Below are 97,090 nucleotides of genomic sequence, written 5' to 3' on the forward strand. Positions count from 1 at the left end.
GCGGGCGCGGTACCGCGCGCGAGCAGCCGGGGACCGGCCAGCACCAGCCCCGTGACGGCGTCCTGGGAACGCGTCAGCAGTCCACCGACCATGGCGCTCCCTCAGCCGGAGGAACGGGTGCGCGACGCGGCGGCCGTCTTGCGGCCGCGGCTGCCGCCGGAGGCGGAGGGCCGGCTGGCGGACGCCTTGGTCCCCGACTGGCGCTTGGCCCGAGTGGGGGACGCGGTCTTCTTCGCGGAGGTCTTCCTCGCGGCGGCCGACTTGCTCGCCGTGGTCTTCTTCGCGGCGGCGGACCTGCCTGCCGTGGACTTGCTCGCCGTGGACTTGCTCGCCGTGGACTTGGCGGCGGTCTTCTTGGCGCCGGTGGTCCGCTTCGCCGCGGCCGCCTTCGTCCCGGCCGCCCTTGCCGTACCCGTCTTCGCGGTGCCCGCTTTCGCGGTGCCCGTCTTCGCGGTGCCCGCCCTGGCGGTGGTCTTCCGGGCCGGCGTCCGGTCGGGCTTCGTGTCCGCGGTACCCCGGGCCTCCGCCGCGTCTCCGCCCTTGCCCGCGCTCCCGTTCCGGTCCTGCCCGCGCGGCTGCGTCAGCCAGGCCACCGCCGCTCCGGTGGCGGCCACCGGCCACTCCACCAGTCCGGCGACGCCCAGCACCCCGGCGCCCGTGTAGACGAGCACGCGCCGCCCGCGCGGCGACACCGCCCCGATCCTGTCCAGCGCGCCCTCGGCGGCCCTGCCCACCGTCCCGGCACCCGGCACCTTCCGCACCGCCGAAGCGGCCGCGTGCAACGGCCGCGGAAGTGTCCGCGCCGACTTCTGCTCAGCCATGACTCTTCGTCCTCGCCCTGTCCGTGCTGTGGGAACCCCGGGCCCGTGGAAAGCCTGGGAACATCACCTTCCGCACATCTCCGGGTTCCCGCACCTCGGGCACTCATCCGGACGATGTCGGTCCGCGTTCCAGGGCGATCGCGTGCAGCTTCTCCAGCCGCTCCCGGGAGACCTCGTCGGCCGGGGCGTACGTCACCATCCGGGGCCCCGGTTCCGGTCCGAGCCACAGGTCGGTGTGGTCGACGCGGATCCGGCCGACGTGCCGGTTGAGGAACTCCTTGCGCTTGCCGCGGTGCGCGACGACCTCGTACCGCTCCCAGGCCTCGCGGAAGTCCGGCGACTGGGTGCGCAGCCGCTTGAGCAGCATCTTCCAGGCGGGCTCGGCGAGATGTCCGGCCATGGTCGCGCGGAACCGCGCCGCCATCAGCCGCTGGGTCTCCTCCAGGTGCACGATCGAGGAGCGCCAGTCCTCGTGGGTGAAGCAGAGGATCATGCAGTTGCGGTCCTCGGGCGGCACCGCCTCCAGGTCGCACAGCAGCAGCCCGTACGTCCGGTTGTGGGCGAGGATGTCGTACCGGCTGTTCTGCACACAGGCGGGGTACGGCTCGAACTGCTCCAGCAGGGCGCGCACCGCCGGGGTGATGGCCGGGCAGACCGTCGCGGGCGTCGGGTCGACGGCCCCCGCCAGTTGGAAGAGGTGGGCGCGCTCGGTGGGGTCGAGCAGCAGGGCACGGGCGAGGGCGTCGAGGACCTGCACGGAGACCTGGATGTCCCGGGCCTGCTCCAGCCAGGTGTACCAGGTGACGCCGACGGCCGAGAGCTGGGCGACCTCCTCGCGCCGCAGCCCCGGGGTCCGGCGCCGGCGTCCGCGGGGCAGCCCGACCTGCTCGGGGGCGATGCGCTCGCGGCGGCTGCGCAGGAAGGCGGCGAGTTCGTGCCGCCGGATCTCCGAGCCGGTGTCCCGGGGCGGGGACTGCGCCGCCGTCTCCTGGCCCGTCGTGGTCGTCATGCCTCCATGGTGCCGCGTCCCGAACCCTGTTGCCAGGTACTTCTACTACCAGCATAAGGAGACTCTGGTACCACCCTGGAAAGGGTCGCAGGCTCGACCACGTGACCGAAACCATCACTTCACGTCCCGTCCGCACGGCACCCCCGGCGCCACCCGCGCTCGGCGGCCTCGGACTCTTCACGGTGCTGCTGGCCGCGGCACTCCCGCTCGTCGACTTCTTCATCGTCAACGTCGCCCTGCCCACCATCGGCACGGACCTCGCCGCGAGCGAGGCGGTCCTGGAACTCGTCGTCGCCGGGTACGGGGTGGCGTACGCCGTCCTGCTGGTCCTGGGCGGCCGGCTCGGCGACCTCTTCGGCCGGCGCCGCCTGTTCCTGGGCGGCATGGCGGCCTTCGGGCTGACCTCGCTGGCCTGCGGTCTCGCGCCGGACGCCTGGACGCTGGTGGCGGCACGGGTGGCGCAGGGCGCCTCGGCCGCCGCGATGCTGCCGCAGGTGCTGGCGACCATCCAGGCGACCACCTCCGGTCCCCGGCGCGCGAAGGCCATGGGCCTGTACGGGGCGACGGCCGGCCTGTCGATGGTGGCCGGGCAGATCCTGGGCGGCGTCCTCGTGGCCGCCGACATCGCGGGCACCGGCTGGCGTTCCGTCTTCCTGGTGAACGTCCCGGTCGTCCTCGTGGGCCTGTTCCTCGCCGCCCGCGCGGTCCCGGAGACCCGCTCCGCGCGCCCCGAACCGGTGGACGTCCCCGGCACCTTCCTGCTGGCCGCCTCGATCCTGACCCTGCTGGTCCCGCTCACCGAGGGCCGGGCGGCGGGCTGGCCGCTGTGGACCTGGCTGTCGCTGGCGGCGTTCCCGTTCGCGGCGGCGGCGTTCTTCGCGGTGGAGCGCCGGGCGGACCGCGCGGGCCGTACGCCCCTGGTCCCGCCGAGCCTGTTCGCCATCGTGTCGTTGCGCCGCGGCCTGCTGCTCATCGTGCCGTTCTCGATCGGCTTCAGCGGCTTCATGTTCGTCATCGCGGTGGCGTTGCAGCAGGGCGCCGGCCTGGGCCCGGTGGCCGCGGGTCTGGCCCTGGCCCCGCTCGCCGTGGTGTTCTTCCTCTTCTCCCTCGCCGGTCCCCGGCTGGTCGCCCGCTACGGCACGCGCGTGGTGCCGACCGGCGCCGCCCTCCAGGGGGTGGGGCTGGCCCTGATGACGCTGGCCGCGTGGCGTTCCTGGCCCGACCTGGGTCTGGTCGAACTCCTGCCGGGCGCGGCGGTCGCGGGCGCGGGCCAGGCGCTCCAACTCCCGGTGATCTTCCGGGTGATCCTGTCGGAGGTGCCTTCCGTACGCGCCGGCGTGGGCAGCGGCGTCATGATCACCACCCAGCAGTCGTCGCTGGCCCTGGGCGTGGCCACCCTGGGCACGCTGTTCCTCTCGCTGACCCCGGGCATGGGCATGCGGGACGCCCTGGTGACGACGCTGCTGGTGCAACTGGCGGCGGTGGCCCTGACCGGCCTGCTGAGCCTGCGCCTCCCCCGGACGATCGCCTGACGCCCACCCGATCCACACCCGCCACTTGGTCCAGACCTCTTGACGAAAGGTCTGGACCAAACCACTGTCATGCCTACGACACAAGTCGACTCTCCCTCACCGAACCCCCACCGGGAGGCCCGGCATGATCCGCCGCAAGTTCCGTCTACTGGCCGCCGCACTGGCGGCCACCGTTCTGGTCCCCCTGGGCGTCGGCACCGCGTCCGCCGCCCCCACCGGCACCGCCCCCGCCCCGGCCGCCGACACCTGCGCCGTGAAGTCGAAGCCCGCGGGCAAGATCCTCCAGGGCTACTGGGAGAACTGGGACGGTGCCGCCAACGGCGTCCACCCGCCCTTCGGCTGGACCCCGGTCACCAACCCCCAGATCGCCGCCCACGGCTACAACGTCCTGAACGCGGCCTTCCCGGTGATCCGCTCCGACGGGACGGCCCTGTGGGAGGACGGCATGGACGCGGGCGTGAAGGTGGCGACGCCCGCCGAGATGTGCGCGGCCAAGGCGTCCGGGCAGACGCTGCTGCTCTCCATCGGCGGCGCGACGGCCGGCATCGACCTCAACTCGACTGCCGTGGCCGACCGTTTCGTCGACACGATCGTGCCGATCCTCAAGAAGTACAACTTCGACGGCATCGACATAGACATCGAGACCGGCCTGACCGGCAGCGGCAACGTCAACCAGCCCTCCACGTCCCAGGCCAACCTGATCCGCATCATCGACGGCGTACTGGCCCGCATGCCCGCGGGCTTCGGCCTCACGATGGCCCCGGAGACGGCGTACGTGACCGGCGGCAGCATCGTCTACGGCTCGATCTGGGGCGCGTACCTGCCGGTCATCAAGAAGTACGCGGACAACGGCCGCCTGTGGTGGCTGAACATGCAGTACTACAACGGCAGCATGTACGGCTGCTCCGGCGACTCCTACGCGGCCGGCACCGTGCAGGGCTTCACCGCCCAGACCGACTGCCTGAACAAGGGCCTGGTCATCCAGGGCACGACGATCCGGGTGCCCTACGACAAGCAGGTCCCGGGCCTGCCCGCCCAGCCCGGCGCGGGCGGCGGCCACATGTCACCGTCCCTGGTCTCCCAGGCATGGAACCACTACAACGGCTCCCTCAAGGGCCTGATGACCTGGTCCCTCAACCGGGACGGCTCGAAGAACTGGACCTTCGGCGACAACGTGAAGGCACTCCAGGGCCGCTGAGCCGGGGGCTGGACCTGTCATCCAGGCCCCCGAAACGCCGAAACGCCCACCCCCCTCCCGACCGAGTCGGGTGGTGGGTGGGCATAGGCCCGGGGGTCCAGGGGGCGGAGCCCCCTGGTACCTCAACCGGAACGGACGTTCAGCAGCCGACGAGCCGAGAGGCGAGGTACCCCTCGATCTGGTCGAGAGACACACGCTCCTGCTTCATCGTGTCCCGCTCCCGAACGGTCACCGCGTTGTCGTCCAGCGTGTCGAAGTCGACGGTCACACAGAACGGCGTCCCGATCTCGTCCTGACGCCGGTACCGCCGCCCGATCGCGCCCGCGTCGTCGAACTCGATGTTCCAGTGCTGCCGCAGCGCCTGCGCCAGCCCCTTCGCCTTCGGCGACAGGTCGGGGTTGCGGGACAGCGGCAGCACGGCGACCTTCACCGGGGACAGCCGCGGGTCGAGCCGCAGCACCGTGCGCTTCTCCAGCTTGCCCTTGGCGTTCGGCGCCTCGTCCTCGATGTACGCGTCGAGCAGGAAGGCGAGCATCGCGCGCCCGACACCGGCCGCCGGCTCGATGACGTACGGCGTCCAGCGCTCCTGGGCCTCCTGGTCGTAGTAGGAGAGGTCCTGGCCGGAGGCCTTGGCGTGCGAGGAGAGGTCGTAGTCGGTCCGGTTGGCGACACCCTCCAGCTCGCCCCACTCGCTGCCGCCGAAGGAGAAGCGGTACTCGATGTCGGCGGTGCGCTTGGAGTAGTGGGAGAGCTTCTCGGCCGGGTGCTCGTACCAGCGCATGTTCTCCTCACGGAGACCGAGGCCCGTGTACCAGTTCCAGCGCTGCTCCATCCAGTACTCCTGCCACTTCTCGTCCTCGCCCGGCTTGACGAAGAACTCCATCTCCATCTGCTCGAACTCGCGGGTGCGGAAGATGAAGTTGCCGGGCGTGATCTCGTTGCGGAAGGACTTGCCCATCTGGGCGATACCGAACGGCGGCTTGCGGCGCGAAGTGGTCTGCACCTGGGCGAAGTTGGTGAAGATGCCCTGGGCGGTCTCGGGCCGCAGGTAGGCGACGGAGCCGCTGTCCTGGGTCGGGCCGAGGTGGGTGGAGAGCAGCCCGGAGAACTGCTTGGGCTCGGTGAAGGTGCCCTTGTTGCCGCAGTTGGGGCAGTTGAGGTCGGCCAGGCCGTTCTCGGGGGCGTGGCCCTTCTTCTCCTCGTACGCCTCCTCCAGGTGGTCCGCGCGGAACCGCTTGTGGCAGGAGGTGCACTCGGTCAGCGGGTCCGTGAAGGTGGCCACGTGACCGGAGGCCACCCAGACCTCGGGGGCCAGGATCACGGAGGAGTCGAGACCGACGACGTCCTCGCGCGAGGTGACCATGTAGCGCCACCACTGGCGCTTGAGGTTCTCCTTGAGCTCGACACCCAGCGGACCGTAGTCCCAGGCGGCGCGCTGACCGCCGTAGATCTCACTGCACGGGAATACGAAGCCACGGCGCTTGCTCAGGCTGACGATGGTGTCGATCTTGTCGGCGGCCACGGTGCTCTCTTCATTACGACGACGGTGACTGACTGGTGCGGCGCGAAGCGCCTCGATGGGGGGTGGTGGTCGGGAGACGGGCGGGCGAAGCGAGTTGCTTCCAGAGAATACTTCAGGTTACCGGCGTGGGTCGCCCTGCGGCCAAATCGGGGCCTGCCGTCTGCACAATCACCCGCTTGTTGACAACGGTTTCCATATTTGTTGAAAATGAGTGTCATGAACGTACGACGACGCCGTATCTCCGGCATAGCAGTCACCGCGGCCACCGCGCTCGGCCTCGGGACCCTCTCCGCCTGCTCCAGCGACGGCTCGGCCGCGGGCAACACCGACAAGTTCGACGTCGTCGCGTCGTTCTACCCCATGGAGTACCTCGCCGAGCAGATCGGCGGGGACCACGTGCACGTCACCACGCTCACCGAACCCGGCCAGGAGCCGCACGACCTGGAGCTGAGCGCCCGGCAGACCGCCCAGATGGGCGAGGCGGACGCGGTGCTCTACCTGAAGTCCCTCCAGCCCGCCGTGGACGAGGCCGTCGGCCAGTCCGACGTGAAGACCAAGATCGACGCGGCCTCGCTGACGAAGCTCGAGGACCACGGGAGCGTGGAGCACGACCACGGCGGCGAGGAGCACACGGACGAGCACGCCGAGGAGGAGCACGCCGAGGGCGGGGGGCACGCGCTCGACCCGCACGTCTGGCTGGACCCGGTGAAGTACGCCGAGATCGCCGCGGGCGTCGCCCAGGCCTTCGAGAAGGCCGACCCGGACCACGCCGACGACTACCGCAAGAACGCCGAGGTGCTGGCGAAGAAGCTGAGCGGCCTGGACACGGCGTTCAAGAACGGCCTGGCGAAGACCGACAGCAAGGTCTTCTTCACCAACCACGCCGCCTTCGGCTACCTCGCCGAGCGCTACGGCCTCACCCAGGAGGCCATCAACGGCCTCGACCCGGAGAGCGAGCCCAGCCCCGCCCGGATCAAGGAGCTCCAGGAGGAGGCCAAGGCCGACGGCGTGACCACCGTCTTCTACGAGACACTGGTGTCCGGCAAGACCGCGAAGACCCTCGCCAAGGACGCGGGCCTGAAGACGGACGTCCTCGATCCGCTGGAGGGCATCACCGACAAGTCCAAGGGCGAGGACTACGTCGGGGTCATGGAGTCCAACCTCAAGGCGCTCGAAACCGCCCTCGGCGCCAAGTAAGCAGCCCGGCCCCACAGCCCGACCCGTTCGATCGTTACGGAGGACATCGTGAGCGACGAGTCCGTCATATCCCTGCGCGGCGTCCGCGCCGAGCTGGGCTCACGCCCCGTCCTGCGCGGCATCGACCTCACCGTGCGGCGCGGCCAGGTGGTCGCGCTGCTCGGCGCCAACGGCTCGGGCAAGTCCACGGCCGTGCGCACGATCATCGGCCAGGTGCCCGTCACGGACGGGGAGATCGAGCTGTTCGGCACCCCCAGGCGCCGCTTCCGCGACTGGGCGCGCGTGGGCTACGTCCCACAGCGCACCACGGCCGCGGGCGGCGTCCCGGCCACGGTGACCGAGGTGGTCTCCTCGGGCCGGCTCTCCCGGGCCCGCTTCGGCGTCCTGCGCAAGGCCGACCACGAGGCCGTACGCCGCGCCCTCGACCTGGTCGGCATGGCGGACCGCGCCAAGGACTCGGTGAACGCGCTCTCCGGCGGCCAGCACCAGCGGGTGCTGATCGCCCGCGCGCTCGCCGCCGAGCCCGAACTGCTGATCATGGACGAGCCGATGGCGGGCGTCGACCTGGCCAGCCAGGAGGTGCTGGCCGAGACGCTGCGGGCGCAGGTGGCGGCCGGGGCGACCGTCCTCCTCGTCCTGCACGAGCTGGGCCCGCTGGAGCCGCTGATCGACCGGGCCGTGGTGCTCCGCGACGGCTGCGTCCTGCACGACGGCCCGCCGCCCGAGGCCGTCGGCCAGCACGCGCTGCCCGGCCACGACCACGTCCACCCGCACGCACCCGCGGGCGCCGAACCGATCCGCACCGGCCTGCTGAGCTGAGAAGGCGACGACTATGGAAATCCTGAACTACGCCTTCATGCAGCGGGCGCTGCTCGCGGCCGTCCTGGTCGGCATCACCGCCCCGGCCATCGGCATCTACCTGGTCCAGCGCCGCCAGGCCCTCATGGGCGACGGCATCGGCCACGTGGCGATGACCGGCGTCGGCCTCGGCTTCCTGCTCTCCTGGTCCCCGGTGTGGATGGCGACGCTGGTCTCCGTCCTCGGCGCGGTCCTCATGGAGCTGATCCGCTGGTACGGCAAGACCCGCGGCGACATCGCCCTCGCCATGCTCTTCTACGGCGGCATGGCGGGCGGCGTGATGTTCATCAACCTCGCCCCGGGCGGCTCCAACGCCAACCTCACCTCGTACCTCTTCGGCTCCCTGTCGACGGTCTCCGAGTCCGACGTCACCGCGATCTGCCTGCTGGCCGCCTTCGTGGTCCTCGTCACCGTCGGCCTGCGCCGCCAGCTGTTCGCCGTCAGCCAGGACGAGGAGTTCGCCCGGGTCACCGGCCTGCCGGTGCGCGCGCTGAACCTGCTGACGGCCGTCACGGCGGCGGTCACGGTGACGGTCGCGATGCGCGTGGTCGGGCTGCTCCTGGTGTCGGCGCTGATGGTGGTCCCGGTGGCCGCCGCGCAGCAGCTCACCCGCAGCTTCGCCGCCACCTTCGCGGTCTCCGTCGCGCTCGGTGTGTGCGTGACCATCGGCGGCACGGTCACCTCGTACTACCAGGACGTGCCGCCCGGCGCGACGATCGTGCTGCTCACCATCGGCGCGTTCATCCTGCTGAGCGTGCTGGCCGCCCCGCTGGCCCGGCGACGCGCGCGGGCACTCGCCGCCGCGCAACCCGCCGCGGATCCGGCGGAGTGCAAGATTCCGGCCACCAGGGGGGCCGCCGACGAGGTCGGCGTCTGACCGCGGGCGAACCGGGCTGGCACAATGGCCCGGCAAGCCGCGAAGACGTGAGGAGGAACCAGTGACCACCGCTGGACCGCCCGTGAAGGGCCGCGCCACCCGGCAGCGGGCTGCCGTGTCGGCCGCCCTTCAGGAGGTCGAGGAGTTCCGCAGCGCGCAGGAGCTCCACGACATGCTCAAGCACAAGGGCGACGCGGTCGGGCTCACCACGGTCTACCGCACCCTCCAGTCCCTCGCCGACGCCGGCGAGGTCGACGTCCTGCGCACCGCCGAGGGCGAGTCCGTCTACCGCCGGTGCTCCACCGGCGACCATCACCACCACCTGGTCTGCCGCGCCTGCGGCAAGGCCGTCGAGGTGGAGGGCCCCGCGGTGGAGAAGTGGGCCGAGGCCATCGCGGCGGAGCACGGCTATGTCAACGTCGCCCACACGGTGGAGATCTTCGGCACCTGCGCCGACTGTGCGGTGGCCGCCGGCGGTTGAGCCGCTGGGCCGGGGCTGCGCCCCGGGCCCCGTTTCGGCCTGAACGGCCTCGTCCTCAAACGCCGGACGGGCTGGATTCTCCGGCCCTGCCCTCCATGGCGAGGAGCTCCTCGTTGGGGATGGCGCCGCCGAAGCGGCGGTCGCGGGAGGCGAACTCGAGACAAGCCCGCCACAGGTCGCGCCGGTCGAAGTCCGGCCACAGGACGTCCTGGAAGACCATCTCCGCGTACGCGCTCTGCCAGATCAGGTAGTTCGACGTCCGCTGCTCCCCGCTCGGCCGCAGGAACAGGTCCACGTCCGGCATGTCCGGGTAGTACAGGTACTTCGCGAGCGTCTTCTCGTTCACCTTCGACGGATCGAGCTTCCCGGCCCGTACGTCCTCGGCGAGGGCCTGCGCCGCGTCGGCGATCTCGGCCCGTCCGCCGTAGTTCATGCAGAAGTACAGCGTGAGCCGGTCGTTGTCCTTGGTCTGCTCCTGGGCGACCTGGAGTTCCTTGGCCACGGACTTCCACAGTTTGGGCATTCGCCCCGCCCAGCGCACCCGCACCCCCAGCTCGTCGAGGGTGTCGCGGGACTTGCGGATGAAGTCGCGGTTGAAGTTCATCAGGAACCGCACCTCCTCCGGCGAGCGCTTCCAGTTCTCGGTGGAGAAGGCGTACAGGGAGATGTTCCCGACGCCCATCTCGATCGCGCCCTGGAGCACGTCCATGACCTGCTCGGCACCGACCTTGTGCCCCTCGGTGCGCGGCAGCCCGCGCTCCTTGGCCCAGCGTCCGTTGCCGTCCATGACGATCGCCACATGCTCCGGAACCAGCTCGCCGAGCTTCGGGGGCCGCGCACCGGACGGGTGCGGCTCCGGCGTCCTGTACTCCCGGCGCTGCCGCCCCAGAATCCCGCGTACGGCCATGTGTCTCTCGTCTCCTCGTACGGTTCTTGCTGTTCTTGCTAGGACTTCTCGACGTAGCGCAGGGAGCGCAGACCGCGCTCCAGGTGCCAGTGCAGGTAGGCGGACACCAGCCCGCTCCCCTCCCGGACGTACCGCGGCTCGCACGCGTCCGCCGTCCCCCAGTCCCCCGCCAGCAGCGCCCCGAGCAGTTCCAGGGCCTGCGGCGAGGGTACGACGCTGCCGGGCACCCGGCAGTCGGCGCAGACGGAGCCGCCCGAGCCGACCGAGAAGAAGCGGTTCGGACCGGGCAGGCCGCACTTCGCGCAGTCCCCGAAGGTCGGGGCGTACCCGTTCACGGCCAGCGAGCGCAGCAGGAACGCGTCGAGCACCAGGTTCGGCGCGTGCTCGCCCCGGGCGAGGGTCCTGAGCGCGCCGACCAGCAGCAGGTACTGCTGCACCGCCGGCTCGCCCTCGTGGTCGGTGAACCGCTCGGCCGTCTCCAGCATGGCGGTCCCGGCGGTGTACCGAGCGTAGTCGGTGGCGATCCCGCCACCGTAGGGAGCGATCGTCTCGCTCTGCGTGCACAGCGGCAGCCCGCGCCCGACCAGCTCGCTGTTCTTCGAGAAGAACTGCACGTCCACGTGCGAGAACGGCTCCAGCCGCGCGCCGAACTTCGACTTCGTGCGCCGCACCCCGCGCGCCACGGCGCGTACGCGCCCGTGACCGCGCGTGAGCATGGTGATGATCCGGTCCGCCTCACCCAGCTTCTGGGTGCGCAGCACGATGCCGTCGTCGCGGAACAGACTCATGCCGCCCATTCTCGCGCATGCTTCAAGGGACCTCGCCACGGCTTCGGGCGTTGGTGTACGCCGTCGCCGCGCTGAGCCGCTCGGACGGGGTGGCGTGGCGTACGTCACCCGGCTCGGCGTCCCACTCCCGCCCGCCGCCGTACGGCCGCATCTGCACGTACGGCCCCTCGTGCCCCATGACGACCCCGACCCGTCCACTGCGGGTGTCCACGGCGTAGACCCCGACGGGCGGCGTCGTCGTCACCGCAGTACCGCCGCGAGGCGCCGCGCGGTCTCCACGGAACACCGGCCCAATTCGACCAGCGGGCAGGGTGCCTCCCGCGCAAGACTCACCGGGTCGAGCCCGAGTGAGGGCAGAGTAATTCCTGCCTCCGCGAGCGCCGCGCGCAATTCTTTCACCGTGTCCTCCGCTCCTTCGACGCAGAGCGCCGAGTGCCGTGCCTCCATCGCTTTCCCTTCCCTTTACGGTTTCACTCTTCGTGCCCCCAGAATGCCGCGACGTGCCTACACTCGGCAGGAGTACGTGCACTACAAATGCGGGTCAGCGCATGGGGGTTGGTTATGGCCAATGGTTCACGGCAGGCCGCGTGGGAGTTCTTCGGAACGGAACTGAAACGTCGGCGAGAGGACGCCGGAATCACCCAAGTAGAGCTGGGTGCGCGGGTATTCGTCTCCGGCGGCTACATCGGCCAGTTCGAACAGGCAATTCGGAAACCACAGTTGGATGTGGCCCAGCGGATCGACGAGGCGCTACAAACCGACGGTATTTTCGAGCGACTGTGCAGGAAGCTGATTGATGATCCGCGGTATGCGGATTACTTCGCCCACGTGGTGGAGTTGGAGCGGCTGGCCACGCGGATCTGCGAGTTCGCACCGACGGTCGTTCCGGGCCTGCTCCAGACAGCGGACTACGCCCGCGCGGTCACCATCGCCGCGAACCCGTTCAAGCCGGACTCCTACGTCGACGAGATCGTCGCGGCCCGCCTGGAACGGTCGCTGATCCTGGACGACGCTACAAGGCCCGAGTATTGGGTGACGCTGCACGAGAACGTGCTGCGGATCCCGGTGGGCGGCCCGCAGGCGATGGCGGCACAACTGGAGCACGTCACCCGGCTGATGCGGGAGCGCACAGCAGTGGTGACCGTCCTGTCGTACGGGGCGGGGGCGCATGCGGCCATGAACGGATCTTTGAAGCTGATGGAGTTCGAGGACGCGCCTCAGGTCGCCTATACAGAGACGTCGTTTTCGGGAACGCTGGTGGACGCACCGGCCGTGGTGAAGCGGGCGCAGCGCGCATACGATCTGCTCAGGGTCGCCGCGCTGTCGCCGGAGGCGTCCCTGGCCCTGATCGACTCGGCGGCGGAGGACTTCAGACGATGCGCGAGTACGACCTGACCGACGCCCGCTGGACGAAGAGCAGTTACAGCAACGGCGAGGGAGGCGACTGCGTCGAGGTCGCGCAGGACTTCCCCGGCGCCGCCCGCTGGCGCAAGAGCACGTACAGCAACGGCCAAGGCGGCGACTGCGTCGAGGTCGCGCAAGACTTCCCCGGCGTCATACCCGTCCGGGACAGCAAGGTGGCCGACGGCCCCGTGGTCGTCGTCGGGGCGGCGGCCTGGGTGGACTTCGTCAGGGGTCTGGTGGGGTAAACCCCAGGATCTTTCAGGTTGTTGCCCGGATGGGGCGGCCCCCGGGCTTCCGCGAGGCTCGTCGCATGACGCAGCGCAAGCGAAGCAGAAGCATCCGCAACGCCGCCATCGTCGGCGTGTCCACCGCCCTCCTCGGCGTCACCGCGCCGGTGACCGCCTCCGCGGCGGGCGGGAGTGCACCCGAAGCCCTCACCTGGTCCGCCTGCGAGGGCACCGGGCTCGACCCCCGGCAGGAGTGCGCCACCCTCGACGTGCCGATGGACTACGCCGACCCCGACGGCCCCCGCATCGAGATGGCCGTCTCCCGCATCCCCGTCGAGAAGCCGGACGCCCGGCGCGGGGCCCTGGTGCTCATCGCCGGCGGGCCGGGCGGGTCGAGTCTGAACGACCCCTCGGGGAAGGGGCGGAAGATCCCCCAGGACGTCCGCGACACCCACGACCTGATCGGGTTCGCGCCGCGCGGGCTCGCGCCGTCCACCTCGGTCAGCTGCGGGCTGGAGTACGGCGACCTCGCCACCTCCAAGCTCCGGCCCTGGCCCGCCCCCGACGGCTCGGTGGACGCGAACATGACCACCGCCCGGCGCGTGGCCGACGCCTGTGCGCGCAACGGCGGTGAGCTGATCAAGCACCTCAGCACCGCCAACGAGGCCCGCGACATCGACCGCCTCCGGGCCGCGCTGGGCGAGCGGCGGATCTCCGCGTGGGGCGTGTCGTACGGGACGTATGTCGGGGCCGTGTACGCCCAGTTGTTCCCGCACCGCACCGACCGGTTCGTGCTGGACAGCGTCGACAACCCCGACCCGGCCCGCGTCAACCGCGCCTGGCTCGCAGCGCACGAGCAGGGGGTCGAGGACACCTTCCCGCACTTCGCCGCGTGGGCGTCGGAGCCCGGCAATCCCGACCGCGTGGCGGACCGGGCCGCCGACGTACGGCCGATGTTCCTGCGCCTCGCCGCCCGGCTCGACCGCGAGCCCATCCCGTGGCCCGGCGCCAATCCCGAGGAGCTGAACGGCAACGTGCTGCGTCAGACCATGCTGGACAGCTTCGCCGCCCCCAGCCGCTACCCGACGCTCGCCAGGCTGATGCGGGCCGCGGCCGAGGGCACCGTGCCGCCCGCGCCCCAGGCGCCGCCCGAGGCCGTGCTGCAGAACGTCGCCGCCGTCGGCGCCGGTGTCCTGTGCAACGACGTCGCCTGGCCCCGCTCGGCGGCCTCCTACGAGAAGGACGTCGCCGAGAGCCGCGCCGAGTACCCGCTCACCGCCGGGATGCCCCGCAACGCGATGCTCTGCGCCGCCTGGCCGTACCCGCCGCGCGAGGCGCCGGTGCGGATCACCGACCGCGGTCCGTCCAACGCGCTGCTCGTCCAGAACGAGCGGGACGTCAACACCCCGCTCTCCGGCGCACTGCGGATGCGCGAAGCCCTCGGCCGGCGCGCGGTCATGGTGACCGTGGACTCCACCGGGCACGACGCCTACCTGGCCAACGGCAACGCCTGCGGGGACGCCACGGTCTCCCGGTTCCTGGCGACCGGGCAGCGGCCGGGCCGGGACGTCTACTGCGGCTGATCCGCGCCCGGCGTGACCAGGCCCGACTCGTACGCCACGATGACCAGTTGGGCCCGGTCCCGCGCCTCCAGCTTGCCCATGATGCGGCTGACGTGGGTCTTCGCGGTGAGCGGGCTCAGGCCCAGGGCCTCGGCGATCTCCGTGTTGGTCAGGCCCCGGGCCACCAGGGTGAGGACCTGGCGTTCCCGGTCCGAAAGGCAGTCCGGGCCGGACCCGGGCGGGTGGAGGACCGAGGGGCTGCGCAGGAAGCGTTCGATCAGGCGGGCCGTCGGGCCGGGTGAGAGGAGTGCGTCGCCGGCCGTCACCGTGCGGATGGCGTCCAGGAGTTCGGCGGGCTTCGTGTCCTTGACCAGGAATCCGGAGGCGCCCGCGCGCAGCGCGTCCACGATGTTCTCGTCGGTGTCGTAGGTGGTGAGGACCAGCACCTTCACGCCCGCCAGGTCCTCGTCGGCGGCGATCAGCCGGGTGGCCTCGATGCCGTCCAGGTCGGGCATGCGTACGTCCATGACGACGAGGTCGGCGCGTTCGGCGCGGGCCAGGTGCACGGCCTCGCGGCCGGTGCCGGCCTCGCCGACGACCTCCATGTCGGGGGCCGACGCCACCAGCAGGGCGAACGCCGCGCGGACGAGGTTCTGGTCGTCCGCCAGCAGCACGCGTATCGTCATCCGGCTCTCTCCGAGGTGATCGTCGTGGTCGTCGTCAGGGGCGTGGCGGGGGTCGGCAGTACCGCCGTCACCTCGAAGCCGGCGTCGTCCTCGCGCGGTCCGGCGTCGAGTGTCCCACCCACGCTGCGGGCCCGCTCCCGCATGCCGACGAGGCCGAAGCCGGGGGTGCCCGCCGGGTCGGGTCCGGTGCCGTCGTCGGTGACGGACAGGCGCAGGACGCCCGGCCCGGCGCGCACCTCGACGCGCACGGACGGCTTCGGCCCCGCGTGCCGTACGGCGTTGGTCAGCGCCTCCTGCGTGATGCGGTAGACGGCGGCACCGACCGCGGGCGGGACGTCGTCGGCGGTCACCGACAGGTCCACCCGCGCTCCGGCGAGCCGGGCGTTCTCCGCCAGGTCGGACAGGCCGTGCAGGCCGGGCAGCGGGCCGCGGGCGTCGGGGACGCCGGTGGTGTCCTGGGCCCGGAGCACTTCGAGGGTGGTGCGCAGTTCGCCGCGCGCGGAGCGGCAGGTCTCGGCGATGTCGTCGAGGGCCTTGGCGACGGCCGCCCGGTCCAGGCGCTCGGGGTCGGCGGTCAGGACGTGGGCGGCGACCGAGGTCTGCACGCCGATGAGGGTGATGCTGTGCGCCAGCAGGTCGTGCAGGTCCCGGGCGACCCGCAGACGCTCCTCGGCGACGCGGCGCCGGGCCTCCTCCTCGCGGGTGCGTTCGGCGCGTTCGGCGCGCTCCACGATGGAGGCGACGTACTGGCGGTAGTAGCGGACGTCGATGCCGCAGAAGAGGACGGCGATGACCCAGCCCGAGATGCGGATCAGTTCGACGGCCTGGTGGGTGTTGACGGTGAGCATGATGCTCACCGACGCGGTGAGGACCACGGTGCCGGTCACGATGGTGCGCAGGGGGCGGCCGGTGACGGCCAGCGTGTAGAGCGCCACGTAGGAGGCGGGGCCCACCGCGGTGTGGTTGTTCTCCATCGCGTGGTACGGCCCGACCACGGCGAACAGCACCGCCAGCACCAGCAGCGGATGGCGCCGCCGCCACACGATCGGGACGTGCGCGGCGACCAGCAGCGTCCAGCCCAGGGCGTCCGGGCGGCGGCCCTCGTCGGTGGACAGCGCCAGGCAGACGGCTCCGAGGAGCAGGACTCCCGCGAGCACGGCGTCGTTGCGGGTGCCGTGGGGGGCGGTGCGCGGGTCGCGGTTGATCGCGGCGATGATCCGCTCGCCCCTGCGGGTCCGGGTGGTCCGGCCGGGCGTCGTCGCTGTCGTCGTGGTCGGCTGCACGCGTCCATCCTCCGTGGCGGGTGCGCCCCTCCGGGAGGGGAGGGGCGCACTCCGGTTGTTCGGCGGTTCAGACACCGACGGGTTCGCGCTCTCCCGTCGGCGCCGCTCCCTCCGGCTCCCGGGACAGCCGCCCCGGCCACCACACCCGGCGCCGCAGCGCGACGCTGGCGCTGGTGACGAGGTAGGTGCGGACGAGGAAGGTGTCGAGCAGGACGCCGACCGCGATGACGAAGCCCAGCTCGACCAGCTGCACCATCGGCATGCTGGTGAGCACGGCGAAGGTGGCCGCGAGGACCAGCCCGGCCGAGGCGATGACGCCGCCGGTGGTGCGCAGCGCGGCGAGGGCGGCCTCGGTGGGTCCGGCGCCGTTCAGGGCCTCCTCGCGCATCCGGTGCATCAGGAAGATGCCGTAGTCGACGCCGAGGGCGACCAGGAAGACGAAGGAGAGCAGGCCGAGCCCGGGGTCGGTGCCCTCGAAGCCGAAGAGGGGGCCGAAGACGAGCCCGCCGATGCCGAGGGCCGCGCCCCACACGGCGACGACGGCGGCGACCAGGATCAGCGGCGCGACCAGCGAGCGCAGCAGCACCGTGAGGATCAGCAGGACCGAGAGCAGCACGATCGGTACGACGATGGCGGTGTCCCGGGCGTTGGTGTCCTCCAGGTCGATCTGCTGGGCGCTGGGGCCGCCGACGTAGGAGCCGTCGAGCTTGTCGCGCAGTTCCTCGATGGTGGCGGTCTCGGCGGCGGACTGGGGCGGGGTGGAGGCCAGGACCGTCAGCTCGGTCCAGCCTCCGCCGCTGCGGCCGGCCTCGGCGTTCTCGACGCCGTCGGTGGCGCGGATCTCGGTGAGCGCGGCGTCGGCGCGGTCGGTGGGGCTGATGACGGTGATCGGCTGGGTGCCGGACCTGGGGAAGGCGTCGGCGAGCGTCTCCATCGCGGCGATCGCCTCGGGGCGGGTGGTGAAGGAGTCCTCCTGCTTCATGCCGCCGGGCAGGGCGAAGGCGCCCAGCGCGAGCGCGCCGAGCAGCACGGCGCCGCCCACCAGGACGGTGCGGGGCCGCCGTTCGGCGGAGCTGCCCATCGCGGAGAACAGCGACCTGCGGGCCTTGGGGGTGCTGCCGTAGCGGGGCACCAGCGGCCAGAAGACGCGGCGGCCGAGCAGGACGAGGACCGCGGGGAGCAGGGTCAGCATGGCGGCCAGCGCGCACAGCACGCCGACGGTGCCGAGCGGGCCCATGCCCCGGCTGGAGTTGAGGTCGGCGGCGAGCAGGCACAGGAGCCCGGCGGCGACGGTGCCGGAGGAGGCGAGCACGGCGGGGCCGCAGCCGCGCAGGGCGGCGAGCATGGCGTCGTAGGGCCGCTCCACGCGGCGCAGTTCCTCGCGGTAGCGGGAGACCAGCAGCAGCGCGTAGTCGGTGCCGACGCCGAACACGAGGATGGTCATGATGCCGCTGGACTGGCCGGAGACGGCGGTGCCGAACGTCTGGTTGAGGCCGTAGGCGACGCCCATGGAGAGGTAGTCGGCCAGTCCGGCGACGGCGAGCGGGACGAGCCACAGGAAGGGGCTGCGGTAGATGAGGATCAGGAGGAGTGCGACCACCGCGGCGGTGGTGTAGAGCAGCGGGCCGTCGAGGGAGTTGTAGACCTCGGAGGCGTCGGTGGCGAGCGCGCCCTCGCCGCCGACCTCGACGCTGAGCCCGTCTCCGCCCTCCGCGACGTCCCGCACCTCGTTGACGAGTGCGTCGCGGGCCTTCTCGTCCGTGCCGGGCTCGTTGGAGGCCACCGGGTACATGAGGGTGGTGCCGTCCTTGGACGGGATGCCCGTCGGGCGCCCGGTGAGTTCGTGCGCGTCGGTGATCTCGGCGACCTGCTCGGCGGCGGTCTCGCGGTCGGCGGCGGTCAGCCCGGCGTCGCGGTGGTAGACGAGGACCATCTCGGTGGCCTCGCCGCCCGGCAGCCGCTCCTGGATCTTGGCGACCTGCGTCGAGTCGGCGCTCGCCGGCAGGTAGTCGACGGCGCGGTCGCGCTGCACGTCCCCGAGTTTCGCCGCGAACGGCGAGGCGATCGCCAGCACGGCGATCCACAGTCCGAGCACCAGCCAGGGCACGGCCCGCCGCCGCCCCGCGCCTGTCGTAGTGGCCCCCATCTGACGGGCCTCCCTCCGGTGGATGTCTGGGTGGGTCTCCAGACTTCCGCCGGCGGGGCGGCGACGCGTCGGGCGTGAGGGCGAGCCTCGGGCTACTGCCCGGGGAGACGCGGGGCCGCCGCTACTCCCCGGGGAGTACGGCGGTGGTCAGCCCCGGTCGACCATCCAGTTGCCGTCCTCCTCGTCGTCGACGCGCACCTCCAGTTCGCGCAGACCCATGCCCGCGTCCCAGAGTTCCCTGAAGCGCTTGAGCCGGTCCCGTACGTAGTCCTGGCGCGCGGTGAGCCGGGTGCGGACGTTGACGTCGCGCAGGTCCTGCTCGATCTCGAACGACACCTCCTCGTCGTAGAGGATGAAGTCGTTGGTGGTGCCGCGCTGGAGGTGCGGGGGCAGTTCGGGCAGGACCGCCACGCGGACGTCGATGCGGCGCAGCTCCTGCTCCTCGCACAGCCGCAGCAGCCGGTCGTCGAGTTCGCGGGCGCTCTCCAGCAGGAACAGGCGGCGTACCGCGACGCCCTGTTCGTCGATGGCCGCCTGCTGGGCGTCGAGGTAGCGCCCGGCGGGCTCGCTGGTCCAGAACTCCCGGTCGACGGAGGTGCTGGTGGCGAGGATGGACTGCTCGGCGGCCTTGGTGAGGGTGAGCATCCAGTCGTGGTTCTCGCCGGGGCACTCGGCGCTCAGGTTGGTGAGGTCCGCCATGTGGCCGACCACCCGGGACATCTCCAGGTGGACGAAGGTGTGCAGGATGGAGGGGCTGGGCAGCAGGACGTCGGCGAAGCCCTTGGCCAGGTCGGGCACGCTGTCGATGCGGACCGGGTCCAGCGGGCGCGCGGCCTCGGCGGACCGGTGGTCGACCTGGGTGACGTGCGTCTCGACCAGCTGCTTGACGTCCTCGGTGTGCCGGGTCAGACCCGACTTCAGCTCGGTGTCGTACCGGCTGAGACCGTCGCGTACGGCGGCGGTGTTCTCGGCCAGGGCGTCCTCCACCCGCCGGGTGTGCTCCTCCAGCCGGCCCGGTGCCGGGCGCGGGGCCAGGCCGAGGACGTACTGGACGGCGAGCGCGGCGGCGGCGCAGAGCACGGCGGCCACGAACTGCCGCAGGGTGCCGTTGTCCGGATCGAGGATGGCCGCGACGCTCCAGAACAGGCCGCCGACGACCAGGGCGACCAGCAGCATGCGGGCCCAGGGGGACTCCCCCCTCGGGTCGATCGGGTTGGTCGTGCGGGGCGTGTCGTCGGGTCGGGGTGACGGTGCCGTGCTCATCTCGCTCTCTCCCCCCGTTGGGATACGCGTCGGATCGTGCGGGGATGTGCGTGCGGTGACGGGCGTGCGGTCTGCGCGTGCCGGACGGCGGGCTCGGTCAGGGCGCCGGTTCCACCTCCCGGTGGGCTGCGGGAATGGCGTGCAGGGTGAGCTGGTCGCGGATGCGCTGCACCAGGGCCTGCCACTGCCGGGTGAAGCCGGGGCGTTCCTCCAACGGGTCCCACAGCGCAGCCAGTTCGCGGCCGACCCGGGCGCCGGGCATCCACAGGTGGAGCAGGTGGTCGACGGCCGGGCGCAGCGTCCGCACCACCGCACCGGCGTCGTGGGCGGCACCGGCGCCGAGGCGGAGGCCGTCGAGCATGCGGACGACGGTGGTGAGCAGCCAGTCGTGCAGGGCCAGGTCGTCGCAGAGCGCGGCCAGGTCGGCGCCGGTGGTGCCCTCGGGCACGCGCAGGCGCACGGTGCGCAGCTCGTCCTCGGCGAGGGTGAACCGTTCCAGCGAGGGACCTTCGCCCGGTGCCGCGGGCAGGGCCGCCCAGCGCAGCCGGGTGGGGCGGGAGCGGAAGGGCGGGCGCTGGTCGAGCAGGGGGTGCCGCAGCACCCGGGTGAGCAGGCCGTCGGCGATGAGTCCGACGTCGAGGTCGCCGTGGCGCGGGCCGCCGAGGACGCCCTGCGCGACCGCCTCGTGCGGCAGCCTGCCGAGCGGCTCGACCACCCCGGGCCGCACCAGGTACTCGCCCCAGGGCCGCCGCTGGTCGGGGCCGGTGCCGGGCAGGCGGCAGTGCGCGGAGGTCTGCAGGACGCGGCCCTCGGTGAGCGCGGCGTGCGCGGTGACGGTGCCGACGGCGCGGACGCGGGCACCGTTGGCGCTGGGCAGGGGGCAGTCGACGCCGGTGAGGGTCTCGGGGGAACGCGCGTAGAGGCCGGGGCGCTCGGAGAGCAGGACGCGTTCGTCGGCGCGCAGGCCGAGGAGCTGGGCGGCGGAACGGATGTCGAGGGCCTGCCGGGCGGGCAGCAGACAGGTGCGGATCTCGCCGCAGGCGAGGACGGCGGGCGGGGTGCTCTGCCGCGGCGCCATGTCAGGGCCCCGAGTAGTACACGTAGGAGATGCGGTCGGCGACCGAGTCGGGGACGGGCATGCGTTCCTTCCCGGAGCGGTCGGCGACCTGTGCCAGTGCACCCGGGTCGACCTCGATCTGGTCGAGGATCACCCGGACGGCGTGCTCGACGGGGAGGAACCGGGTGGGCAGGACGGAGCAGGTGCGGTAGGCGGCGAAGGGGTCCGCGCGCTCGTTGAGCTTCAGCAGGGTGGGCAGCTCGTCCCACTTGTCGGGGAAGCCGGTGGCGGTGTGCGGCTGGGGGGCGAGGACGGCCTCGCCCTCGTTGCGCAGGAGTCCGAGGCGGGCGAGCTGCCACACGGCGGCGAGGAAGGGGCAGGACCACAGGCGCTGCCCGTCGGCGTCGTCGCTCCACAGCTCGACGTCGAGGAAGACGGAGTGCCGGCGGGCCGCGGTCTCGTGCGGGGGCTGCCAGGTCACGGCACGCTTCATGGCCTGCGGGGCGCGGGCGACGGGGCTGCGTTCGCCGTTGGCGAGCCAGCCGGTCTGCGCGGCGGGCGGGCGCAGGCCGTAGCTGCCGGGCGGCGGCGACTCGACGATGCGGGCGGCGACCGCCTCGGCGACGGGCACCTTGCCGGTGACGGCGCAGCCGGACTCGCGGGCCAGGTAGTCGACGCTCAGCCCGGCCCGCTCGGCCTCCGCGAGGAGCATGGGGACGACCTCGCCGGGGGTGGAGAAGCGGGTGAAGTAGTCGTCGATGAGGAAGCAGGTGCTGATCCGGGCCCGTTTGCCGCCGGCCCGGGCGGTGGCGGCGGCGCGGGCCGCCTCCACCCAGGGCCGTACTTCGGCGAAGTGCGCGCGCAGCCGTTCGGGTCCGGCCTCGAAGTCCTCCATGTAGAGGTGGCCCAGCTCCACGGAGAGGTGGGCCAGCGGCACGGACTGGGTGCGCGGCTCGGCGGCGGTCTCGCGGAACACGGGCTCCGTCACAGCCGCCCCCAGTGGGTGTCGTCCGTCAGGCGCCGGGCGATCTCCTCCAGCGCCTCCAGGGTCTCCTTGTTCGCTATCTGGGTGGAGAGGACGTCCTCCTCGGTGATCAGCTGCTCCTGCCACTGGAGGATGGGTTCCAGCGGCACGATGCCGAGGACGACGCTGTCGCCGATGCGCTGTTCGGCGGCGAGCCGGCGCAGTGCCTCGTCGCACGCCTGCATCCAGGTGGCCTGGGCGGTCGAGCCCTGGGACCACAGCGGCGACTCGGGGTCGGGCACGGCGGCCCGCACGAAGCGGATCGCGGCGCGCAGGGTGTCCTCGTCGTGGCCGCGTTCGACGCCGCCGCCGATGATGCCGTGCTCGGCGTGGACCAGTCCGGAGGCGGCGATCACGTGCTGGCGGGTCCAGCGGTGGAAGACCAGCCAGCGGAAGGGGACGTTGCGCATCCGGGGGTGGGCGGTGGCGTCGAGGACCATGTCGACGGCGTAGCTGCGGCCGGCGCTGAGGTCGACGAAGGTGACGTCGAACTCGCCGTTGAGCTTGAGCAGCAGGTCGACGCAGCGCTCCAGGGCCTCCTCGCCGGTGGCGAACTCGCCGCCGCCCGCGTCGCCGGGGAACAGCACCAGGCGGCCGGACTGGTTGGGCCGGGCGCGCAGCAGGGGGTGCTCGGTCTCCCGCCAGACGTCGATGCGGACCGGTTCCGCGGTGTCGCCCTCCAGGTAGGAGTGCAGGCCGCGCTCCTCGGTGCCGCGCATGGCGCTGGGCACGTCGAAGACGGCGGCGGCGGTGGGCGAGCCGAAGTCGAAGTCGACGTAGGCCACGTGGTCACCGGTGAGGGCGCGCTGGTAGGCCAGGTTGGCGCTGGTCACCGAGCGTCCCGTGCCTCCCTTGTCGGAGGCGGCGAAGACCAGCACGCTCACACCTCCTGGGCGGCGGCGCCCCTGGCCTGGGCCAGGGTGTCGAGTTCCTGGAGCACGGGCAGGGCCAGCGCGAAGGCGGTCGCGGGCCGTTCGTCGACCAGGCTGCGGGCGTGGTCGAGGCGGCTCTCGATGCTCCGCATGGCCCTGGCTCTGGCTCCGTCGGCGGCGGCGGACGCCTCCAGTTGCTCCCGGCCGAACAGGTGGGTGGCCTCACTGAGCAGTTCCCGGGCCAGTTCGGCGAGTTCGGGGCTGCGGATGGGCTCCTGCTCGTACAGGATGCGGGCGGCGACGAGGCATTCGGTGACGCGCTCGGTGATGCTCCAGGACATGCGCAGTCCGGCGTCCTGGGCGTCGGGGTAGACGGCCTGGATGTTGTCCCAGAGGCCGGCGCCCTCGTCCTCGTCGATGCGCCGCTTCCACAGGTGCTCGAAGGACTGCTCGGCGAGGCGGAGCAGGCGGTCCTGGGCGCCGATGTTCCGGGAGAGTTCGGCGAGCTGGATGATCCGCTTGAGGAGCTGGGCGGAGAAGTCGGTCATCCGCCACAGCAGCTGGCCGCCGGCGCGCTCGGACCCGGCGAGCGGCATGGTGACGCCGGGGGTGTGCAGCCGGAGGGTCGGGTCCCTCTTGGTCATGCGGCTGGTGACCCGGCCCCGGTCGGCGAGGCGCTCCATGATGGCGACGGTGCGGGTGAGGTCGTCGTCGGTCGCCTTCCGTCGTACCAGGTCGTGGACGAGGATGGCCGCGACGGTCAGGGAGAAGTACTCGGACTCCAGACGCAGTCCGGTGGTCTGCCAGGGCAGGTCCTCCAGGGGCCAGCGCTCGCCGCCGAAGCGGGCGATCGCCGACCAGTACTGCTGGCTCAGCTCCCAGCGCAGGCGCAGCATCTCGGCGAGTTTCTGCTGGTCCTCGTCGAGCAGGCCGAGGGTGAGGGTGCGGTCGGAGAACAGGTCCTGGATGCCGTCGAGGGCGACGACGGTGAAGTACACGTAGGGCAGCCGGTCGGCGATGCCGTCGGGCTGGCCGGGGACGTCGACGGTCAGGTCGGTGATCTTCGGGGCGTCCTTGACGATGCCCCAGGCCCAGCCGCACTCGAAGAGCTGGCTCTCGTCGCGGATGCCCTCGTCGACCTGGATGCCTCTCGACAGGCTCTCGATGATGGTGGCGCGCAGCGGGCGTAAGCGGCGGGAGAACTGCTGGAGGACGATCCGGTCGGACTGTCCGCCCTGGCCGATGACCTGGATCAGCCGCTTGCCCTGTTCCGACTCGGAGTCGAAGACGTTCACGGAGAAGGACCGCAGCAGGCTGACCATCGCGGAGGTCAGCCGGGCGTTGGTGGCCTCCCGCAGCTCGGCGATCGCCTTCAGGACCTCGGGCCGGGTGGTGGTGCCCTCGTAGACCTTGAGGAAGCCGAGGGTGGCCAGGCAGAGCGTGACGGACATGGAGTAGGAGTCGACCACGCCCAGCTGGCGCTGTTCGTGGCTGACCGTGCCGTCGGGCTCGGAGGGGCGGAAGTAGTGGCCGCCGGAGAAGGTGGGGCTGTCGTCCGTGCCGGTGTGGGTGCGCATGAACTGGGTCAGCGCGGCGATCAGGTTGGGCGGGATCTCCAGCCTGCTGCCGACCCGTTCGAGGGCGCGCAGGACGTCACGTTCGGTGGTGTCCGGCTGGTCGAGCCGGAAGGCGGGGACCTCGGTGGCCGGATACAGCAGGCACAGCAGGCGTTCGGCGTCCGCGACGCTGCTCAGTCCGTCGGTGTCCCCCCGGACGAGCTTGCCGTCGTCGAACGAATGACGGGCCATGGCCTGCCAGATGTCCAGCAGGTGCTGGCGTGGCTTGATCTGCATCCCCGCACCCCTCGTACAGACCTCGTTGCCCTGTGTTCGGCATGTCCCCGTTGCGATGGTCCCCGTTGAGCATGTCCCCGTTCCTACGGGGCGGCAATCGCCGAATTGCGCCGTCCCAGGGCGAGGAGCATTCCCTCGTGCCCCGGCCGCACCGAGTGGTGCAGATCGTGGATCTCCAGCTCCGCGGTGAACGGCTCCAGGCTCAGTCGGACCGTTTCCTCGTTCACCCGGTAGGCCGGGTAGTCGTGTGCGCCGACGCGGTAGCCGACGGACTCCTTCATGAAGGCGGCGGCGAACGGCGCTCCCTCGCCGAGCGCGTTCATGAAGCAGCGCACGCCCCGGTGGAACTCCTCGGGCGCCTCGGACATGGAGTCGGCGACGAAGAACATGGTCCCCAGCGTCCAGCGCCGGTCCCCGCCCTCCAGGTCGAACAGGTTGCCGCGCTCCACGCCGACGATCTCGCTGACCCGCGGTCTCGGCTCCACGGCGGCGTAGGCGGAAACCTCGCGCAGCACGTCCCAGAAGGGGTCCCAGGCGATGTCGTACCCGGCCGGGGCGACCTGCTTCTCCAGGTATTCGACGTTCGGGTGGGCGTACTCCAGCAGGAGCAGCTCCTCGCACCAGGGCAGCATGGACAGGGCGGGGTACAGGTTCGCCCCGGCGCCGACGTCGATGCCGCGCGCGGAGCGCGCGGGGGCTCCCTCGAAGCAGCGGGTGAAGTAGTCACGCATCAACCGGACGATCAGCAGGTCCACTTCGAGGGGTGTCCGGTAGTTGTTGTCGACGTACACCTCTGGATCGAACTTCGACCAAGGCGCGTCGGCGTTGCGATCCATAGTCACCCTGCCACGTTCCATTCGATTTTGGACAAACCCCCACTACCGTTCACGGTAAGTGACGCGACCACTACGCAACAGTGGGTGAATACGCCATCCTCATCCGCCCGGCGCACGTCGGGCGCATGGTCGCACACCCGAACTCGCCCTTGCATGAGGGAAGTTGGACGCTCACTCTAGCCAGAAGCCGACACCGGCCGCCACATGAGTCCGTCACTCGATCGTGAGCGGGGCGGGTGTCCACGAGTTGACGCAGTCTGACCAGGGGGTTGCATGACCGCCGAACCGCTGGAACGTTCCCTCGACCACCACGACCGGCTCACCCGCCCCGGCCTGCCACCGGACGACCTGCCACTGGACCTGCGCACGGCACGGGAGTCCGACCTGCCGGAGCTGCGGCGGCTGGACGAGGAGGTCTTCCAGGACTTCGCCTATCCCGGTTTCCTGCTGCGCCAGCTCTTCGACATGTACGAGGAGCACTTCCTGGTCCTCGACGACGGCACGGGCCGGCTGCGCGGCTACGTGCTGGCCGCCACCCGGACGCTCGGCGCGGACAGCTGGATACTCGGGCTGTGCGTGACCCAGGACCGGCGCCGCCACGGGCTGGGCCGGGAGCTGATGCGGGAGGTGCTGAGCCGGTTGCGCCGGGACGGCATACAGCTGGTCCGCCTCACCGTGGAACCCGCCAACCTCGCCGCCATCTTCCTCTACCGCTCCCTGGGCTTCCGCCCCGAGGAGCCCGACGGCGGCCTGCGTCCGGACTACTTCGGCCCGGGCATGCACCGCCAGATCATGCGGCTGGACCTCGCGCCGGACTAGGACGGCGTGCCCGCGGACTCCAGGAGGCGGGTCACGTCGTCGGAGCAGATGGTCAGGGCCGCGCCGACGGTGGCCAGGGCGTCCCGCTCGGCGGGGGTGTAGGGGCCGTCGGCCAGGGCGATGCGGGCACCCTGCAGCAGGATCGACTCGCGGCCGACGGCGGCGAGGTGCGGTGCCAGCGGGTCCAGCGCCTCGTGCAGTTCTATCGCCAGGCCCGGCACGCAGGGTTCGCCGCGGACCCGGCCGGTGTCCGCCTCCAGCGCCTCGACGAGCGCGTTCAGCTGGTCCTCGGTGCAGTCCTCGAAGCCGGCCGCGCGCACCGCGACGGTCGCGGTCTCCAGCGAGGTGCGGGAGCAGGTGCCACCCGCGGTCAGGACCGCGAGGGCGACGGTGTGGACGGCGTCGCGGAGCATCGCGGAGAAGCGGGTGGTGGTCGGGTGGTCGAGGACGTCGGTGCCGTAGTGGCGGCGGCAGGCCGCGCACTCGACGGTCGGCGCGGACTCGCCGCGGGGCAGCACGGGCACGCCGAGCAGGGTGAAGCGCCGACGGCCGGTGAGCCGCGTGTAGTTGCGGTCGCCGCCGCAGCCGGGGCAGAAGAACTCGCCGTCGCCCACGGGCGTCCACGCGGTGCGGGTGCCCAGGATGCGTGGCAGCCGGGCGGCTCGGCTGGTTCGTTCCCGTCCAGGCAGCACGTCGCACCTCCATAACGGCGCGACAGCATCGTCGCGCTGGCGTGATGTTAGCCACATCACCGACGTGGAGTCAGTACCCAGGACGAGACCTTTCCGTGACCATCACAGATATATGGCCGGTATATGACGGGGTCCCGCCCACCGATTTCCGGCGGGCGGGACCTCAAACCGCTGATTCGGCTGGTCAGCGAGCCGCGCGGTTGACGGCGGAGACGATGGCCTTCAGCGAGGCGCGCGTGGTGTTCGCGTCGATTCCGATGCCCCACAGCACCTTGTCGCCGATGGCGCACTCGATGTAGGAGGCGGCCTGCGCGGAGGCGCCCTCGCTCATCGTGTGCTCCTGGTAGTCCAGCAGCCGTACGTCGATGCCCACGCCCTGCAGTGCGTGGAAGAACGCCGAGATCGGGCCGTTGCCGGTGCCGACCAGAGTGGTCTCCGTGCCGTCGACCGTGGCCTCGACGGTGAGGGTGTCGACGCCGTCGCGGTCGGTCGTGGTCTGCCCGTTGGCCACCTGGATGCGGCCCCAGGGGTTGTCCGGGTTGGGCAGGTACTCGTCCTGGAAGACGTCCCAGATCGCGGTCGGCGTGATCTCGCCGCCCTCGGCGTCGGTCTTGGCCTGGATGAGCTTCGAGAACTCGATCTGCATCCGGCGCGGCAGGTCCAGGCTGTGGTCGTTCTTCAGGACGTAGGCGATGCCGCCCTTGCCAGACTGCGAGTTGACGCGGATGACGGCCTCGTAGGAGCGGCCGACGTCCTTGGGGTCGATCGGCAGGTAGGGGACCGCCCACTCGATGTCGTCGACGGTGACGCCCTTGGCGGCCGCGTCGGCCTCCATGGCGTCGAAGCCCTTCTTGATGGCGTCCTGGTGGGAGCCGGAGAAGGACGTGTAGACCAGGTCGCCCACGTACGGGTGGCGCGGGTGGACCTCCATCTGGTTGCAGTACTCCCACGTGCGGCGGATCTCGTCGATGTCGGAGAAGTCGATCTGCGGGTCGACGCCCTGGGAGAACAGGTTCATGCCCAGGGTGACCAGGTCGACGTTGCCGGTGCGCTCGCCCTGCCCGAACAGGCAGCCCTCGACGCGGTCCGCGCCGGCCATCAGCGCCAGCTCGGCCGCCGCCACCGCCGTACCGCGGTCGTTGTGCGGGTGGACGGACAGGCAGACGTACTCGCGGCGGGACAGGTGGCGGCCCATCCACTCGAAGCGGTCGGCGTGCGTGGACGGCGTCGAACGCTCCACGGTGGCCGGCAGGTTGAGGATGATCTCGCGGCCGGGACCGGGCTGGTAGGTGTCCATCACCGCCTCGCAGACCTCCAGGGCGAAGTCCAGCTCGGTGTCGGTGAAGATCTCGGGGCTGTACTGGTAGCCGAACTCCGTCTCGGGGCCCAGCAGTTTCTCGGCGTACTCCATGACCAGGCGGGTGCCGTCGACCGCGATCTGCTTGATGTCCTCGCGCGAGCCGCGGAAGACGACCCGGCGGAAGACGGGGGCGGTCGCGTTGTACAGGTGGACGGTGGCCCGCTTGGCGCCCTTCAGGGACTCCACCGTGCGCTCGATCAGGTCCTCGCGGGCCTGGGTCAGTACGGAGATGGTGACGTCGTCCGGGATGGCGCCGGGCTCCTCGATGATGGAGCGCACGAAGTCGAAGTCGGTCTGGCCGGAGGCCGGGAAGCCGACCTCGATCTCCTTGTAGCCCATCGTGACCAGCAGGTCGAACATGGCGCGCTTGCGGACCGGCGACATGGGGTCGATCAGGGCCTGGTTGCCGTCGCGCAGGTCGGTGGAGAGCCAGCGGGGAGCGGTGGTGATCCGCTGGTCCGGCCAGGTGCGGTCGGCGATGTCGACCTGCTCGTAGCCGCGGTACTTGGCGGTCGGCATGGGGCTGGGCTGCTGGCGGTTGGCCATGATGGCGTGGGCTCCTCGTGATGTCCGCGGATCTCGGCGGTGTCCGCGTCGTCCGCGTGTCCGGAAGGACGGCCGACGGCACCACCAAGCTCCGCGGGGAGGGAGTCGGCCTCTACAGGCCCTCGCCGCGGCAGCTAAGGAGAAGCAGCCCGAATCGCATGATGCCCAGCACCTTAGCCGAGTCACGCGGGTCACGCGGGTCCGTATCAGTATGCGGGACCGTGGGGACAACCGGGACAAAAAGTGCCGTATACCACTCCTGGCCCGGCCGTGGGGGCAGCTTGGCGCCGGTTTGCACCCATCGTGGTCGCGGGTGGTGACAGCGCGGTCACGCAGTGCGAAAGTGCCGGACATGACGACATACGGGGGCTTCCAGCCCGTCTTCTGCACCATCGTGCCGCCCCACGTCCTCGACCGGCTCGCCCGGAACGCGGACCCGGTGCTCGCCGGTCCGGCCCGCCGCACCCTCCAGCGCGACGCCCTCGAACGCACCCGCCGCGGTCTGACCACGGTCATCGGCGCCCCCTCCGTGGCCCCGCGCGCGGGCGCCGAGCCGGAGAAGCCGCAGCGCACGATCTACGACGCCCGGCACGGCACCGACCTGCCGGGCCGGCAGGTGCGCGGCGAGGGCGAGGACCCCGGCCAGGACGCCACCGTGAACCGCGCCTACGCGGGCCTGGGCGCCACCTTCGAGCACTACCTCAAGGTCTACCGGCGCAACTCCATCGACGGCCAGGGCCTGCCGCTGGACGCGACCGTGCACTACGACCGCGAGTACAACAACGCGTTCTGGAACGGCGAGCAGATGGTCTTCGGCGACGGGGACGGCGAGATCTTCCTCGACTTCACCATCGCCCTGGACGTGATCGGCCACGAGCTGACCCACGGCGTCACCCAGCACACCGCCAACCTGACCTACTACGGCCAGCCCGGCGCCCTCAACGAGTCGGTGTCGGACGTCTTCGGCTCCCTCATCAAGCAGTACTCGCTGGGCCAGACCGCCGCCGAGGCCGACTGGCTGATCGGCGCCGGGCTGCTCGCCCCCCGCGTGACGGGCGAGGCGCTGCGCTCCATGAAGGCGCCGGGCACGGCCTACGACGACGACGTGCTCGGCAAGGACCCGCAGCCCGCGACGATGGACGACTTCGTGCGCACCGGCCGCGACAACGGCGGCGTGCACATCAACTCCGGCATCCCCAACCACGCCTTCTACCTCCTCGCCACCGCCCTCGGCGGGCACGCCTGGGAGCGGGCCGGGCAGATCTGGTACGACGTGCTGACCGGCGGCGAGCTGGCCGAGGACGCGCTGTTCGCGGACTTCGCGACGCTGACGCTCAAGGCCGCCCGGGAGCGCTACGGCGACGCGGACGAGCTGGAGGCGGTCCGCAAGGCCTGGGAGCGGGTCGGGGTGCGGACGCCGTAGTTCCGTACTAGACACGGGTCCATGCGGATTCAGGTGAGGCGCACAGGAGGCTTCGCGGGCATCGAACGCCACGCGGAGGTCGAGACCGCGGGACGCCCCGACGCGGACGAGTGGCACGCCCTGGCCGAGCGGGCGGTCGCCGACGGCCGGAACACCCCGCCGGTCGGCGTGCCGGACGGGTTCAGCTACCAGCTCACCGTGGACGGGAGGACGGTGTACGCCGCCGATCCCCGGCTCACCGACGAGCAGCGCAGGCTGATCTCGCGGGTGCTGAAGGAGGGTGCGTAAGTCGGTCGCCGTGCACGGGCGTTGACTTCCCTTACCGGCGGTACGGATGATCCGCGCATGGCGACTGACGCGATGCCGCGGTTCCCGGACGGCTTCCTGTGGGGCGTGTCCACGTCCGCGCACCAGATCGAGGGCGCGGCCGGGCTGCGGGGGCCGTCCGTGTGGGACGCCTTCACGGCGGAACCCGGCCGGGTGAAGGACGGCTCGACGGCGGCGGTGGCCTGCGACCACTACCACCGCTACCGCGAGGACGTCGCCCTGCTCGCGGACCTCGGCGTGGACGCGTACCGCTTCTCGGTCTCCTGGCCCCGGGTGGACTCCCCCGGCGGCCTCGACTTCTACGACCGCCTGGTGGACGAGCTGTGCGCGGCGGGCGTGCGGCCGGTGCCGACGCTCTTCCACTGGGACCTGCCGGCGGGCCTGGACTGGCTGGAGCGGGACACGGCCGCCCGGTTCGCGCAGTACGTGTCGGCCGTCGCGGGGCGCCTCGGCGACCGGGTCGGCAAGTGGATCACCCTCAACGAGCCCGCCGAGCACACCCTGCTCGGTCATGCCCTGGGCGTCCACGCCCCCGGCCGCGAACTGCTGTTCGACGCCCTCCCGGCCGCCCACCACCAGCTCCTCGCCCACGGCCTGGCCGTACGGGCCCTGCGCGCGTCCGGCGCCACGGACGTCGGGATCGCCAACTCGCACGGACCGACCTGGCCCGCCTCGGACGACCCGGCCGACCGGGAGGCGGCGGAGTTCTACGACCTCCTGCTGAACCGGATGTTCGCCGACCCGCTCCTGACCGGGCGGTACCCGCAGGGCATCGGCGACCTCATGCCCGGTTCCGCCGAGAGGGTCGGGGCCGACCTGGAGATCATCGCCGAGCCGCTGGACTGGTACGGCGTGAACTACTACGCGCCGACCCGGGTGGGCGCCCCGCAGGGCGCGGAGATCGAGTTCGGCGGGGTGACGCTCCCGGCCGAACTGCCCTTCTCGGTACGCGAGATCGAAGGCAGACCGCAGACGGACTTCGGCTGGCCCGTGGTCCCGGAGGGGCTGACGGAGCTGCTCACCGGCTTCCGCGACCGCTACGGCGACCGTCTGCCGCCGGTCGTGATCACGGAGAACGGCTGCTCCTACGAGGGCCTCGACGACCGGGACCGCATCGCCTACCTCGACGGGCACCTGCGCGCCCTGCACCGGGCGGTCGAGGCGGGTGTGGACGTGCGCGGTTACTTCGTGTGGTCGCTCCTGGACAACTTCGAGTGGGCCGAGGGGTACGCCCGCCGCTTCGGACTGGTCCACGTGGACTTCACGACGCTCGCGCGCACCCCCAAGGCGTCCTACGGCTGGTTCCGGGAGCTGCTCGCCGGGCAGCGGCGGACACCGGTCGGATAAACCCCTCGGTGCTGTCGGCGGGGAGTCGTACGCTGGAGTCAGCAGACACACCCGTCACGCGGCGCACGCCGCAGAGGAGGACGAGCAGGCCTAGAGCGCCGGCCCATGACTCAGACACCCTCAGGCCACGCCCCCGCACAGGGGCAGGCGAGAGCACAGATCAGCGTCCCCGCCCAGCACCCCATGGTGACCGTACTGGGCTCCGGAGACTCCCTCCTGCGCGTGATCGAGAAGGCCTTCCCGGCGGCCGACATCCACGTCCGGGGCAATGAGATCAGCGCCGTCGGGGACAGCCATGAGGTCGCCCTCGTACAGCGCGTGTTCGACGAGATGATGCTGGTGCTGCGCACCGGACAGCCGATGACGGAGGACGCAGTGGAACGCTCGATCGCCATGCTCAGGGCGAGCGAGAACGGGGAGAGCGACGGCCAGGAGACCCCGGCCGAGGTGCTCACGCAGAACATCCTGTCCTCGCGCGGCCGCACGATCCGCCCCAAGACGCTGAACCAGAAGCGGTACGTCGACGCGATCGACCAGCACACCATCGTCTTCGGCATCGGCCCCGCGGGCACCGGCAAGACCTACCTGGCGATGGCCAAGGCGGTGCAGGCCCTGCAGTCCAAGCAGGTCAACCGCATCATCCTGACCCGCCCCGCGGTCGAGGCCGGAGAGCGGCTCGGCTTCCTGCCGGGCACGCTGTACGAGAAGATCGACCCGTATCTGCGCCCGTTGTACGACGCGCTGCACGACATGCTCGACCCCGACTCGATCCCGCGGCTGATGGCGGCGGGCACGATCGAGGTCGCGCCGCTGGCGTACATGCGCGGCCGCACGCTGAACGACGCCTTCATCATCCTGGACGAGGCCCAGAACACCAGCCCCGAGCAGATGAAGATGTTCCTCACCCGGCTCGGCTTCGAGTCGAAGATCGTGATCACGGGTGACGTGACCCAGGTCGACCTGCCCGGCGGCACGAAGTCGGGTCTGCGGCAGGTGCAGGAGATCCTGGAGGGCGTCGAGGACGTCCACTTCTCCCGGCTCACGTCGCACGACGTCGTCCGGCACAAGCTGGTGGGCCGTATCGTCGACGCCTACGAGCAGTACGACAGCAGGAACGGCACCGAGAACGGCGGCCACAACGGCGGCCGGACACCGAGAAACGGTGCCAAGGCCAAGGGGAAGTAGACCAGCACGACCATGTCGATCGACGTCAACAACGAGTCCGGAACCGAGGTCGACGAGCAGGCGATCCTCGACATCGCCCGCTACGCGCTCGCGCGGATGCGCATCCACCCGCTCTCCGAACTGTCGGTGATCGTCGTGGACGCCGGCGCCATGGAGCAGCTGCACATCCAGTGGATGGACCTGCCGGGTCCCACCGACGTGATGTCCTTCCCGATGGACGAGCTGCGTCCCCCGTCCAAGGACGAGGAGGAGGCGCCGCAGGGGCTGCTCGGCGACATCGTGCTCTGCCCGGAGGTCGCCGCCCAGCAGGGCACCGACGCGCCGACGCAGCACTCCATGGACGAGGAACTCCAGCTCCTGACCGTCCACGGGGTGCTGCACCTGCTCGGGTACGACCACGAGGAGCCGGACGAGAAGGCCGAGATGTTCGGTCTGCAGGCCGCGATCGTGGACGGCTGGCGTGCGGAGCGGGGCCTGACCGGCCCGTCCCCGGCCCCGACGGTCTCATGAGCCTCCCGCTCGTCGCCGGCGCCGTCGCCCTGGTGGTGGTCGCCTGGCTGGCCGCGTGCGCGGAGGCGGCGCTCGCCCGGGTCTCCAGCTTCCGTGCCGAGGAGGCGGTCCGGTCCGGGCGCCGGGGCGGCGAGAAGCTCGCCCAGGTCGCCGCCGACCCGACGCGCTACCTGAACGTGGCGCTGCTGGTCCGCGTCGCCTGCGAGATGGCGGCCGCCGCGCTGGTCACGTACGCCTGTCTCAGGGAGTTCGACGGCACCGGCGAGGCGCTGGTCATCGCCATCGCGGTGATGGTGCTGCTCTCCTACGTCGCCGTCGGGGTGTCCCCGCGCACCATCGGGCGCCAGCACCCGCTGAACACGGCGACCGCGGCGGCGTACGTGCTGCTGCCGCTGGCCCGGATCATGGGCCCGATCCCGTCGCTGCTGATCCTCATCGGCAACGCGCTCACCCCCGGCAAGGGCTTCCGCCGCGGCCCCTTCGCCTCGGAGGCGGAGCTGCGGGCGCTGGTGGACTACGCCGAGGCGGAGTCGCTGATCGAGGCCGAGGAGCGCCGCATGGTGCACTCGGTGTTCGAGCTGGGCGACACGCTGGTGCGGGAGGTCATGGTGCCGCGCACCGACCTCGTCGTCATCGAGCGCTACAAGACCATCCGGCAGGCCCTCACCCTCGCCCTGCGCTCCGGCTTCTCCCGCATACCGGTCACCGGCGACAGCGAGGACGACATCGTCGGCATCGTGTACCTGAAGGACCTGGTCCGCAGGACGCACATCAGCCGGGACGCGGAGAGCGACCTGGTGTCCACCGCGATGCGCCCGGCGTCCTTCGTGCCGGACACCAAGAACGCCGGCGACCTGCTGCGCGAGATGCAGAAGGAGCGCAACCACGTCGCCGTCGTCATCGACGAGTACGGCGGCACGGCCGGCATCGTCACCATCGAGGACATCCTGGAGGAGATCGTCGGCGAGATCACCGACGAGTACGACCGGGAGCTGCCGCCGGTCGAGGAGCTGGGCGAGGACCGTTTCCGGGTCACCGCGCGCCTGGACATCGGCGACCTGGGCGAGCTGTACGGCCTGGACGAGTACGACGACGAGGACGTGGAGACGGTGGGCGGCCTGCTCGCCAAGGCGCTGGGCCGCGTCCCGATCGCCGGGGCGTCCTCGATCGTGGAGCTTCCGGACGGCCGGGAGCTGCGGCTGACGGCGGAGGCCGCCGCGGGCCGCCGGAACAAGATCGTGACGGTGCTGGTGGAGCCGGTCGCCGCGGCGAAGCCGGCCGAGGAGACGGTGGCGGAATGACCCCCGGTGAGCTGCGCGACCTCTGTCTGTCCTTCAACGCCGCGGTGGAGGACTTCCCCTTCAACCCGGAGACCTCGGTCTTCAAGGTGCTGGGGAAGATGTTCGCGCTGACCTCGCTGGACGGGCGTCCGCTCACCGTCAACCTCAAGTGCGACCCGGACGACGCGATCCTGCTGCGGCGCGAGCATCCGGAGCTGATCGTCCCGGGCTGGCACATGAACAAGCGGCACTGGAACACGGTGACGGTGGACGGCGGACTCCCGGACCGGGTGGTCCGGGAGCTCGTCGAGGACTCGTACGACCTGGTCGTCGCCGGGCTACCGCGCGCCGACCGGCTCCGCCTCGACCGTCCCTGAGCCCGCCCGGGCCACCCGCAGCCCCACCGCGACCAGGACGGCGGCCGCCAGCACGATCGCCGCGTCCAGGACCAGCACCGTGTGGACGCCGGAGCGCAGGTCCGTGGCGGTGGTGGCCAGCACGCCGAGCAGCGGAATGCCTACGGTGATGCCGACCTGCTGGGTCGAGGTGACCAGGCCGGTCGCCAGGCCCTGCTCCTCGTCGGGGACGCCGGAGGTGACGGTCAGGCCGTAGGAGATGATCGCGCCCAGGTGGCACATGCTGGCCAGCGAGACCGCGGCGGTGGCGAGGACGACGGACCAGCTTCCCTCCCCCATCGCCAGCAGCGGCAGCCCCAGCAGGCCCTGCCCGGCGAGCGCGCCCGCCAGGGTGCGGCGGGCGCCGAAGCGGCCGATGACGCGCGGGGCGAAGGAACCGGCCACCACCGAGAGCACCCCCTGCACGCCGAAGACCAGGCCGGTCTCGAAGGCGCTCAGGCGCAGGATCTCCTGGAGGTACAGGGTGAGGACGAAGATCACCGTCGACATCATCGAGAAGGTGACCAGCCCGCCCAGGTTGCCCCACGCCACCGTGCGGCGGCGCAGCATCGGCAGCGAGACCAGCGGCTCCGGGGTGCGGGACTCGACGGCCACGAAGGCGGCCAGGAGCAGCAGGCCCGCGCCGAGGGTGACGAGGACGTCGGTGCGGCCGAAGCCGTGCTCGGCGGCCGTGGTGAGGGCGTAGATCAGGGAGAGCAGACCGCCGGTGACGGTGACCGCGCCGGGCACGTCGAGGCGGGGCCGCTCGGGGGTCCGCGACTCGGGCAGCAGGCGCGGGGCCAGCGGCAGCACGAGCAGGGCGAACAGGGCGAGCAGGCCCATGGTGGAGCGCCAGCTCAGCAGGTCGGTCAGGACGCCGCCGGCCACCATGCCGACGGTGAAGCCGAGCGAGAGCAGGGTGCCGGAGATGCCGAGGGCGCGGTCGCGGGCGGGGCCCTCCGGGAAGGTCGTGGTCAGCAGGGACATGCCGGTCGGGACGATGGCCGCCGCGCCGAGGCCCTGCAGGGCGCGTCCGGCGAGGAAGGAGGCCGGGTCCCAGGCGAAGGTGGCCAGCAGGGAGGCGGCGCCGAAGAGCGCGAGCCCGGCGAGGAAGAGCCGGCGGCGGCCGTAGAGGTCGCCCATGCGGCCGAAGAGCAGCAGGAACCCGCCGGACGGCAGCGCGAACGCCGTGACCGCCCACTGCAGGGCGGAGGTGCTCATGCCGAGGTCCGCGCCGAGCACGGGCAGGGCGACGTTCAGGACGGAGAAGTCGAGCGCGACCATGAACTGGGCCGCGCAGAGCACGAACAGGACGAGCCGGTCGCGGGAGGAGAGCCGCGGGGCGGACGGTTCCGCCGCCGCGGGGGCCGGGGTGGAAGTCGGGGTGGTGTCGATCGCCATGGACATGAGCCTCGCGCCCCCGGAATAGTGGTGGGGAGACGCCGATTGTTCTGGTGGTGCCACCACCAGGCACCGGCGGGTTGGCTACCGGGGGGAGTACGTACGTGCCGGATGTGATCACGAGGACCGGGACCGCGGGCCGGGACCGGCGCCGCGCCGAGCTGCGGGAGTTCCTGATGAGCCGCCGGGCACGGGTGTCCCCGGCGGAGGTCGGTCTGCCGGACGGCGGGGCGCGGCGCCGGACGCCGGGGCTGCGCCGCGAGGAGGTGGCCGTGCTGGCCGGGGTGGGCGCGTCCTGGTACCAGTGGCTGGAGCAGGGCCGCGACATCTCCGTCTCCGCGCAGGTCCTGGACGCGGTCGGCCGGGTGCTCCGGCTCGGCAACGCCGAGCGCCGCCACCTGTACGTGCTGGCCGGGCTGAACCCGCCCGCCGCGGAGGTGGAGCCGGCGAAGCGGGACATGTGCGAGGGGCTGCGGCGGCTGATCGACACGTGGATGCCGTATCCGGCGCACATCATGGACCGGTACTACAACTGCGTGATGTACAACGACGCGGCGGCGACGGTGCTGGGCATGCGGCCCGAAACGACGTGGAACTGCATCATCGACTACTTCACCGACCCGCTGTACCGGTCCCGCGCCCGCAGCTGGGAGCGCAACGCGCGCGCGGTCGTCGCCCAGTTCCGCGCCACCTGCGCGGCCAACCCGGACGACGAGGGTTTCCAGCAGGTGCTGGCGGACCTGAAGGAGGCCAGTGCCGAGTTCGCCGCGCTGTGGGAGGAACGGGACATCGAGGCCGCGGGGCAGATCCGCAAGGAGCTGGACCATCCGCTGGTCGGTCTGCTGAGCCTGGAGTCGACGGCGCTCCAGGTGCCCGCGCGGCCGGATCTGACGATCGTGCTGCACACGCCGCTGGACGAGGCGAACACCGCGGCGAAGCTGGAGTGGCTGGCCTCGCCCGAGGGCCGGCGCGGGGCGATGTACCCGGTGGCGGGGTGAAGTGGCCGGTGACGGGGTGAGCGGGCGGTGACGGGGTGAGCGGGCGGGTGTCCGGCGGGGCTCCGTATGCTCACCCCATGACCGAGACTCCCGACCTCGACCCCGAGGACCGCAAGATCGTCACCCTGGCCCGCTCGGCCCGCGCCCGCAACGGCGTGCCCGAGGGCGCGGCCGTCCGCGACGAGACCGGCCGCACCTACGTCGCCGGTACGGTCGCCCTGGACTCCCTCAGGCTCAGCGCGCTGCGTACGGCGGTGGCGATGGCGGTGGCGTCCGGCGCGAAGTCGCTGGAGGCGGCGGCCGTGGTGACCGAGTCCGGGTCGGCGTCGGAGGAGGACCGGGCGGCGGTGCGGGACCTGGGCGGGCCCCGGACCCCGGTGCTGGTGGCCTCGCCCGACGGGACGGTACGGGCCACGGTGAGCGCGGGCTGACGCTCGCGGGCCCGGCGGGCGACCGTGGTACGGCGGGGCTCCGGGGATCAGGGACAATGGGCGCCATGAGCGTTCGTACCCAGTCATCCGAAGAACCGGCCGAGGCTGTTCACCGGGCCGGCTTCGCCTGCTTCGTGGGCCGTCCCAACGCGGGCAAGTCCACCCTCACGAACGCTCTGGTCGGGCAGAAGGTGGCGATCACCTCGAACCGCCCCCAGACCACCCGGCACACGGTGCGGGGCATCGTGCACCGCGAGGACGCCCAGCTGATCCTGGTGGACACCCCGGGGCTGCACAAGCCGCGCACGCTGCTGGGCGAGCGGCTGAACGACGTGGTGCGCACCACGTGGGCCGAGGTGGACGTGATCGGCTTCTGCCTGCCGGCGAACGAGAAGCTGGGCCCCGGCGACCGTTTCATCGCCAAGGAGCTGGCCGGGATCAGGAAGACCCCGAAGGTCGCGATCGTCACCAAGACCGACCTGGTGGACTCCAAGACACTGGCCGAGCAGCTGATCGCGGTCGACCAGCTGGGCAAGGAGCTGGGGATCACCTGGGCGGAGATCGTCCCGGTGTCCGCCACGGCGAACCAGCAGGTGGACCTGCTCGCCGACCTCCTCACCCCGCTGCTGCCCGAGGGCCCGGCGCTCTACCCCGAGGGCGACCTGACCGACGAGCCGGAGCAGGTCATGGTCGCCGAGCTGATCCGGGAGGCGGCGCTGGAGGGCGTGCGGGACGAGCTGCCGCACTCCATCGCGGTGGTGGTCGAGGAGATGCTCCCGCGCGAGGACCGCCCCGCGGACAAGCCGCTCCTGGACATCCACGCCAACGTCTACATCGAGCGCCCCAGCCAGAAGGGCATCATCATCGGCCCCAAGGGCAAGCGCCTGAAGGACGTCGGCATCAAGTCCCGCAAACAGATCGAGGCCCTCCTCGGCACGCCGGTCTTCCTGGACCTGCACGTCAAGGTCGCCAAGGACTGGCAGCGCGACCCGAAGCAACTGCGACGCCTCGGGTTCTGAGCGCGGGCGTCAGGGGGTCGGGGGGCGGAAGCCGATGGTCGGGACGGCGCGGCGCAGGGGCCACGGTGCGGGTGTCACCAGGTCGTCCGAGACGAGGCCGGTCAGGAAGGCGTAGCGGCTGAGGGCCGCCGGGTCCTGGTCCTCCAGGGACTGGACCTTGCGCCACCAGGTGGCGATCTCGCACCAGCCCGGCGCCGACAGCGAGCCGCCGAACTCCTGGACGGAGAGGGCGGCGGTCAGCCCGGCGAAGGCCAGGCGGTCGGCGAGCGGCCAGCCGGCCAGGGTGCCGGTGACGAACCCGGCGACGAACACGTCCCCGGCGCCGGTCGGGTCCAGGGCCTCGACCTCGATGGCCGGGACCTCGGCGCTCTCCCCCGTGCGCCGGTCCACCGCGTAGGCGCCGTCCGCGCCGAGGGTCACCACGGCGAGCGGCACGTGCTCGGTCAGGGCGTGCGCGGCGGCGCGGGGGCAGGTGGCGCCGGTGTACCGCATGGCCTCCTCCGCGTTGGGCAGGAACGCCTCGCAGTGCGCCAGGTCGGGCAGCGCGGCCAGGTCCCAGGCGCCGGTGTCGTCCCAGCCGACGTCGGCGAAGACCCGGGTGCCGCGCGCCGCGGCCTGGGCGATCCAGGGGGCGCTGACGCCGGGCGTGAGGGAGGCGACGGCGGCGCGGGCGCGGGGCGGGCAGTCGGGGGACGGTTCCTCGGGCGGCGGCTCGTGGCCGTGCGAGACCATCGTGCGCTCCCCCTCGTACGCCATGGAGACCGTCACCGGCGAGTGCCAGCCGGGCACGGTGCGCGAGGGGGTCAGGTCGATGCCCTCGCCCCGGGACAGGGCGTCCCAGCAGTAGTCGCCGTAGTGGTCGTCGCCGAACGCGGCGGCCAGCGAGGTGCGCAGGCCGAGGCGGGCCAGGGCGGTCGCCATGTTGGCGATGCCGCCCGGGCTCGACCCCATCCCCCGCGCCCAGGACTCGGTCCCGCGCACCGGGGCGGAGTCGAGCCCGGTGAAGATCACGTCGAGGAAGACGGTGCCGGTCAGGTACACGTCCCAGGGCGGGCCCTGCGGTGTGCGCAGACCGGCGAGGGGATCGACCTGGGGGTGGCGGTGCGATCCCTCGGGCGGGACGTGCCGGTGCGTTCTCTCGTCGGCCGGCATGACGGGCACGTCGGTCGCGTCGGGCACGTCGGTGGACACGGTGGACGCTGTCACGGTGCGCTCCCTGGCATGGTGCGGACCCCGCCAGTGTGCACCAAGCCACCGACAGTGCGACGGTGCCGGCCGCGTGGCGTCAGGCCGTGGCCGGTCCCGGGTGCGCGGTCCGGGCGGCGCCCGCACCGGTCTCCGGGGCCGGGGCCGCCGCCGCCCTGGCCGGCCGGGTGCGGACCCGGTCGTTGCGTCCGCCGCCGCGCACCAGCAGCACGCTCAGCGCGGCCAGGAAGCCGACGACGGTGAGACCGACCAGGCCGCCCTTGGTCGAGCCGGTCGTGTCCTCGATGATGCCGAAGGCGGTGGGGGCGACGAACCCGCCGAGGTTGCCGATGGAGTTGATCAGCGCGATGCCGGGGGCCGCGGCGCGGGCGTCGAGGTAGCTCTGCGGGATGGTCCAGAAGACCGGGGAGGCCGGTTTGAAGCCCATCGCGGCCAGGCACAGCGCGCCGAGCCCGACCCAGGGCGAGACGAACACGGCCAGCAGGGTGCCGCTGCCGCCGAGCAGGAGCAGGACCACCAGCACGGGCCGGCGCTTGCCGATGCGGTCGGAGACACGGCCGCTGACGAACAGGGCGACCAGCGCGCACAGCCACGGCACGGCGGTCAGCAGCCCCACCTGGAAGTCGCTCACGCCGCCGATGTCGTCCACGATCGACGGCAGCCAGAAGGTCACCGCGTACAGGGCGACGTTGATCGCGAAGTAGATCCAGAGGAAGAGCAGCATCTGGGGGTCGGCGAGCAGTTTCCAGCGGGAGACCTTGGCCGCCTTCCCACCGCGCCGCGCGTCCCGTTCCGCCTGCTCGGCGTCGATGGCCGCGACCAGGCCGGCCTTCTCCTCGTCGGTCAGCCAGGTCGCCTGCTCGACGCCCGAGTCGAGGAAGCGGTAGACGACGAAGCCGAGGACGACGGAGAAGACGCCCTCGATGAAGAACATCCACTGCCAGCCCGCGTGGCCCCAGATCCCGTGCATCTCCATCAGCGCGCCCGAGACGGGGCCGACGATGACGGTGGCGGTGCCGGAACCCATCAGGAAGATCGAGGTGGCCCGGCCCCGGTGGGAGTCGGGGAGCCAGCGGCTGAAGTAGTAGATGACGGCCGGGAAGAAGCCGGCCTCGGCGACGCCGAGCAGGAAACGCAGGGCGTAGAACATCTCCACGCTGTCGACGAAGGCCATCGCGGTGGCGACGACGCCCCAGCTGATCATGATGCGGGTGAGCCACACCTTGGGCCCGAACCGCTCCATCAGCACGTTGGAGGGGACCTCGAAGATGGCGTACGCGATGAAGAAGATTCCGGCGCCGAGTCCGAACGCGGCGGCCGACAGGCCCACGTCGGCGCGGAGTTCGTCCTGGGCGAAGCCCAGGTTGACGCGGTCCATGTAGTTCGCCACGAACATGACGAAGAAGAGGGGGACCACGCGGCGGAAGATCTTGCGGACGGCGGACTGTACACCAACGGGGGACGGACGGAGTGACCCACCCCGGGTCGGCGACCCGCATCGCCGCCGCGTCGTCGCGGTCGCGGAGCGTGCCGTCGTCGTCGAGCCAGCGCCGGTGCAGGAACGCCAGGCGCTCGCGGTCGAGTTCGACGCCGAGGCCGGGGGCGTCGGAGACGGCGACCTTGCCGCCGTCGAAGGTGAGCCGCCGCGTCAGCACGTCCTCGGACTGCCAGGGGTAGTGGGAGTCGCAGGCGTGGTGGAGGTTCGGCACGGTGGCCGCCACGTGGGTCATGGCGGCGAGGCTGATGCCCAGGTGGGTGTTGGAGTGCATGGAGACGCCGACGCCGAAGGTGCGGCAGACGGCGGCCAGTTGCTGGGTGTTGCGCAGTCCGCCCCAGTAGTGGTGGTCGGAGAGCACGACCTGCACGGCGCCCCGGGTGAACGCCTCCTGGATCTCGGCGAACGTCGTCACGCACATGTTGGTCGCGAGCGGCACCCCGGTCTTCGCGGCGACCTCGGCCATCGCCGGGGTGCCGAGCGCGGGGTCCTCCAGGTACTCCAGGACGTCCCCGAGTTCCGCCGCGACCTGGAGGGAGGTCTCCACGGACCAGGCGCCGTTGGGGTCCAGGCGCAGGGGGTGTCCGGGGAACGCCTCGGCGAGCGCCCTGATCGCGGCGATCTCCTCCGCGGGCGGGAAGACGCCGCCCTTGAGCTTGAAGGAGGTGAAGCCGTACCGCTCGGTGAAGGCGCGGGCCTGGGCGACGACTCCGGCCGGGTCGAGGGCGGCGCCCCAGTCGTCCTTCTCGCAGGCCACGCCCTCGGGGTGGCCGGCCCACTTGTAGAAGAGGTACGCGCTGTACTCCACGGCGTCGCGGACCTTGCCGCCGAGCAGGGCGTGCACGGGCAGTCCGAGCGCCTTGCCGAGGGCGTCGAGGCAGGCGACCTCGAACCCGGAGACGACGGACAGGCGCAGCTTGTCGGCGGTCTGGACGCCGCGCAGCCCGCCGACGTCGACCTGCCCGGAGACCCGGGAGGAGTCGACGGCGACCTCGTCGGCGAGGGTGAACAGTCCGTTGAGGTCCGAGACCTGACGGCCGACCAGCTTGTCGGCGAACGGGCGGGCCAGCTCCAGGTACTTGGCGTCGCCGTAGGTCTCGCCGACGCCGGTGACGCCGTCGGCGGTCTCCACCTCGACGATCAGGCGGGGGGTGTACGGCTGGTGCACGCCCTGGGTGTTGAGCAGGGGCGGGTCGGCGACCAGGATTGGCGTCAGGTGGACGGCCGTGATGGTGAGGTCGCGGGTCACAGGGCGGCTCCTACGAGGTCGAGTCCGGTGGTGAGCAGGGTCTTCAGTTCGGCGAGGTCGGCGGGCGACGGGTCGGTGAGGGGGGCGCGGACCGGGCCGACGGGGCACCCGCGCAGCCGGGCGGCCGCCTTCACGAGGGACACGGCGTATCCGGGGACGCGGTCGCGCAGTTCGACGAGCGGGACGTAGAAGTCGCGCAGCAGCTTGTCGACCGTGCCGGTGTCGCCGCCGTGCAGGGCGGCGAGGAAGGCGTTCGCGATCTCGGGCGCGAAGGCGTGCACGGCGGAGGAGTAGGCGGGGACTCCGACGGCGGCGTAGGCGCGGGCCTGGACCTCGGCGGTGGCGGCGCCGTTGAAGAAGAGGAAGTCCTCGGGGGCGGCGAGGACCGAGCGCTGGAGGCGGTCGAGGTCGCTGTGGCCGTCCTTGAGGCCGATCACGCCGGGGAGGCGGGCGAGGCGCCGGACGGACTCGGAGGTGTAGGCGACCTGGCCGCGCTGGTAGGCGATGAGCGGGAGCCGGGTGCCGGCGGCGATCCGCTCCACCTGGGCGACCAGGCCGTCCTGCGGGGCGGCGGTGAGGTAGTGCGGCATGACGAGGAGGGCGTCGGCCCCGGCCTCCTCCGCGATGCGGGCGAACCGCAGGGCCTGCGCCCAGCCGTAGCCGGTCCCGGCGACGACCGGTACCCGGCCCGCGCTCTCCTCGACGGTGAGGGTGACGACCTGGCGGTACTCGTCCTCGTCGAGGGAGAAGAACTCGCCGGTGCCGCAGGCGGGGAAGACGGCGCCAGGGTCGGTGGCGAGCCGTTCGGCGACGTAGGCGCGGTGGCCGTCGGGGTCGAGCGAACCGTCGTCGCGGAAGCTGGTCAGCGGGAAGGACAGCACGCTCCGGGCCATCCCCTCGCGCAGCCGTCGGACCACGGCCGCCCGGGCGGCGCCGGTGTCGGTGCCCACGCTCGTGCCCACGCTCGTCATCTCAACCGTCCCTTGTCTCCGTATGTAGATGTCATCCACGTATGAAGATGGAGAGTAGAGAGGTGCCCCGGGAGCGTCAATGGGTCCGGGGCATCGGATTACGATCGGCGCATGTCGGAGACTGGTGGCGCGGCGGCAGGTGGCGCGGCGGGCGGCGTCCGCGAGGTGAAGTCCGCGGCACGCACGGTGGAACTGCTGGAGGTGCTGGCCGCCCGCGGCGACCGCCCGGCCCGGCTCCAGGAGCTGGCGGACGGGCTGGGCGTGCCGCGCAGCTCGATGTACGCGCTGCTCCAGACGCTGATCTCGCGCGGCTGGGTCCGCACCGACGTCACCGGCTCCCTCTACGGCATCGGCATCCACGCCCTGCTCACCGGCACCAGCTACCTGGACTCCGACCCCCGGGTGCGGGCGGTGCGGCCGTACCTCGACGAGGCGTCCGAGGCGCTGGGCGAGACCATCCACCTGGGGCGGCTGGACGGGCGCGACGTGGCGTACCTGGCGACCCGGGAGTCGCACGAATACCTGCGCACGATCAGCAGGGTGGGGCGCCGGCTGCCCGCCCACGTGGGCGCGCTGGGCAAGGCGCTGCTGGCCGAGCGGCCGGACGCGGAACTGCCCGAGGGACCGTACGAGGTCTTCACCGCCCACACCCACACCAGCAGGGAGGCCCTGGCGGCCGACCTCGCCCGGACCAGGGAGCGCGGCTACTCCGTCGACCGCGAGGAGGGCGTGCCCGGCATCGTCGGCTTCGGCTTCGCGCTGCGCTATGAGGTCCCGGCGCTGGACGCGATCAGCTGCTCGGTGCCGGTGGCCCGGCTTACGCCGGATCACGAGGCGCGGATCGTGGCGGTGATGCGGGAGATCAGGGCCAAACTGGAGGCGACGATTCCGGCCGGAGGCGGCTCGGTTCACTGGCGTTAGCGCTCGCTGCTACCCAGCCTCGAAACCCCCAAACGGCTATGTGACCCAGATCCCACCCCCTCGCCTGTTTCGGGCGTCCCCGCGCTTGATACAAATTGCCCGCGCGTTCCTGTCAGTCGACGGTCGTCGCCCCCTCCCTCCCCACCGTCCCTTCCGCATGCCCTGGGAACGCCCGTGCTCGCCCCCCGCACCACCCCCTGGCCCCTCGTCGCCCTTTTCACGGCCGGGTACCTGCCTCCGTACCTGCTGCCCACCACCGTCGGCAGACTCGACACCGGCCTCGCGCTCTCCGCCACCCAGGCGGGCGCGGTCGGCAGCGCTCTGCTGCTGAGTTCGGCGACCGCCGGCTTCCTGCTGGCCTCCCGGGTGCAGCGGGCCGGTGCCCGGACGCTGGCCCGCTTCGGCCTCGCGCTGGCCGTCCTCGGTTACGGCGCCGCCGCGCTCACCACCGCCGTCCCGGCCGTCGTCGTCGGCGCGGTCGTGGGCGGTTTCGGCTCGGGGACGGCCACCACGGTCGCCGCGACCCGGATCGCCGCCGAGAAGGATCCCCACCGCGCCTCCACGATGGGCCTGCTGAGCGTGTCCGCGCTGGCCGGCGCGGTGTACCTGACGGTGCCCCACCTGGGCCGGGCGCACGGACTGCCGCTGGCCGCGATCGCCCTGACCGCGCTGGCGGTGTGGCCGCTGACCGGCCGCCTGCCGGGCGCGGAGGCCGCCTCCCCCGCCACGCCCGGCACCGACACCACCGCCCCGCTCCCGCACCGCCGTTCGGGGCTGGTCCTGGCCGCCACGGTGCTGTGCTGGTCCCTCGCGCAGAACTCCCTGTGGGGTGTCAGCGGCCGGATCGGGCTGACCCAGGCCGGCCTGGGCGACGCCGCCCTGGGGCTGGTCTTCGCCGTCGCGCTGGGCGCGGGGCTGGTCGGGGTACTGGTCGCCGGCGCCCTCGGGCCGCGGCTGGGGCGGGCCATGCCGGTCGGCGCCGGCACGGTGCTCATCGCGGGCTGCATCGCGGTCAGCGCGTCGGCGACGACCCCGGCGACCTTCGCGACCGGGGAGATCGCCTGGAACACCGTCTACCCGGTCGTGCTGTCGTACCTGATCGGCCTCGCCGCCTCGCTCGACCCGCGCGGCCGGTGGGCGGTGCTGGTCGGTTCGGCGTCCTCGCTGGGCACGGCGGCCGGGCCGCTGGCCGGCAGTGTCCTGTCGGCGCGGGCCGGTTACCCGGGCATGGGGCTGGTGCTGGCCGCCGGTCTGCTGCTGGTCGCCGCGCCGATGACCGCCGTCGCGCTGCACACCGCGGGCCGGCCGCTGCTGTCCGGCGCGATCCGCCGCCGCGGCGGCACCCCGGCCGCGCTGGTGGCCGCCGCCACGGGTACACCGAGCGGTGCGGTGCCCGAGGTCGGTGCCGTGGAGCAGCCGGTCGTGGAGATCGACGTGGCCGCCCCCGCGGTGGCCGTCCGGGGCGCCTACGACACGGCGGGACCCCGGCAGGCGGCGGCCACACCGGGGTCCGGGACGGGCTGAGTCCTACGCCGTCGGGAAGTCGTACGCCTCGACTTCCGCGAGGTACCGCGCCCGCAGTTCCTCCTCGTCCTCCAGGAAGGAGGCGAGGAAGGAGTTGCGGGCCAGCTCCCGCAGCCGCTCCTCGGTGAGACCGAGGGCCTGGCGCACGGCGTCGAAGTTGTCGTCCGCGTAGCCGCCGAAGTAGGCCGGGTCGTCGGAGTTGACCGTGCACATCAGCCCGGCGTCGAGCATCGCGGGCAGCGGATGGTCGGCGAGGGTGTCGACGGTGCGCAGCCGCACGTTGGACAGCGGGCACAGGGTGAGCGGGACGCGCTCGCGCACCAGCCGCTCGACCAGCGCCGGATCCTCCACGGAACGCAGCCCGTGGTCGATCCGCTCGACGCCGAGGACGTCGAGGGCCTCGACGACGTACGCGGGCGGCCCCTCCTCGCCCGCGTGCGCGACCCGGCGCAGCCCGAGGGCGGCGGCGGCCTCGTACACCTCGCGGAACTTCACGGGCGGGTGGCCGACCTCGGCCGAGTCCAGGCCGACGCCGGTGATGCGGTCGAGGTACGGCTTGGCGGCGTCCAGCGTCGCGAGGGCCGACTCGGCGGACTCGTCGCGCAGGAAGCAGAGGATCAGGCGGGTGGAGACCCCGTGGTTCTCGCGGCCGGCGCCCAGCGCCCGCCACAGCCCCTCCACGACCGTGTCCATCTCCACGCCCCGGGCGAGGTGGGCCTGCGGGTCGAAGAAGATCTCGGCGTGCCGGACGCCCTGGGCGGCGGCGCGGGCGAGGTAGGCGTTGGCCAGGTCCTCGAAGTCCCGCTCGGTGCGCAGCACGGCCATCAGTTCGTAGTACAGGTTCAGGAACGACTGGAGGTCCTCGAAGCGGTACGCCTCGCGCAGCGCGTCCTCATCCGCGTACGGCAGGGACACGCCGTTGCGGGCGGCCAGCGCGAAGGCCAGCTCGGGTTCCAGGGTGCCTTCGATGTGCAGGTGCAGTTCAGCTTTGGGCAGGGGCATCAGAGCATCGTACGGCGGCTTCACCGACGTTTCGGAACCGGTACGCGGGTGAGGTCGCGGGCCACGGTCAGCTCGCCCTCGTAACCGGCCGCGCGTGCCTGCCGCTCGAACTCCTCGGGTGCGGAGTAGCGCTGGCTGAAGTGGGTGAGGACCAGGTGCCGTACGCCCGCGTCCCGGGCCACGCGCGCGGCCTGACCGGCGGTGAGGTGGCCGTGGTCGGTGGCGAGGGTCTCGTCCTCGTCGAGGAAGGTGGACTCGATCACCAGCAGGTCCGAGCCCTCGGCGAGCGCGTGCACGCCCGCGCACAGCCGGGTGTCCATGACGAACGCGAACCGCTGGCCGGGCCGGACCTCGCTGACCTCGTCGAGCGCGACGCCGTTCAGCGAGCCCTCGCGCTGGATGCGGCCGACGTCGGGGCCCTTGATGCCGTGCGCGGCGAGGCGGTCGGGCAGCATGCGGCGGCCGTCGGGCTCGGTGAGCCGGTAGCCGTACGACTCGACGGGGTGCGACAGCCTGCGGGCGTCCAGGGTGTAGGCGGGGGTGACCGCAAGGGGGCCGTCGGCGGCGACCGGGGACTCGGTGAGGGCGACGGTCTCGCGGTAGGCGGTGGCGTAGCGCAGGCGCTCGAAGAAACGCTGCCCGGAGCGCGGGTAGTGGGCGGTGATCTCGTGCGGCACCTGGTCCAGGTTGATGCGCTGGATCACCCCGGCGAGGCCCAGGCTGTGGTCGCCGTGGAAGTGCGTGACGCAGATCCGGTTCAGGTCGTGGGCGGCGACCCCGGCGCGCAGCATCTGGCGCTGGGTGCCCTCGCCGGGGTCGAACAGGATGCCCTCGCCGTCCCAGCGGAGCAGGTAGCCGTTGTGGTTGCGGTGCCGGGTCGGGACCTGGCTGGCGGTGCCGAGGACGACGAGTTCACGTACGGACACGGGGGCTGCGCCCGACTATCCGGGGGGCCATTCGAGGCCGCGGCCGCCGAGCACGTGGGCGTGCGCGTGCCAGACGGTCTGTCCGGCGCCGCTGCCGGTGTTGAAGACGGTGCGGTAGCTGTCCAGCTTCTCGTCGTCGGCGACGGCCTGGGTCTCGCGCAGGACGTCGGCGGCGAGCTGCGGGGCTTCGGCGGCGAGCGCGGCGGCGTCCTTGTGGTGCGCCTTGGGGATCACCAGGACGTGGGTGGGGGCCTGGGGGTTGATGTCCCGGAACGCGACGGTGGTGTCCGTCTCGCGGACGATCGTCGCGGGAATCTGCCCTGCGACGATCTTGCAGAACAGGCAGTCGTCCTGTGCCTCGCCAGTCACTTGGCTCTCCTCACACCGGTGATCTTCTGTGGGCATCGTATCCGCCGCCGCAGCCGCGGGCAGTCGTGCCGCCGGGTGCCTCCCAGGCCGTTCAGGCACTGGGGGAGGCACGACTGCCCGCGGTCAAGGCAACGTGGGCGGCGTCTTCGCCGGAGTCTCCTCCAATGCCGCCAGCGCGAGCGCGATCGCCTCGTCCAGCTGGGGGTCGCGGCCCGCCGCGTAGTCCTGCGGACGCTGCGGGACCTCCACGTCCGGATCGACGCCGTGGTTCTCCACGCCCCACCCGTAACCCTCCAGCCAGAACGCGTACTTCGGCTGGGTGATCAGCGTGCCGTCGACCAGCCGGTAGCGGCTGTCGATGCCGATGACGCCGCCCCAGGTGCGCACGCCGACGACCGGCCCGATCCCCAGTGCCTTGATCGCCGCGTTGACGATGTCCCCGTCCGAGCCGGAGAACTCGTTGGCGACGGCGACGACCGGCCCGCGGGGCGCGTCCTGCGGGTAGCTGGTCGGCCGCATGCCGCGCGGCAGGTCCCAGCCGACGATGCGCCGGGCCAGCTTCTCCACCACCAGCTGGGAGGTGTGCCCGCCGCGGTTCTCCCGGACGTCGACGACCAGGCCCTCCCTGGCCACCTCGACGCGCAGGTCGCGGTGGATCTGGGCCCAGCCGGGCGCCTGCATGTCGGGGACGTGCAGGTAGCCCAGCCGCCCGCCGGACTTCTCGTGGACGTAGGCGCGCCGGTCGGCGACCCAGGCGTGGTAGCGCAGCGGCTCCTCGTCGGCGAGCGGGACGACGACGGCGTGCCGCACCTCGCCGCCGCCGGCCGGGGAGACGGTCAGCTCGACCGGCTTGCCCGCCGTGCCGACGAGCAGGGGTCCAGGACCGGTGACCGGGTCCACGGCCTGCCCGGCGACCGCGACGATCGCGTCCCCGGCGCGCACGGCGACCCCGGGCGCGGCGAGCGGGGAACGGGCGTCGGGGTCGGAGGTCTCCGAGGGCAGGACCCGGTCGATGCGCCAGGTGCCGTCCTCGTGGCGGGAGAGGTCGGCGCCGAGCAGGCCCTGCCGGGCGCCGGAGCCGTGACCGCCGCGGGGGGTGACGTAGGCGTGCGAGGTGCCGAGTTCACCGTGCACCTCCCACAGGAGGTCGACCAGGTCGTCGTGGGTGGCGACGCGGTCCAGGACGGGCCGGTAGCGGTCGAGCACGCCGTCCCAGTCGACGCCGTTCATGTCGGCCCGCCAGAAGTGGTCCCGCATGATGCGGCCGGTCTCGTCGAACATCTGCCGCCACTCCGCGGCCGGTTCGACTCTCTGGCGGACCCGGCCCAGGTCGACGGTGACGTTGGTGTCGCTGTCCTCGTCGCCGGAGGCCCGCCGGTCGCTGGGCACGACCTTGAGCCGTCCGTCGGTCCACAGCAGCACCCGCTTGCCGTCGCCGCTGACCTCGTAGTGGTCGGCGTCGCCGCCGAGGTGCTCGACGCGCTGCTGGGCGAGGTCGTACCGCTCCAGCTCGGTGTGCGGGTCGGGGTCGTCCGGGGTGGCGCGGGAGGCGCCGAGGACACCGGTGAGCGGGTGGCGCAGCCACAGGACGCCGTCCTTGGCGGCGCGCAGCCGGGAGTAGCGGGCGGCCTCCACCGGGAAGGGCACGATGCGGTCGGCGAGGCCCTCGATGTCGATCCGGGTGGTGGGGGTGCCCTCGCTGTCGGGGGTCTCCTCGCGGTCCGGGGTCTCGAAGGGGCGGCCGTGGCGCTGCGGGCCGAAGGGCGAGGGCGTGGTCGCCGCGAGGGTGATCAGGTAGGGCCGGGCGCCCTCGACGAAGGCCAGGTCGAAGACGTGCTCGTCGTAGACCGGGTCGAAGGAGCGGGTGGAGAGGAAGGCGAGGTGCTTGCCGTCCAGGGTGAAGGCGGGCGAGTAGTCCTTGAAGCGCAGCGGGGTCGCCTCGCTCACCGACAGGTCGGTGGTGTTGGCGAGTTTGAGCTGGCGCAGCGGGTCGGGGCCGGGGTGGGACCAGGCGAGCCAGGCCGAGTCCGGCGAGAAGACCAGCCCGGACGCGTCGCCGTCCTCGCTGCGGTCGACCTCGCGGACCTCGCCGCTCTCGCGCTCGACGAGCAGGACCCGCCCGTCGTGCGAGGCGACGGCGACGCGGCTGCCGTCGGGGGCCACGGCGAGGCTCAGCACCCGGCCGAGCCGTCCGGCGGCCAGGCGCCGTGCGGTGGCGCCGGGGGCGAGGCCGGTGGCGGGCGCGAACTCCAGGGCGTCGTCGCCCTCGGCGTCCGTCACCCACACCACCCACTCCTCGCCGTCGGCGCGGAAGGTACGCGGCAGCCGGGTGCGGACACCGGGGGTGGCCGCGAGCGCGCGCGCCGGTCCGGAGCGGTGGGTGACCCAGTGCACGCCGCCGCGTACGGCGACGGCGCTGCCGCGCGCGGTGTGGTCGGGGGACGCGGAGCCGAACCAGCGGGCGGCGTTGACCGGGTACGGCTGGAGGTCGACGCGGGCACCGCCGAGCCGGATGTCCAGGCGGCGCGGCTCGGCGCCGTCGAGGTCGTCCAGGGTCCACAGTTCACCGGCGGACGCGTAGACGACGCGGGTGCCGTCGGTGGCGGCGTGCCGGGCGTAGAAGCCTCCCCCACCGGGGGTGTGCCGACGCAGGTCGGAGCCGTCGGCGAGGGAGGAGTACAGGGCGCCGGTGCCCTCGTGGTCGGAGAGGAAGGCGATCCGGTCGCCGACCCAGAAGGGGTACTCGATGTTGCCGTCGAGGTCGGCGTGCAGACGGACGAACTCGCCGTCGTCCTCGCGGTCGATCCACAGCTTGCCCGCCGTGCCGCCCCGGTAGCGCTTCCACCAGGCGGCCTCGCGGCCCATCGGCGCGGACAGCAGCACGGTGTGCGGGCCCTGGGCGACGTCCCCGACGGGCCCGTAGGGCAGGGTGGCCGCCGGTCCGCCGTCGAGCGGGACGGCGCGGGCCCAGCTGCGGCGCAGGCTGGCCTGGCCGTAGGTGCTGAGGGCGAGGACGCGGCCGTCGGCGGTCCAGCCGCGGACCTGGGTCCTGATGCTGCCCCAGTGGGTGAGGCGCCGGGCGGGGCCGCCGTCGACGGGCGCGACGTGCACCTCGGGGGCGCCGTCACGGGTGGAGGTCCAGGCGACCGTGGTGCCGTCGGGCGAGATCCGCGGGTGGTTCACCGGCACGTTGTCGGCGCTGACCCGCCAGGCCCGGCCGCCGTCGAGCGGGGCGAGCCACACGTCGTCCTCGGCGGTGAAGGCGACCAACTCGCCGTGCGGGTGCGGAAAGCGGAGGTAGGCAGGCGCTGCGGGCTGAGTCACCCCCATACCCTATGCAGGGGCGCCGCCCGCCGACAGAGGTTTGGATCACTTCCCGGCCGCCGGGCACCCATGACCCGCCGGTGGTGGGCTACTTGCCCTCCACCGGCCGGCAGTGCGGGTCGTCCGGGCACCAGATGGTCCGGGTGACGGTCACGGTGGGCCCGGGCCCGTTCGGGGAGGACCGGTTCGCGGGCGGGGCACTGGTGGCGTCGCAGTCGCCCAGCCCCTTGACCCGGAACCACTCCTTGCCGTCCACCTTCGCGGTCAGGTTCCCGCGCACGCAGGCGCCCTTGACGACCCGGGTCACCTTGCCGTCGACGGTGATGTCCTGGCCGGCGTCCGTCCTGCCCTCGCAGTGGACGGAGGCGACGGCGTTCTCGGTCGCCGACGCGGTGGTGCCCTGGTCGCCGAAGGAGGCGGTGCAGGTGAGCCAGCGCACCTCCGCCTTCTGCCGCTCCAGTTCACGGGTCACGGTCTGGTCGGTCGTGTACGCCACCGACGCGGAACTGAGCCCGCCCGGTTCGCACGCGACGAGCCCGCCGACGACGACGGCCGAGCCGACGACCACCGGAGCCATGCGCCGAATCCGTCTCAAAGCCCCCATGGAGGGCAGCCTGCCACCGCACCGGGACCGACGGTAGGGCGCATACGGCCACTCCTCACTACCGTGGGCGCCATGGGCAACGACCGCAGGCAGCGCAGGCTCGTCGTGGACGAACGCACCACCTGGCTGTGGAGCCACCGGCAGAAACGCGGGCGCGACGGGGTCTGGCGGGACGCGCTGACGCTGTACCGCGACGGCGTGCGGGTGCGGTTCGTGTTCCTCGCGGGCGCGCCCGGCTCGGGGAGGTGGACCACGGAGGGCGGGTACTGGTACGAGGGCTGCGTGGGCGACGGCCACGGCCACCTGCTCAACCTGCGCGAACCCGGTGTCGTACGGGCGCTGGTCGAGGAGGCCGGGCGGCGCGGGCTGCTGCCCGGGCGCGGGGACGGGCCGGTGGAACTGGACGGCTGGGACCTGTTCCCGGCGGTGGTCGCCGCCGTCGACGGCTGACCGGGCGGGTCAGGACCAGCGGCCGGTGCGGGCCAGGAGCACGGCGGTCGCGGCGGTGCCCGCGGTGGAGGTGCGCAGGACGCTGCGGCCCAGCCGGTAGGGCCCCGCACCGGCCTCGGCGAACAGGTCCAACTCCTCGGGGGACACGCCCCCTTCGGGGCCGACGACGAGCACGATGCGGCCGGTGGCGGGGAGTTCGACGGCGGACAGGGGTTCCTCGCCGCTCTCGTGGAGTACGGCGGCGAAGTCGGCCTCGGCCAGAAGTGCGGCAACCTGCTTGCTCGTCGCCGCGTCCGCGACCTCGGGGAAGCGGACCCGGCGGGACTGCTTGCCCGCCTCGCGGGCCGTGGCCCGCCACTTGCCGAGCGCCTTCAGACCGCGCTCGCCCTTCCACTGCGTGATGCACCGGGACGCCGCCCAGGGCACGATCGCGTCGACCCCGACCTCGGTCATCGTCTCGACGGCCAGCTCACCGCGGTCGCCCTTGGGCAGGGCCTGGACGACGGTGATGCGGGGCTGCTCGGCGGGCTCCTCGCGCACGCCGTCCACGACGGTGACGACCAGGCGGTCCTTGCCCTCGGCGGCCTTCACGACGCCCTCGGCCCAGCGGCCGCTCCCGTCGGTGAGGACGACATCCTCGCCCGCCCGCAGCCGCTTCACGGAGACGGCGTGCCGCCCCTCCGGGCCGTCGAGGACGTACTCGCCCGCGGTCAGGTCCTGGGGCCGCAGGGAGTCGGCCACGAACACCGGTGCCGTCATCGTGCGCCGCCTCCCGTCGCGTAGCCCGACAACCCCGACAACGCTGTCCCGGCGGCGGCGAGTTCGGCCACCAGCACCTCCACCAGCTGTCCGGCGGGCAGTTCCCGGGCCATCCGGTGGCCCTGCCCCGCCCAGAGTGCCATGCCCTGCGCGTCGCCCGCCTTCGCCGCCGCCTTGCGCACCGGCGCGGTGAGGTGGTGCACCTCTGGGTAGGCGGCGGGGGCGTAGGGGCCGTGCTCGCGCAGGAAGCGGTTGACCAGGGCGCGGGCGGGGCGGCCGGAGAAGGCCCGGGTGAGTTCGGTGCGGACGTACAGCGGGTTGGTCAGCGCCTGCTTGTGCAGGTCGTGCGCGCCGGACTCCGCGGTGGCGAGGAAGGCGGTGCCGAGCTGGGCGGCGCTCGCGCCGGCCGCGAGGACCGCGGCGATCTGGCTGCCGCGCATGATGCCGCCGGCGGCGAGGATCGGCAGGCTCACCGCCTCCCGGACCTGGGCGACCAGCGACAGCAGGCCGGTGCCGGCGCCGCCGGTCTCCGGGTTGTCCCGGTGGGTGCCCTGATGGCCGCCCGCCTCGACACCCTGGGCGATCACCGCGTCGGCGCCGGACTGCTCGACGGCCCGGGCCTCGTCCGCGGTGGTCGCGCCGACCAGGGCGAAGGTGCCCACGCGGTGCAGGGAGTCGACGACCTCACGGCTCGGCACGCCGAAGTGGAAGGACACCACCGGTACGGGGTTGTCCAGCAGCACGGCGAGCTTGGTGTCGTAGCCGTCGTCCCGGCCGCAGTCGCGGTCGCCCAGCTCCGTCTCGTACCAGGCGGCCTCGCCGGCCAGCTGATGGGCGTAGACGTCGACGGCGGCGGGGTCGGCCGTCTCCGGCTGCGGGAGGAAGAGGTTGACGCCGAACGGGCGGCTCGTCAGTCCCCGCAGCTGTTTGATCTCCTGGTACATCCCGTCCGCGGTCTTGTACCCCGCGGCCAGGAAGCCCAGCCCGCCCGCCTCGGACACCGCGGCCGCGAGCCGTGGCACGGAGACGCCGCCCGCCATGGGCGCCTGCACGATCGGGTAGGGGAAGAGATCGGTCAGTGCGGAGGACATGACGGCATGTTGTCACGTCCTCCACACAAGTCCGAATCCGGGCTTCCGTCGGCATACGCCAGGAGCATCCGCATCCCCGGAGGGCCCTCTACCGGCCGTTGAACGCGTCCTTCAACCGCGAGAACAGCCCCTGCTGCCCCGGCTGACTGTGCCTGCCCGGGGGCAACCCCCGGACCCCCGGCCGCCACCCGGCTGCCGCCCACACCGGCACAGTCGACCACCGCCCGCCGAACCACGCCTCAGCGCCCGTTGAACGCGTCCTTCAACCGCGAGAACAGCCCCTGCTGCCCCGGCTGGAACTGCCCGGTCGGGCGTTCTTCGCCGCGGAGCTGGGCCAGCTCGCGCAGGAGGCGTTCCTGTTCGGGGTCGAGCTTGCTCGGGGTGGTGACCTCGACGTGGACGATGAGGTCGCCGCGGCCGCCGCCGCGCAGGTGGGTGACGCCCCGGCCGTGCTTCGGGATCGACTGGCCGGACTGGGTGCCCGGGCGGATGTCGACCTCCTCCATGCCGTCGAGGGTCTCCAGCGGCACCTTCGTACCGAGGGCCGCCGCGGTCATCGGGATGGTGACCGTGCAGTGCAGGTCGTCGCCGCGGCGCTGGAAGGTCGAGTGCGGCAGCTCGTGGATCTCGACGTACAGGTCACCGGCGGGACCGCCGCCGGGGCCGACCTCGCCCTCGCCCGCGAGCTGGATCCGGGTGCCGTTGTCGACACCGGCCGGGATCTTCACGGTCAGGGTGCGCCGGGAGCGGACCCGGCCGTCGCCCGCGCACTCCGGGCACGGGGTCGGGACCACGGTGCCGAAGCCCTGGCACTGCGGGCACGGACGCGAGGTCATGACCTGGCCCAGGAAGGACCGGGTGACCTGCGAGACCTCACCGCGGCCGCGGCACATGTCACACGTCTGGGCCGACGTGCCCGGCGCCGCGCCCTCGCCGTTGCAGGTGTTGCAGACGACCGCGGTGTCGACCTGGATGTCCTTGGTCGTGCCGAACGCGGCCTCGTCCAGCTCCACCTCGATGCGGATCATCGCGTCCTGGCCCCGGCGGGTGCGCGAGCGCGGCCCGCGCTGCGACGCCGTACCGAAGAACGCGTCCATGATGTCCGAGAAGTTCCCGAAGCCACCCGCGCCGAAGCCGCCCGCGCCGCCGCCGGCGGCCTGCGAGAGGGGGTCGCCGCCGAGGTCGTAGACCTGCTTCTTCTGCGGGTCCGACAGCACCTCGTAGGCGGCGTTGATCTCCTTGAACCGCTCCTGGGTCTTCGGATCGGGGTTGACGTCCGGGTGCAGCTCGCGGGCGAGCCTCCGGAACGCCTTCTTGATCTCGTCCTGGGAAGCGTCGCGGCGCACGCCGAGTACGGCGTAGTAGTCCGTGGCCACCTACGACTCCGCCAGGATCTGTCCGACGTACCGTGCCACTGCGCGTACCGCTCCCATCGTTCCCGGGTAGTCCATGCGGGTCGGTCCGACCACGCCGAGCTTGGCAACCGCCTCGCCGCCCGAACCGTAGCCGACCGACACGACGGACGTTGAGTTGAGTCCCTCGTGGGCGTTCTCATGACCGATCCGTACGGTCACGCCCGGATCCTTCGCCTCGCCGAGCAGCTTGAGGAGCACGACCTGCTCCTCCAGTGCCTCCAGCACCGGCCGGATCACCAAGGGGAAGTCGTGCCCGAAGCGGGTCAGATTGGCGGTGCCGCCGATCATCAGCCGCTCCTCGTTCTCCTCGACCAGCGTCTCCAGGAGAGTGGAGAGCACGGTGGAGACCGTACCGCGATCCTCGGCCTCGAAGGCCTCCGACAGATCTTCCACCAGAGACGGCACATCCGTGAAACGGCGCCCCGCGACCCGGCTGTTGAGCCGCGCCCGCAGGTCGGCCAGCGACGCCTCGCCGAACGGCGCCGGGCAGTCGACCATCCGCTGCTCCACCCGGCCGGTGTCCGTGATGAGCACCAGCATCAGCCGGGCGGGCGCGAGCGAGAGCAGCTCCACGTGCCGCACCGTCGAACGGGTCAGCGACGGGTACTGCACCACGGCGACCTGCCGGGTGAGCTGCGCGAGCAGCCGCACCGTGCGGGCCACCACGTCGTCGAGGTCGACGGCGCCCTCCAGGAAGTTCTGGATGGCACGCCGCTCGGGCGCGGTCATCGGCTTGACGCCGGCCAGCTTGTCGACGAAGAGCCGGTAGCCCTTGTCGGTCGGGATGCGCCCGGCGCTGGTGTGCGGCTGGGCGATGAACCCCTCGTCCTCCAGGGCCGCCATGTCATTGCGCACGGTGGCCGGGGAGACGCCGAGGTTGTGCCGCTCGGTGAGGGCCTTGGAACCGACCGGTTCCTCGGTGCCGACGTAGTCCTGGACGATGGCGCGCAGCACCTTCAGCCTGCGTTCACTGAGCATCGGCGCGCACCTCCAGCTGTCCGTCCGCCCGTTTCCGGCCTGTCTGTCCTGGCACTCATGGCTCGCGAGTGCCAGACTTCCCCGGCCCAGTGTACGGCCGTGGGGTACGCCCCCGGCAAGGCCGGGACCAAGCCGTTAGCGTCGTCGCCGTGACGGTGACTTGGGAAGAGCTGGGCTGGGAGCGGCTGGCGGACGGGGTGGGGCGGTGCCGGCTGCCGGGGTGGGACTGCACGGCGGGGCTGGTGCTCGGCGCGGACGCGGCGCTGATGGTGGACGCGGGGTCGAGCCTGGACGAGGGCGCCCGGTTGCACGGGGCGGCGCGGCGGCTGGCCGGCCGCCGTGTGACACATCTCGCGCTCACCCACCCGCACTTCGACCACGTCTTCGGCGCCGCGGCCTTCCCGGACGCGGAGGTGTACGGCGCGGTGGGCACCCACGCGTTGTTCGCGCCCGGCGGACAGGGGCGTCGGGCACTGCGCGCGGACGCGGTGGCGGAGGGCCTGGACGCACGGCGGGCGGCGGAGGCGGCCGACGCGCTCGTCCCCGTCCGGCACGAGGTCCGCGGCGAGCGCGTACTCGGCCTGGGCGAGGACCGGCGGGTGCTGCTGGCCGACGTGGGCCCGGGACACACCGGCCACGATCTCGCGGTGCTGGCGCTGGTGCCGGGCGCCCCGGCGGTCGTCTTCTGCGGCGACCTGGTCGAGGAGTCCGGCGAGCCGCAGGCGGGCCCCGACGCCGTACCGGCGCGCTGGCCGGCCGCCCTGGACCGGCTACTGGCCCTGGGCGGCGACGACGCACTGTACGTCCCCGGTCACGGAGCGGTGGTGGACGCGGCGTTCGTCCGGGCCCAACGGGACGCGCTGGCCGCCCGGTTCGGCGTGTCGCGTTGATCACGGTGCGGGTGTTCCTCGTATCGTCGGCAGAATGCGCCAGTACTCCGCCGACCTGACCCCTCCGTGGAAGAAGCCGCAGCCCGTTCCCGAGGTACCGGCCGATCCCGGCCTGGTGGTCGAGGAGCCCGGCACCGGGTTCTGCGGCGCCGTGATCGGCTGCGAGGCGGGCACGGTGACCCTGGAGGACCGCTTCGGCAAGCACCGGGTCTTCCCACTGGAACCGCGCGGCTTCCTGCTGGAGGGCCGCGCGGTGACGCTGGTGCGGCCGTCCTCCTCCGGTCCGGCGCGCCCCTCCCGTACGGCGTCCGGTTCGGTCGCCGTCCCCGGCGCACGCGCACGGGTGGCGCGCGCCGGACGCATCTACGTCGAGGGGCGGCACGACGCCGAGCTGGTCGAGAAGGTCTGGGGCGACGACCTGCGCATCGAGGGCGTGGTCGTGGAGTACCTGGGCGGCGTGGACGACCTGCCGTCGATCGTCGCGGACTTCGGCCCGGGCCCGGACGCACGGCTGGGCGTCCTGGTGGACCACCTGGTGCCGGGTTCGAAGGAGTGGCGGATCGCGGAGGCGGTGACGAGCGAGCACGCGCTGGTCGTGGGGCACCCGTACATCGACATCTGGGAGGCGGTGAAGCCGTCGTCGGTGGGGATCGATGCCTGGCCCCGCGTCCCCCACGGCCAGGACTGGAAGACCGGGGTGTGCCGGGCGCTCGGGTGGCCGTCCGACAACACCGGGGCGGTGTGGCAGGCGATCCTGGCGCGGGTGGGCTCGTACAAGGACCTGGAGCCGGAGCTGTTGGGGAGGGTGGAGGAGCTGATCGACTTCGTGACGGCGTGAGCGGAATCCAGCCCCTCCGGCGTTTGAGGAGCGGGGGTCCGGGGGCGGCGCCCCCGGGTCGGGACGGGAAGGGGCGGCGGGGGCGGGAACAACCCGGTCAGTCCACCAGGTCCCGCACCACCGCGTCCGCCAGCAACCGCCCGCGCAGCGTCAGCACCGCGCTCCCCGCCTCGTACGGCCCTTGCTGGAGCAGCCCCTCCGACAGCGCCCGCCGCGATGCCGCGAGCCCCGCCTCCCGCAGCAGCGCCAGCGGGACGCCCTCCCGCAGCCGCAGCTCCAGCAGGACGCGCTCCACGCGCCGGTCCTCGTCCGTGAGGATCTCGCGACCGGCACCCGGGGACTTCCCCGCCGCCAGCGCCCCCGCGTACGCCCCCGGGTGCTTCACGTTCCACCACCGCACGCCCCTCACGTGGGAGTGCGCGCCCGGTCCCGCGCCCCACCAGTCGGCGCCCCGCCAGTACAGCTCGTTGTGCAGGCAGCGCCCCGCGTCGGAGGTGGCCCAGTTCGACACCTCGTACCACTCGTAGCCCGCCGCCGACAGGGTCTCCTCAGCGATCAGGTACCGGTCGGCGTGCACGTCGTCGTCGGTCATCGGGACCTCGCCGCGCCGGATGCGCCGGGCCAGCTGGGTGCCCTCCTCGACGATCAGGGCGTACGCCGAGACGTGGTCGGGTCCGGCGCCGAGCGCGGCGTCCAGCGAGGCCCGCCAGTCGTCGTCGGACTCGCCGGGGGTGCCGTAGATCAGGTCGAGGTTGACGTGGTCGAAGCCGGCCGCGCGGGCCTCGGCGACGCAGGCCTCGGGGCGGCCGGGGGTGTGGGTGCGGTCCAGGATCTTCAGGACGTGCTGCTTGGCGCTCTGCATGCCGAAGGAGATCCGGTTGAAGCCGCCCTCGCGCAGCGCCGCGAGGTACGCCGGGTCGACCGACTCGGGGTTGGCCTCCGTCGTGATCTCCGCGTCCGGCGCCAGGCCGAACTCGTCGCGGACCGCGCGCAGCATCCGCACCAGGTCCCCGGCGGCCAGCAGGGTGGGCGTACCGCCGCCGACGAAGACCGTGCGGACCTCGCGGGGGTCGTCGCCGAGCACCTTGCGGGCCAGGCGGACCTCGTCGACGAGCGTGTCGGCGTAGTTGTCGCGGGAGGCGAGGACGCCGCCGGTGCCGCGCAGCTCGGTCGCGGTGTAGGTGTTGAAGTCGCAGTAGCCGCAGCGGGTCGCGCAGTACGGGACGTGCAGGTAGAAACCGAGGGGGCGGTCGGCGGCCCCGGCGAGCGCGGACGCGGGCAGGGCACCGTCGGCGGGGACGGGCTCGCCGTCGGGGAGTGCGGAGGGCATGCGTTCCATTGTCCCGTACAGCCGCGGTTACCCGGTTCCTCGACCGACCGGCTGCCCGATCGACCGGGCTGCTCGGCTGATCGGCTGCTCGGCTGCCAGGCTGATCGGCTACTCGGCCTGGAGCACCAGCAGCGCCAGGTCGTCCTCCGGGGGCCGGGGCCCGAACTCGTGCACCAGCCGCCTGATGCGCTCGGCGACCAGCTCGGCGTCCAGGCCCGTGCACCCGGCCAGCGCCGTGGCCAGACCGTCGCCGTCGTCGAACTGGCGGGAGCCGCTGCGCCGCTCCGTGATCCCGTCCGTGACGCACAGCAGGGTGTCCCCGGACCGCAGCTCGAAGGTCTCGCTGACGTACGTCGCGTCCTCGACGACGCCGAGCAGGGTCTGCGGGTGCGCGACGGCCGACACCGTGCCGTCGGGCCCGAGGAGCAGCGGCAGCGGGTGCCCGGCGGACGCGAGGGTGCAGCGGACGCCGCCGTCGAAGGGGACCAGCTCGCCGTAGAGCAGGGAGAGGAAGCGCGTCTGCGGTCCGTCGCCCGGGGCAACCGGTGGGCCGCCTGCGGCGACCAGTGCGCGGGCGGCGGCGTCGGCGGCCTCGGTGGCGTCGTCGAGGAGGAGCTGGTTGAGGCGGTCGAGGACGTCGGGGACGCCGTACTGCTCGCGGGCCAGCAGGCGGAGCCAGGGCCGGGCGAGCCCGATGACGACGGCGGCCTCGGGGCCCTTGCCCTGGACGTCGCCCACGGCGAAGCACCAGCGGCCGTCCCCCGCCGGGAAGAGGTCGTAGAAGTCGCCGCTGGGGCCGCCCTTGTCGCGCGGTTCGTAGACGAGGGCGCTGCGCACGCCGGGGATCTCCGCGACGGCACCGGGCAGCAGGCCGCGCTGGAGCACGGCGCTGATGGTGGCCTGCCGGGCGTACTGGCGGGCGGCGCCGATGGCGAGCGCCACCCGGCGGCTGAGATCCTCGACCAGGCCGGTGATCTCGTCGGGGAAACCGGGCGTGTCGAGGGTGTCGGGGTCGTCCGAGGCGTGCGGGGCGGCGTTCGAACTGTCGGCCCGTCCGATGACCAGGGTGCCCAGTGGCCTGCCTCCGGCGACCAGGCGGTAGGCCAGCGCGGTGCCGTGCGTGCCGTCCGGGCCGAGTGCGTCGCCGGGCCAGGGATGGCCGACGGGGCCGGAGCGCCAGGGGTCGCGCGGGCGGGGCGGGTCCTTCTCCAGGGCGGCGCGCAGCTCGTCCAGGTGCCCCTCGCCCGCGTGCCACACGCGGGCCAGCCGGGCGCCCACGGCCGCTCCGGTGTCGTCGGTCCAGGCGCCCCGGCCCAGGGACTCGTCCTCCAGCCACACCCCGCACCAGTCGGCGAGCCGGGGCACGATCAGCTGGCCGGTGAGGGAGGCGACCAGGTCCTCGTCGAGCTGCCCGGCCAGGAGGTCGGAGGCCTCGGCGAGGAAGGACAGCGCGCCGCGGCCCAGCCACTCGCGGTCGCGGACGCCGCGCCGGGCGGTCCCGGCGGTGCCGTCCCACGGGTCGGGCCACCGCGGTCGGCCCGGCCGGCCGGGGCACCCGCCGCGCTCACGGGTCGCGCCCGCGTCTGGGGCAGCGTCTTGGTTCGCGCCCTGGTCGGCGTCTTGGCTCGCGTCTTGGTTCGCGTCCGGGACGGCCGCACGGCCGGGAGCGGCCGCCCGACGGTCCGGGCCCGGCGCGGGGCCGTCCGACCGCCCAAGGCCGTCCGCGTCCGGGCCGTCCGAGGTCCCCGAGCCGTCCTGACCGGCGCCCTGGCCGCTCAGGCTCCCCTGGGGCACGTGGGCGGCCGTCCGGTCTCCCAGACCGGCCCGCACGTCCTCGCCGGACGCACCGGACCCGCCGGACGCACCGGACTCGACGGATGCGCCACACTCACCGGACCCGCCAAGCTCTCCGCCCCCGGCGCCTTCGCCCTCCGCCCCGCCCGTCCCCTCCCCCGGCCGCCGCGTGCCCGGCGGCTCGGGGCGTCGCGCCCCGCACCCTCCGGCGTACGCCTCGGTCTGACCGGCGGTGTCCGTGCCCGCGGCCGACAACCGCGCCCACACCGTCTTGATGCCCGGGCGGTAGGTGATGCCCCACGCCTCCGCGAGCGCGGCGACCAGGCGCAGGCCGCGCCCGTACTCGGCGGGATCATGCGGCATCTCGGGGTCGGTGCTCCGGGGCGCGCGGGACGGGTGCTGGTCCGTGGCCTCGACGACGAGCGCGCCCGTCTCCTCCAACCGGAGGACCACGTCGACGTCGGTGCCGGCGTGCACCACGGCGTTGGTGACCAGCTCGCTGACGACGACCAGGGCGTCCGCGACGAGGTGCTCCGTCAGCTGTTCCGTGCCGGGCAGGCGGAGCGCGGACCAGTCGGCGAGCGCGGCCCGCGCCATCGCGCGGGCGGCGCCCGGTGCCAGGGAGCTGCCGAGCAGGCTCACGCGCGCCCGCGCACACTCCTGGGCGGTGTTCGCAGGCTCCGCGCCGGCGCGGGAGGCGGTCTCCCGCTGCGTCGGAATGGCCCCCATGGACGTCTCCCCGGGCAGTTCGTGCGAGTTCCTCGCAGTCGATGCCGACAGAGTGACAGACCGGCCCCGCCCATAAGCACGGAGTTACCGAAGTGGGCCGCGATGGGTGAGAACCGTGCTAGGCGAACGTTCGAAGACGGCCGGAAGCCGCACGGAAACCGGACGTCTTCGGACATTCGCGGGCACGGACAGTGCCGCCTCGGGCCCTACGCCTCGCGCGAGCCCTCGTACATCTCCTCGATCAGGTTCTTGTACTCCCGCTCCACCACCGGCCGCTTCAGCTTCAGGCTCGGGGTGATCTCGCCGTGTTCGACGTCGAGGTCGCGGGGCAGCAGGCGGAACTTCTTGATGGTCTGCCAGCGCTGGAGGCCCTCGTTGAGCTCCTTGACGTAGCCGTCGACCATCTCGACGGTCGCGGGCGCCGCGACGATCTCGGCGTACGGCTTGCCCTCCAGGCCGTTCTCCTTCGCCCACTCGGTGATCGCGATCTCGTCGAGGGCGATGAGCGCGGTGCAGAAGTTCCGGTCGGCGCCGTGCACCAGGATGTTGGAGACGTAGGGGCAGACCGCCTTGAACTGGCCCTCGACCTCGGCCGGCGCGATGTACTTGCCGCCGGACGTCTTGATGAGGTCCTTCTTGCGGTCGGTGATGCGCAGGTAGCCGTCGGGCGACAGCTCGCCGATGTCGCCGGTGTGGAACCAGCCGTCGGCCTCCAGCACCTCGGCGGTCTTCTCGGGCAGCTTGTGGTAGCCCTCCATGATCCCGGGGCCGCGCAGCAGGATCTCGCCGTCGTCCGCGATGCGCACCTCGGTGCCGGGCAGCGGCTTGCCGACGGTGCCGGTGCGGTAGGCCTCGCCGGGGTTGACGAAGGAGGCGGCGGAGGACTCGGTGAGGCCGTAGCCCTCCAGGATGTGGATGCCGGCCCCGGCGAAGAAGTAGCCGATCTCCGGCGCGAGGGCGGCCGAGCCCGACACGCAGGCGCGCAGGCGGCCGCCGAAGGCCTCGCGGATCTTGGCGTAGACGAGCCGGTCGGCGACGGCGTGCTTGGTGCGCAGCCCCGTGGGGGCGCTCGCGGTGCCGGTGCGCTTGAAGTTGTCCTGGGTGACCTTGGCGTACTCGCGGGCGATCCCGGCGGCCCACTGGAAGATCTTGTACTTGGCCCCGCCGCCCGCGCGGGCCTTGGCGGCGACGCCGTTGTAGACCTTCTCGAAGATGCGGGGCACGGCCGCCATGTAGGTGGGCTGGACGACCGGCAGGTTCTCGATGATCTTGTCGACCCGGCCGTCGACGGCGGTGACGTGACCGGCCTCGATCTGGCCGGAGGTCAGCACCTTGCCGAAGACGTGCGCGAGCGGCAGCCACAGGTACTGCACGTCGTCCTTGGTGACCAGGCCGGTCGCGGCGATCGCCTTGGCCATGTACGACCAGCAGTCGTGCGGGAGCCGGACGCCCTTGGGCCGGCCGGTGGTGCCGGAGGTGTAGATGAGGGTGGCGAGCTGGTCCTTGGTGAGCGCGCCGACCCGCTCCTTGATCAGCTGCGGGTCCTTCTCCAGGCGGGCCGCGCCCCGGCGCTCCAGCTCGTCGAGGGTGAGGACCCAGTCCTCGGAGGTGTCGGCGCCGGTCGCGTCGACCACGACCACGTGGGTGAGGTCGGGCAGCTCCGCCTTCTTCTCCTTCGCCTTGGCGAGCTGCGCGGCGTCCTCCGCGATCAGCACCCGGCTCTCGGAGTCGGAGAGGATGTACGCCGATTCGTCGGCGTTGGTCTGCGGGTAGACGGTGGTCGTCGCCGCGCCCGCGCACATGATGCCGAGGTCGGCGAGGATCCACTCCAGCCGGGTGGCGGAGGCCAGGGCCACCCGCTGCTCGGGCTGCACGCCCAGCTCGATCAGGCCGGCCGCGATCGCGTAGACGCGCTCGGCGGCCTGCGCCCAGGTCAGCGACTTCCAGTCGTCGGGGCCCTCGCCCGCGGCCGACGGCACCGGGTAGCGGTACGCCTCGGCGTCCGGCGTGGCGGCCACCCGCTCCAGGAAGAGTCCCGCCACGGAGGGCGGACGGTTCTCGATCAGTGTCTGTGTGTCGCTCACGACATCCTCCGGGCCCGCGACGGTGCGGCTGGCTCGTTGCGGCTGGCTCAGGTGCGGCTGGTTCACTCTCGGGCGGTGTTCGGGCGGTGACTCGGACTGTTGCCCGATCACTTGTTTAACTCACGAGTAACTACGGGGCAGGCATCAGGGTAAAGGGCGACCGGCCCCCGCGTAAGACTCCGCGCCCTGTCACTTCCTACAGATGCGCGCCCATGACATGCGAAGGGACCCGCCGCACTTTCGTACGACGGGCCCCTCGGTGTCCGTTTCGCCCGGACTCGGCGTGCGGCGCGGCGGTTACTTCTTGCCCTTGCCCGATCCCGCGCTGTCATCGCTGGACAGGACCGCGATGAAGGCTTCCTGCGGAACCTCCACGGAACCCACCATCTTCATCCGCTTCTTGCCCTCCTTCTGCTTCTCCAGCAGCTTCCGCTTACGGGAGATGTCACCGCCGTAGCACTTGGCGAGGACGTCCTTGCGGATGGCGCGGATGGTCTCGCGGGCGATCACCCGGGAGCCGATGGCCGCCTGGATGGGCACCTCGAAGGCCTGGCGCGGGATCAGCTCGCGCAGCTTGGCGACGAGCCGCACGCCGTACGCGTAGGCCGCGTCCTTGTGGGTGATCGCCGAGAAGGCGTCCACCTTGTCGCCGTGCAGCAGGATGTCGACCTTGACCAGGCTGGAGGTCTGCTCGCCGGTGGGCTCGTAGTCCAGCGAGGCGTAACCACGGGTCTTCGACTTCAGCTGGTCGAAGAAGTCGAAGACGATCTCCGCGAGCGGGAGGGTGTAGCGGATCTCGACGCGGTCCTCGGAGAGGTAGTCCATGCCGAGCAGGGTGCCGCGCCGGGTCTGGCACAGCTCCATGATCGAGCCGATGAACTCGGTCGGCGCGAGGATCGTGGCCCGCACGACCGGCTCGTACACCTCGTTGATCTTGCCCTCGGGGAACTCGCTCGGGTTGGTGACGGTGTGCTCGGTGCCGTCCTCCATGATCACCCGGTAGACCACGTTGGGGGCGGTGGCGATGAGGTCGAGTCCGAACTCGCGCTCCAGCCGCTCGCGGATCACGTCGAGGTGCAGCAGGCCGAGGAAGCCGACGCGGAAGCCGAAGCCGAGGGCGGCGGACGTCTCCGGCTCGTAGACCAGGGCGGCGTCGTTGAGCTGGAGCTTGTCGAGGGCCTCGCGCAGCTCGGGGTAGTCGGAGCCGTCCAGCGGGTACAGGCCGGAGAACACCATGGGCCTGGGGTCCTTGTAGCCGCCGAGCGCCTCCGTGGCGCCCTTGTGCTGGCTGGTGACGGTGTCGCCGACCTTGGACTGGCGGACGTCCTTCACGCCGGTGATCAGGTATCCCACCTCGCCGACGCCGAGGCCGTCGGCGGAGAGCATCTCCGGCGAGTTGGTGCCGATCTCCAGCAGCTCGTGCGTGGCGCCGGTGGACATCATCCGGATCCGCTCGCGCTTGTTGAGCTGGCCGTCGATGACCCGGACGTACGTCACCACTCCGCGGTAGGAGTCGTAGACGGAGTCGAAGATCATCGCGCGGGCGGGGGCGTCCTTGACGCCGACCGGGGCGGGGACCTCGGCGACGACCTTGTCCAGCAGCACGTCGACGCCGAGGCCGGTCTTGGCGGAGACCTTGAGCACGTCGTCGGGGTCGCAGCCGACCAGGTTGGCCAGCTCCTCGGCGAACTTCTCGGGCTGCGCGGCCGGCAGGTCGATCTTGTTCAGCACCGGGATGATGGTGAGGTCGTTCTCCATCGCCAGGTAGAGGTTGGCGAGGGTCTGGGCCTCGATGCCCTGGGCGGCGTCGACGAGGAGGATGGTGCCCTCGCAGGCGGCCAGCGACCGCGACACCTCGTAGGTGAAGTCGACGTGCCCGGGGGTGTCGATCATGTTGAGGATGTGCGTGTCGCTCTTGTCATGGGTCGGGGCCCACGGCAACCGCACCGCCTGGGACTTGATCGTGATGCCGCGCTCGCGCTCGATGTCCATGCGGTCGAGGTACTGGGCGCGCATCTGCCGCTGCTCGACCACACCGGTCAGCTGGAGCATCCGGTCGGCGAGCGTGGACTTGCCGTGGTCGATGTGCGCGATGATGCAGAAGTTGCGGATCAGCGCCGGTTCGGTACGGCTCGGCTCGGGCACATGGCTGGGGATCGCGGGCACGCAGGGTCCTGATTCTTGAGGCGTCCGCAGTGTCTGCGGTCTCGGGTCGGATCGATACGTAGCCTCCATGGTCCCACGGGTGGGGAGCCGGTACGGGTTTGGGACCCTCGACGACCCGCTGGTAGTGTGGGTGGCTGTGTCTCTTGCCCTCTCAGCACGAGGCACTCCTTCAAGAAATCACCGGCACGGGACCCTCGCGGCCTCGTGCCTGAACCTGCAAAGGCTCATTCGTGGCGAACATCAAGTCCCAGATCAAGCGGAACAAGACCAACGAGAAGGCCCGGCTGCGCAACAAGTCGGTCAAGTCCTCTCTGAAGACCGCGATCCGCAAGGCCCGTGAGGCCGCTGCCGCGGGTGACGTGGAGAAGGCCACCGAGTACCAGCGCGTCGCTTCGCGCCAGCTCGACAAGGCCGTCTCCAAGGGCGTCATCCACAAGAACCAGGCCGCCAACAAGAAGTCGGCGCTGGCGCAGAAGGTCGGCGCCCTCAAGGGCTGAATCCCTTATCTGGTCTGATCGCCGGAAGGACCCAGAGCGGGCCCTCTCTCATCCGCTCCCGTCCGGCACCCAAGGATCCATGCGCGGCCTGCGTTCGCCACGCGGGCATGGATCCGCGAGCTTGGTCCGAAGGCCCCGGTGGGCCGTCCTTCCCCAGGACGGACGCCGGGGCCTTCGGCGTGTCCCGGGAGGGGTGTCCCGGGAGGAGTGCCCCGGGAGGGGAGTCCCTGGTAGGCGTGTCCCGGGAGGGGTGTCCCTGGTACGGAGCCCCGGGTGCGGTGCCCCGGACACGGGGCCGAGCGCGGCGGGCCCTACGAGCGTCCTCGTGAACGCGCCGCCCGCGCGATGGTCACCACGGCCTTCTCCAGGGCGTACTCGGGATCGTCCCCGGCGCCCTTCACCCCCGCGTCGGCCTCGGCCACCGCGCGCAGCGCCACGGACACACCGTCCGGGGTCCAGCCGCGCATCTGCTGCCGGACGCGGTCGATCTTCCAGGGCGGCATTCCCAGCTCGCGGGCGAGGTCGGCGGGGCGTCCGCCGCGGGCGGAGGACAGCTTGCCGATGGCCCGCACGCCCTGCGCGAGCGCGCTGGTGATCAGCACCGGTGCCACTCCGGTCGCCAGCGACCAGCGCAGCGCCTCCAGGGCCTCCGCCGCGCGTCCCTCGACCGCCCGGTCGGCGACCGTGAAGCTGGAGGCCTCCGCCCGTCCGGTGTAGTACCGCCCGACGACCGCCTCGTCGATGGTCCCCTCGACGTCGGCGGTCAGCTGGGACACCGCCGAGGCCAGCTCCCGCAGGTCGCTGCCGATGGCGTCGACCAGGGCCTGGCACGCCTCCGGGGTGGCCGACCGCCCGGCCGTGCGGAACTCCGAGCGCACGAAGGCCAGCCGGTCGGCGGGCTTCGTCATCTTCGGGCAGGCCACCTCGCGCGCCCCCGCCTTGCGGGCCGCGTCGAGCACGCCCTTGCCCTTGGCGCCGCCCGCGTGCAGCAGGACGAGGGTGATCTCCTCGGCGGGGGCGCCGAGGTAGGCCTTGACGTCCTTGACCGTGTCGGCGGACAGGTCCTGCGCATTGCGTACGACCACGACCTTGCGCTCGGCGAAGAGCGAGGGGCTGGTCAGCTCGGCGAGGGTGCCGGGCTGCAGCTGCTCGGGGGCGAGGTCGCGTACGTCCGTGTCGGCGTCGGCGGCCTTGGCGGCGGCCACCACCTCCTGCACGGCACGGTCGAGCAGGAGGTCCTCCTGGCCCACGGCAAGGGTCACCGGGGCGAGAGGGTCGTCGTTCGCAGTCTTCCTGGCCATCGTGACAAGCATCGCACGCACCACTGACAACGCCGGACGGGCGCTGCCGGACGCGGGCTACGGCTCCTCGCGCCAGCCCTCCCACTCCCCGGCGAACGCGTCCAGCTCACCGGGGTCCAGCGCTTCCCGCTCGTCACGCAGAACGACGAGCCACTGGGCGTCCTCGGCGTCGTCCTCGCCGGCCAGGGCGTCCCGCAGGATCCGCGGTTCCTCGTCGATCCCGAACCGCTCCCCCAGCTCCTGGGCAGCCTCCTCCGCGGCGTCGCGGTCGGGCAGTACCAGCACATGTCTCACGTCGCTCACGGTGCCATTGTCGGTCAGCCCTTGGGCACGATCTGCACGTCGAGGTCGATGCGGATGCTGGGGCCGACCACGGCGATGCCGCGGGCCAGCATCGTCTGCCAGCTCACCGTGAAGTCGTCGCGGTGCAGCTCGGTGGTGGCGCGACAGGCCGCCCGCGTCTCGCCCTCCATGCCGTTGCCGAGTCCGAGGTAGTCGGTCTCCAGCGTGACCGTGCGCGTCACCCCGTGCAGGGACAGCGCCCCGGTGACGGCCCACCGGTTGCCGCCGCGGTGCGTGAACCGGTCGCTGTAGAACTCCAGCGTCGGAAACCGCTCCACGTCCAGGAAGTCGGCCGAGCGCAGGTGGTCGTCGCGCATCTTCACGTTGGTGTCGATGGACGCCGCGTCGATCACGACGTGCATCGCGGAGTGCTGCATGTCGTCGGCGATCCGCACCGCGCCCGCGAAGGAGTTGAACCGGCCGTGGATCCGGGCCAGCCCGATGTGCCGCGCGGTGAAGGCGATCGAGGAGTGCGCCGGCTCGATCTCCCAGTCGCCCGGCGCGGGCAGCTCCGGCGGCTGGGCCACCTGCAGCGTCACGTCGCCGAGCGAGGCCAGCGAGTCCTCGACGACCGTCGCGGAGGCGCGGTACGGGGTGTACCCCTCGGCGGACACGGCGAGCCGGTACTCCCCCGCGGGCACCGTCGCCACGAACGATCCGAAGGGGTCCGTACCGCCGCCGACCACCTTGCGCCCCATGGCGTCGCTGACCGTGAACTCCGCGCCCGGCACCGGGGTGTTGACGGGGTCGAGGACGCGGCAGCTCAGCACGCCGGCGTCCCGCGGGGTGCGCACCGCCGCCAGGGGACCCGTCCGTTGCATCCGCTTCGTTCGGCTTCCCAGCAAACGGCCGATCATTTGCGACACCCTCTGCACGACATCGAAAACTAGTTGACGGAGAAACATTCGATCACCGATGTGGCTTTCGAGGCAACACGGGACCACATCACGGGAAACCGTCGCATGTGCTGGGAGTGGGCAGGAGTGGCCCCGTGTGGCCGTGTGTGCTCCCGTGTGGCCCGTTATCGGCGCACCGGGCGCGTTCCCCGCCTCGTCACCGTTCCCAGTACAGGCCGCGGACCTTCACGCCGGTGACCGTGGCCGGGGCCTGGTCGCCGGAGTCGGGCGGGTAGTAGATGAACTCGAAGCGCAGCCGTTCGTCGGCGACGATCGAGCCGCTGTTCCCGAAGTCCGGGAAGCTGCTGCCGTCGGTGCCCACCCGTTCGACGATCGGGCCGGTCCATCGGCTTCCGTCCCGGCGGAGGTGGTAGAAGCGGCCCTGGAGCGTGGAGCCGGGTGGCACGACGGCCCGGAGGTAGGCCGTGGCCTGGTAGTGGGACGCGCCGGTCAGCAGGTCCACGCCGTCCACGCTGAGCGTCGTCCACTGCCGGGGCGTGATCCGCTGGTCGTCGCTGTCGGATCGGCTGATCGCTCGCGGCATGTCTTCCTCCTCGGATTCGCCGGGTGTCCAGCCGGCGGGGTGGGTGAGGCGTTCTTCGACCCGGGCGCGCATCGACGCCATCGTGAAACCGCGCGGATCGATCTTTCCGGGCTGCCACTCCAGGTGGCCGATCACCGAGCGCTCGTTCCAGCCGTGGTGCCGGCACACGGCCGCGGCGGCCCGCTCGATCGCGTCCAGCTGCGCGGCGGGCCACGGATCCTCGCCGTCGCCGAGGTTCTCGCACTCGAAGCCGTAGAAGTGCCGGTTGCCGTCGGTGTTCGCCTCGTTGTCCCGGGGCAGGGCCTGCTCCGCGACGACGGCGCGCAGGACGTCGTCGTCGCCCAGACCGGCGTGGTTGGCACGGCCGTAGCCGACCAGGTGCACGCGGCCGTCCTTGGTGATGACGCCGTGGCACAGGGGGCCGGGCAGGCTCGCGTAGCCCGTGCGGCAGATCTCCACGGTGGCGGCGCTGCCCCGGGTCACGGTGTGGTGGATCATCACGCCGTTGACGGGTCCCCAGGCTCCCTTGTGGTTGCGGTTGTGGTCCCGCCAGTCGCCGACCTCGACGACGGTGAGGCCCTCCGCCTTCAGCGCCTTGAGGAAGCTGCCCGCGGTCATGGGGGCGGCCATCAGGCACGCTCCGGACACGGCGGGTCGGGCCGGTGGACGGTGTGCATCGGATCGTCCTCGCCGCGCCGGTGCACAACGGGGTGACCCGGCCTGGGGGTTCGGGGCATGGTCTCTCCTTCGGTGTGGGGGCGGCCGACCGTGGCCGGACGCGTCGACCGCGCGACCCGGTGACGTCTCCCGCGCTGGTCTGGAAATTCCCGGTGCCCGCCGGACTACGCCTCCCAGGGCACAGCAGGGACGGGAACCACTCGCGATCCGGCCAGTACGGGACCCCTGCCGCACCCTGAGTACCGGCGCGACAGACACGGACGACCTGCTCGTGGCCATGACGACCGCCCCGTCCTCACTCCCCCGCCACCCTCAGCTCCCGCCCTGTACCGGCGACCGCCAGCGCCCCGTCCCGGTCCGTGCGCAGCACCGTCGCTCCCTGGGCGCGCAGTGCCGCGACGGTGCCGGGTGCCGGGTGGCCGTAGGTGTTGTCCTCGCCGCAGCTGATGAGCGCGAGACGTGGGGCGACTTCCCGCAGGAACGCGAAGTCCTGGTGGGCGGAGCCGTGGTGGGCCACCTTCAGGACGTCCACGTCGTGCAGTCGTGCTGCCGCCGGGGAGCGGGCCAGCTCCCGCTGGGCCGGGGGCTCCAGGTCACCGAGGAGGAGCAGGCGCAGGCCGGCCGTCCGGACCAGGAGGGTGACGCTGGCGTCGTTGGGGCCGCCTTCCGTGCCCGGTGGCGCCGTCATCGGTGGGCTCGGCGGGGGCCACACCACCTGCCAGGACAGCGGGCCGGAGCGTCGCCGCTCTCCGGCGGCCGCGTGCCGCAGGGGGATGTGCCGGGCCGCTGCCTGTCGGTGGACGAACTCGGCCTGGTCCGCCGGTTCTTCGAGGGCGGTTGTCTCGATCGCGCCCACCGAACGGCCCCGCAGCACCCCGGGCAGCCCGGCCACGTGGTCGGCGTGCGGGTGGGTCAGCAGCACGAGGGGCACGCGGGTGATGCCGAGGGCCCGCAGGCAGTGGTCGGCCAGGGCGGGGTCGGGGCCCGCGTCCACGACCACGGCCGTCCCCTCTCCCGCCGCGAGCACCAGCGCGTCGCCCTGACCCACGTCGCACATCACCATCCGCCAGCCGGGCGGGGGCCAGCCCTTGATCACCCGGACCAGCGGCGGCGGCTGCGTCACGACGAGAAGCAGCAGCAGGGCGCAGACTCCGCACCACCACGGGTGCCGCACCAGGCGTCGGCCGACCAGCAGCACACCCACCGTGGCGAGGGCGAGCAGCGCCGCCCCGGCCCAGCCGCCGGGCCAGCCCACTCCCGCGCCGGGCAGCGCGGCCCCGGTGCGGGCGATCTCCGCGATCCACTCGGCCGGCCAGCTTCCGCACCAGGCCAGGCTTTTGGCCAGCGGCATCGCCGCGGGTGCCGTCGCCAGCGCCGCGAAGCCGAGCACCGTGGCCGGGGCCACCGCGAACTCCGCCAGCAGGTTGCACGGCACCCCCACCAGACTCACCCGCTGCGACAGCACGACGACGACCGGCGCGCACACGGCCTGCGCGGCAGCCGCGGCGGCCAGCGCCTCCGCGAGCCGGGGCGGTACCCGGCGCCGGCGCAACGCCGCGCTCCACCGCGGAGCGATCGTGAGCAGCGCCCCCGTGGCCAGCACGGAGAGCAGGAAGCCGTAACCGCGGGACAGCCAGGGGTCGTAGAGCACCAGGAGCAGGACCGCCGTCGCCAGGGCCGGCAGCATCGATCTGCGACGGCCGGTGGCCAGGGCGAGCAGGGCGACGGACCCGAAGGCCGCCGCCCGCAGCACGCTCGGGTCGGGCCGGCACACCACGACGAAGGCGAGCGCGAGCAGCCCGCCGAGGAGCGCGGTCGTCCGCAGGCGCAGGCCGAGGCGGGGCGCCAGTCCCCGGCGCTCACTGCGCTGGGCCAGGCCCGGCGGACCGAGGAGCAGCGCGAGCACGATCGTGAAGTTGGCGCCGGAGACGGCCAGCGTGTGTGTCAGGTCGGTCTCCTTGAACGCCTCCTCCAGCTCCGGTGTGACGCGCGAGGTGTCGCCGACGACCAGGCCCGGCAGCAGCGCCCGCGCGTCTGCGGACAGGTCCTCGGTCGCCTCGCGCAGTCCGGTCCGCAACCGCCCCGCCAGCCGTTGCGCCGTCGAGGGCCTCGCCAGGGACTCCGGCGGCTGTCGGCCCGCCCGCACGCGCAGCACCGCGGCGATCCGGTCACCGCCCTGCCTCGGGGGTGACAGCCGGGCGGTGACGCGGAGCCTCGTGGTCGGCAGCAGCTCCAGCCAGCGGGAGGGTGCGGGCCGGGTGCGGGACGGTTTCCCTTCCTCACCGACGTCGACGAGGACGAGCACCGGCGTCCGGGCCGTCACCGCCGTCCCGCCCGACTCGCTCAGCCGCCGCACGTCGGCCTCGATCAGCACCGTGGGCGGCACGGCGCGGTTGCCCCGGACCCGCGGCCGGGTGAGGCGGGGGTCGGCCGTGACCTCCACCTCCGCGGTGACCGTGGCGTACCGCCGCGCCAGCTCCGGCACGGGTCCCCGGCGCGGTTCCGCGCCGTGCAGCGCGGCCGAGGTGGCGGACGCGGCGACACAGAGGAGCAGAGCGGCGGCCGCGGGTGCGCGGGTCCGTCTGCGCGTCGGCCCCAGCAGCAGTGCCCCGGCCAGGAGCAGGGCGCCCGTCACCACGCCCACCGCCCAGCCGGTCGGCACGTCCAGCACCAGGGCCGCCGTCGCCCACGCCGCCAGGGCGGGCGGTACCAGGCGCAGGTCCGCGGGGCCCTCCTGCCGGGGGTGGGCCGCGCCCAGCCGGTGACAGGAGGCGGCGTGCACGGCGGCGCGCGGGGGCCTCGCCCGGGGCTGCTCCGCTCCGGCGCGTCCGTCCGGCCGGTCCACCCCCGTCACGTCCGTGTTCATGGCCGTACGAGGTCCCGCAGGTCGGCGAAGCGGCGCTCGCCGATGCCGTTGACCTCGCGCAGTTCGTCCACCGAGCGGAAACCGCCGTGCTGGGTGCGGTAGTCGATGATGTGCTGGGCGAGGACCGGGCCGACGCCCGGGAGGGTGTCGAGCTGGTCGGTGGTCGCCGTGTTGAGGGAGACCGGTGCCGCGGGCTCCGCCGCCCCCGTCGACCCACCCGGCGCGGGACCGGGTCCCGGCGGAGGCGCGGGCGCGGGCGCGGGCGCTCCGACGATCACCTGTTCGCCGTCCACCAGGAAGCGCGCCCGGTTCAGCCCGTCGGTCTTCGTGCCGGGCCGCACCCCTCCGGCGGCTCGCAGGGCGTCCGCGACACGGGAACCGGCCGGGAGGCTGTGGATGCCGGGTTCGCGGACCTTGCCGCCGACGTCCACCACGATCTCGGGCCCGGCCGTGGTCGTCGGCGCGGCCTGGGACTCGGGCTTGCCCGTCGTCGCGCGGTCCGCGGCCGTCGGCCCCGGTTTCCCGGCTCCGTACGCCGCCTCCCGCACCACCTCGGGTGCCGCCACCGGCTGGGCGCGGCCGGACCGGAAGTGCTGCACCGCGAGGACCGCCGCGAGGACGAGCAGCACCGAGAGCGCGGCGACGCTGCGCCGCTCCAGGCCACACCGGGTCTGCAACCACACCGGCATCCGCTCCCGCAGTGCCTGTCCGGTCCGCTCCCGCCAGGCCGGCGTGGCGGCGCCGGAGTCACCGATGTCCGTGTCGCCGGCGGCCCCAGCGCCGGGCAACGGCGGCCCCTTTCCCGCCTCCCCCTGCGCCCTCTCCCTCTCCCTCTCGTGTCCGGCCCGGTCGAACCCCTCGGCGCGCTCGGCGAACAGCGCCTCCGCCCTCCGCCGCAGCTCCTCCGGAGGCGGTTGCCGGCGACCGTGCCGGGCGTGGGAGCGGGGGCGGGCGTGAGCACCGGAGCCGGGTGCGCGGCGGTGCACGAGGCGGCCGTCGGAGGCCGGGGCGCGGCCCGGGCCACTGGTCGCGGACGGGGTGCGTGAGCGTGATCGAAGAGCCATGCGACGAGGATCGGACACCTCGACGCCCTCGCGATGATCATGGTCGATTCCCGGGGACTACCCACCGGTTGTGGAAAACTCCGGCCCCCTCACGGGTGACCCGACAGCACCCACCACGACCCTCGCCACACCCGCCCGCCCCGGCAGCCCGCTCTCACCGCGACGAGACCACGACCCCCAGCAGCCCCGGCCCCGTGTGCGCGCCGATCACCGCACCGACCTCGCTCACGTGCAGGTCGGCCAGCCCGGGCACCCGGTCCCGCAGGCGGTCCGCCAGGGCCGACGCCCGGTCGGGGGCGGCGAGATGGTGGACGGCGATGTCGACGGGCGCGCTGCCCGCCCGGTCGGCGGCGATCTCCTCCAGCCGGGCGATGGCCCTGGACGCCGTCCGGACCTTCTCCAGGGGTTCGATGCGGCCGCCCTCCAGCTGCAGCAGCGGCTTCACGGCGAGCGCGGAGCCGAACAGCGCCTGGGCCGCCCCGATCCGGCCGCCGCGGCGCAGATAGTCGAGGGTGTCGACGTAGAAGTAGGCGGAGGTGTCCGCGGCGCGCTTCTCCGCGGCCGCGACGGCCTCGTCGACCGTGCCGCCCGCCTCCGCCGTCTCCGCGGCCGCGAGTGCGCAGAATCCGAGGGCCATCGCGATCATCCCGGTGTCCACGACCCTGACCGGGACGGCGGCGTCGCGCGCCGCGACGACGGCCGCGTCGTGGGTGCCGGAGAGTTCGGCGGACAGGTGGAGGGAGACGATGCCCTCGGCCCCGGACTCGGCGATCCTGCGGTAGGTCTCGGCGAAGAGTTCGGGGCCGGGGCGCGAGGTGGTGACCGGCCGCCGTTTCTGCAGCGCCTGGGCCAGGGAACGGGTCGAGATCTCGGTGCCCTCCTCCAGGGCCCGGTCGCCCAGCACGACGGTCAGGGGTACCGCGGTGATGCCGTGCCGCTCCATCGTCCGGGCCGGAAGGTAGGCCGTTGAATCCGTGACGATAGCGACATGGCGGGACATGAGCTGGAGGTTACCTGGCGTAGTGCCGGTACGGCAGTCCGGCCCCGACGACCGGGCGTTCACAGGCTGGATCGGGTCGGCGGGACCGGTCAGGTCGTGCTCTCCGGGCGGGCCTTCTTCTGCCAGGGATACACGGGGCGCGCGGCGGGCGGGGTGATGGCGGGGCGCGTGGCGTCCTCCTCCGCCGGGCCCTGAGCGGCGGAATCCGGCCAGGTCTGCCGGGTGGACGGGGCCTCGGCGGCGGGCGCCTCGGGCCAGGACGGCGGCGCGGCGGCCGGCCCCGCCCCCAGCCCCGTCCCGGCCTCTGGCTCCGTCCAGTGCCGCAGCGCGCCGGCCTCCACGTCGATCTGCGCGCTCAGCGAGTCCAGGTCGTCGTCCGCGAAGCGGCGGGCGCGGTCGCGGGCCGCCCAGCGCAGGGAGTCCGCCGACCCGACGATGCGCTCGGTGCGCTCACGCAGTCCGGGCAGGCGCTCGGCGAGGGTGGCGCGGTCCGGCTCGGACTCCAGCCGCCGCAGCTCGCCGTCCAGCTCGAAGCCGTGCGCGCTGAGCCGTTCGAAGAGGGCGAGGGACTCCTTGAGGGACTCGTCCTCGGCCACGCGCGCGTGCAGCGCGTCCTGGGTGGCCCGCATGGAGGTGCGCAGGGTCAGCCGCAGCTGCGCCAGCTCGCCCGCCGGACCCACCTGGACGAGGGACTTGGCCCGCAGGGTGTGGTCCTCGACGGTGCGGCGGGCCTGGGTGATGCCCCGGTCCACGCTGCGCTTGGCGGCGCCGACGGCCTTCACCGTGGCGTAGACACCCAGCACCACGGCGAGCAGGAAGAGCAGGGCGAACACTGTGAGCGCTGCTTCCACGAGGCTCCTCCTTCGGACGTCCGTCCCGCGCACCGGCGGTCCGCGGCACGTGTCGCGCCGCTCTTCCACGGTAAACGCAGCGGGCAGGCCCAGGGTTCCGCGAGAACCCCGAACCTGCCCGTACCGGACCCGTAGGGGGCGCCCGAGACGCCCCGGTCGCCGCCTACGCGGGCACGATGTTCACCAGCTTCGGCGCCCGCACGATCACCTTGCGGATCCCGGCTCCGCCCAGCGCGGCCACGACCTTCTCGTCGGCCAGCGCGGCCTTCTCCAGGTCGTCGTCGGAGATGGAGGGGGCGACCTCCAGCCGCGCCTTGACCTTGCCCTTGATCTGGACGACGCAGGTCACGGTCTCGTCGACGACGTAGGCCGGGTCGGCGACCGGGAAGTCCTCGTGGACGACGGAGGACTCGTGCCCCAGCTTGCGCCACAGCTCCTCGGCGACATGCGGGGCCAGCGGCGCGACCAGCAGCACCAGGCGCTCGGCGACCGACCGCGGGACCGGGCCTCCGGCCTTGGTCAGGTGGTTGTTCAGCTCGGTGACCTTGGCGATGGCGGTGTTGAACCGCAGGCCCTCCAGGTCCTGCCGTACGCCGTCGATGGCCTTGTGCAGGGCGCGCAGCGTGTCGGCGTCGATGTCGGTCTCCGCGACGTCGGCCACGGACAGCTCGCCGGTGTTCTCGTCGACGACGTTGCGCCACAGCCGCTGCAGCAGCCGGAACTGGCCGACCACCGCGCGGGTGTCCCACGGCCGGGACACGTCCAGCGGGCCCATCGCCATCTCGTACAGGCGCAGCGTGTCGGCGCCGTACTCGGCGCAGATCTCGTCGGGGGTGACGGCGTTCTTCAGGGACTTGCCCATCTTGCCCAGCAGCCGGGAGACCTTCTCGCCCTGGTAGTAGTAGGCGCCGTCGCGCTCCTCCACCTCGGCGGCCGGCACGGCGATGCCGCGGCTGTCCCGGTAGACGTAGGCCTGGATCATGCCCTGGTTGAACAGCTTGTGGAACGGCTCGGCCGAGGAGACGTGCCCCAGGTCGAACAGGACCTTGGACCAGAAGCGGGCGTACAGCAGGTGCAGCACGGCGTGCTCGGCACCGCCGACGTACAGGTCGACGCCGCCGTGCGGCAGGCCCTCGCGCGGGCCCATCCAGTACTGCTCGATCTCGGGGTCGACCAGCTGCTCGCTGTTGTGCGGGTCCAGGTAGCGCAGCTCGTACCAGCAGGAACCGGCCCAGTTGGGCATCGTGTTGGTCTCGCGGCGGTACTTCTTCGGCCCGTCGCCCAGGTCCAGGGTGACGTTGACCCAGTCCTCATTGCGGGACAGCGGGGTCTCGGGCTCGGTGTCGGCGTCGTCCGGGTCGAAGGTGCGCGGGGAGTAGTCCTCGACCTCGGGCAGCTCCAGCGGCAGCATCGACTCGGGCAGCGGGTGGGCGATGCCGTCCTCGTCGTAGACGATCGGGAAGGGCTCGCCCCAGTAGCGCTGGCGGCTGAACAGCCAGTCGCGCAGGCGGAAGTTGACGGTGCCCTCACCGGCACCGGTGCGCTCCAGCCACTCGGTGATGCGCTCCTTGGCCTCGACGACGGACAGGCCGTCCAGGCTCACCCCGTCGCCCGAGGAGTCGGTGCTGGACGAGTTCATGATCTTCGCGTCGTAGGAGGAGAAGGCGTCCTCCCACGTCGAGGTGTCGGTGCCGCGGCCGTCGGTCGGCTCGACGATGCAGCGGATCGGCAGCTCGAAGGCGCGGGCGAACTCGAAGTCGCGCTGGTCGCCCGCCGGGACGGCCATGATCGCGCCGGTGCCGTAGCCCATCAGCACGTAGTCGGCGATGAAGACCGGGACCTGCTCGCCGTTGACCGGGTTGGTGGCGTACGCGCCGATGAAGACGCCGGTCTTGTCCTTGGCCTCGGCCTGCCGCTCGACGTCGGACTTCGAGGCGGCCTGCGCGCGGTACGCGGCGACGGCCTCGGTCGGGGTGGCGTGACCACCGGTCCACGCGTCGTGCGTGCCCTCGGGCCAGGCGGCCGGGGTGAACTTCTCGACCAGCGGGTGCTCCGGCGCCAGCACCATGTAGGTCGCGCCGAACAGCGTGTCGGGGCGGGTGGTGAAGACGGTGATGCGCTCGCCGTCGACGGGGAAGTCGACGCGGGCGCCCTCGGAGCGGCCGATCCAGTTGCGCTGCTGCAGCTTGATGGCCTCGGGCCAGTCCAGCTGGTCCAGGTCGTCCAGCAGCCGGTCGGCGTAGGCCGTGATGCGCATGTTCCACTGGCGCAGCTTGGACTTGAAGACGGGGAAGTTGCCGCGCTCGGACCGGCCGTCGGCGGTGACCTCCTCGTTGGCCAGCACGGTGCCCAGTCCGGGGCACCAGTTGACCGGCGCGTCGGAGGCGTAGGCCAGGCGGAACCCGCCCAGGACGTCGGCGCGCTCGGCCTCGCTCAGGGTGCTCCACGCGCGCCCCGGGTGGCCCGGGACCGCCCGCTCACCGGAGGCGAACTGCGCGACCAGCTCGGCGATCGGACGGGCCTTCTTCGCCTCGTCGTCGTACCAGGAGTTGAAGATCTGCAGGAAGATCCACTGGGTCCACTTGTAGTACTCGGGGTCGATCGTGGCGAACGACCGGCGCTTGTCGTGGCCCAGGCCCAGCCGGCGCAGCTGGCTCTGCATGTTCTTCATGTTGGCTTCGGTGGACACGCGCGGGTGCGTGCCGGTCTGCACGGCGTACTGCTCGGCGGGCAGGCCGAAGGCGTCGAAGCCCAGGGTGTGCAGGACGTTGTGGCCGGTCATCCGCTGGAAGCGGGCGAAGACGTCGGTGGCGATGTAACCCAGGGGGTGGCCGACGTGCAGGCCCGCACCAGACGGGTACGGGAACATGTCCATGATGAACTTCTTGGGCTTGGCGACCAGCTCCGGGTCGCCTGCCAGGTCACCCTTGGGGTTCGGCGCGGCGTACGTCCCCTCGGCGTCCCAGAAGTCCTGCCAGCGTGCCTCGATCTCGGCGGCCATGGCAGCCGTGTAGCGGTGCGGCGCGGCGTCCGCCGACACAGGGGCGGTTGCCGCGGGGTTCGTCTCGCTCATGATCCTCAAAGCTCCATCGATCGTCTCTGCCAGCGGCTGCGACCTTCATGACCAGCGGCTGCGATGGCCGGGAAATGAAAAATCCCCTCGCACAGGAGGGGACGCCGCGCCGATTCCGGCCACCGGACTACGGCCGGGGTCGGGACTGATCAGCGCGGCTCGCTAAGCAGAAGGCGTACGGCACGCATGGCGTCAGGGTACCGCAGTCGTCGAGCGGGCCGCGAGGGGCTTCCGGCCGACGTGCGGCCGACCGGAATCCGGGGCCCGCGAACCGGAAACCGGAGGCAAACCTGAACCAAGGTCAAAGGTTACTTCGCGTAACGACCACTAAGGGACACCAGCACGAGCGCGCTGTCATTTGATAACAACGCAATAACTCAAACCTCCTACCCACGGGTATGGCGCCACTTAGAGTGCGGCAGCGGGACCGCTTTCCCGAACCGCTCCGGAGTTGCCCCCATGAACCCTCCCCCGATCCACCCCCGCGACACCAGCTCGCCGCCTCCCGTCACGTCCCTGACGTGCGGAGGTCCGTCGTCATGACGAACGACAGCACGGTGGACGACACCTTCGCCCAGTTCCTGAACTTCGGCGCCGGCGTCCTCTCCCTCGTCTTCCTCAGCTGCTCGGTGATCTGGGGTCTGCTCGCCCAGGACCGGATCGTCCTCGACACCCGGCAGCGGATCCTGGCCCAGGCGGTGCACCGGACCACCGCGGTCGCCTCGGTCGTCTTCCTGCTGGTGCACATCGTGGTCAAGCTGGTCCTGGACCACACCACCTGGGTCGCCGCGGTCCTCCCGTTCGGCCTCCTGGCCACGGACGACGAGGAGTTCGGCGGCCGGGCCGTCCTCATCGGCTTCGGCACCCTGGCCAGCATGCTCATGATCTTCGTGGGGGTCACCGGAGCCCTGCGCAACCGCTTCGCCTCCCCGGCCCCCGTGGCGGCCCGCTGGCGGGCCATGCACATGCTGGCCTACCCGGCGTGGTGCCTGGCCCTGCTGCACGGGCTCTACGCGGGTCGCGCGGCGAAGCCGGTCTTCGTGGTGCTGTACGCGCTGTCCGTGGTCGGGGTCATGGCGGCCCTGGCGCTGCGCGCGGCGCCCCGTCCGGTCAAGCGCAGGGTCGCCGACCGGATCGCCGGCCTCCTCGGGACCGGGGAGCGGCCCGTCCGCGAGGAGCAGGCGGAGAGCCGGCCGAGGGACACCGCGGCCCTGCCGGGCTACGAGCGCGCCGGGGCGTCGTCCGTGCGCGGCACGTCCCCGTCCGCCCCGCTGTACGAACCCGCGGAGCGCCTCACCGCCCCGGAGCCCGCGAGCGGCTTCGCGGCGGCCTACCGCGCGGTGTCCGCTCCCTCGGGCACGCGCCGCCCGCCGCTGACGGCCGACCCGGCCGCGTCCGCCCAGCTGCCGCCGGACCCGCGGCCCACCGAGGCGATGCCGTTCGTGGACGGCGGCGGCAGCACCTCGGGCAGCTGGCCCGTACCGTCGCCGCCCCCGGTCGGCGAGGCGCCCCCGTCGGTCTACGACCCGCTCAACGACACCGGACACACCATCCCGGTCTACGGCAGCACGGACGCGGCGGACTACTCCGCGCGGTACTCCGCTCCCCCCGCCTCGGGCTACGGCTCGAGTGACGTGTACGACACCCGTGAGACGAACGCGGTCTACGACACGTACTACCCCAGCGACACGTACAACAGCGGTCCCGCCCCTGAACCAACCCCCGGTGTGCCGTCGCCGTCCCACGACTTCGACGCACCGGGTTCCGGTGAACCTTGGAACACGCCTTCCGGAGGCTTGAATTGAACGAGGCCCTGCCCGACGTCCCCGAGGTCCGCGTGGTCGGGCTTCCCCAGCTCACGTCGGGCTTCGACCTTGTCGAGCGCCTGGATCTGCCCATGCACCTCAAGGTGCACGGTCCGCTCGAACCGATGGGCGGGGAGCAGCTCGCGCAGCTCTCCGAACGCATCGGCCTGAAGGGCCGCGGCGGCGCGGGCTTCCCCTTCCACAAGAAGCTGCGCTCGGTCGCCGAGGCGGCGATCAAGCGCGGCGTACGCCCGGTCGTGGTCGTCAACGGCAGTGAGGACGAGCCGGCCTGCCGCAAGGACACGGTGCTGATCAACCGCGCCCCGCACCTGATCCTGGACGGCGCGCTGCTGTGCGCCGAGGCGATGGGCGCCCGCACGCTGGTCATCGGGGTCACCCGGGAGTCCACCCAGCGCTCCATGGAGGCCGCCCTGGCCGAACGCGGGCTGAGCAACGGCCGCCGGTCCGCCCTCCGCGCGCGCGTGCAGCGCAATCCGGTGCGCATGGTCACCGGCGCGGCGGCCTCGCTGATCCGCTCCATCGACGGCGGCCCGGCGATCCCGCCCGGCCGCAAGGTGAGCGCCTCCAGGAGCGGGGTCGGCGGCGCGCCGACCCTGCTGTCCAACGCCGAGACCTTCGCCCAGCTGGCGATCGCCGCCCGCATCGGCCCGGAGCGCTACGGCAACACCGGCCTGTACGACGAGCCGGGCACCGTGATGCTCACGGTCTCCGGCGCGGTGGCCCGCCCCATGGTGATCGAGGTCCCGACGGGCGTGCCGCTGCGCTACGTCCTCCAGCTGGCCGGCGCCCCGCCGGTGCCGCAGGGCGTGCTGACCGGCGGCTACCACGGCAAGTGGATCGACGCGGCGACCGTCGACGAGGCGATCGTCTCCCGCAACTCGCTTCAGCAGGTGGGCGGCTCGCTCGGCGCGGGCGCGATCCTGCCGATCAGTCAGGACACCTGCGCGCTGGGCGAGTCGCTGCGGGTGGCGCAGTGGCTGGCCGAGGAGAGCGCCGGCCAGTGCGGGCCCTGCTATCTGGGCCTGCCGGCCGCCGCGCGGGGCCTGGAGGACATCCTGAACGGCGGCGGTCCGGCCGCCCTGGAGGCGGTCAAGCAGGTCGCGAAGAACGTGAAGCGGCGCGGCGCCTGCTCGCACCCGGACGGCTCGGCGATGTTCCTGGAGTCGACCGTCAAGGCGTTCACGGACGACCTGGCCGCCCATGTCCTCGGCAACGGCTGCGGCCGGCCCGTGGAGGGCGTCCTGCCGCTCTTCGAGGGGGGCAGGACCCCGACCGGCGTCCCCGGCGGCGGGGAGGAGAACGGCCCCAGCCGCCAGAAGATCTACGTCGACTGGACGCTGTGCCGCGGGCACGGGCTGTGCGCGGACATTCTCCCGGAGGTCTTCCAGCTCGGCGCCGACGGCTTCCCGACCGTCGCGCAGGCCGAGGTGCCGCGTTTCGCGGAGGCCAAGGCGGTGCGTGCGGTGCGCCGCTGCCCGGCGCTGGCACTGCGCATCGAGGAGGACACCCGCGGGCAGGCGCCGTCCCCGCGCGGCGGCAATCTGCCGGTGCTGTCCCAGGGTCGCGGCCGCCGGGCGCTCGGCCGCTGAGGAACGAACAAACCCCCCGGATACCGATCCGGGGGGTTTCTCTGTGGAGCTAAGGAGAATTGAACTCCTGACCTCCTGCATGCCATGCAGGCGCTCTACCAACTGAGCTATAGCCCCTTGCTGTCTGCCGCCCGGTCTCCCCGGCGGCGACGCCAACATTACACGGTCCACCGGGGACAACACCAAATCGTTTCCACTTTGCCCGCTTTGCCCTCTTGCGGGCCCGCCCCGCCGTCAGACCGTCAGGTCCGTCAGGCCGTCACGAACGAGTAGAAGCGTTTGAGCGTGCAGTGCTCCTCCAGGAGCCGGCCGTAGATCGGCTCACCCTCGAGTTCCCGGTACGTCTCGATGGGGTCGCCTTTTATGATCAGCGCCCGCGCGCATTCCTCGCACCAGTACTGGTAGTCGGGATTGACCGGTTCCATGTCGCGCACGATGGGCGTACCACTGCCGCACCAGTCGCACTTCCGCCTGTGTGCACCCATCGATCAGCTCCAGCTGTGGCCGCAGGCCGTGCACACGTAAGAGATTCCGCCGTTGTCGCCGAGGACTTGGGCCACATGACCGGAACCGCAGGAAGGGCAGCTGAGACGGGTGACCGTGTTCCGTGCCACCGCTCCGCCGAGGAGGTGACCGACCTCCTCGAGGATGCTCCCAGGCATCGCCACTCCCTCCCGTCGGGCCGCGGTCCCCTTCCGGCCGTTTGATTCTGCCACGGCCGGGCCGACCCGGTCAGCGACGCCTCAGTACCGGTCCGGACACGGCGTCCCACCGACGTATACGCCTGTGGGACGCCTGTTGCTCAAGCGGACGCAGACGAAAAATCCCGCCCCCCGAAGGGGACGGGATTCGTCCGTGGGCTGTGGAGCTAAGGAGAATTGAACTCCTGACCTCCTGCATGCCATGCAGGCGCTCTACCAACTGAGCTATAGCCCCTGGTGCCACGCGACCCGGGCCGCATGATCCTCCACTTCATCCGCTCCGCTCGGCGGGGCGAACAAGAAGAACTTTAGCCTGCGACCTGCCGGAAAGTGAAATCGTCGGTCAGACGTCGTCGCCGATCACCGGTTCCGGCAGGGTGCCCGCGTTGTGCTCCAGCAGGCGCCAGCCCCGGGCGCCCTCGCCGAGGACCGACCAGCAGCAGTTGGTCAGGCCGCCGAGGCTCTCCCAGCTGTGCGGCTCCAGGCCCAGCAGGCGGCCGATGGTGGTGCGGATCGTGCCGCCGTGGCTGACCACGACGAGGGTGCCGTCCTCGGGGAGCTTCTCGGCGTGCCGGAGCACCACGGGGGCGGCGCGGTCGGCGACCTCGGTCTCCAGCTCGCCACCGCCCCGGCGCACGGGCTCGCCGCGCTTCCAGGCCGCGTACTCGTCGCCGTGCCGGGCGATGATCTCCTCGTGGGTCAGGCCCTGCCAGACGCCCGCGTAGGTCTCCCGCAGGCCCTCCTCCAGGGTCACCTCGAGGCCGGTGAGCACGGACAGCTCGGCGGCCGTGTCCGCGGCGCGCGCGAGGTCGGAGGCGACGATCGCGTCGGGCCGCAGGTGCACGAGCAGCCCGGCCGCGCGGCGGGCCTGGGCGACGCCGGTCTCGGTCAGCTCGACGTCCGTGCTGCCCTGGAAGCGGCGCTCCACGTTCCACGCGGTCTGGCCGTGCCGCCAGAGGATGACGCGGCGGCCGCGGCCCGGCCTGCCCGCCGTCACCTCTCCGGTGGCGCTCATCGCCAGTCCTCGTCGGTGCGCGTCGCCTCCTCGGCGGCCTGGAGCTTCGCGTGCTCCTCCGCCTTGCCGCGGGTCTCCTTGGCGTCTGCGGGCAGCTCCAGCTCGGGGCAGTCCTTCCACAGCCGCTCCAGGGCGTAGAAGACGCGCTCCTCGCTGTGCTGGACGTGGACGACGATGTCGACGTAGTCGAGCAGGACCCAGCGGGCCTCGCGGTCACCCTCGCGGCGCACCGGCTTGGCGCCGAGCTCCTTGTTCAGCCGCTCCTCGATCTCGTCGACGATCGACTTGACCTGGCGGTCGTTGGGCGCGGAGGCCAGCAGGAAGGCATCCGTGATCGACAGCACGTCGCTGACGTCGTAGGCGATGATGTCGTGCGCGAGCTTGTCGGCCGCCGCCTGGGCGGCGGCGTTGATGAGTTCGATGGAGCGGTCGGTCGCGGTCACTGCCTGGCTTTCGGGTCGGCGGTCGGTTGACCTCAAGGGTCTCACGACCGCCGACACCGGCCCACGCGACGAGCGCCCGCCCGCGTTCCCCCTACGACGCCGGCTTGTAGTCCTGGCCGAGCACCACCGAGACCCGCGCGTTCGCGGAGACCTTCCCCTGGGAGACGGCGTCGGCGGGCAGGCCCAGGGTCTTGGCGACCTGGACGGCGTTCTCCTTGTCGGCGGCCTGCGCGTAGACGACCTCCGACGTGGCCTCGGTGCCGGAGGCGGTGCCGCCCGACACGAAGGTGAAGCCGCCGTTGACGAGGACGACGCGGGCCTTGCCGGTGCGGTCCTCCTCGCCGGTGGCGTTGCGGACGGAGACGCTGACGGCCGCGTCCTTGTCGGGGCTCTTGGCGGTGCCGCCGAGGACGTCCTTGACGACGCTGTCACTGGCCTCGGCGCTGAGCCCGCCGTCGTCCTGGACGGGCAGCAGCGCGGTCTTGAAGTCGCCGCCCTTGGCCCGGTCGGAGAGCCCGGCGAGGAAGGTGCCGAGGTCCTTCTCGGTCAGCGGCGGGTCGAGGATCATCCCCATGGTCTGGACGGTGGTCGTCGCGGCCTGCGGGTCGGAGGACAGCTTGCGCAGCACCCCCTGCATGACCTGCCCGAACCGCTGCAGCTGGGCGTTCGCGTCCTCGCCCTTGGCGCTGTAGGTGGCGTAGGCGACGGCCATCTTGCCGCTGAGGGTCTGGCCCTCGCCCTTGTGCACGAGGGTCGCGGCGCCCTTGCCCTTGCCCTTGGACTCCGGGTCGGGGACGTCGGCGTCGGTGTCGACGTCGACGTTGCCGACCAGGTCGACGAGGATCTGGAGGTAGGGCGTGTCCAGCCGCCAGGTGCCCTCGATGTCGGTGCCGAGGGCGGAGTCGAGGGCGGTGCGGGTCGCGTCGGGGCCCTCGTCGCCGACGGACTTGGCGAGCGAGGTGGTGCTGCCGTCGTCGCCGGTCAGGGCGAGCGCGTTGGGCACCAGCACGGCGGTGCCCTGCTTGGTGGTGGTGTTGTTCACGAGCAGCGCGGTGGAGGTGCCGCCACCCTTGGTGTCGTGCAGGTGGACGGCGATCACGTCGCGCTTCTGGGCGCCCGTCGTCGTCGCGGCGCCGGTCTTGTCGTCGGAGGAGGACAGTCCGGGCAGCTTCCCGGCGTACCAGAGGTAGCCGACGCCGCCGACCGCGACCAGCGCCAGGACGACGACCAGGGCGACGACGCGCGAGCGGGCGCGCCGCCGGGCCTCCTCGCGGCGTTCGGTGCGGTTCTCCGTGAACTTCATCCAGTCGATGACGTCCTCGGAGTCGCCGGCCGGCTCCTCGACGAAGGCGAACTGCTCGGTGCGGTAGTCACCGCCGGGTTCGGCCGCCTCGCGGTGGTCCGTGCGCTCCCGCTCCTCGGACGGGCCGGCCTGCTGCGGGATGTGGGCGGTCTGCTCGGCGACCCGGGGCTGCGGCCCGCTGGTCGCGGCCTGCCCGTACGGGTCGTACTGCTGCGGGGCCGGGGCGCCCCCGTGCGGTCCGGAGGGGTGGCCGCCGTAGCCGCCGTAGTCGGGCGCGGGCGGCTGGGCCGGCTGCTGGCCGGTGTCGTAGCCACCCTGGGAGCCGTAGGGGTCGTAGGGCTGCTGGACGGGCTGCTGGGTGCCCGTGGCGTACGGGTCGTAGCCGTAGCCCTGCTGCCCGTACTGCTGCTGCGCGTACGGGTCGTACTGCTGCTGGTGGCCGGGCTGGGCGTGGCCCTGCCCCTGTCCCTGCCCTTGCCCCTGGGCCTGGCGGTACACGGGGCGGCCGTACTCGTCGTAGCCGACGAGTTCGTACTGGTCGTCGCCGTATCCCGCGTCGTATCCGTCGTTCACCGGTGCCCCTCTCGGCTCACTCGCCGCGGTACAGGTGGCGTTTGTCGATATAGCGCACGACTCCGTCGGGCACCAGGTACCAGACGGGATCGCCCTTGGCGACTCTCGCACGGCAGTCCGTGGAGGAGATGGCGAGGGCGGGCACCTCGACGAGCGAGACGCCGCCCTTGGGGAGTCCGGCGTCCGTGAGGGTGTGGCCGGGCCGGGTGACGCCGATGAAGTGGGCGAGGGAGAACAGTTCCTCGCTGTCGCGCCAGGTGAGGATCTGGGCGAGGGCGTCGGCCCCGGTGATGAAGAACAGGTCCGCGTCCGGGTTGAGGGCGCGCAGGTCGCGCAGGGTGTCGACGGTGTAGGTGGGGCCGCCGCGGTCGATGTCGATGCGGCTGACGGAGAACTGCGGGTTCTCGACGGTCGCGACGACCGTCATCAGATAGCGGTCCTCGGCCGCGGAGACCGCGCGGTGGCTCTTCTGCCACGGCTGCCCGGTGGGTACGAACACCACCTCGTCGAGCTGGAACTGCGCGGCGACCTCGCTGGCGGCCACGAGGTGGCCGTGGTGGATCGGGTCGAAGGTGCCGCCCATGACGCCCAGGCGTCGCTTGCCCGGCGACGGGCCGCCGCCCGGACCGTTGACCGGGCCGGTGGCGCGGGCGGGCACCGCGTTCTGCGTGCCGCGCTCCGGCGCGTGCGCCGGGCCGGTAGGCGTGTCGTGCTCTCCCATGCGAGCAGACCCTACCGGCCCGCCCGGATCGATCCGGTCGCGCCCACTGGGCCGCGGGCTCAGCGGTCGCGGTTGAACCGGGTGGTGATCCACAGCAGGAGCAGCAGGATGACGAATGCGCCGATGCCGGTGACGTAAGGGCTGAGGCTCTCGTGGTTGCCGCCGTGCTCCTCGCCGCCCTCGGCGGCGAGGGTGACGAACTGGGCGGCGCTGAGGGGAAGGCTCATCTTCGGCAGGACCTATCCGGTGTGGGCGGGACTGGACGTCCGCTCATCGTATGCGGGCGCCCCGCGGACGATCACGCCGACTCCGCCGTTGGGGACGGGCCACGACCGGGTGCGGCGGCTCCGGGGGAACCTTCGGATCTCCTCAGTCGTCCTTCTGCTTGTACCCCCGCAGCAGGAACCACGCGGTCAGCACACAGCCCACCACCATGACGATCAGGACGATCCGGAGCAGATTCCCCGGCCCCTGCTGCTCTGCGGCGGTCGCGGCCCCGGCGAGCCAGTCGGGGTGGGGGATGTGCTGCATGGTGTGGACTCCTTAGACGTACTGCCCGTCCACGGTATCTCCGCCTAGGCTGGGCCCGGCTCGGGGGGCGCAAAGGGCCGCACAAGGGTTCGCAAAAACCATACGTACGTCCAGGTCACACATACGCGCATGGGGGAAGAGATGTCCGACGGCCAGCACAACGGTCACGAGCACGTGCCGAGCAGGCAGCGCAGGCGCTTCCCCGCCATCTCCTCGCGCGCGTACGAGCATCCGGCCGACCGCAGCGCCCTGGTGGCGCTGCGCAGGCTGAGCGGCTTCGACACGGTCTTCAAGGCGCTCAGCGGCCTGCTTCCCGAGCGGAGCCTCAGGCTGCTGTTCCTGTCCGACTCGGTGCGCGTCTCGGACCGGCAGTTCGCCCACCTGAACGTCATGCTGCGCGACGCCTGCTACATCCTGGACCTGGAGAAGGTCCCGCCGATGTACGTCAACCAGGACCCGACGCCGAACGCGATGTGCATCGGCCTGGACGAGCCGATCATCGTCGTCACCACCGGCCTGGTCGAGCTGCTCGACGAGGAGGAGATGCGCGCGGTCGTCGGGCACGAGGTGGGGCACGCCCTGTCCGGGCACGCGGTCTACCGCACCATCCTGCTCTTCCTGACCTCCCTCGCCGTCCGGGTCGCCTGGATCCCGCTGGGGAACGTGGCGATCATGGCGATCGTGACGGCGCTGCGCGAGTGGTTCCGCAAGTCGGAGCTGTCCGCCGACCGCGCGGGACTGCTGGTCGGCCAGGACCCGCAGGCGTCCATGCGGGGCCTGATGAAGATCGCGGGCGGCAACCACCTGCACGAGATGAACGTGGACGCGTTCCTGGAGCAGGCCGAGGAGTACGAGGCGGGCGGCGACCTGCGCGACTCGGTGCTGAAGATCCTGAACGTGCTGCCCCGCTCGCACCCGTTCACCACGGTGCGGGCCGCCGAGCTGAAGAAGTGGGCGGCCTCCCGGGACTACCAGCGGATCATGGACGGCCACTACCCGCGGCGGGACGAGGACAAGGACACCTCGGTGCGGGACTCCTTCCGGGAGTCGGCGTCCCACTACGCCACGCATGTGCGCAGCTCCAAGGACCCGCTGATGAAGCTGGTCAACGACATCGCGGGCGGCGCCGGTGACCTCGGTGACCGGATGCGCCGGGGCTTCGGCGGCTTCACGGGCTCCCAGCCGAGGCCGTCCGAGGACGGGGGCGGGCCGGCGGACGGACCCGGTTCCGACACGCCCGGCGAGGGGCCCGGGGGCAGCGGTGGCGGCGGCCCGGAGTCTCCGCGGGACGGCTCACCGCGCGACGGCGCCTGACCTTCCGCCCCGCTCAGACCTTCGGCTGGGCGTTCGTCGCGAGGCTGCCGCACAGGGCCGTTGCGTCGTCCGACGTGTACGGGTCGGTGCCGGCCGGGACGCCGGCCCCGGCCCGCCGGCCGGCCAGCAGGGGGCGGAGGTGGTTCGCCGAGTCGTCGGCGCAGGACAGCGGTCCGGCCTGGACGTAGGAGGCGACGAGCCGGGTCTGGTGCAGCCGCAGGTCGTCCCGGTCGAAGCGGAAGCGCAGCTCGCGCCGGACGGTGAACAGCGACGCCTCGGCCCGGGCGTCGTCGGCGGGCCGCAGCGCGTACACCATGGTGTGGTCGGCGGTGACCTCCAGCGTGGACCCGTCGCTCTCCACGGCGCGCAGGCTGCCGTCCACCCGGATCGCGGGGTCGGCCAGCTCGGCCCGGGCCGGGTCGAAGCGGATCAGCCACCCGGTGGGGGCGTGCCGGCCGTCCGGGGCGGGTTTCTCGAAGCTCTCGTCGAACTGGTGGAGCTGGTCCGGCTCCAGCAGCACCCGCACCGAGCGGACGTCACCGCCGCCGAGCACGTCCGGGTCGAGCGCCGAGCGGACGATGTAGTTCTTCGCGGTGGTGAGCGCGTTGAACACCTGGTCCTCGGAGAAGTGCGCCGTGCGCCGGGCCCCCGGCAGCGGGATGCCCTGGGCCGCGGTCCTGAAGTGCGCGGCGGGGCTGTGCGCGTACAGGAACGCGGTGTCGTCGGCGCCGGGCACCCGGTCCCGGGGGGCGAGCGGGACGACGGTCATCCGCACCGGCTCGGCGGCCCGCTGCCCGGAGGCGCTCTGGTAGGGGTGCCGTACGCCCATGTATATGGCGGTGCCGAAGGCGACGGCGATCAGCAGGACGAGGATCAGCGCCTGCCGGGACAGTCCGGCCCGGCGCAGGGGCGGCCGGCGGCGCACCGCGGGCGCGTGGTCGGTGATGCGCTCCTGGGCGGAGAACTCCTGGAGCCGGGCAGCGCGCACGAACGATTCGTCGAAGACGACGGATCGGTACTCGTCCTCCCCGCCTCCGGGACCGCCCTCGGGCGTCCCTCCGGGCGGACCGCCAAGCCCTGCCATACCTTCAGAGTGAGTCTGCGGAAGGTCGCGTAAACGCGCTGCCGCAGGTCAAGTTGGGACAGCTTGGCGCCGCCCCGGGTCAGGTCAGGGGCTGCGCGGAATCACCGAGACGGCGGGCTGGGAGTAGTCCGCGGAGGCCGAGGGGGTCGCGGTGCCGCCCTGTTCCGGGCCGGTGGAGGCGGGGGGCGGCACCTGCTCCGGGCCGCCGCCGGAGGACGCGCCCCGGTAGACGGCCACGAAGGCCAGCGCGACCATGCCGATGCCCATCGCGAGCGCGAGCAGCCAGGCGACGGGGCGGTGCCAGCGGACCTGCTTGCCGTAGGCCGCGGGAGCGCCGTACGGGCGGTCGAGGAGGTCGCGGTCGTCGTCCGGGTCGTCGAGGTCGGGATCATGGCCGAAATCGCCGTATCCGTCGTCGTAGCGCTCGGCTCTGCCGCGGCCGCGGCGGGCCGCTTCCGCCTCGGTGGCCTCGGCTCGGGCCTGCGCGGCGGCCAGGAGGCGTTCGACGGCGGTCGGCTCGTGCACCGCGGCCGCCCGTACGAAGCCCTCGTCGAAGACCACGGAGGCGAACTCTTCGTCCGACACCCCGCGGTCGTGGTCGTCGTCGGGCTCCCTGCCGTCCGGGAACGGCGTGCCCCCCACGTCCTCCGGCACGGCTCCAGAGTAGACCTGGGGGGTCGTTTTGGGCAGACGGCGGGGAAATTCATCCGGTGGGTGAGATGCCCCGATCGGTGCTCCGCGGTGCGCCCGACGGGTGTCCGGGGCGCGCCCGCCGTCAGCGCCGTACGTGCCCGTCGCCGGTGACGATGTACTTCGTGCTGGTCAGCTCCGGCAGTCCCATGGGGCCGCGGGCGTGCAGCTTCTGCGTGGAGATGCCGATCTCGGCGCCGAAGCCGAACTGGCCGCCGTCGGTGAAGCGGGTGGAGGTGTTCACCGCGACGGTGGTGGAGTCGACCAGTTGGGTGAAGCGCCGGGCGGCCTGCTGCGAGGTGGTGACGATGGCCTCGGTGTGGCCGGAGGTCCACAGCCGGATGTGCTCGACGGCCCGGTCCAGGGAGTCGACGACGGCCGCCGCGATGTCGTACGACAGGTACTCGGTCTCCCAGTCCTCGGGCGTCGCCTCGACGACGGTCGCGCCGGAGTCCTTGGCGTACGCCATGACCCGCTCGTCGGCGTGCACGGTGACCCCGGCCTCGGCGAGCGCGGCCAGTGCGCGGGGCAGGAAGTCGGCGGCGATGTCCTGGTGGACCAGGAGTGTCTCGGCGGCGTTGCAGACGCCGACGCGCTGGGCCTTGGAGTTGATCAGGATGTCGACGGCCATGTCGAGGTCGGCCTGGGCGTCGACGTAGACGTGGCAGTTGCCGGTGCCGGTCTCGATGACGGGGACGGAGGACTCCTGGACGACCGTGTTGATCAGCGAGGCGCCGCCGCGCGGGATGAGCACGTCGACCAGGCCGCGGGCCCGCATCAGCTCGCGCACGCTCTCGCGGCTCTCGCCGGGCACCAGCTGCACGGCGTCGGCGGGCAGCCCGGCCCCGCCCACGGCGTCCCGGACCACCCGGACCAGGGCGGTGTTCGACTGGTAGGCGGAGGAGGAGCCGCGCAGCAGGACCGCGTTGCCGGACTTCAGGCACAGGGCGGCGGCGTCGACCGTGACGTTGGGCCGGCCCTCGTAGATGATGCCGACCACGCCGAGCGGCACCCGGACCTGGCGCAGGTCGATGCCGTTGGGGAGGGTGGAGCCGCGCACCACCTCGCCGACCGGGTCGGGCAGCGCGACGACGTCGCGCACGTCGGAGGCGATGGCGCGGACCCGCTCCGGGGTCAGGGTGAGCCGGTCGATGATGGCCTCGCTGGTCCCGGCGGCGCGGGCCTTGGCCACGTCCTGGGCGTTGGCCTCGACGATCTCGCTCGTGCGGACCTCCAGCGCGTCCGCGACGGCGAGCAGCGCGTCGTCCTTGGCCGCCCGCGGCAGCGGCGCGAGGTCGGCCGCGGCGGACTTGGCCCGGTAGGCGGCCCGGGTGACGGGTGACATCGAGTCGTACGGCGAGAGCGTGGTCATGGGGGAAGGGTAGTGCGCGTGCTCCGGGCGCCCACCCGCCGTCCCATCCCGCGAGATGGGCCGAGGGACGGGTCAAAACGGGTGAACACCGACCGGTGTCGCCGGGGCGGGCCCGTACCCCGCGGCGATGCGCTGGTGGTAGGTGGCCCGGTCGATGACCTCCAGGCCGACGATCTCCCAGGGCGGCAGCCCCGCGGTCTGCCGGTGCTCGCCCCACAGGCGCAGGGCGACGGCGGCGGCGTCGTGCAGGTCGCGGGCCTCCTCCCAGTACCGGATCTCCGCGTGGTCGTCGGCGTAGCGGCTGGTCAGCAGGAAGGGGTGGTCGTGCGCGAGCTGTTCGAGCGCCCGGCGCACCTCGGTGAGCGGGGCGCGGGCGCCGGAGACGCTGAGGGTGACGTGCCACAGGCGCGGGGTGTGCTCGGGCTCCTCGCCGTGGAAGCGGTCCCCGGCCGCGACGCTGGTCAGGGCGCGCTCCTCGCCGCCCGCGCGGTTCGCGCCCCGGGCGCCGCCGGAGCGCGCGCCCGTGCCGCCGCGGGCGCCCGCGCCACCGCGGGAGGCGGTACCACCGCGGGGCGCCGCCGTCCCAGGGCGTACTCCGCTCACGACGGCCTCCTTCACGCACACGGCTCGGCCCGGTGGTCGGCCGGACTTGTCCCTGGGGAAAGTTGAGCAGGCCGCGCGAGCTCGCGGGGCGGTTTTGCGGAACGTCCACCACCGATTCGGGGACGTTTCGACCCATTACGGGTGCAGGATCACCAGATCGTCCCTGTGTACGACCTCACGTTCGTACGCGGGTCCGAGTTCGCGCGCCAGTTCCCGGGTGGAGCGGCCGATCAGCCGGGGCATCTCCTTGGCGTCGAAGTTGACCACTCCCCGTGCCACCGCCGCTCCGGTGCCGTCCCGCAGCTCGACGGGGTCGCCCGCGGCGAACTCGCCCTCGACGCCCGCGATCCCGGCCGGCAGCAGCGATTTGCGGCCCTCGACGACCGCCCGTACCGCCCCGTCGTCGAGGACGAGCGCCCCCCGCGGGGTGGAGGCGTGCTGGAGCCACAGCAGCCGGTCGGCGGAGCGCCTGCCGGTGGCGTGGAAGTAGGTGCCGGTGTCACCGCCGGTCAGGGCGTCGGCCGCGTGCACCGCGCTGGTCAGCACCACGGGGATGCCCGCGGCGGCGGCGATCCGGGCCGCCTCGACCTTGGTGACCATGCCGCCGGTGCCGACCCCGGCCTTGCCCGCGCTGCCGATGTCGACGCCCGCGAGGTCGGCCATGTCCCGCACCTCGGCCAGCCGTGAGGTGCCGGGCCTGCTCGGGTCGCCGTCGTAGACGCCGTCCACGTCGGACAGCAGCACCAGCAGGTCGGCGCGGACCAGGTGGGCGACGAGGGCGGCGAGGCGGTCGTTGTCGCCGAAGCGGATCTCGTCGGTGGCGACGGTGTCGTTCTCGTTGACGATCGGGAAGGCGCCCATCGCCAGCAGCTTGTCCAGGGTGCGGGAGGCGTTGCGGTGGTGGGCGCGGCGGCTCATGTCGTCGCTGGTCAGCAGCACCTGGCCGACACGGACGCCGTAGCGGGCGAAGGAGGCGGTGTAGCGGGCGACCAGCAGCCCCTGGCCGACGCTGGCGGCGGCCTGCTGGCGGGCCAGGTCCGTCGGGCGGCGGCGCAGGCCCAGCGGGGCGAGCCCCGCGGCGATGGCGCCGGAGGAGACGAGGACGATCTCCTTGTCGGTCCCGCGCACCTTGGCCAGCACGTCGACGAGCGCGTCGACCCGGTCGGCGTCCAGACCTCCCGCGGCGGTGGTCAACGAGGAGGAACCGACCTTGACGACGATCCTGCGGGCCTCGCCCACGGCCTGCCTCGCCGCCGGCCCCGTTCCCGGCCTTGCCCCTGCCACGGCCCCGTCCGCCTCTCCCGTCGACACGCGCCGATCCCTGCGCTCGCCAGGCAATCTACGCGACGGCGAACACGCGCCGCACCGGAGTTCACGCTGCGGACAGCGGGCCCGGAGCCCACCGGGTCCGCGTCGCGTCAAGGCCCGGCGTCAACACGCGCGTGTCGTCGGGCGGTCACCGGGCGTTAACCCGGTTGTCCGATGCGTGACGAGCCTGGAGCGACCGCAGTGCCCCTACCCCTGCCCCGCCGCCGTCTGCCCCGGCCCTCCCGGCGGCCCTGTGGTCCCCGCTTCCGCCTGCCCGGGCGGCGGACCGCCGAGAAGCTGCTGGTCCTGGGAGTGCTGGCGGCGGCCTTCGCCGCCCAGGCCCTCGGCGCGCTGCTGCCGCACGTGCCGCTGCTGCTCGCGGCGAGCGCCGCCTCGCTGGCCGCCGAGGGGGCGCTGTACCGGTGGCAGCGGGGCATGGTGTCGCTGTTCGCCAAGTCGCACGCCGATGTCACCGTCCGGCACGTGCTGCGCGACCTGCTGCTCGTGGTGGGCCTGCTGCGCCTGGGCGAACAGCACCGCGAGGGGGCGTACGCGCCGCTCGTCGCCGGGCTGCTCGTCTTCTACGCGGCGCACTGGGCGATCCAGGCGGTGTCCGTCCTGGTCCGGCGCACCCGGACACTGCCCGTGGTGACCCGCAACATCGACGCCTCCGCGCTGCGGCTGACCCCGGCGCCCCCGGCGCTGCTGCGCCGCCCCGGGCACCGGCTGGCGGCCTTCGGGCTGCCCGCGACGGCCGGGCTGCTGGTGACGGCGGCGACCGACGCGCCGGTGTACGGGGCGGCCGGGCTCGCGCTGTCCCTGGCGCTGGCGCTGACGGGTCTGGGCGCGCTGCTGCTGCGGCTGCTGCCGGGGCGCCGGCCCGCGGGCGAGCAGGAGGTGCTCGACTGGTTCGAGGCGTGGCTGACCCGGTACCGGCCGACGGTCGGCCTGTACTTCTCGGGCGGGGCGTCCTCGGCGTACCAGGCGAACATGTGGCTGGAGCCGCTGGCGCGGCTGGACGGGCGGCCGGTGATCGTGCTGCGGGAGCGGCACATGGTGCAGCGGATCGCGGCGACCGACATCCCGGTGGTGTGCCTGCCGAAGGTGTCGACGCTGATGCGCCTGGAGCACTCGACGCTCCGGGCCCTCCTCCACCCCTCCAACTCCGGGAAGACCTCCCAGGTCCTGCGCATCCCGACCATCAAGCACGCCTTCGTCAACCACGGGGAGAGCGACAAGCTGTCCTCGTGCAACCCGTACGCGAAGGCGTACGACGAGGTGTGGGTGGCGGGCCCCGCGGCGCGCGAGCGGTACGCGCTGGCGGAGGTCGGCGTCGAGGACAAGGACGTGGTGGAGATCGGCCGCCCGCAGCTGGACGCCGTACGGCCGTACGCGGGGCCGCCCGCGCCCGGGGCGTTCACGACCGTCCTGTACGCGCCGACCTGGGAGGGCTGGGACGGCAACCCGGGCAACACCTCGGTGGTCGAGGCCGGGGAGCACCTGGTGCGGGCGCTGCTGGCGGACCCGGGCGTACGGCTGCTGTACAAGCCGCACCCGCTGACGGGGTCGGTGGACCCGCGGGCCCGGGCCGCCGACCTGCGCATCCGCGAGCTGGTGCGGGCGGCGAACCGGGAGCGGGGCGGGCCCCGGCCCG

At 72.5% G+C, this 97,090-nt stretch carries 85 protein-coding genes, 2 tRNA genes and 2 pseudogenes; 30 read left to right on the forward strand and 59 right to left on the reverse strand.

Going from position 1 to position 97,090, the window contains the following annotated elements; genetic code table 11:
- Window positions 1-101: 101 nt before the first annotated feature.
- Both BZZ08_RS40105 and BZZ08_RS16205 read right to left on the reverse strand, forming a co-directional pair.
- Window positions 102-821 carry a hypothetical protein gene (locus tag BZZ08_RS40105; RefSeq protein ID WP_446750259.1) on the reverse strand — a complete coding sequence of 240 codons (720 nt, stop codon included), beginning with the start codon at window positions 819-821 and terminating at the stop codon, window positions 102-104.
- A 103-nt stretch (window positions 822-924) separates the two neighbouring features.
- Window positions 925-1,830, reverse strand: coding sequence for an MmyB family transcriptional regulator (locus BZZ08_RS16205; protein WP_104632936.1), 906 nt, complete (start codon window positions 1,828-1,830; stop codon window positions 925-927).
- 101 nt (window positions 1,831-1,931) lie between these two features.
- Between BZZ08_RS16205 and BZZ08_RS16210 the strand changes: the two genes are divergently transcribed.
- Window positions 1,932-3,362: an MFS transporter gene (locus BZZ08_RS16210; RefSeq protein WP_104632937.1), complete on the forward strand. Its 1,431-nt coding sequence runs from the start codon at window positions 1,932-1,934 to the stop codon at window positions 3,360-3,362.
- Window positions 3,363-3,486: 124 nt separating this feature from the next.
- Window positions 3,487-4,560, forward strand: coding sequence for a chitinase (locus tag BZZ08_RS16215; RefSeq protein WP_104632938.1), 1,074 nt, complete (start codon window positions 3,487-3,489; stop codon window positions 4,558-4,560).
- 139 nt (window positions 4,561-4,699) lie between these two features.
- On the opposite strand, the gene BZZ08_RS16220 is transcribed toward BZZ08_RS16215, so the two are convergent.
- On the reverse strand, window positions 4,700-6,082 hold the full coding sequence (locus BZZ08_RS16220; protein ID WP_087809454.1) for a glycine--tRNA ligase: 1,383 nt from the start codon (window positions 6,080-6,082) through the stop codon (window positions 4,700-4,702).
- Between the two features lie 216 nt (window positions 6,083-6,298).
- On the opposite strand from BZZ08_RS16220, the gene BZZ08_RS16225 reads away from it, so the two are divergent.
- The 4 genes from BZZ08_RS16225 to BZZ08_RS16240 all read left to right on the forward strand — a co-directional run bounded on the left by BZZ08_RS16225 (window position 6,299) and on the right by BZZ08_RS16240 (window position 9,495).
- Window positions 6,299-7,279, forward strand: coding sequence for a zinc ABC transporter substrate-binding protein (locus BZZ08_RS16225; RefSeq protein WP_104632939.1), 981 nt, complete (start codon window positions 6,299-6,301; stop codon window positions 7,277-7,279).
- A gap of 48 nt (window positions 7,280-7,327) precedes the next feature.
- Entirely contained in the window at window positions 7,328-8,098 is a 771-nt protein-coding gene (locus BZZ08_RS16230) for a metal ABC transporter ATP-binding protein (RefSeq protein WP_104632940.1), read from the forward strand.
- A 13-nt stretch (window positions 8,099-8,111) separates the two neighbouring features.
- Window positions 8,112-9,014, forward strand: a complete 903-nt coding sequence (locus BZZ08_RS16235; protein WP_104632941.1) for a metal ABC transporter permease — start codon at window positions 8,112-8,114, stop codon at window positions 9,012-9,014.
- Between the two features lie 61 nt (window positions 9,015-9,075).
- Entirely contained in the window at window positions 9,076-9,495 is a 420-nt protein-coding gene (locus BZZ08_RS16240; RefSeq protein WP_104632942.1) for a Fur family transcriptional regulator, read from the forward strand.
- A 55-nt stretch (window positions 9,496-9,550) separates the two neighbouring features.
- Here BZZ08_RS16240 and BZZ08_RS16245 read toward each other — a convergent pair whose 3' ends face one another.
- From BZZ08_RS16245 to BZZ08_RS39560, 4 genes are read right to left on the reverse strand one after another with little or no spacing between them, the layout of a single operon-like run.
- Window positions 9,551-10,402, reverse strand: coding sequence for an isoprenyl transferase (locus BZZ08_RS16245; RefSeq protein ID WP_104632943.1), 852 nt, complete (start codon window positions 10,400-10,402; stop codon window positions 9,551-9,553).
- 38 nt (window positions 10,403-10,440) lie between these two features.
- Window positions 10,441-11,190: a DNA repair protein RecO gene (gene recO, locus BZZ08_RS16250; RefSeq protein WP_104633006.1), complete on the reverse strand. Its 750-nt coding sequence runs from the start codon at window positions 11,188-11,190 to the stop codon at window positions 10,441-10,443.
- A gap of 22 nt (window positions 11,191-11,212) precedes the next feature.
- Window positions 11,213-11,434 carry a hypothetical protein gene (locus BZZ08_RS16255; protein ID WP_104632944.1) on the reverse strand — a complete coding sequence of 74 codons (222 nt, stop codon included), beginning with the start codon at window positions 11,432-11,434 and terminating at the stop codon, window positions 11,213-11,215.
- The gene (locus BZZ08_RS39560; RefSeq protein WP_061444852.1) at window positions 11,431-11,637 is read right to left on the reverse strand and encodes a hypothetical protein; all 207 of its coding nucleotides are present in this window, start codon (window positions 11,635-11,637) and stop codon (window positions 11,431-11,433) included. Before BZZ08_RS39560 ends, BZZ08_RS16255 begins: the two co-directional genes overlap by 4 nt.
- A 114-nt stretch (window positions 11,638-11,751) precedes the next feature.
- Between BZZ08_RS39560 and BZZ08_RS16265 the strand changes: the two genes are divergently transcribed.
- The 3 genes from BZZ08_RS16265 (at window position 11,752) to BZZ08_RS16275 (ending at window position 14,404) form a co-directional block, all read left to right on the forward strand.
- Entirely contained in the window at window positions 11,752-12,585 is an 834-nt protein-coding gene (locus BZZ08_RS16265) for a helix-turn-helix domain-containing protein (protein ID WP_104633007.1), read from the forward strand.
- A complete protein-coding gene (locus BZZ08_RS16270) occupies window positions 12,567-12,839 on the forward strand; it encodes a DUF397 domain-containing protein (RefSeq protein WP_104632945.1) in 273 nt (90 codons plus the stop codon). Before BZZ08_RS16265 ends, BZZ08_RS16270 begins: the two co-directional genes overlap by 19 nt.
- A gap of 65 nt (window positions 12,840-12,904) precedes the next feature.
- Window positions 12,905-14,404 carry an alpha/beta hydrolase gene (locus tag BZZ08_RS16275; RefSeq protein WP_104632946.1) on the forward strand — a complete coding sequence of 500 codons (1,500 nt, stop codon included), beginning with the start codon at window positions 12,905-12,907 and terminating at the stop codon, window positions 14,402-14,404.
- Here BZZ08_RS16275 and BZZ08_RS16280 read toward each other — a convergent pair.
- The 9 genes from BZZ08_RS16280 to BZZ08_RS16320 all read right to left on the reverse strand — a co-directional run bounded on the left by BZZ08_RS16280 (window position 14,392) and on the right by BZZ08_RS16320 (window position 25,424).
- Window positions 14,392-15,069, reverse strand: coding sequence for a response regulator transcription factor (locus BZZ08_RS16280; RefSeq protein WP_198601510.1), 678 nt, complete (start codon window positions 15,067-15,069; stop codon window positions 14,392-14,394). The genes BZZ08_RS16275 and BZZ08_RS16280 overlap by 13 nt on opposite strands.
- Window positions 15,066-16,352: a sensor histidine kinase gene (locus BZZ08_RS16285; RefSeq protein ID WP_198601511.1), complete on the reverse strand. Its 1,287-nt coding sequence runs from the start codon at window positions 16,350-16,352 to the stop codon at window positions 15,066-15,068. Before BZZ08_RS16285 ends, BZZ08_RS16280 begins: the two co-directional genes overlap by 4 nt.
- Before the next feature lie 67 nt (window positions 16,353-16,419).
- The gene (locus tag BZZ08_RS16290) at window positions 16,420-18,498 is read right to left on the reverse strand and encodes an MMPL family transporter (protein ID WP_104632948.1); all 2,079 of its coding nucleotides are present in this window, start codon (window positions 18,496-18,498) and stop codon (window positions 16,420-16,422) included.
- A 147-nt stretch (window positions 18,499-18,645) separates the two neighbouring features.
- Window positions 18,646-19,761, reverse strand: coding sequence for a hypothetical protein (locus BZZ08_RS16295; protein ID WP_104632949.1), 1,116 nt, complete (start codon window positions 19,759-19,761; stop codon window positions 18,646-18,648).
- Between the two features lie 97 nt (window positions 19,762-19,858).
- Window positions 19,859-20,839, reverse strand: coding sequence for an SCO2521 family protein (locus tag BZZ08_RS16300; protein ID WP_104632950.1), 981 nt, complete (start codon window positions 20,837-20,839; stop codon window positions 19,859-19,861).
- 1 nt (window position 20,840) lies between these two features.
- The gene (locus BZZ08_RS16305) at window positions 20,841-21,806 is read right to left on the reverse strand and encodes an SCO2522 family protein (RefSeq protein WP_198601512.1); all 966 of its coding nucleotides are present in this window, start codon (window positions 21,804-21,806) and stop codon (window positions 20,841-20,843) included.
- Window positions 21,803-22,720, reverse strand: a complete 918-nt coding sequence (locus BZZ08_RS16310) for an SCO2523 family variant P-loop protein (protein WP_104632951.1) — start codon at window positions 22,718-22,720, stop codon at window positions 21,803-21,805. Before BZZ08_RS16310 ends, BZZ08_RS16305 begins: the two co-directional genes overlap by 4 nt.
- Before the next feature lie 2 nt (window positions 22,721-22,722).
- On the reverse strand, window positions 22,723-24,567 hold the full coding sequence (locus tag BZZ08_RS16315; protein ID WP_104632952.1) for an SCO2524 family protein: 1,845 nt from the start codon (window positions 24,565-24,567) through the stop codon (window positions 22,723-22,725).
- 83 nt (window positions 24,568-24,650) lie between these two features.
- Window positions 24,651-25,424, reverse strand: coding sequence for an SCO2525 family SAM-dependent methyltransferase (locus BZZ08_RS16320; RefSeq protein WP_104632953.1), 774 nt, complete (start codon window positions 25,422-25,424; stop codon window positions 24,651-24,653).
- Between the two features lie 252 nt (window positions 25,425-25,676).
- Between BZZ08_RS16320 and BZZ08_RS16325 the strand changes: the two genes are divergently transcribed.
- Window positions 25,677-26,222: a GNAT family N-acetyltransferase gene (locus tag BZZ08_RS16325; protein ID WP_104632954.1), complete on the forward strand. Its 546-nt coding sequence runs from the start codon at window positions 25,677-25,679 to the stop codon at window positions 26,220-26,222.
- Here BZZ08_RS16325 and BZZ08_RS16330 read toward each other — a convergent pair.
- Window positions 26,219-26,914 (reverse strand): TerB family tellurite resistance protein, encoded by a 696-nt coding sequence (locus BZZ08_RS16330; RefSeq protein WP_104632955.1) that lies wholly within the window; start codon window positions 26,912-26,914, stop codon window positions 26,219-26,221. The two genes, BZZ08_RS16325 and BZZ08_RS16330, sit on opposite strands and share 4 nt — an antisense overlap.
- Window positions 26,915-27,098: 184 nt before the next feature.
- Window positions 27,099-28,820: a 2-isopropylmalate synthase gene (gene leuA, locus BZZ08_RS16335; RefSeq protein ID WP_104632956.1), complete on the reverse strand. Its 1,722-nt coding sequence runs from the start codon at window positions 28,818-28,820 to the stop codon at window positions 27,099-27,101.
- 352 nt (window positions 28,821-29,172) lie between these two features.
- Here leuA and BZZ08_RS16340 point away from each other — a divergent pair, with 352 nt between their 5' ends.
- The 7 genes from BZZ08_RS16340 to BZZ08_RS16370 all read left to right on the forward strand — a co-directional run bounded on the left by BZZ08_RS16340 (window position 29,173) and on the right by BZZ08_RS16370 (window position 35,269).
- Complete coding sequence (locus BZZ08_RS16340; RefSeq protein WP_104632957.1) at window positions 29,173-30,243, forward strand: M4 family metallopeptidase; 1,071 nt, start codon at window positions 29,173-29,175, stop codon at window positions 30,241-30,243.
- A gap of 21 nt (window positions 30,244-30,264) precedes the next feature.
- On the forward strand, window positions 30,265-30,531 hold the full coding sequence (locus BZZ08_RS16345) for a protealysin inhibitor emfourin (RefSeq protein ID WP_104632958.1): 267 nt from the start codon (window positions 30,265-30,267) through the stop codon (window positions 30,529-30,531).
- A gap of 57 nt (window positions 30,532-30,588) precedes the next feature.
- On the forward strand, window positions 30,589-31,917 hold the full coding sequence (locus tag BZZ08_RS16350; protein WP_104632959.1) for a GH1 family beta-glucosidase: 1,329 nt from the start codon (window positions 30,589-30,591) through the stop codon (window positions 31,915-31,917).
- Window positions 31,918-32,022: 105 nt separating this feature from the next.
- Complete coding sequence (locus BZZ08_RS16355) at window positions 32,023-33,102, forward strand: PhoH family protein (protein ID WP_104632960.1); 1,080 nt, start codon at window positions 32,023-32,025, stop codon at window positions 33,100-33,102.
- Window positions 33,103-33,114: 12 nt separating this feature from the next.
- Window positions 33,115-33,612 carry an rRNA maturation RNase YbeY gene (gene ybeY, locus BZZ08_RS16360; protein ID WP_104632961.1) on the forward strand — a complete coding sequence of 166 codons (498 nt, stop codon included), beginning with the start codon at window positions 33,115-33,117 and terminating at the stop codon, window positions 33,610-33,612.
- The gene (locus BZZ08_RS16365) at window positions 33,609-34,913 is read left to right on the forward strand and encodes a hemolysin family protein (RefSeq protein ID WP_104632962.1); all 1,305 of its coding nucleotides are present in this window, start codon (window positions 33,609-33,611) and stop codon (window positions 34,911-34,913) included. The genes ybeY and BZZ08_RS16365 overlap by 4 nt, the downstream gene beginning before the upstream one ends.
- Window positions 34,910-35,269 carry an MmcQ/YjbR family DNA-binding protein gene (locus BZZ08_RS16370; RefSeq protein WP_104632963.1) on the forward strand — a complete coding sequence of 120 codons (360 nt, stop codon included), beginning with the start codon at window positions 34,910-34,912 and terminating at the stop codon, window positions 35,267-35,269. Before BZZ08_RS16365 ends, BZZ08_RS16370 begins: the two co-directional genes overlap by 4 nt.
- Here the strand turns inward: BZZ08_RS16370 and BZZ08_RS16375 are convergent.
- The gene (locus BZZ08_RS16375; protein WP_198601513.1) at window positions 35,231-36,688 is read right to left on the reverse strand and encodes an MFS transporter; all 1,458 of its coding nucleotides are present in this window, start codon (window positions 36,686-36,688) and stop codon (window positions 35,231-35,233) included. The two genes, BZZ08_RS16370 and BZZ08_RS16375, sit on opposite strands and share 39 nt — an antisense overlap.
- 104 nt (window positions 36,689-36,792) lie before the next feature.
- Between BZZ08_RS16375 and BZZ08_RS16380 the strand changes: the two genes are divergently transcribed.
- From BZZ08_RS16380 to era, 3 genes are all read left to right on the forward strand, one after another.
- Window positions 36,793-37,686 carry a helix-turn-helix transcriptional regulator gene (locus BZZ08_RS16380; protein ID WP_198601514.1) on the forward strand — a complete coding sequence of 298 codons (894 nt, stop codon included), beginning with the start codon at window positions 36,793-36,795 and terminating at the stop codon, window positions 37,684-37,686.
- A gap of 77 nt (window positions 37,687-37,763) precedes the next feature.
- A complete protein-coding gene (locus tag BZZ08_RS16385) occupies window positions 37,764-38,117 on the forward strand; it encodes a cytidine deaminase (RefSeq protein WP_104632966.1) in 354 nt (117 codons plus the stop codon).
- A gap of 65 nt (window positions 38,118-38,182) precedes the next feature.
- Complete coding sequence (gene era / locus BZZ08_RS16390; RefSeq protein ID WP_059302590.1) at window positions 38,183-39,136, forward strand: GTPase Era; 954 nt, start codon at window positions 38,183-38,185, stop codon at window positions 39,134-39,136.
- A 9-nt stretch (window positions 39,137-39,145) separates the two neighbouring features.
- Here the strand turns inward: era and BZZ08_RS16395 are convergent, their stop codons facing one another.
- From BZZ08_RS16395 to BZZ08_RS16410, 4 genes and pseudogenes are all read right to left on the reverse strand, one after another.
- Complete coding sequence (locus BZZ08_RS16395) at window positions 39,146-40,288, reverse strand: carbohydrate kinase family protein (protein ID WP_241965489.1); 1,143 nt, start codon at window positions 40,286-40,288, stop codon at window positions 39,146-39,148.
- A 133-nt stretch (window positions 40,289-40,421) separates the two neighbouring features.
- Complete coding sequence (locus BZZ08_RS16400) at window positions 40,422-41,738, reverse strand: MFS transporter (RefSeq protein WP_241965490.1); 1,317 nt, start codon at window positions 41,736-41,738, stop codon at window positions 40,422-40,424.
- A gap of 55 nt (window positions 41,739-41,793) precedes the next feature.
- A pseudogene (locus tag BZZ08_RS16405) lies at window positions 41,794-43,086 on the reverse strand (glucarate dehydratase family protein); the annotation flags it as partial.
- The gene (locus tag BZZ08_RS16410) at window positions 43,083-44,057 is read right to left on the reverse strand and encodes a 5-dehydro-4-deoxyglucarate dehydratase (protein WP_104632969.1); all 975 of its coding nucleotides are present in this window, start codon (window positions 44,055-44,057) and stop codon (window positions 43,083-43,085) included. The gene BZZ08_RS16410 and the pseudogene BZZ08_RS16405, both read right to left, overlap by 4 nt.
- Before the next feature lie 111 nt (window positions 44,058-44,168).
- Between BZZ08_RS16410 and BZZ08_RS16415 the strand changes: the two genes are divergently transcribed.
- Together BZZ08_RS16415 and BZZ08_RS16420 are read left to right on the forward strand one after the other, a co-directional pair.
- A complete protein-coding gene (locus BZZ08_RS16415; RefSeq protein WP_104632970.1) occupies window positions 44,169-44,978 on the forward strand; it encodes an IclR family transcriptional regulator in 810 nt (269 codons plus the stop codon).
- Between the two features lie 174 nt (window positions 44,979-45,152).
- The gene (locus BZZ08_RS16420; protein ID WP_104632971.1) at window positions 45,153-46,502 is read left to right on the forward strand and encodes an MFS transporter; all 1,350 of its coding nucleotides are present in this window, start codon (window positions 45,153-45,155) and stop codon (window positions 46,500-46,502) included.
- A 3-nt stretch (window positions 46,503-46,505) separates the two neighbouring features.
- On the opposite strand, the gene BZZ08_RS16425 is transcribed toward BZZ08_RS16420, so the two are convergent.
- The 5 genes from BZZ08_RS16425 to BZZ08_RS16445 all read right to left on the reverse strand — a co-directional run bounded on the left by BZZ08_RS16425 (window position 46,506) and on the right by BZZ08_RS16445 (window position 52,700).
- Window positions 46,506-47,504 (reverse strand): adenosine deaminase, encoded by a 999-nt coding sequence (locus tag BZZ08_RS16425; RefSeq protein WP_198601516.1) that lies wholly within the window; start codon window positions 47,502-47,504, stop codon window positions 46,506-46,508.
- Window positions 47,505-47,524: 20 nt separating this feature from the next.
- Window positions 47,525-48,430, reverse strand: coding sequence for a ribonuclease Z (locus tag BZZ08_RS16430; protein ID WP_104632973.1), 906 nt, complete (start codon window positions 48,428-48,430; stop codon window positions 47,525-47,527).
- 15 nt (window positions 48,431-48,445) lie between these two features.
- Window positions 48,446-48,799, reverse strand: a complete 354-nt coding sequence (locus BZZ08_RS16435; RefSeq protein WP_104632974.1) for a histidine triad nucleotide-binding protein — start codon at window positions 48,797-48,799, stop codon at window positions 48,446-48,448.
- Between the two features lie 123 nt (window positions 48,800-48,922).
- Window positions 48,923-52,129: a S41 family peptidase gene (locus BZZ08_RS16440; protein WP_104632975.1), complete on the reverse strand. Its 3,207-nt coding sequence runs from the start codon at window positions 52,127-52,129 to the stop codon at window positions 48,923-48,925.
- Window positions 52,130-52,211: 82 nt separating this feature from the next.
- Window positions 52,212-52,700 carry a hypothetical protein gene (locus BZZ08_RS16445; protein ID WP_198601517.1) on the reverse strand — a complete coding sequence of 163 codons (489 nt, stop codon included), beginning with the start codon at window positions 52,698-52,700 and terminating at the stop codon, window positions 52,212-52,214.
- 99 nt (window positions 52,701-52,799) lie between these two features.
- Between BZZ08_RS16445 and BZZ08_RS16450 the strand changes: the two genes are divergently transcribed.
- Window positions 52,800-53,177, forward strand: coding sequence for a hypothetical protein (locus BZZ08_RS16450; RefSeq protein WP_198601518.1), 378 nt, complete (start codon window positions 52,800-52,802; stop codon window positions 53,175-53,177).
- A 9-nt stretch (window positions 53,178-53,186) separates the two neighbouring features.
- Here the strand turns inward: BZZ08_RS16450 and BZZ08_RS16455 are convergent, their stop codons facing one another.
- The 4 genes from BZZ08_RS16455 to hrcA form a co-directional block, all read right to left on the reverse strand.
- Window positions 53,187-53,936, reverse strand: a complete 750-nt coding sequence (locus tag BZZ08_RS16455) for a 16S rRNA (uracil(1498)-N(3))-methyltransferase (protein ID WP_104632977.1) — start codon at window positions 53,934-53,936, stop codon at window positions 53,187-53,189.
- The gene (locus BZZ08_RS16460) at window positions 53,933-55,027 is read right to left on the reverse strand and encodes a nitronate monooxygenase (RefSeq protein WP_104632978.1); all 1,095 of its coding nucleotides are present in this window, start codon (window positions 55,025-55,027) and stop codon (window positions 53,933-53,935) included. Before BZZ08_RS16460 ends, BZZ08_RS16455 begins: the two co-directional genes overlap by 4 nt.
- A gap of 239 nt (window positions 55,028-55,266) precedes the next feature.
- The gene (gene dnaJ, locus BZZ08_RS16465) at window positions 55,267-56,403 is read right to left on the reverse strand and encodes a molecular chaperone DnaJ (protein WP_104632979.1); all 1,137 of its coding nucleotides are present in this window, start codon (window positions 56,401-56,403) and stop codon (window positions 55,267-55,269) included.
- Complete coding sequence (gene hrcA / locus BZZ08_RS16470) at window positions 56,404-57,420, reverse strand: heat-inducible transcriptional repressor HrcA (RefSeq protein ID WP_104632980.1); 1,017 nt, start codon at window positions 57,418-57,420, stop codon at window positions 56,404-56,406.
- A gap of 149 nt (window positions 57,421-57,569) precedes the next feature.
- Here hrcA and BZZ08_RS16475 point away from each other — a divergent pair, with 149 nt between their 5' ends.
- Window positions 57,570-58,310 carry an MBL fold metallo-hydrolase gene (locus BZZ08_RS16475; RefSeq protein WP_104632981.1) on the forward strand — a complete coding sequence of 247 codons (741 nt, stop codon included), beginning with the start codon at window positions 57,570-57,572 and terminating at the stop codon, window positions 58,308-58,310.
- 34 nt (window positions 58,311-58,344) lie between these two features.
- On the forward strand, window positions 58,345-59,148 hold the full coding sequence (locus BZZ08_RS16480; RefSeq protein ID WP_104632982.1) for a DUF3097 domain-containing protein: 804 nt from the start codon (window positions 58,345-58,347) through the stop codon (window positions 59,146-59,148).
- A 97-nt stretch (window positions 59,149-59,245) separates the two neighbouring features.
- Here the strand turns inward: BZZ08_RS16480 and hemW are convergent, their stop codons facing one another.
- The 4 genes from hemW to lepA all read right to left on the reverse strand — a co-directional run bounded on the left by hemW (window position 59,246) and on the right by lepA (window position 67,251).
- Entirely contained in the window at window positions 59,246-60,478 is a 1,233-nt protein-coding gene (gene hemW / locus BZZ08_RS16485; RefSeq protein ID WP_104633011.1) for a radical SAM family heme chaperone HemW, read from the reverse strand.
- Window positions 60,479-60,586: 108 nt separating this feature from the next.
- The gene (locus BZZ08_RS16490) at window positions 60,587-63,001 is read right to left on the reverse strand and encodes a SpoIIE family protein phosphatase (protein ID WP_104632983.1); all 2,415 of its coding nucleotides are present in this window, start codon (window positions 62,999-63,001) and stop codon (window positions 60,587-60,589) included.
- A gap of 206 nt (window positions 63,002-63,207) precedes the next feature.
- A complete protein-coding gene (locus BZZ08_RS16495; protein ID WP_198601519.1) occupies window positions 63,208-65,085 on the reverse strand; it encodes an AMP-dependent synthetase/ligase in 1,878 nt (625 codons plus the stop codon).
- Between the two features lie 297 nt (window positions 65,086-65,382).
- On the reverse strand, window positions 65,383-67,251 hold the full coding sequence (lepA, locus tag BZZ08_RS16500) for a translation elongation factor 4 (protein WP_104632985.1): 1,869 nt from the start codon (window positions 67,249-67,251) through the stop codon (window positions 65,383-65,385).
- Window positions 67,252-67,481: 230 nt separating this feature from the next.
- Here lepA and rpsT point away from each other — a divergent pair, with 230 nt between their 5' ends.
- Window positions 67,482-67,748, forward strand: a complete 267-nt coding sequence (gene rpsT, locus BZZ08_RS16510; protein WP_104632987.1) for a 30S ribosomal protein S20 — start codon at window positions 67,482-67,484, stop codon at window positions 67,746-67,748.
- 311 nt (window positions 67,749-68,059) lie between these two features.
- On the opposite strand, the gene holA is transcribed toward rpsT, so the two are convergent.
- From holA to leuS, 9 genes and pseudogenes are all read right to left on the reverse strand, one after another.
- Window positions 68,060-69,049, reverse strand: coding sequence for a DNA polymerase III subunit delta (gene holA / locus BZZ08_RS16515; RefSeq protein WP_198601520.1), 990 nt, complete (start codon window positions 69,047-69,049; stop codon window positions 68,060-68,062).
- A gap of 57 nt (window positions 69,050-69,106) precedes the next feature.
- Window positions 69,107-69,352 (reverse strand): hypothetical protein, encoded by a 246-nt coding sequence (locus BZZ08_RS16520; protein WP_037922240.1) that lies wholly within the window; start codon window positions 69,350-69,352, stop codon window positions 69,107-69,109.
- A gap of 14 nt (window positions 69,353-69,366) precedes the next feature.
- Window positions 69,367-70,248 carry a YceI family protein gene (locus tag BZZ08_RS16525; RefSeq protein ID WP_104632988.1) on the reverse strand — a complete coding sequence of 294 codons (882 nt, stop codon included), beginning with the start codon at window positions 70,246-70,248 and terminating at the stop codon, window positions 69,367-69,369.
- 628 nt (window positions 70,249-70,876) lie between these two features.
- A pseudogene (locus tag BZZ08_RS39565) lies at window positions 70,877-71,461 on the reverse strand (N-acetylmuramoyl-L-alanine amidase); the annotation flags it as partial.
- A gap of 343 nt (window positions 71,462-71,804) precedes the next feature.
- On the reverse strand, window positions 71,805-74,375 hold the full coding sequence (locus BZZ08_RS16535; protein ID WP_104632990.1) for a ComEC/Rec2 family competence protein: 2,571 nt from the start codon (window positions 74,373-74,375) through the stop codon (window positions 71,805-71,807).
- Window positions 74,372-75,439, reverse strand: coding sequence for a ComEA family DNA-binding protein (locus BZZ08_RS16540; RefSeq protein ID WP_104632991.1), 1,068 nt, complete (start codon window positions 75,437-75,439; stop codon window positions 74,372-74,374). Before BZZ08_RS16540 ends, BZZ08_RS16535 begins: the two co-directional genes overlap by 4 nt.
- 154 nt (window positions 75,440-75,593) lie before the next feature.
- Window positions 75,594-76,439, reverse strand: a complete 846-nt coding sequence (locus tag BZZ08_RS16545) for a DegV family protein (RefSeq protein ID WP_104632992.1) — start codon at window positions 76,437-76,439, stop codon at window positions 75,594-75,596.
- A gap of 89 nt (window positions 76,440-76,528) precedes the next feature.
- Window positions 76,529-77,290: a hypothetical protein gene (locus BZZ08_RS16550; RefSeq protein ID WP_104632993.1), complete on the reverse strand. Its 762-nt coding sequence runs from the start codon at window positions 77,288-77,290 to the stop codon at window positions 76,529-76,531.
- 163 nt (window positions 77,291-77,453) lie between these two features.
- Entirely contained in the window at window positions 77,454-80,363 is a 2,910-nt protein-coding gene (leuS, locus tag BZZ08_RS16555; RefSeq protein ID WP_104632994.1) for a leucine--tRNA ligase, read from the reverse strand.
- A 539-nt stretch (window positions 80,364-80,902) separates the two neighbouring features.
- Between leuS and BZZ08_RS16560 the strand changes: the two genes are divergently transcribed.
- Both BZZ08_RS16560 and BZZ08_RS16565 read left to right on the forward strand, forming a co-directional pair.
- The gene (locus BZZ08_RS16560) at window positions 80,903-82,168 is read left to right on the forward strand and encodes a ferric reductase-like transmembrane domain-containing protein (RefSeq protein ID WP_104632995.1); all 1,266 of its coding nucleotides are present in this window, start codon (window positions 80,903-80,905) and stop codon (window positions 82,166-82,168) included.
- Entirely contained in the window at window positions 82,165-83,778 is a 1,614-nt protein-coding gene (locus tag BZZ08_RS16565; RefSeq protein ID WP_198601521.1) for an NADH-quinone oxidoreductase subunit NuoF family protein, read from the forward strand. Before BZZ08_RS16560 ends, BZZ08_RS16565 begins: the two co-directional genes overlap by 4 nt.
- A 44-nt stretch (window positions 83,779-83,822) precedes the next feature.
- Here the strand turns inward: BZZ08_RS16565 and BZZ08_RS16570 are convergent.
- The 9 genes from BZZ08_RS16570 to BZZ08_RS16615 all read right to left on the reverse strand — a co-directional run bounded on the left by BZZ08_RS16570 (window position 83,823) and on the right by BZZ08_RS16615 (window position 89,065).
- Window positions 83,823-83,895: transfer RNA gene (locus tag BZZ08_RS16570), tRNA-Ala, on the reverse strand.
- A 134-nt stretch (window positions 83,896-84,029) separates the two neighbouring features.
- A complete protein-coding gene (locus BZZ08_RS16575) occupies window positions 84,030-84,263 on the reverse strand; it encodes a hypothetical protein (protein ID WP_003976229.1) in 234 nt (77 codons plus the stop codon).
- A gap of 378 nt (window positions 84,264-84,641) precedes the next feature.
- Window positions 84,642-84,714, reverse strand: a tRNA-Ala gene (locus BZZ08_RS16585).
- A 108-nt stretch (window positions 84,715-84,822) separates the two neighbouring features.
- The gene (locus BZZ08_RS16590) at window positions 84,823-85,494 is read right to left on the reverse strand and encodes a histidine phosphatase family protein (RefSeq protein ID WP_104632997.1); all 672 of its coding nucleotides are present in this window, start codon (window positions 85,492-85,494) and stop codon (window positions 84,823-84,825) included.
- Entirely contained in the window at window positions 85,491-85,937 is a 447-nt protein-coding gene (gene rsfS / locus BZZ08_RS16595) for a ribosome silencing factor (protein WP_052838175.1), read from the reverse strand. The genes BZZ08_RS16590 and rsfS overlap by 4 nt, the downstream gene beginning before the upstream one ends.
- A gap of 91 nt (window positions 85,938-86,028) precedes the next feature.
- Window positions 86,029-87,813 carry an LCP family protein gene (locus tag BZZ08_RS16600; RefSeq protein WP_104632998.1) on the reverse strand — a complete coding sequence of 595 codons (1,785 nt, stop codon included), beginning with the start codon at window positions 87,811-87,813 and terminating at the stop codon, window positions 86,029-86,031.
- 16 nt (window positions 87,814-87,829) lie between these two features.
- A complete protein-coding gene (nadD, locus tag BZZ08_RS16605) occupies window positions 87,830-88,534 on the reverse strand; it encodes a nicotinate-nucleotide adenylyltransferase (protein WP_104632999.1) in 705 nt (234 codons plus the stop codon).
- 59 nt (window positions 88,535-88,593) lie between these two features.
- On the reverse strand, window positions 88,594-88,761 hold the full coding sequence (locus BZZ08_RS16610; protein WP_003976223.1) for a hypothetical protein: 168 nt from the start codon (window positions 88,759-88,761) through the stop codon (window positions 88,594-88,596).
- A gap of 142 nt (window positions 88,762-88,903) precedes the next feature.
- The gene (locus BZZ08_RS16615; protein ID WP_030186901.1) at window positions 88,904-89,065 is read right to left on the reverse strand and encodes a hypothetical protein; all 162 of its coding nucleotides are present in this window, start codon (window positions 89,063-89,065) and stop codon (window positions 88,904-88,906) included.
- A gap of 141 nt (window positions 89,066-89,206) precedes the next feature.
- Between BZZ08_RS16615 and BZZ08_RS16620 the strand changes: the two genes are divergently transcribed.
- Window positions 89,207-90,379 (forward strand): M48 family metallopeptidase, encoded by a 1,173-nt coding sequence (locus tag BZZ08_RS16620; protein WP_104633000.1) that lies wholly within the window; start codon window positions 89,207-89,209, stop codon window positions 90,377-90,379.
- A 13-nt stretch (window positions 90,380-90,392) separates the two neighbouring features.
- Here BZZ08_RS16620 and BZZ08_RS16625 read toward each other — a convergent pair whose 3' ends face one another.
- The 5 genes from BZZ08_RS16625 to proB form a co-directional block, all read right to left on the reverse strand.
- Complete coding sequence (locus tag BZZ08_RS16625; RefSeq protein WP_104633001.1) at window positions 90,393-91,463, reverse strand: SCO2583 family membrane protein; 1,071 nt, start codon at window positions 91,461-91,463, stop codon at window positions 90,393-90,395.
- Between the two features lie 84 nt (window positions 91,464-91,547).
- Window positions 91,548-92,117, reverse strand: a complete 570-nt coding sequence (locus tag BZZ08_RS16630) for an SCO2584 family spore wall biosynthesis protein (RefSeq protein WP_198601522.1) — start codon at window positions 92,115-92,117, stop codon at window positions 91,548-91,550.
- A gap of 121 nt (window positions 92,118-92,238) precedes the next feature.
- The gene (locus BZZ08_RS16635; RefSeq protein WP_104633003.1) at window positions 92,239-93,525 is read right to left on the reverse strand and encodes a glutamate-5-semialdehyde dehydrogenase; all 1,287 of its coding nucleotides are present in this window, start codon (window positions 93,523-93,525) and stop codon (window positions 92,239-92,241) included.
- 72 nt (window positions 93,526-93,597) lie between these two features.
- Window positions 93,598-94,128, reverse strand: coding sequence for a hypothetical protein (locus BZZ08_RS16640; protein ID WP_104633014.1), 531 nt, complete (start codon window positions 94,126-94,128; stop codon window positions 93,598-93,600).
- A gap of 135 nt (window positions 94,129-94,263) precedes the next feature.
- Window positions 94,264-95,367, reverse strand: coding sequence for a glutamate 5-kinase (gene proB / locus BZZ08_RS16645; protein WP_104633004.1), 1,104 nt, complete (start codon window positions 95,365-95,367; stop codon window positions 94,264-94,266).
- 243 nt (window positions 95,368-95,610) lie between these two features.
- Between proB and BZZ08_RS16650 the strand changes: the two genes are divergently transcribed.
- On the forward strand, window positions 95,611-97,090 hold a 1,480-nt coding region (locus BZZ08_RS16650), incomplete at its 3' end, for a hypothetical protein (RefSeq protein WP_104633015.1).

This window comes from Streptomyces sp. MH60, assembly GCF_002939385.1.
Lineage (GTDB): Bacteria > Actinomycetota > Actinomycetes > Streptomycetales > Streptomycetaceae > Streptomyces.

Bases quoted from the DNA above. Each gene is read 5' to 3' on its own strand.
- BZZ08_RS16275 (WP_104632946.1), top strand. From the start codon at position 12,905: ATGACGCAGCGCAAGCGAAGCAGAAGCATCCGCAACGCCGCCATCGTC.
- holA (WP_198601520.1), bottom strand. From the start codon at position 69,049: ATGGCCAGGAAGACTGCGAACGACGACCCTCTCGCCCCGGTGACCCTT.
- BZZ08_RS16295 (WP_104632949.1), bottom strand. From the start codon at position 19,761: ATGAGCACGGCACCGTCACCCCGACCCGACGACACGCCCCGCACGACC.
- BZZ08_RS16455 (WP_104632977.1), bottom strand. From the start codon at position 53,936: ATGACGGCACCGGTGTTCGTGGCCGACTCCCTGCGGCCCCAGGACCTG.
- BZZ08_RS16265 (WP_104633007.1), top strand. From the start codon at position 11,752: ATGGCCAATGGTTCACGGCAGGCCGCGTGGGAGTTCTTCGGAACGGAA.
- BZZ08_RS16460 (WP_104632978.1), bottom strand. From the start codon at position 55,027: ATGTCCTCCGCACTGACCGATCTCTTCCCCTACCCGATCGTGCAGGCG.
- BZZ08_RS16445 (WP_198601517.1), bottom strand. From the start codon at position 52,700: ATGGCTCCGGTGGTCGTCGGCTCGGCCGTCGTCGTCGGCGGGCTCGTC.
- BZZ08_RS16425 (WP_198601516.1), bottom strand. From the start codon at position 47,504: ATGCCCCTGCCCAAAGCTGAACTGCACCTGCACATCGAAGGCACCCTG.
- BZZ08_RS16215 (WP_104632938.1), top strand. From the start codon at position 3,487: ATGATCCGCCGCAAGTTCCGTCTACTGGCCGCCGCACTGGCGGCCACC.
- hemW (WP_104633011.1), bottom strand. From the start codon at position 60,478: ATGCCCTCCGCACTCCCCGACGGCGAGCCCGTCCCCGCCGACGGTGCC.
- BZZ08_RS16635 (WP_104633003.1), bottom strand. From the start codon at position 93,525: ATGACCACGCTCTCGCCGTACGACTCGATGTCACCCGTCACCCGGGCC.
- BZZ08_RS16235 (WP_104632941.1), top strand. From the start codon at position 8,112: ATGGAAATCCTGAACTACGCCTTCATGCAGCGGGCGCTGCTCGCGGCC.
- BZZ08_RS16355 (WP_104632960.1), top strand. From the start codon at position 32,023: ATGACTCAGACACCCTCAGGCCACGCCCCCGCACAGGGGCAGGCGAGA.
- BZZ08_RS16270 (WP_104632945.1), top strand. From the start codon at position 12,567: ATGCGCGAGTACGACCTGACCGACGCCCGCTGGACGAAGAGCAGTTAC.
- BZZ08_RS39560 (WP_061444852.1), bottom strand. From the start codon at position 11,637: ATGGAGGCACGGCACTCGGCGCTCTGCGTCGAAGGAGCGGAGGACACG.
- BZZ08_RS16350 (WP_104632959.1), top strand. From the start codon at position 30,589: ATGGCGACTGACGCGATGCCGCGGTTCCCGGACGGCTTCCTGTGGGGC.
- BZZ08_RS16320 (WP_104632953.1), bottom strand. From the start codon at position 25,424: ATGGAACGTGGCAGGGTGACTATGGATCGCAACGCCGACGCGCCTTGG.
- BZZ08_RS16615 (WP_030186901.1), bottom strand. From the start codon at position 89,065: ATGCAGCACATCCCCCACCCCGACTGGCTCGCCGGGGCCGCGACCGCC.
- BZZ08_RS16545 (WP_104632992.1), bottom strand. From the start codon at position 76,439: ATGTCCCGCCATGTCGCTATCGTCACGGATTCAACGGCCTACCTTCCG.
- BZZ08_RS16535 (WP_104632990.1), bottom strand. From the start codon at position 74,375: ATGAACACGGACGTGACGGGGGTGGACCGGCCGGACGGACGCGCCGGA.
- BZZ08_RS16245 (WP_104632943.1), bottom strand. From the start codon at position 10,402: ATGGCCGTACGCGGGATTCTGGGGCGGCAGCGCCGGGAGTACAGGACG.
- BZZ08_RS16280 (WP_198601510.1), bottom strand. From the start codon at position 15,069: ATGACGATACGCGTGCTGCTGGCGGACGACCAGAACCTCGTCCGCGCG.
- BZZ08_RS16300 (WP_104632950.1), bottom strand. From the start codon at position 20,839: ATGGCGCCGCGGCAGAGCACCCCGCCCGCCGTCCTCGCCTGCGGCGAG.
- BZZ08_RS16625 (WP_104633001.1), bottom strand. From the start codon at position 91,463: ATGGCAGGGCTTGGCGGTCCGCCCGGAGGGACGCCCGAGGGCGGTCCC.
- BZZ08_RS16375 (WP_198601513.1), bottom strand. From the start codon at position 36,688: ATGGCGATCGACACCACCCCGACTTCCACCCCGGCCCCCGCGGCGGCG.
- BZZ08_RS16315 (WP_104632952.1), bottom strand. From the start codon at position 24,567: ATGCAGATCAAGCCACGCCAGCACCTGCTGGACATCTGGCAGGCCATG.
- leuA (WP_104632956.1), bottom strand. From the start codon at position 28,820: ATGGCCAACCGCCAGCAGCCCAGCCCCATGCCGACCGCCAAGTACCGC.
- hrcA (WP_104632980.1), bottom strand. From the start codon at position 57,420: ATGCTCAGTGAACGCAGGCTGAAGGTGCTGCGCGCCATCGTCCAGGAC.
- BZZ08_RS16480 (WP_104632982.1), top strand. From the start codon at position 58,345: ATGCGCCAGTACTCCGCCGACCTGACCCCTCCGTGGAAGAAGCCGCAG.
- BZZ08_RS16525 (WP_104632988.1), bottom strand. From the start codon at position 70,248: ATGATCGGCCGTTTGCTGGGAAGCCGAACGAAGCGGATGCAACGGACG.
- ybeY (WP_104632961.1), top strand. From the start codon at position 33,115: ATGTCGATCGACGTCAACAACGAGTCCGGAACCGAGGTCGACGAGCAG.
- BZZ08_RS16340 (WP_104632957.1), top strand. From the start codon at position 29,173: ATGACGACATACGGGGGCTTCCAGCCCGTCTTCTGCACCATCGTGCCG.
- BZZ08_RS16370 (WP_104632963.1), top strand. From the start codon at position 34,910: ATGACCCCCGGTGAGCTGCGCGACCTCTGTCTGTCCTTCAACGCCGCG.
- BZZ08_RS16415 (WP_104632970.1), top strand. From the start codon at position 44,169: ATGTCGGAGACTGGTGGCGCGGCGGCAGGTGGCGCGGCGGGCGGCGTC.
- BZZ08_RS16385 (WP_104632966.1), top strand. From the start codon at position 37,764: ATGACCGAGACTCCCGACCTCGACCCCGAGGACCGCAAGATCGTCACC.
- era (WP_059302590.1), top strand. From the start codon at position 38,183: ATGAGCGTTCGTACCCAGTCATCCGAAGAACCGGCCGAGGCTGTTCAC.
- BZZ08_RS16400 (WP_241965490.1), bottom strand. From the start codon at position 41,738: ATGTTCGTGGCGAACTACATGGACCGCGTCAACCTGGGCTTCGCCCAG.
- BZZ08_RS16610 (WP_003976223.1), bottom strand. From the start codon at position 88,761: ATGAGCCTTCCCCTCAGCGCCGCCCAGTTCGTCACCCTCGCCGCCGAG.
- leuS (WP_104632994.1), bottom strand. From the start codon at position 80,363: ATGAGCGAGACGAACCCCGCGGCAACCGCCCCTGTGTCGGCGGACGCC.
- recO (WP_104633006.1), bottom strand. From the start codon at position 11,190: ATGAGTCTGTTCCGCGACGACGGCATCGTGCTGCGCACCCAGAAGCTG.
- BZZ08_RS16410 (WP_104632969.1), bottom strand. From the start codon at position 44,057: ATGACGAGCGTGGGCACGAGCGTGGGCACCGACACCGGCGCCGCCCGG.
- BZZ08_RS40105 (WP_446750259.1), bottom strand. From the start codon at position 821: ATGGCTGAGCAGAAGTCGGCGCGGACACTTCCGCGGCCGTTGCACGCG.
- BZZ08_RS16450 (WP_198601518.1), top strand. From the start codon at position 52,800: ATGGGCAACGACCGCAGGCAGCGCAGGCTCGTCGTGGACGAACGCACC.
- BZZ08_RS16490 (WP_104632983.1), bottom strand. From the start codon at position 63,001: ATGGGGGCCATTCCGACGCAGCGGGAGACCGCCTCCCGCGCCGGCGCG.
- BZZ08_RS16225 (WP_104632939.1), top strand. From the start codon at position 6,299: ATGAACGTACGACGACGCCGTATCTCCGGCATAGCAGTCACCGCGGCC.
- BZZ08_RS16590 (WP_104632997.1), bottom strand. From the start codon at position 85,494: ATGAGCGCCACCGGAGAGGTGACGGCGGGCAGGCCGGGCCGCGGCCGC.
- BZZ08_RS16205 (WP_104632936.1), bottom strand. From the start codon at position 1,830: ATGACGACCACGACGGGCCAGGAGACGGCGGCGCAGTCCCCGCCCCGG.
- BZZ08_RS16345 (WP_104632958.1), top strand. From the start codon at position 30,265: ATGCGGATTCAGGTGAGGCGCACAGGAGGCTTCGCGGGCATCGAACGC.
- BZZ08_RS16395 (WP_241965489.1), bottom strand. From the start codon at position 40,288: ATGCCGGCCGACGAGAGAACGCACCGGCACGTCCCGCCCGAGGGATCG.
- nadD (WP_104632999.1), bottom strand. From the start codon at position 88,534: ATGGGAGAGCACGACACGCCTACCGGCCCGGCGCACGCGCCGGAGCGC.
- BZZ08_RS16575 (WP_003976229.1), bottom strand. From the start codon at position 84,263: ATGGGTGCACACAGGCGGAAGTGCGACTGGTGCGGCAGTGGTACGCCC.
- BZZ08_RS16365 (WP_104632962.1), top strand. From the start codon at position 33,609: ATGAGCCTCCCGCTCGTCGCCGGCGCCGTCGCCCTGGTGGTGGTCGCC.
- BZZ08_RS16290 (WP_104632948.1), bottom strand. From the start codon at position 18,498: ATGGGGGCCACTACGACAGGCGCGGGGCGGCGGCGGGCCGTGCCCTGG.
- BZZ08_RS16540 (WP_104632991.1), bottom strand. From the start codon at position 75,439: ATGGCTCTTCGATCACGCTCACGCACCCCGTCCGCGACCAGTGGCCCG.
- BZZ08_RS16560 (WP_104632995.1), top strand. From the start codon at position 80,903: ATGACGAACGACAGCACGGTGGACGACACCTTCGCCCAGTTCCTGAAC.
- BZZ08_RS16620 (WP_104633000.1), top strand. From the start codon at position 89,207: ATGTCCGACGGCCAGCACAACGGTCACGAGCACGTGCCGAGCAGGCAG.
- BZZ08_RS16325 (WP_104632954.1), top strand. From the start codon at position 25,677: ATGACCGCCGAACCGCTGGAACGTTCCCTCGACCACCACGACCGGCTC.
- BZZ08_RS16440 (WP_104632975.1), bottom strand. From the start codon at position 52,129: ATGGGGGTGACTCAGCCCGCAGCGCCTGCCTACCTCCGCTTTCCGCAC.